Source organism: Pseudomonas trivialis, assembly GCF_001439805.1.
GTDB classification, from domain to species: domain Bacteria; phylum Pseudomonadota; class Gammaproteobacteria; order Pseudomonadales; family Pseudomonadaceae; genus Aquipseudomonas; species Aquipseudomonas trivialis.
On sequence record NZ_JYLK01000016.1, the window covers coordinates 1 to 115343 of the forward strand.

General features: G+C 63.1%; 95 protein-coding genes and 1 pseudogene (1 of these 96 running past the window's edge). 59 read left to right on the forward strand and 37 right to left on the reverse strand.

What is annotated here, in order from left to right; translation table 11 throughout:
* Positions 1 to 384: 384 nt before the first annotated feature.
* Together TU79_RS20185 and aptA are read right to left on the reverse strand one after the other, a co-directional pair.
* A complete protein-coding gene (locus TU79_RS20185; RefSeq protein ID WP_057009651.1) occupies positions 385 to 1878 on the reverse strand; it encodes a CoA-acylating methylmalonate-semialdehyde dehydrogenase in 1494 nt (497 codons plus the stop codon).
* A 40-nt stretch (positions 1879 to 1918) separates the two neighbouring features.
* Entirely contained in the window at positions 1919 to 3268 is a 1350-nt protein-coding gene (gene aptA, locus TU79_RS20190) for an omega-aminotransferase AptA (RefSeq protein ID WP_057009652.1), read from the reverse strand.
* Positions 3269 to 3394: 126 nt separating this feature from the next.
* On the opposite strand from aptA, the gene TU79_RS20195 reads away from it, so the two are divergent.
* The 6 genes from TU79_RS20195 (at position 3395) to TU79_RS20220 (ending at position 9360) form a co-directional block, all read left to right on the forward strand.
* Positions 3395 to 4315, forward strand: a complete 921-nt coding sequence (locus tag TU79_RS20195) for a LysR family transcriptional regulator (protein WP_057009653.1) — start codon at positions 3395 to 3397, stop codon at positions 4313 to 4315.
* A gap of 88 nt (positions 4316 to 4403) precedes the next feature.
* Entirely contained in the window at positions 4404 to 5798 is a 1395-nt protein-coding gene (locus TU79_RS20200) for a uracil-xanthine permease family protein (protein WP_057009654.1), read from the forward strand.
* A gap of 87 nt (positions 5799 to 5885) precedes the next feature.
* On the forward strand, positions 5886 to 6545 hold the full coding sequence (locus TU79_RS20205; protein ID WP_057009655.1) for a TetR/AcrR family transcriptional regulator: 660 nt from the start codon (positions 5886 to 5888) through the stop codon (positions 6543 to 6545).
* 12 nt (positions 6546 to 6557) lie between these two features.
* Positions 6558 to 7139, forward strand: coding sequence for an IMPACT family protein (locus TU79_RS20210; RefSeq protein ID WP_057009656.1), 582 nt, complete (start codon positions 6558 to 6560; stop codon positions 7137 to 7139).
* Between the two features lie 54 nt (positions 7140 to 7193).
* Positions 7194 to 7880, forward strand: a complete 687-nt coding sequence (locus tag TU79_RS20215) for an SDR family oxidoreductase (protein ID WP_057009657.1) — start codon at positions 7194 to 7196, stop codon at positions 7878 to 7880.
* A gap of 121 nt (positions 7881 to 8001) precedes the next feature.
* Entirely contained in the window at positions 8002 to 9360 is a 1359-nt protein-coding gene (locus TU79_RS20220; RefSeq protein WP_057009658.1) for an 8-oxoguanine deaminase, read from the forward strand.
* A gap of 61 nt (positions 9361 to 9421) precedes the next feature.
* Here TU79_RS20220 and TU79_RS20225 read toward each other — a convergent pair whose 3' ends face one another.
* Positions 9422 to 10513 carry a calcium:cation antiporter gene (locus TU79_RS20225; RefSeq protein WP_057009659.1) on the reverse strand — a complete coding sequence of 364 codons (1092 nt, stop codon included), beginning with the start codon at positions 10511 to 10513 and terminating at the stop codon, positions 9422 to 9424.
* A gap of 193 nt (positions 10514 to 10706) precedes the next feature.
* Here TU79_RS20225 and TU79_RS20230 point away from each other — a divergent pair, with 193 nt between their 5' ends.
* Positions 10707 to 11660 (forward strand): adenosine deaminase, encoded by a 954-nt coding sequence (locus tag TU79_RS20230; protein ID WP_057009660.1) that lies wholly within the window; start codon positions 10707 to 10709, stop codon positions 11658 to 11660.
* Positions 11661 to 11726: 66 nt separating this feature from the next.
* On the opposite strand, the gene TU79_RS20235 is transcribed toward TU79_RS20230, so the two are convergent.
* The 3 genes from TU79_RS20235 to TU79_RS20245 all read right to left on the reverse strand — a co-directional run bounded on the left by TU79_RS20235 (position 11727) and on the right by TU79_RS20245 (position 14960).
* Positions 11727 to 13097 carry an MFS transporter gene (locus tag TU79_RS20235; protein ID WP_057009661.1) on the reverse strand — a complete coding sequence of 457 codons (1371 nt, stop codon included), beginning with the start codon at positions 13095 to 13097 and terminating at the stop codon, positions 11727 to 11729.
* Between the two features lie 103 nt (positions 13098 to 13200).
* A complete protein-coding gene (locus TU79_RS20240) occupies positions 13201 to 13896 on the reverse strand; it encodes an ArsR/SmtB family transcription factor (protein ID WP_057009662.1) in 696 nt (231 codons plus the stop codon).
* Between the two features lie 152 nt (positions 13897 to 14048).
* Positions 14049 to 14960, reverse strand: a complete 912-nt coding sequence (locus TU79_RS20245) for a LysR family transcriptional regulator (RefSeq protein WP_057009663.1) — start codon at positions 14958 to 14960, stop codon at positions 14049 to 14051.
* A 117-nt stretch (positions 14961 to 15077) separates the two neighbouring features.
* On the opposite strand from TU79_RS20245, the gene TU79_RS20250 reads away from it, so the two are divergent.
* Together TU79_RS20250 and TU79_RS20255 are read left to right on the forward strand one after the other, a co-directional pair.
* Positions 15078 to 15371, forward strand: a complete 294-nt coding sequence (locus TU79_RS20250) for a putative quinol monooxygenase (protein WP_057009664.1) — start codon at positions 15078 to 15080, stop codon at positions 15369 to 15371.
* A gap of 37 nt (positions 15372 to 15408) precedes the next feature.
* Positions 15409 to 16422, forward strand: a complete 1014-nt coding sequence (locus TU79_RS20255; RefSeq protein WP_057009665.1) for a zinc-binding alcohol dehydrogenase family protein — start codon at positions 15409 to 15411, stop codon at positions 16420 to 16422.
* A gap of 4 nt (positions 16423 to 16426) precedes the next feature.
* Here TU79_RS20255 and TU79_RS20260 read toward each other — a convergent pair whose 3' ends face one another.
* A complete protein-coding gene (locus tag TU79_RS20260) occupies positions 16427 to 17620 on the reverse strand; it encodes a multidrug effflux MFS transporter (RefSeq protein ID WP_057009666.1) in 1194 nt (397 codons plus the stop codon).
* A 204-nt stretch (positions 17621 to 17824) separates the two neighbouring features.
* Between TU79_RS20260 and TU79_RS20265 the strand changes: the two genes are divergently transcribed.
* The 3 genes from TU79_RS20265 (at position 17825) to cueR (ending at position 20865) form a co-directional block, all read left to right on the forward strand.
* Positions 17825 to 18205, forward strand: coding sequence for a hypothetical protein (locus tag TU79_RS20265; protein ID WP_057009667.1), 381 nt, complete (start codon positions 17825 to 17827; stop codon positions 18203 to 18205).
* A 69-nt stretch (positions 18206 to 18274) separates the two neighbouring features.
* On the forward strand, positions 18275 to 20467 hold the full coding sequence (locus TU79_RS20270) for a heavy metal translocating P-type ATPase (protein WP_057009668.1): 2193 nt from the start codon (positions 18275 to 18277) through the stop codon (positions 20465 to 20467).
* On the forward strand, positions 20464 to 20865 hold the full coding sequence (cueR, locus tag TU79_RS20275) for a Cu(I)-responsive transcriptional regulator (RefSeq protein ID WP_057009669.1): 402 nt from the start codon (positions 20464 to 20466) through the stop codon (positions 20863 to 20865). The genes TU79_RS20270 and cueR overlap by 4 nt, the downstream gene beginning before the upstream one ends.
* A gap of 80 nt (positions 20866 to 20945) precedes the next feature.
* Here the strand turns inward: cueR and TU79_RS20280 are convergent, their stop codons facing one another.
* The gene (locus TU79_RS20280) at positions 20946 to 21845 is read right to left on the reverse strand and encodes a PA4780 family RIO1-like protein kinase (RefSeq protein WP_057009670.1); all 900 of its coding nucleotides are present in this window, start codon (positions 21843 to 21845) and stop codon (positions 20946 to 20948) included.
* Positions 21846 to 21979: 134 nt separating this feature from the next.
* Entirely contained in the window at positions 21980 to 23257 is a 1278-nt protein-coding gene (locus TU79_RS20285) for an acetyl-CoA C-acetyltransferase (RefSeq protein ID WP_057009671.1), read from the reverse strand.
* A 105-nt stretch (positions 23258 to 23362) separates the two neighbouring features.
* Here TU79_RS20285 and TU79_RS20290 point away from each other — a divergent pair, with 105 nt between their 5' ends.
* Positions 23363 to 24706 (forward strand): 3-oxoacyl-ACP reductase, encoded by a 1344-nt coding sequence (locus TU79_RS20290; RefSeq protein WP_057009672.1) that lies wholly within the window; start codon positions 23363 to 23365, stop codon positions 24704 to 24706.
* Positions 24707 to 24708: 2 nt separating this feature from the next.
* On the forward strand, positions 24709 to 25557 hold the full coding sequence (locus TU79_RS20295; protein WP_057009673.1) for a MaoC family dehydratase: 849 nt from the start codon (positions 24709 to 24711) through the stop codon (positions 25555 to 25557).
* A 310-nt stretch (positions 25558 to 25867) separates the two neighbouring features.
* Here TU79_RS20295 and TU79_RS20300 read toward each other — a convergent pair whose 3' ends face one another.
* The 5 genes from TU79_RS20300 to pbpC form a co-directional block, all read right to left on the reverse strand.
* Entirely contained in the window at positions 25868 to 26425 is a 558-nt protein-coding gene (locus TU79_RS20300) for a DUF4136 domain-containing protein (protein ID WP_057009674.1), read from the reverse strand.
* A gap of 24 nt (positions 26426 to 26449) precedes the next feature.
* Complete coding sequence (locus TU79_RS20305) at positions 26450 to 27070, reverse strand: DUF4136 domain-containing protein (protein ID WP_057009675.1); 621 nt, start codon at positions 27068 to 27070, stop codon at positions 26450 to 26452.
* Between the two features lie 24 nt (positions 27071 to 27094).
* Positions 27095 to 27844: a methyltransferase domain-containing protein gene (locus tag TU79_RS20310; protein WP_057009676.1), complete on the reverse strand. Its 750-nt coding sequence runs from the start codon at positions 27842 to 27844 to the stop codon at positions 27095 to 27097.
* Positions 27837 to 28145: a MazG-like family protein gene (locus tag TU79_RS20315; RefSeq protein ID WP_003233158.1), complete on the reverse strand. Its 309-nt coding sequence runs from the start codon at positions 28143 to 28145 to the stop codon at positions 27837 to 27839. Before TU79_RS20315 ends, TU79_RS20310 begins: the two co-directional genes overlap by 8 nt.
* Before the next feature lie 159 nt (positions 28146 to 28304).
* Complete coding sequence (gene pbpC / locus TU79_RS20320) at positions 28305 to 30620, reverse strand: peptidoglycan glycosyltransferase PbpC (protein WP_082638613.1); 2316 nt, start codon at positions 30618 to 30620, stop codon at positions 28305 to 28307.
* A gap of 209 nt (positions 30621 to 30829) precedes the next feature.
* Here pbpC and TU79_RS20325 point away from each other — a divergent pair, with 209 nt between their 5' ends.
* A complete protein-coding gene (locus TU79_RS20325) occupies positions 30830 to 31123 on the forward strand; it encodes a hypothetical protein (protein ID WP_057009677.1) in 294 nt (97 codons plus the stop codon).
* Positions 31124 to 31168: 45 nt separating this feature from the next.
* Here the strand turns inward: TU79_RS20325 and TU79_RS20330 are convergent, their stop codons facing one another.
* Positions 31169 to 36064, reverse strand: a complete 4896-nt coding sequence (locus tag TU79_RS20330) for an alpha-2-macroglobulin family protein (RefSeq protein WP_057009678.1) — start codon at positions 36062 to 36064, stop codon at positions 31169 to 31171.
* 238 nt (positions 36065 to 36302) lie between these two features.
* Between TU79_RS20330 and TU79_RS20335 the strand changes: the two genes are divergently transcribed.
* The gene (locus TU79_RS20335) at positions 36303 to 37640 is read left to right on the forward strand and encodes an MATE family efflux transporter (protein ID WP_057009679.1); all 1338 of its coding nucleotides are present in this window, start codon (positions 36303 to 36305) and stop codon (positions 37638 to 37640) included.
* Here the strand turns inward: TU79_RS20335 and TU79_RS20340 are convergent.
* From TU79_RS20340 to TU79_RS20360, 5 genes are all read right to left on the reverse strand, one after another.
* Positions 37612 to 38466: an alpha/beta hydrolase gene (locus TU79_RS20340; RefSeq protein ID WP_057009680.1), complete on the reverse strand. Its 855-nt coding sequence runs from the start codon at positions 38464 to 38466 to the stop codon at positions 37612 to 37614. The two genes, TU79_RS20335 and TU79_RS20340, sit on opposite strands and share 29 nt — an antisense overlap.
* 136 nt (positions 38467 to 38602) lie before the next feature.
* Complete coding sequence (gene speA, locus TU79_RS20345) at positions 38603 to 40516, reverse strand: arginine decarboxylase (protein WP_003233168.1); 1914 nt, start codon at positions 40514 to 40516, stop codon at positions 38603 to 38605.
* 142 nt (positions 40517 to 40658) lie between these two features.
* Positions 40659 to 41030: a translation initiation factor Sui1 gene (locus tag TU79_RS20350; protein ID WP_057009681.1), complete on the reverse strand. Its 372-nt coding sequence runs from the start codon at positions 41028 to 41030 to the stop codon at positions 40659 to 40661.
* Positions 41031 to 41213: 183 nt separating this feature from the next.
* Positions 41214 to 41750, reverse strand: coding sequence for an NUDIX hydrolase (locus TU79_RS20355; RefSeq protein ID WP_057009682.1), 537 nt, complete (start codon positions 41748 to 41750; stop codon positions 41214 to 41216).
* A 2-nt stretch (positions 41751 to 41752) separates the two neighbouring features.
* Positions 41753 to 42730: a DUF2333 family protein gene (locus TU79_RS20360; RefSeq protein ID WP_414896187.1), complete on the reverse strand. Its 978-nt coding sequence runs from the start codon at positions 42728 to 42730 to the stop codon at positions 41753 to 41755.
* 390 nt (positions 42731 to 43120) lie between these two features.
* On the opposite strand from TU79_RS20360, the gene TU79_RS20365 reads away from it, so the two are divergent.
* The 12 genes and pseudogenes from TU79_RS20365 to TU79_RS20420 all read left to right on the forward strand — a co-directional run bounded on the left by TU79_RS20365 (position 43121) and on the right by TU79_RS20420 (position 59245).
* Entirely contained in the window at positions 43121 to 44791 is a 1671-nt protein-coding gene (locus tag TU79_RS20365) for a response regulator (protein WP_057009684.1), read from the forward strand.
* Between the two features lie 1498 nt (positions 44792 to 46289).
* A pseudogene (locus tag TU79_RS27025) lies at positions 46290 to 46805 on the forward strand (methyl-accepting chemotaxis protein); the annotation flags it as partial.
* A gap of 189 nt (positions 46806 to 46994) precedes the next feature.
* Complete coding sequence (gene aroQ / locus TU79_RS20375; RefSeq protein ID WP_015373673.1) at positions 46995 to 47450, forward strand: type II 3-dehydroquinate dehydratase; 456 nt, start codon at positions 46995 to 46997, stop codon at positions 47448 to 47450.
* Positions 47451 to 47474: 24 nt separating this feature from the next.
* Positions 47475 to 47939, forward strand: a complete 465-nt coding sequence (gene accB, locus TU79_RS20380; protein ID WP_057009686.1) for an acetyl-CoA carboxylase biotin carboxyl carrier protein — start codon at positions 47475 to 47477, stop codon at positions 47937 to 47939.
* A 17-nt stretch (positions 47940 to 47956) separates the two neighbouring features.
* Entirely contained in the window at positions 47957 to 49318 is a 1362-nt protein-coding gene (accC, locus tag TU79_RS20385; RefSeq protein ID WP_057009687.1) for an acetyl-CoA carboxylase biotin carboxylase subunit, read from the forward strand.
* Positions 49319 to 49611: 293 nt separating this feature from the next.
* Complete coding sequence (gene prmA, locus TU79_RS20390; protein ID WP_057009688.1) at positions 49612 to 50490, forward strand: 50S ribosomal protein L11 methyltransferase; 879 nt, start codon at positions 49612 to 49614, stop codon at positions 50488 to 50490.
* A gap of 30 nt (positions 50491 to 50520) precedes the next feature.
* Entirely contained in the window at positions 50521 to 51717 is a 1197-nt protein-coding gene (locus TU79_RS20395) for a DUF3426 domain-containing protein (RefSeq protein WP_057009689.1), read from the forward strand.
* A gap of 186 nt (positions 51718 to 51903) precedes the next feature.
* On the forward strand, positions 51904 to 52917 hold the full coding sequence (gene dusB, locus TU79_RS20400; RefSeq protein ID WP_057009690.1) for a tRNA dihydrouridine synthase DusB: 1014 nt from the start codon (positions 51904 to 51906) through the stop codon (positions 52915 to 52917).
* Positions 52914 to 53234 (forward strand): DNA-binding transcriptional regulator Fis, encoded by a 321-nt coding sequence (fis, locus tag TU79_RS20405; RefSeq protein ID WP_003221275.1) that lies wholly within the window; start codon positions 52914 to 52916, stop codon positions 53232 to 53234. Before dusB ends, fis begins: the two co-directional genes overlap by 4 nt.
* Positions 53235 to 53315: 81 nt before the next feature.
* Positions 53316 to 54923 (forward strand): bifunctional phosphoribosylaminoimidazolecarboxamide formyltransferase/IMP cyclohydrolase, encoded by a 1608-nt coding sequence (gene purH, locus TU79_RS20410; RefSeq protein WP_057009691.1) that lies wholly within the window; start codon positions 53316 to 53318, stop codon positions 54921 to 54923.
* Positions 54924 to 55080: 157 nt separating this feature from the next.
* Positions 55081 to 56373: a phosphoribosylamine--glycine ligase gene (gene purD / locus TU79_RS20415; protein ID WP_057009692.1), complete on the forward strand. Its 1293-nt coding sequence runs from the start codon at positions 55081 to 55083 to the stop codon at positions 56371 to 56373.
* Between the two features lie 100 nt (positions 56374 to 56473).
* Entirely contained in the window at positions 56474 to 59245 is a 2772-nt protein-coding gene (locus TU79_RS20420) for a hybrid sensor histidine kinase/response regulator (protein WP_057009693.1), read from the forward strand.
* Positions 59246 to 59473: 228 nt separating this feature from the next.
* On the opposite strand, the gene TU79_RS20425 is transcribed toward TU79_RS20420, so the two are convergent.
* The 5 genes from TU79_RS20425 to cobG form a co-directional block, all read right to left on the reverse strand.
* Positions 59474 to 60253, reverse strand: coding sequence for a hypothetical protein (locus tag TU79_RS20425; protein ID WP_057009694.1), 780 nt, complete (start codon positions 60251 to 60253; stop codon positions 59474 to 59476).
* A gap of 225 nt (positions 60254 to 60478) precedes the next feature.
* Positions 60479 to 62116 carry a precorrin-3B C(17)-methyltransferase gene (gene cobJ, locus TU79_RS20430; protein ID WP_057009757.1) on the reverse strand — a complete coding sequence of 546 codons (1638 nt, stop codon included), beginning with the start codon at positions 62114 to 62116 and terminating at the stop codon, positions 60479 to 60481.
* On the reverse strand, positions 62116 to 62847 hold the full coding sequence (locus tag TU79_RS20435; protein ID WP_057009695.1) for a precorrin-2 C(20)-methyltransferase: 732 nt from the start codon (positions 62845 to 62847) through the stop codon (positions 62116 to 62118). The genes cobJ and TU79_RS20435 overlap by 1 nt, the downstream gene beginning before the upstream one ends.
* A complete protein-coding gene (locus TU79_RS20440) occupies positions 62847 to 63473 on the reverse strand; it encodes a precorrin-8X methylmutase (RefSeq protein WP_057009696.1) in 627 nt (208 codons plus the stop codon). Before TU79_RS20440 ends, TU79_RS20435 begins: the two co-directional genes overlap by 1 nt.
* Complete coding sequence (gene cobG / locus TU79_RS20445; RefSeq protein ID WP_057009697.1) at positions 63466 to 64803, reverse strand: precorrin-3B synthase; 1338 nt, start codon at positions 64801 to 64803, stop codon at positions 63466 to 63468. The genes TU79_RS20440 and cobG overlap by 8 nt, the downstream gene beginning before the upstream one ends.
* A gap of 38 nt (positions 64804 to 64841) precedes the next feature.
* Here cobG and TU79_RS20450 point away from each other — a divergent pair, with 38 nt between their 5' ends.
* The 10 genes from TU79_RS20450 (at position 64842) to TU79_RS20495 (ending at position 74855) form a co-directional block, all read left to right on the forward strand.
* Positions 64842 to 66047: a bifunctional cobalt-precorrin-7 (C(5))-methyltransferase/cobalt-precorrin-6B (C(15))-methyltransferase gene (locus TU79_RS20450; protein WP_057009698.1), complete on the forward strand. Its 1206-nt coding sequence runs from the start codon at positions 64842 to 64844 to the stop codon at positions 66045 to 66047.
* Positions 66044 to 66769, forward strand: a complete 726-nt coding sequence (locus TU79_RS20455) for a cobalt-precorrin-6A reductase (protein WP_057009699.1) — start codon at positions 66044 to 66046, stop codon at positions 66767 to 66769. Before TU79_RS20450 ends, TU79_RS20455 begins: the two co-directional genes overlap by 4 nt.
* Positions 66770 to 66967: 198 nt before the next feature.
* On the forward strand, positions 66968 to 67363 hold the full coding sequence (locus tag TU79_RS20460; protein WP_057009700.1) for a DUF2946 domain-containing protein: 396 nt from the start codon (positions 66968 to 66970) through the stop codon (positions 67361 to 67363).
* Positions 67364 to 67410: 47 nt separating this feature from the next.
* On the forward strand, positions 67411 to 67884 hold the full coding sequence (locus TU79_RS20465) for a copper chaperone PCu(A)C (RefSeq protein WP_057009701.1): 474 nt from the start codon (positions 67411 to 67413) through the stop codon (positions 67882 to 67884).
* Between the two features lie 11 nt (positions 67885 to 67895).
* Complete coding sequence (locus TU79_RS20470; RefSeq protein ID WP_057009702.1) at positions 67896 to 68285, forward strand: DUF2946 domain-containing protein; 390 nt, start codon at positions 67896 to 67898, stop codon at positions 68283 to 68285.
* A 131-nt stretch (positions 68286 to 68416) separates the two neighbouring features.
* Positions 68417 to 69799, forward strand: a complete 1383-nt coding sequence (locus tag TU79_RS20475) for a PepSY-associated TM helix domain-containing protein (RefSeq protein ID WP_057009703.1) — start codon at positions 68417 to 68419, stop codon at positions 69797 to 69799.
* 148 nt (positions 69800 to 69947) lie between these two features.
* Positions 69948 to 72056 (forward strand): TonB-dependent receptor, encoded by a 2109-nt coding sequence (locus TU79_RS20480; protein ID WP_057009704.1) that lies wholly within the window; start codon positions 69948 to 69950, stop codon positions 72054 to 72056.
* A gap of 59 nt (positions 72057 to 72115) precedes the next feature.
* A complete protein-coding gene (locus TU79_RS20485) occupies positions 72116 to 72904 on the forward strand; it encodes an ABC transporter ATP-binding protein (RefSeq protein WP_057009705.1) in 789 nt (262 codons plus the stop codon).
* Positions 72901 to 73848: an ABC transporter substrate-binding protein gene (locus tag TU79_RS20490; RefSeq protein WP_057009706.1), complete on the forward strand. Its 948-nt coding sequence runs from the start codon at positions 72901 to 72903 to the stop codon at positions 73846 to 73848. The genes TU79_RS20485 and TU79_RS20490 overlap by 4 nt, the downstream gene beginning before the upstream one ends.
* Positions 73845 to 74855 (forward strand): FecCD family ABC transporter permease, encoded by a 1011-nt coding sequence (locus TU79_RS20495; protein WP_057009707.1) that lies wholly within the window; start codon positions 73845 to 73847, stop codon positions 74853 to 74855. The genes TU79_RS20490 and TU79_RS20495 overlap by 4 nt, the downstream gene beginning before the upstream one ends.
* 4 nt (positions 74856 to 74859) lie before the next feature.
* On the opposite strand, the gene TU79_RS20500 is transcribed toward TU79_RS20495, so the two are convergent.
* Positions 74860 to 79422, reverse strand: a complete 4563-nt coding sequence (locus TU79_RS20500; RefSeq protein ID WP_057009708.1) for a hypothetical protein — start codon at positions 79420 to 79422, stop codon at positions 74860 to 74862.
* 258 nt (positions 79423 to 79680) lie between these two features.
* Here TU79_RS20500 and urtA point away from each other — a divergent pair, with 258 nt between their 5' ends.
* The 11 genes from urtA to ureC all read left to right on the forward strand — a co-directional run bounded on the left by urtA (position 79681) and on the right by ureC (position 89624).
* Positions 79681 to 80946 carry an urea ABC transporter substrate-binding protein gene (gene urtA, locus TU79_RS20505; RefSeq protein ID WP_057009709.1) on the forward strand — a complete coding sequence of 422 codons (1266 nt, stop codon included), beginning with the start codon at positions 79681 to 79683 and terminating at the stop codon, positions 80944 to 80946.
* 78 nt (positions 80947 to 81024) lie between these two features.
* The gene (gene urtB / locus TU79_RS20510) at positions 81025 to 82527 is read left to right on the forward strand and encodes an urea ABC transporter permease subunit UrtB (RefSeq protein ID WP_057009710.1); all 1503 of its coding nucleotides are present in this window, start codon (positions 81025 to 81027) and stop codon (positions 82525 to 82527) included.
* Complete coding sequence (gene urtC, locus TU79_RS20515) at positions 82527 to 83594, forward strand: urea ABC transporter permease subunit UrtC (protein ID WP_057009711.1); 1068 nt, start codon at positions 82527 to 82529, stop codon at positions 83592 to 83594. The genes urtB and urtC overlap by 1 nt, the downstream gene beginning before the upstream one ends.
* The gene (urtD, locus tag TU79_RS20520) at positions 83591 to 84424 is read left to right on the forward strand and encodes an urea ABC transporter ATP-binding protein UrtD (protein ID WP_162276076.1); all 834 of its coding nucleotides are present in this window, start codon (positions 83591 to 83593) and stop codon (positions 84422 to 84424) included. The genes urtC and urtD overlap by 4 nt, the downstream gene beginning before the upstream one ends.
* A gap of 70 nt (positions 84425 to 84494) precedes the next feature.
* On the forward strand, positions 84495 to 85193 hold the full coding sequence (gene urtE / locus TU79_RS20525) for an urea ABC transporter ATP-binding subunit UrtE (protein ID WP_057009713.1): 699 nt from the start codon (positions 84495 to 84497) through the stop codon (positions 85191 to 85193).
* 31 nt (positions 85194 to 85224) lie between these two features.
* On the forward strand, positions 85225 to 86064 hold the full coding sequence (locus TU79_RS20530; protein ID WP_057009714.1) for an urease accessory protein UreD: 840 nt from the start codon (positions 85225 to 85227) through the stop codon (positions 86062 to 86064).
* Between the two features lie 80 nt (positions 86065 to 86144).
* A complete protein-coding gene (gene ureA, locus TU79_RS20535; RefSeq protein ID WP_003171437.1) occupies positions 86145 to 86447 on the forward strand; it encodes an urease subunit gamma in 303 nt (100 codons plus the stop codon).
* 10 nt (positions 86448 to 86457) lie between these two features.
* Entirely contained in the window at positions 86458 to 86970 is a 513-nt protein-coding gene (locus TU79_RS20540) for a GNAT family N-acetyltransferase (protein ID WP_057009715.1), read from the forward strand.
* 5 nt (positions 86971 to 86975) lie between these two features.
* Complete coding sequence (locus TU79_RS20545; RefSeq protein WP_057009716.1) at positions 86976 to 87509, forward strand: GNAT family N-acetyltransferase; 534 nt, start codon at positions 86976 to 86978, stop codon at positions 87507 to 87509.
* Positions 87506 to 87811, forward strand: coding sequence for an urease subunit beta (locus tag TU79_RS20550; RefSeq protein WP_057009717.1), 306 nt, complete (start codon positions 87506 to 87508; stop codon positions 87809 to 87811). The genes TU79_RS20545 and TU79_RS20550 overlap by 4 nt, the downstream gene beginning before the upstream one ends.
* A 112-nt stretch (positions 87812 to 87923) precedes the next feature.
* A complete protein-coding gene (gene ureC, locus TU79_RS20555) occupies positions 87924 to 89624 on the forward strand; it encodes an urease subunit alpha (RefSeq protein WP_057009718.1) in 1701 nt (566 codons plus the stop codon).
* Between the two features lie 10 nt (positions 89625 to 89634).
* Here ureC and TU79_RS20560 read toward each other — a convergent pair whose 3' ends face one another.
* Positions 89635 to 96624, reverse strand: coding sequence for an NEL-type E3 ubiquitin ligase domain-containing protein (locus TU79_RS20560; protein ID WP_057009719.1), 6990 nt, complete (start codon positions 96622 to 96624; stop codon positions 89635 to 89637).
* An 80-nt stretch (positions 96625 to 96704) separates the two neighbouring features.
* Positions 96705 to 97643 carry a DnaJ C-terminal domain-containing protein gene (locus tag TU79_RS20565; RefSeq protein ID WP_057009720.1) on the reverse strand — a complete coding sequence of 313 codons (939 nt, stop codon included), beginning with the start codon at positions 97641 to 97643 and terminating at the stop codon, positions 96705 to 96707.
* Positions 97644 to 97881: 238 nt separating this feature from the next.
* Here TU79_RS20565 and TU79_RS20570 point away from each other — a divergent pair, with 238 nt between their 5' ends.
* Positions 97882 to 99150 carry an Hsp70 family protein gene (locus TU79_RS20570; protein ID WP_057009721.1) on the forward strand — a complete coding sequence of 423 codons (1269 nt, stop codon included), beginning with the start codon at positions 97882 to 97884 and terminating at the stop codon, positions 99148 to 99150.
* Between the two features lie 82 nt (positions 99151 to 99232).
* Here TU79_RS20570 and TU79_RS20575 read toward each other — a convergent pair whose 3' ends face one another.
* The 6 genes from TU79_RS20575 to TU79_RS20600 form a co-directional block, all read right to left on the reverse strand.
* Positions 99233 to 99856, reverse strand: a complete 624-nt coding sequence (locus TU79_RS20575; RefSeq protein WP_057009758.1) for a GAD-like domain-containing protein — start codon at positions 99854 to 99856, stop codon at positions 99233 to 99235.
* Positions 99857 to 99870: 14 nt separating this feature from the next.
* A complete protein-coding gene (locus TU79_RS20580) occupies positions 99871 to 101235 on the reverse strand; it encodes a DUF6861 domain-containing protein (protein ID WP_057009722.1) in 1365 nt (454 codons plus the stop codon).
* 428 nt (positions 101236 to 101663) lie between these two features.
* On the reverse strand, positions 101664 to 102227 hold the full coding sequence (locus TU79_RS26430; protein ID WP_057009723.1) for an ATP-binding cassette domain-containing protein: 564 nt from the start codon (positions 102225 to 102227) through the stop codon (positions 101664 to 101666).
* 43 nt (positions 102228 to 102270) lie between these two features.
* Positions 102271 to 102744 carry a hypothetical protein gene (locus tag TU79_RS26435; protein WP_197675634.1) on the reverse strand — a complete coding sequence of 158 codons (474 nt, stop codon included), beginning with the start codon at positions 102742 to 102744 and terminating at the stop codon, positions 102271 to 102273.
* A gap of 87 nt (positions 102745 to 102831) precedes the next feature.
* Positions 102832 to 103845: an AI-2E family transporter gene (locus TU79_RS20595; protein ID WP_003236152.1), complete on the reverse strand. Its 1014-nt coding sequence runs from the start codon at positions 103843 to 103845 to the stop codon at positions 102832 to 102834.
* Between the two features lie 193 nt (positions 103846 to 104038).
* Positions 104039 to 104341: a PsiF family protein gene (locus TU79_RS20600; RefSeq protein ID WP_057009725.1), complete on the reverse strand. Its 303-nt coding sequence runs from the start codon at positions 104339 to 104341 to the stop codon at positions 104039 to 104041.
* Positions 104342 to 104462: 121 nt separating this feature from the next.
* Here TU79_RS20600 and TU79_RS20605 point away from each other — a divergent pair, with 121 nt between their 5' ends.
* The gene (locus TU79_RS20605; protein ID WP_057009759.1) at positions 104463 to 105377 is read left to right on the forward strand and encodes a DMT family transporter; all 915 of its coding nucleotides are present in this window, start codon (positions 104463 to 104465) and stop codon (positions 105375 to 105377) included.
* Between the two features lie 88 nt (positions 105378 to 105465).
* Entirely contained in the window at positions 105466 to 105996 is a 531-nt protein-coding gene (locus TU79_RS20610) for a ferritin-like domain-containing protein (RefSeq protein ID WP_003236159.1), read from the forward strand.
* Positions 105997 to 106092: 96 nt separating this feature from the next.
* On the opposite strand, the gene TU79_RS20615 is transcribed toward TU79_RS20610, so the two are convergent.
* The gene (locus tag TU79_RS20615; protein WP_057009726.1) at positions 106093 to 108159 is read right to left on the reverse strand and encodes an AsmA family protein; all 2067 of its coding nucleotides are present in this window, start codon (positions 108157 to 108159) and stop codon (positions 106093 to 106095) included.
* Positions 108160 to 108504: 345 nt separating this feature from the next.
* Here TU79_RS20615 and TU79_RS20620 point away from each other — a divergent pair, with 345 nt between their 5' ends.
* The 7 genes from TU79_RS20620 (at position 108505) to TU79_RS20650 (ending at position 113563) form a co-directional block, all read left to right on the forward strand.
* Positions 108505 to 108873, forward strand: a complete 369-nt coding sequence (locus TU79_RS20620; protein WP_057009727.1) for a hypothetical protein — start codon at positions 108505 to 108507, stop codon at positions 108871 to 108873.
* A 182-nt stretch (positions 108874 to 109055) separates the two neighbouring features.
* A complete protein-coding gene (locus tag TU79_RS20625) occupies positions 109056 to 109688 on the forward strand; it encodes a TetR family transcriptional regulator (protein ID WP_057009760.1) in 633 nt (210 codons plus the stop codon).
* A 192-nt stretch (positions 109689 to 109880) separates the two neighbouring features.
* Positions 109881 to 110381 carry an urease accessory protein UreE gene (ureE, locus tag TU79_RS20630; RefSeq protein ID WP_057009728.1) on the forward strand — a complete coding sequence of 167 codons (501 nt, stop codon included), beginning with the start codon at positions 109881 to 109883 and terminating at the stop codon, positions 110379 to 110381.
* Entirely contained in the window at positions 110378 to 111052 is a 675-nt protein-coding gene (locus tag TU79_RS20635) for an urease accessory protein UreF (RefSeq protein ID WP_057009729.1), read from the forward strand. Before ureE ends, TU79_RS20635 begins: the two co-directional genes overlap by 4 nt.
* A gap of 23 nt (positions 111053 to 111075) precedes the next feature.
* Positions 111076 to 111690, forward strand: coding sequence for an urease accessory protein UreG (gene ureG / locus TU79_RS20640; RefSeq protein WP_057009730.1), 615 nt, complete (start codon positions 111076 to 111078; stop codon positions 111688 to 111690).
* A gap of 23 nt (positions 111691 to 111713) precedes the next feature.
* A complete protein-coding gene (locus TU79_RS20645; RefSeq protein WP_057009731.1) occupies positions 111714 to 112286 on the forward strand; it encodes a HupE/UreJ family protein in 573 nt (190 codons plus the stop codon).
* 170 nt (positions 112287 to 112456) lie between these two features.
* On the forward strand, positions 112457 to 113563 hold the full coding sequence (locus TU79_RS20650) for an AGE family epimerase/isomerase (RefSeq protein ID WP_057009732.1): 1107 nt from the start codon (positions 112457 to 112459) through the stop codon (positions 113561 to 113563).
* 111 nt (positions 113564 to 113674) lie between these two features.
* Here TU79_RS20650 and TU79_RS20655 read toward each other — a convergent pair whose 3' ends face one another.
* A complete protein-coding gene (locus tag TU79_RS20655; protein WP_057009733.1) occupies positions 113675 to 114439 on the reverse strand; it encodes an SDR family oxidoreductase in 765 nt (254 codons plus the stop codon).
* A gap of 676 nt (positions 114440 to 115115) precedes the next feature.
* A protein-coding gene (locus tag TU79_RS20660; protein WP_003236180.1) for an ABC transporter ATP-binding protein crosses the window boundary here: on the reverse strand, positions 115116 to 115343 show its end. It continues 489 nt past the right edge of the window; 228 of the gene's 717 nt are visible here — the last part of the coding sequence; its start codon lies beyond the right edge, outside the window; it ends in the stop codon at positions 115116 to 115118.

A 115343-nucleotide genomic window follows, 5' to 3' on the forward strand; every position in this document is an offset into this window, starting at 1 on the left:
TTATTTTCAGAAGCTTTCGAAGAATTCTTCAACAACTTCAACCACTTGCGCTTCCGATCTCTCGTTAGCGGGAGGCGAATTCTACAGCGTTACACGCTGCTGTCAACACCTCTTTTTATCCGCTTTCAACCGAGAAGATCGAAACGTTAATAGCGCCAAACAACACCGCACTATCAACTCCTTCTGGGCTTCGATGAACTGAAGCAACTCGCTGTCGAATCTTGCATAACTACTTGTTTACCAAGGAGTTTTCCGTTTCGACTGCGCCGGAAGTGGGGCGAATTATAGACGCCCAGGATTTGCCGTCAACCTCTTTTTTCATCTTTCTGTCATAAGCCCCCAAATGCAAAAGCCGGCCCCAAAGGGGCCGGCCTTCATCGCATGCTACAAACTAGGGAAAGCAAACTGCGACGCTTCATGACTGGCCCGCTGCGGCCAGCGCTGGGTGATCGCCTTGCGACGTGTGTAAAACCGTACCCCATCAGGCCCGTAGGCATGCAAGTCCCCAAACAATGAACGCTTCCAGCCACCAAAGCTGTGATAAGCCACCGGCACCGGCAGTGGAACGTTCACACCCACCATGCCCACTTCAATCTCGTCACAGAACAAGCGCGCCGCCTCACCGTCACGGGTAAAGATGCACGTACCGTTGCCATACTCATGATCGTTGATCAGTTGCATCGCCGCTTCCAGGCTGCTCACTCGCACTACGCACAGCACCGGCCCAAAGATCTCTTCTTTATAGATACGCATCTCAGCGGTCACGCGGTCAAACAGACTGCCGCCCAAAAAGAAGCCCTGCTCGTTCCCGGCAATGCTCAAGCCACGGCCATCGACCACCAACTCAGCACCCGACGCCACCCCGTCTTCTATATAGCCGCTGACCTTGTCCCGCGCCTGCCCCGTCACCAACGGGCCCATATCCAGGCCGCACGTAGTGCCCGCACCAATCTTCAACGCCTTGATCTGCGGCACCAGCTTGGCGATCAACGCATCCGCCACCTGGTCACCCACGCACACCGCCACCGAGATCGCCATGCACCGCTCACCGCACGAACCATAGGCAGCGCCCATCAGCGCATTGACGGCATTGTCCAGGTCCGCATCAGGCATCAGCACCGCATGGTTCTTCGCACCGCCCAGCGCCTGCACGCGTTTACCGCGCCGGGTCGCCTCGGCATAAATGTACTCGGCAATCGGCGTCGATCCCACAAAGCTCAGCGCCTTGACCTCCGGCGCTTCAATCAAGGCATCCACTGCCACTTTGTCGCCATGCACCACACTCAGCACACCCTTGGGCAAGCCGGCCTCCTGCAGCAATTGCGCGATCAACAGCGTAGAGCTCGGATCACGCTCCGACGGTTTGAGGATGAAGCAGTTGCCGCACACGATCGCCAGTGGATACATCCACAACGGCACCATCGCCGGGAAGTTGAACGGCGTAATACCGGCCACCACGCCCAGCGGCTGGAAATCCGACCAGGCATCAATATTCGGCCCCACGTTGCGGCTGTACTCGCCCTTGAGAATCTCCGGCGCCGAACACGCGTACTCCACGTTCTCGATCCCGCGCTTCAACTCACCGGCGGCGTCTTCCAGCGTCTTGCCATGCTCCTCGCTGATCAACTGCGCGATACGCGCCTCGTTCTGCTCCAGCAATTGCTTGAACCGAAACATCACCTGCGCCCGCTTGGCGGCCGGCGTATTGCGCCACGCCGGGAACGCAGCCTTGGCAGTGTCAATTGCACGCTGAATGGTTTCGCGGCTGGCCAACGGCACCTGGTGGATCACCTGGCCGGTGGAAGGGTTGTACACATCAGCCGTACGGCCGCTGTCGCTGACCCATTCACCGTTGATCAAATGCTGGATAACGCTCATGCAGGGCTCCTGAAAAGTAGTTCTATAAAGAAGGAGAAAATTAATCGATCGTGCGCAGCACTTCGCCAACCGCATCGAACAATCGATCCAGGTCCTGCGCCTTGCTGTTGAACATCGGCCCGAACTGCAGCGTATCGCCGCCAAAGCGCACATAGAAACCGGCCTTCCACAACGCAATGCCCGCCTCAAAGGGACGCACAATCGCATCACCATCACGCGGCGCAATCTGGATGGCACCGGCCAGGCCGTAGTTGCGGATGTCGACCACGTTCTTGCTGCCCTTCAAACCATGCAGCGCATTCTCGAAGTGCGGCGCGATGTCGGCCACGCTCTGCACCAGGTTTTCCGTCTGCAACAGGTCGAGTGCCGCCAGACCCGCCGCGCAGGCCACCGGGTGGGCCGAATAGGTGTAGCCATGGGGGAATTCCACCGCGTACTCCGGCGTCGCCTGGTTCATGAAGGTCTGATAGATCTCACTGCTGGCCACCACCGCGCCCATCGGGATCGCGCCGTTGGTGACTTGCTTGGCGATACACATCAGGTCCGGCGTCACGCCGAAACTGTCGGCGCCAAACATCGAGCCGGTACGGCCGAAGCCGGTGATCACTTCATCGAACACCAGCAGGATATTGTGCTGGTCGCAGATCTCGCGCAGACGCTTGAGGTACCCCTGTGGCGGCACCAGCACACCGGCTGAACCAGCCATTGGCTCGACAAACACGGCGGCGATATTCGAGGCGTCGTGCAGCTCGATCAACTTGAGCAACTCATCGGCCAACGCAATGCCGCCCTGCTCCGGCATCCCCCGGGAGAACGCATTGCTCGCCAGCAACGTATGAGGCAGATGGTCAACATCCATCATGGCCTGACCAAACATCTTACGGTTGCCATTAACCCCGCCCAGGCTGGTACCGGCAATATTCACACCGTGATAACCACGGGCGCGGCCGATCATCTTGGTCTTGGTCGCCTGGCCTTTCAGGCGCCAGTAGGCACGTACCATCTTCACCGCGGTATCGGCGCACTCGGAGCCCGAATCGGTGAAGAACACATGGTTCAGGTTGCCCGGGGTCAGCTCGGTAATCTTTTCCGCCAACTGGAAGGACAACGGATGACCGTATTGAAAGCCCGGCGAGTAGTCCAACGTGCCCAATTGTTTGGCCACCGCTTCCTGGATTTCCTTGCGCGTATGCCCGGCGCCGCAGGTCCACAGGCCCGACAACGAGTCATACACCTGGCGCCCCTTGTCATCCGTCAGCCAGTTACCGTGCGCAGCCACGATCAGGCGCGGGTCACGCTGGAAACTGCGATTGGCGGTATACGGCATCCAATGCGCATCCAGCTTCAACTGGCTGGCAAGGGACGTTGGGGCGTTTTCGGGCATGTTCATCAGCAAAACCTCGCAGGGCAAACGGCAGCGTCGGGATCGATAAAGCGTAGTTGCGAGTAAATTGCCACGACGATAAAGTCGATGAAACCCAACTTTTCTAACCTTCAGTCAGGCCATCACTAAACCATGAGCAGTCGCAGGCCAGATCCCCTCGCTCAAGTCAGCGACTTCGATATCCGCCTGCTGCGCATCTTTCGCAGCGTGGTCGAATGCGGCGGCTTTTCGGCAGCAGAGACCGTACTCGGCATTGGCCGCTCGGCCATCAGTCAGCAAATGGGCGACCTGGAGCAACGCCTCGGGCTCAGACTCTGCCAACGTGGGCGCGCCGGGTTCTCGCTGACCGAAGAAGGCCGCGAGGTCTACCAATCCGCCCTGCAACTGTTGAGCGCACTGGAAAGTTTCCGCACCGAGGTCAATGGACTGCACCAGCACCTGCGCGGCGAGTTGATCATCGGCCTCACCGACAACCTGGTCACCCTGCCCCACATGCGCATCACCCACGCCCTGGCGCAATTGAAGGAACGCGGCCCGGACGTGCAAATCCAGATCCGCATGATCGCTCCCAACGAGGTGGAACAAGGCGTACTCGACGGCCGCCTGCATGTCGGCGTCGTGCCCCAGGCCAGCGCGCTGTCCGGCCTTGAATACCAGCCGCTGTACAGCGAACGTTCACTGCTCTATTGCGCAGTCGGCCACCCACTGTTCTATGCCGACGACAAACAGCTGGACGATGCCCGCATCGACAGCCAGGACGCCATCGCGCCCACTTTCCGCCTGCCCGCCGAGATCCAGGCGCACTACCAGGCACTGCGCTGCACGGCCAGCGCCTCCGACCGTGAAGGCATGGCGTTCCTGATCCTCACCGGGCGCTATATCGGTTATTTGCCCGACCACTACGCCAGCCTGTGGGTGCAACAAGGCCGACTGCGCGCGCTGAAATCGGCTACGCGTTTTTACGATTTGAGCCTGGCATCGGTCACGCGCAAGGGCCGTCGCCCTCATTTGGTGCTGGAAAGCTTTCTCGAAAACCTCGCCGCAACCCGCTGACTCGGGCCTCAAGCAAAAAGCTGAGCAACTGGACAGTTTTTTGCAAGGACGCAACGACCTTGAACCGTCCGCCCTGAGTTGACCTGCCATGCCCCCAGAATCCTTGAGCCCCAGCGACCTGATCTACGGCCTCGACGACCGCCCGAAACCCGCACCGGCGATGCTCGCCGCCCTGCAACATGTACTGGCCGCCTTCGTCGGCATCATCACCCCGCCGCTGATCATCGGCTCCACCCTGGGCCTGACTGCCTACTTGCCCTACCTGATCAGCATGGCGCTGATGGTTTCCGGCGCAGGCACCTTTATCCAGGCGCGCAGGCCGTTTGGTATCGGAGCCGGCATGATCTGCCTGCAAGGCACCAGCTTCGCGTTTCTTGGCGCGGTACTGTCGGCCGGTTTTCTGGTGAAGCAACGCGGTGGCAGCCCGGAGGACATCATGGCGATGATCTTCGGCGTGTGTTTCTTCGGTGCCGCGGTGCAGATCGTGCTCAGCCGCTTCATCGGCCAACTGCGTCGGGTGATCACCCCGCTGGTGACCGGCATCGTGATCACGCTGATCGGCATCAGCCTGATCAAGGTCGGTATCACCGACCTCGGCGGCGGCTTCAATGCCCCCGACTTCGGCGCGCCCACCAACCTGGCGCTCGGCCTGTTCGTGGTGCTCACCATCATCCTGCTCAACCGCTCCGCTACGCCGTGGGTGCGCCTCTCGGCCATCATCATCGGCCTGGCCCTGGGCAGCCTGGCCGCCTGGTTCAGCGGCAAACTCGTGCCACAGGCGCTGCCGGACTTGCCCTGGGTCAGCGTGCCGACCCCGTTTCGCTTCGGGTTCACTTTCGACTGGAGCGCCTTCCTGCCAATCGCGCTGATTTATCTGATCAGCAGCATCGAAACCGTGGGCGACCTCACCGCCAACTGCATGATCGCCCGCCAACCCATCAGCGGCCCTTCCTATATAAGCCGACTCAAAGGCGGCGTACTGGGAGACGGCGTGAGCTGCATGATCGCCGCCACCTTCAGCGCATTTCCCAACACCACCTTTGCGCAAAACAACGGCGTGATCCAACTCACCGGTGTGGCCAGCCGTTACGTCGGCTTATACATAGGCGTGCTGCTGTTTTGCCTCGGATTGTTTCCGCTGATTGGCGCCGTGCTGCAGCAAATCCCCAAACCGGTGCTGGGTGGCGCGACCCTGGTGATGTTCGGCAGCGTGGCCGCCGCCGGCGTGCGCATCCTCGCCCAGGCCCCACTGGACCGGCGCAGCATGCTGATTATCGCCACCTCGTTCGGCGTTGGCCTGGGCATCGCCGCCCAGCCCAATCTGCTGCACTTGATGCCCACCCTGGTGCAGAACCTGTTCGACTCGGCCATCACCAGCGGCGGCTTGACCGCTATCGTGCTGTGTCTGCTGCTGCCCGAAGCCAAGGCGAGCCCGGTTGGCGCAAACCCGGCAACCGAAAGCGACACCCTGAAACCGCTTTGACGGTTTTATTGCATCAGGACTTGTCTGAGGCTTAAGGGTGGGTTATCTGTGCACACGTCGTCTTTATCGATCAGCACGGAAACCTCCATGAGCCTCGAAGTTCCTGCCCACAGCAACCACGCCGGTAAACCTGCCAGCCGCATTCGGCAAAAGAACGAACAAGCGATTCTGCGGGCTGCTGAAGATGAGTTCGCGCGCCATGGCTACAAGGGCACGAGCATGAACACCATCGCGGCCAGTGCCGGATTGCCCAAGGCCAACCTGCATTACTACTTCACCAACAAGCTGGGCCTGTATATCGCAGTGCTCAGCAATATCCTCGAACTGTGGGACAGCACCTTCAACGCGCTGACCGCCGAGGACGACCCCGCCGTGGCGCTCGCCCGCTACATCCGCACCAAGATGGAGTTCTCGCGACGCCAGCCACAGGCCTCGCGAATCTTCGCGATGGAGATCATCAGCGGCGGCGAATGCCTCACCGAATATTTCAGCCAGGACTACCGCGCCTGGTTCAGCGGCCGTGCGGCGGTGTTCCAGGCCTGGATCGACGCCGGCAAAATGGACCCGATCGACCCTGTGCACCTGATCTTCCTGCTGTGGGGCAGCACCCAGCACTACGCCGACTTCGCGACCCAGATCTGCCGCGTCACCGGTCGCACCCGGCTGACCAGGCAGGACATGGAAGAAGCCGGCACCAACCTGATCCACATCATTCTCAAAGGCTGTGGCATCAAGCCAGCCCAATAAACGAAGCGACTTATGCCTTACACGCTGACCGGCCTTTGCGAATTTCGCGAAGAAATACGCAAAAGCCGCTTTATTACCCTGGCCGCGCCGATCACCACTGCGCTGGACGCTCAGGCGTTTATCGAGCACCACAGTGACCTCAACGCCACCCACAACTGCTGGGCCTGGAAACTGGCCGATCAATACCGCAGCAACGACGATGGCGAACCCGGTGGCACCGCCGGGCGGCCCATTCTCGCAGCCATCGAGGCGCAAGGGTTCGATCAGGTGGTGGTGCTGGTGATCCGCTGGTACGGCGGTATTCAGCTGGGCACCGGCGGGCTGGCCCGCGCCTATGGCGGCGGCGCCAACAAGTGCCTGCAAACAGCCGAACGCATCGAGCTGATCAGCCGCGTAGCGTTGAGTTGCGCCTGCAGCTTCTCCGAACTGAACCTGCTCAAGCTGCGCGTGGCCGAACTGGATGGGCTGATCGTGGAAGAAAATTTCACCGCCAACGGTGTCGAGCTGCAACTGGCCCTGGGCGAAGTGCACATCGGCGCCCTGCAGACCCAACTGGCCGACCTGAGCCGTGGCCGTATCCTGCTGCAACGCTGAACCTGCTACTGTTGCCCACTGCACCCTGAACCGCTACTGCAAAGGAAGCTTTTCATGTCTACGCAAAAAACCGCACTGATCATCGGCGCCTCGCGCGGCCTGGGCCTTGGCCTGGTCAAGCAATTGCTGCAGGACGGCTGGGACGTCACCGCCACCGTGCGCGACCCGGGCAAGGCCGATGCCCTCAAGGCTGTCGGCCCGGTACAGATCGAAAAACTGGACATGGACGATCAGCAAGCCGTGATCGCCCTGAGCCAGCGTCTCAAGGACCGCACCTTCGACCTGCTGTTCGTCAACGCCGGCGTCAAGGGCCCGGACAACCAGGAACCAGGCCACGCCACCCTGGCGCAGGTCGGCCAGCTGTTTTTTACCAACGCCGTGGCGCCGATCAACCTGGCCCAGCGCTTTGTCGGGCAAATCCGCAAGGACAGTGGCGTGCTGGCGTTCATGAGTTCGGTGCTGGGCAGCGTGACCATCCCCGACGGTTCGGATATGGCGCTGTACAAAGCCAGCAAGGCCGCGCTCAACTCCATGACGAACAGTTTCGTCACTCAACTGGGCAGAAAAAAACTCACCGTGCTGTCGCTGCATCCGGGCTGGGTGAAGACCGACATGGGCGGCGAAAACGCCCATATCGATGTCGACACCAGCGTGCGCGGCCTGGTGGACCAGGTAAATGCCTACACCGGCAAAGGCGGTCATCACTTCGTGGACTACAAGGGCGACACCATCGCCTGGTAATCGTCCCGCCTGGAGCGAGCTTGCTCGCTCCAGCACCTCGCCCTCCCCGGCGACCCTGGATCAGCAGACAGGGCAACACTGAGCTGGCAAACCTGAACCCATCATTCAGAGGAGCCGGCCAATGCCTGCGACCCGTATCTGGTTAAAAAACCCCCTCGCGATATTTACCGCCAATGGCCTCGATGCCCGTGGCGGCCTGGTGCTGCAAGACGGTGTGATCAGCGAAGTACTGGCCCACGGCCAGGCGCCCGCACATCCCTGCACACAGGTGTTCGACGCCCGCGAGCACGTGATCCTGCCGGGCCTGATCAATACCCATCACCACTTCTACCAGACCCTCACCCGCGCCTGGGCACCGGTGGTCAACCAGCCGTTGTTCCCCTGGCTGAAAACCCTCTACCCGGTGTGGGCGCGGCTGACGCCGGAAAAACTCGCGCTGGCCTCCAGGGTCGCCCTCGCCGAACTGCTGCTCTGCGGCTGCACCACCGCCGCCGACCACCATTACCTGTTCCCCGACGGCCTGGAACACGCCATTGATGTGCAAGTGCAAAGCGTGCGCGAACTGGGCATGCGCGCCATGCTCACTCGCGGTTCCATGAGCCTGGGCGAAGCCGACGGCGGCCTGCCGCCGCAGCAGACCGTGCAACACGGCCAGGTGATTCTCGACGACAGCCAGCGCCTGATCCGCGACTACCACGAACGCGGCGACGGCGCGCAGATCCAGATTGCCCTGGCGCCCTGCTCACCGTTCTCCGTCACCCGCGAAATCATGCAAGCCAGCGCCGAGCTGGCCAATCAACTCGATGTACGCCTGCACACGCACCTGGCGGAAACCCTTGATGAAGAAGACTTCTGCCTGCAACGCTTCGGCCTGCGCACCGTGGATTATCTCGACAGCGTCGGCTGGCTTGGCCCGCGCACCTGGCTGGCCCATGGCATTCACTTCAACCCGGATGAAATCGCACGCCTGGGCGCGGCCGGCACCGGTATCTGCCATTGCCCCAGTTCGAACATGCGCCTGGCGTCCGGCATCTGCCCCACCCTCGACCTGCTCGCCGCCGGCGCGCCCATTGGCCTTGGCGTGGACGGCTCGGCGTCCAACGATGCGTCGAACATGATCCTCGAGACGCGCCAGGCGTTGTATCTCCAGCGCCTGCGCTACGGCGCCGAAAAAATCACCCCCGAAGGTGTGCTTGGCTGGGCGACCAAAGGCTCGGCGCAGTTATTGGGACGCACGGATATCGGCGAATTGGCCGTAGGCAAACAGGCAGACCTGGCGCTGTTCAAGCTCGATGAACTGCGCTTTTCCGGCAGCCATGACCCGATTTCGGCGTTGCTGCTGTGCGGCGCCGATCGGGCTGATCGGGTGATGGTGGGCGGCAAGTGGCGCGTCATCGACGGCCAGATTGAAGGCCTCGACCTCAAGGGCCTGATCGCCGATCACACCCAGGCCGCGCGGCAATTGATCGCCGGGACCTGAGCCAGACACTGTTCAAAATGTGGGAGGGAGCAAGCCCCCTCCCACATCCGTTATGTGGTGCTTAAAGTCCCAGCAGCGACAACATGATGAACGTCGCAAACAGCACAAAGTGCGTCATCCCTTCGATCGCATTGGTTTCGCCATCGTTGAGGTTGATCGCACTCACGATCAGCGTGATAAACACCATCACTGTCTGCACCGGGGTCATCGCCATCTGGAACGGCTGGCCGCTGTAGAGCGCCATGGCTTCCATCACCGGTACGGTCAGAATCACCGTCGACAACGAAGCACCCAGGGCAATGTTCACCACCGACTGCATGCGATTGGCCAGCGCCGCACGCAACGCGGTCAGGATCTCCGGCGCCGCCGAAATGGCCGCCACCACAATCGCCGTGATCACCGGCGGTGCGCCCGTGCCTTCCAGGCCCAGGTCGAGGGTCTTGGACATCACTTCGGCCAGCGCGCCAATCACGATCACGCCGAACACCAGGGTGCCGATGGAAAACGCCAGGCTCACCGGCGCCTCATGTTCGGCTTCCGGCAGTTTCTTGCGGCGTTTTTCCGGGTAGCTGTAGCTGAAGAAATAACTGTGCGGCCCGACCTGCATGCGCAGGAACAAGGTGTAGAGCACCACCATCGCGCCGATGGTGAACGCCGAGTAAATCTTCCAGTCGGCCTGGGGGATAAATTCCGGCACCACCATCGACACGCCCATGGCGGTCAGGATCATCACGCTGTAAGTGCGCGCAGAGTCATCGTTGTAGGACTGCTCACCGTGCTTGATGCCGCCCATCAGCGCGGCCAGGCCGAGGATGCCGTTGATATCCAGCATCACCGCCGAATAAATGGTGTCGCGCACCAAGGTGGGCGAAGGTTCGTTGCTCATCATGATGGCCAGGATCACCACTTCCACCAGCACGGCGGCCAGCGTCAGGATCATGGTGCCGTAGGGGTCGCCGACCTTCTCCGCCAATTGCTCGGCATGGTGGGCGACGCGCATCGAGGCCATCACGATAAAGCCGATCAACACCACGCCCGCCACCAGCGCCACGACCTGCCCGCTGTGCAGCATCCAGTGCTCCAGCGGGTAGGCGGCGATGGCGGCAATCAGCGCCAGCAGCATGAATTTTTCTTGCTTGAGTGAGGTAAGCATTGCGGGCCTTCTGGTAGGGCAAATCAGTCATTGATGGGGTACAGACTGCATCGCGCCGCTAACGTTTCGTTACACCTTAATTCAAGTCGCCCTTGCGCGAATAATAGGAATACTCTCCTGCCGGTCAGGTTTTGCCGATTATTTCTGCCATGGCCTGTAGAATGCCGCCATTGCACCTGATGAGAATTTGACTATGTACGATTGGCTCAACGCCCTGCCCAAGGCCGAATTGCACCTGCACCTGGAGGGCTCGCTGGAGCCTGAGCTGCTGTTCGCCCTGGCCGAACGCAACAAGATTGCGTTGCCGTGGAACGACGTCGAAGCCCTGCGCAAGGCCTACGCGTTCAACAACCTGCAGGAGTTTCTCGACCTGTATTACAAGGGCGCCGATGTGTTGCGCACCTCCCAGGATTTCTACGACCTGACCTGGGCCTACCTGCTGCGCTGCAAGGCCCAGAACGTGATTCACACCGAACCGTTCTTCGACCCGCAAACCCACACCGACCGTGGCATCCCCTTTGAAGTGGTGCTCAACGGCATCGCCGCCGCACTCAAGGATGGTGAGCAGCAACTGGGCATCAGCAGCGGCCTGATCCTCAGCTTCCTGCGCCACCTGAGCGAAGCCGAAGCCGAAAAAACCCTCGACCAGGCGTTGCCGTTCCGTGATGCATTCGTGGCCGTGGGCCTGGACAGTTCGGAAATGGGTCACCCGCCGAGCAAGTTCCAGCGTGTGTTCGACCGCGCCCGTGGCGAAGGCTTCCTCACCGTGGCCCACGCCGGCGAAGAAGGCCCGCCCGAGTACATCTGGGAAGCCATCGACCTGTTGAAAATCCAGCGCATCGACCATGGCGTGCGCGCCATCGAAGACGAGCGCCTGATGCAGCGCATCATCGACGAACAGATCCCGCTGACCGTGTGCCCGTTGTCCAACACCAAGCTCTGCGTGTTCGACGACATGGCCCAGCACAACATCCTCGACATGCTCGAGCGCGGCGTGAAAGTGACGGTGAACTCCGATGACCCGGCGTACTTCGGCGGTTATGTCACCGAGAACTTCCATGCGCTGTACACCAGCCTGGGCATGACCCAGGACCAGGCCAAACGCCTGGCGCAGAACAGCCTGGATGCGCGGTTGATCAAGCCATAACTTAATCACTAAAACCAAATGTGGAAGGGGGCTTGCCCCCTCCCACATTGCGGTTTGCAGTGTTCTTCAGGCTTCGGTGAGTTCTTCCAGGGTCTTGCCCTTCGTCTCCATTCCGAACACCCACACCACCAATGCCGCCACGGCAAAACACAGCGCGCCCAGGGCAAACACCCCGCCCTGCCCGGTAATCGGGAATACCAGCCCGGTCACCAACGGCCCGAGCAGGGAGCCGACCCGGCCGATGGCCGAGGCAAACCCGGAGCCTGTCGCACGCGCCGACGTGGGGTAAAGCTCCGGCGTATAGGTGTACAGCACCGCCCACATGCCAAACAGGAAGAACTGCATCAGCAGCCCCGAGGTGATCAGCAGGCCGACGTTGCCGCCAAACACCGCGCTTTGTCCGTAGAGAAACGCCATCACCCCACCGCCCAGCAGCGTCACCACGCACACCGGTTTGCGTCCCCAGCGCTCCACCAGCCAGGCCGCCATCAGAAAGCCGGGGATCCCGCCCAGGGAAATGATCACCGTGTAATACACCGACTGTGTCACCGCAAACCCCGACTGCTGCAGCAGCGCGCTCAGCCACGAGGTCAACCCGTAGAACCCGAGCAGCGCAAAGAACCACACGCTCCAGATCATCATCGTGCGCTGGCGGTACTGCGCCGACCACAGCTGGTGGAAGGCAGAGAAGAACGTGCCCGGCGCACTCTCTACCCGTGGCAATGCAATCGGTTCGGGCAAGTCCGCGCGGCCCAGCGAATCGCGCACCTTCTGCTCGATCCCCAGCAACACCTTGTCCGCCGCCGCATGCCGCCCGGCCTGCTCCAGCCAGCGCGGCGATTCCGGGATGAAGAAGCGGATCGCCAGAACGAACACCGCCGGCACCGCCAGCACCAGAAAGATGTCGCGCCAGCCAATCACCGGCAACAAAAAGTAAGACAACACCCCGGCGGCCACAAAGCCCAGCGGCCAGAAGCCGTCCATCAAAGCGATGTAACGCCCGCGCCGCTTGGCGGGAATCAGCTCCGACAGCATCGACTGGGCAATCGGAAACTCCATGCCCATGCCGATGCCCAACAGCACACGGAACAAGGTCAGCGCCTCCACCGTCTGCGCCGTGGAACACAGGTAGCTGGCCAGGCCCCACAGCACGATGCTCCACTGGAACACCGGCTTGCGGCCGAAGCGGTCCGCCAGCATGCCGGACAGGGACGCGCCCACCACCATGCCAAAAAAACTCGAGCTGGCGAGCAACCCGGCCTGGGCCGTGCTCAGGCCAAACTCGGTTTTGATCGAGCCCAACAGAAAGGTCATCATCGCGAGGTCCATGGAGTCGAAGAAAAACGCCAGGGCGATGATGATAAAGATGACGCGGTGATAACCGCTCAAAGGTAACCGTTCCAGCCGTTCCGCCGCGCTATAGCCTTGCCTGCCCATGCTGCACCCCCGTGTGAAATTCCCCTCGGCGAGTGTGCGGCATCGTTTTGGCGGGCTATTGCTGGATGCGACCTGACTGAAACCCTGAACGACGCCGACCGCCTCAGGCCTGGGCGGGTTCAGCCAGACGGGCGATTTCCAGCAGCCCCGTGGGGCTCACCAACAAGCCGCGAGACGCGTGCGTGGCGCGGATCCAGTTCGACTGCAAAAACAGTTGCATCAGCCCCGCCCCCAACGCGCCGCCCAGGTGCGGTTGCTGCTGACTCCAGTCGAAACAATCGCACACCAGCGGCGTGCTCAGCGCCTGGGTGAAAATCCCCAGGCCGGCCAGTTGCTGCGCGCCCTTGAACGTGACTTCGATGCGCTGCTCACAACGCTCAATCCACCCCGCCGCCATCATCCGTTGATACAACTGCGCCGCCAGTTCACCGCCCAGGTGGCCTTGGCACAAACGCGCGTGGCGCAACGACGCTGGCGCTGCCAACGCCACGGGTGCCACCTGGGGTGAACAACGCGCGGCACTGGCCATGGTGGTGCTGGCCAGGGCGTCGATGGCCAGGCTGACATCGGCGGCGGCAACGCGGAAGAGCCGTCGGCCACGCCGCACCTCGACCCGCAGCAAGCCGCTGCCGGTCAGTCGCGCCAGGTGCGCATTGGCCGAGGTCGACGACACGCCGGCCAGCGTGGCCAACTCCTCCGACGACCTGGCCGAACCGTCCATCAAAGCCCAGAGCATGGCGGTGCGTTTGGGCTCGGCCAGCAAGCTGGCGATACGGCTGATGCATGGTGCCTGTTCCATCTATCCACTCCCTGTTGACGCATTTTTCTGATGCGGTAACCGCCAGAGTACAGGCACACAAAGCGCCGGTTCCATGGGGTCTTACAGCGTGGATAGGGACATGAGCTGAGTGAAATTTCCGGCCTTGATGGAAGGTTTTACGTCGGACGCACTCATCCGGGCATTTGCGCCGTCAATGTCGCACAACGGGACACGAGCATTTCCCGCAGCAGGTTGATGGGCTTGCTCAATTGTGCACGGTGCGCGCACAGCAGATTGAGGGGCGTGCCCTCGCCGCGCAGCGCCGGCAGGATCAGGCGCAGGCGCCCGGCCAGCACGTCGGCGCTCACATCCAGCCAGGACTTGTAGGCAATGCCCATGCCCGCCACCGCCCAGCGCCGCACCACATCGGCGTCGTCACTGAAGCGATCGCCCGTAACCGTCAGGCCGACCTTACGCTTGCCGTCGTGAAAGCCCCATTGATCGTGCACGCGGGTGCCGAGCATATACAGCAGGCAATTGTGCTGGGCCAGTTGCTCCAGCTGCTGCGGCTCGCCATGCCGCGCGAGATAGCTGGGCGCGGCGCACAGCACGCGGATATTGTCCGGCGCAACAGGCAGCGCGACCAGGCTGGAGTCCTCGGGCTCGCCATAACGCAGGGCAATGTCCACCGGCTGGCGAAACAGGTCGGCAATGCGGTCGCCCAGCAGCAGACGGATATTCAGTTGCGGGTGCTCGCGCTGGAACTCATCCAGCCACGGCAACAGCAGGTTGCGCCCGAAATCCGAAGGCGCCGACAGTTGCAGCACACCGCTGACGTGGTCCTGACCGCTGGCCAGATGACGCCGTCCGTCCTCCAGCGCACCCAACGCGGTACGCGCGTAGTCCAGAAAACCCTCCCCCTCGGCCGTCAGGCGCAGGCTGCGGGTGGAACGCGCCAGCAAGCGCGCGCCCAGTTGCTGCTCAATGCGCTTGAGGGCGGCACTCGCCACTGCCGGCGACAGGTCCATCACCCGCGCCGCCGCCGACAGACTGCCCAGGTCCGCGGCACGCACAAACAGCTGTAAATCATCAAAGCGCAGCATAAAACCCGCCCATTATCAAAATATTATTGAAACAGACCTCTGTTTTAGCGGCTTTTATCCGCGCAGCAAATAGCCAATCATCTGGGCATCCCGTTCATCACGTATCTGGAGTCGACCATGTCCACCGCCTTTAACGTCATTGCCACGCTGATCGCCAAGCCCGGCCAACAGGACACCCTGGAAAAACGCCTGCGTGAGCTGTTGGAGCCCACCCGCCTTGAAGCCGGTTGCGAGCAATACGACCTGTACCAGGACCTGCAACACCCGCAGACCTTCTACATGCTCGAACGCTGGAGCGACGACGCCGCCCTGGCCGACCACGACCAGAGCGCACATATCCAGAGCTTTCGCGCCAAGGCCGCCGATGTGATCGAACATTTCGAACTCAAGCGCCTGACATTGCTCGCCTGATCACCGCACCTTCCCATCACCCTTTTGCGGAGCCCCCATGAAAGCCATCGCGTATTACGCTTCACTGCCGATCAACGATCCAAAATCCCTGCAGGACATCGAACTGCCCGAACCCGTCGCCGGCCCGCGTGACCTGCTGGTGGAAGTCAAAGCCATCTCGGTCAACCCGGTCGATACCAAGGTCCGCCAGAACGTCGCCCCGGAAAACGGCGCCGCCAAGGTGCTGGGCTGGGACGTGGCGGGCGTGGTCAAGGCGGTCGGCAGCGACGTGACGCTGTTCAAGCACGGTGACAAGGTGTTCTACGCCGGCTCCCTGGTGCGCCCGGGCGGCAACAGCGAGCTGCACACCGTCGACGAACGTATCGTCGGGCGCATGCCCAAAAGCCTGAGTTTCGCCGAGGCGGCCGCCCTGCCCCTGACCGCTATCACCGCTTGGGAACTGCTGTTCGAGCGCCTGCAGGTGCGTGAAGGTCAAACCGATGAAGGCCAGAGCCTGCTGATCGTCGGCGCCGCCGGGGGCGTGGGCTCGATCCTCACCCAACTGGCCAGCCGACTTACCGCACTGAAAGTGATCGGCACCGCCTCGCGCCCGGAAACCCAAGCCTGGGCCAAAGACCTCGGCGCGCACCTGGTGATCGACCATAGCCAACCGCTGAGCCAGGCCCTGCAACAGGCCGGCCACCCGCAGGTGACCCACGTCGCCAGCCTGACCCACACCGAGCATCACCTGGATCAACTGGTGGAAGCGCTGCAACCCCAGGGCAAACTGGCGCTGATCGACGACCCCAAGGCGCTGGACGTGAGCACGCTCAAGCGCAAGAGCCTGTCGCTGCACTGGGAGTTCATGTACACCCGCTCGATGTTCGAAACACCGGACATGATCGAGCAACACAACCTGCTCAACCGCGTCGCCGAACTGATCGACGACGGCACCCTGAAAACCACACTGGGCGAGCACTTCGGCGTGATCAACGCCGACAACCTGCGCCGTGCCCATGCCTTGCTCGAAAGCGGCAAAGCCAAGGGCAAGATCGTGCTCGAAGGGTTCTGATCGGTCAGACCTGCGCCTGCTCGGCCCGCGCCCGTTGCAGGCGCTGGGTCGACACGGCAATGGTCACCGCGAGTACACCGCACAGGCTGATGACCATCGCCATCGGCAGCGCGGTGCCATCGTGCAACATCCCCACCAACGACGCGGCCCCCGCCGCCACGCCGAACTGAATGCACCCCAGCAACGCCGAAGCACTGCCGGCCCGGGCGCCCTGCCCGGTCATGGCACAGGCCGAGGTGTTCGGCAAAATACAGCCCAGGCTGGCGATGCAGATAAACAGCGGCACCAGCAGCGGCCACAGCGCCTCGGTGCGCAACGCGGCGATGCCCAACAGCGTCAGCGCCGCCAACGCATACAACCATACGGTACGCGACAGCAGGAACGCCGGCCCACGTTTGGCCAGCAGCCGCGCATTCACCTGCGCCATCAGGATAAAGCCCGCCGCATTGGAGCCGAACAGCCAGCCGTAATGCTCGGGCGCCACGCCATAGAGCTTGATGAAGACGAACGGTGAACCGGCGATGTAGGCAAACATCCCGGCAATCGAAATGCCGCCGGTCAGGGCGTAACCGAGGTAGACGCGGTCCGAGAGCAACGCGGCGTAACGACGCAACGATCCGGACAACGGTTGGCGCGCCTGATGGGCCGGGAAGGTTTCCGGCAACCCCACCGCCACCGCGATGGCGGCCAGTGCGCTGAACAGCGACAACGCCAGAAAGATCGACTGCCAGCCCCACAAGCCGACCATGACCCCGCCCGCCAACGGCGCCAGGATCGGCGCCAGGCCGGTCACCAGCATCAGTTGCGAATACACCTTGGCCGAGCCTATGGCATCGCACTTGTCACTGACCACCGCGCGGGAAATCACCATGCCCGCGCACCCGCCCAGGGCCTGCACGAAGCGCGCGCCGATCAGCCACTCCAGGGATGGCGCATAGGCGCAGGCACAAGACGCGAGGGTAAACAGGATCACGCCGCTGAGCAGCGGCACGCGGCGCCCGAAGCGGTCGGCCAGCGGGCCGTAGATCAATTGACCAATGGCCAAGCCTGCGAAATACACCGCCAGGGTCAGCTGGATATGTTTTTCATCGGTGGCAAACGCCGTGGCCATGGCCGGAAAGCCTGGCAGGTAAAAATCGATCGACAACGGCGCGAAGGCGCTCAAGGCGCCCAGGATCAGGATTATGCGAAGGTTCATCAGACACCCAAGTGAGTCGGCAGCCCGATAGTCTAGCTGCGGGTGAGCCTCTTGGATAGAACGATAGCTCGCTAACTATTGAAGTTCAGACGCCTCTGTAGCCTTCTTCCCATCAAGTTCCAGCCACATCGGCCGGGCTGGTATTTGCACGCGCGGTCGGCCAAGCTGCACCTACCTTTGCATCTGAACCATGGAGCATTCGCCATGCGCTGGTCGTCTTTCGCCGTTGCCGGCCTGCTGAGCCTGTCTACCGCTGCGCCCCTGGCCAGTGCCGCACAGGATTACGCAGTGCTGATCATTTCCCGTGAACGCCTGGAAGTGCCGACCACTTGCGAAATCGGCCTCTACATCCAGGACCAACTGGCCGGCCGCCTGTTCCAGGAAGAGTCCACCTCATTCAACCTGCCGCCGGGCGACGTGTCGCTGCGCCTCAAGCTGCTGCCGGGCCAGACCCCGGGTTGCCTGCCGGGCCTGCTTGCGCCGCCCGCGCAGAACATCACGCTCAAGGCCGGCGACATACGCAAGTTGCGTATTGCCCAAGGGCCGGACGGCATGTACCTCAAGGCCGCAGAACTCGATTACTGACACATCCACCTTGACCTTCCCCACAGGTCAAGGTTGATGCTGGGGCAACTTCCCCTGGAGGACTGCCCCATGAACCGATCCACCCCCTTTGACCTGCCCATCAGCGGCATGAGTTGCGCCAGCTGTGCCGGCCGGGTCGAACGCGCGCTGGGCCAGGTGCCGGGTGTGCACAGCGTCAGCGTCAACCTGGCCAGCGAGCGCGCCCATGTCAGAGTGCTCGGCCCCATGGACCCTGGCGTATTGATCGCCGCCGTCGAAAAGGCCGGCTACACCGCCGTCCTGCCCCAAACTCACCTCGACACCCAGGCCGACCAGGCCCGGCACCTGCACCGCGAGCGCTGGGCGTTGCTGCTGGCGATTGCGCTGGCGCTGCCCCTGGTGCTGCCGATGCTGGTGCAACCCTTCGGTCTGCACTGGATGCTCCCGGCCTGGGCGCAGTTCGCCCTGGCCACGCCGGTACAGTTCATCCTCGGTGCGCGCTTTTACAGCGCCGCGTGGAAGGCCGTGCGGGCCGGCAGCGGCAACATGGACCTGCTGGTGGCCATTGGCACCAGCGCCGCGTACGGCCTGAGCGTCCATCAATGGCTGAGCGCCGCCGCGCCGCACTTGTATTTCGAAGCCTCTGCGGTGGTGATCGCCCTGGTGCTGCTCGGCAAACACCTGGAAAGCCGCGCCAGGCGCCAGACTGCCAGCGCCATCCGTGCCCTGGAGGCCCTGCGCCCGGAGCGGGCGGTGCGCGTGCGGGACGGACGTGAAGAAAGCGTCGCCATCCACCAGCTCAAGCGCCACGACCTGGTCATGGTCAAGCCCGGCGAGCGCTTCCCGGTGGACGGTGAAGTGGTGGACGGCCACAGCCACGCCGACGAAGCGCTGATCAGCGGCGAAAGCCTGCCGGTGCCCAAACAGCCGGGCGACCCGGTTACCGGCGGCGCCATCAATGGCGAAGGCCGCCTGCTGGTGCGCACCCTGGCCCTTGGCGCAGAAAGCGTGCTGGCGCGGATCATTCGCCTGGTGGAAGACGCCCAGGCGGCGAAGGCGCCCATCCAGAAACAGGTGGATAAAGTCAGCCAGGTGTTCGTCCCGGCGGTGCTGGCGCTGGCGTTGATCACCCTGGTGGGCTGGTGGCTGTACGGCGCGCCGCTGGAAACCGCGATCATCAATGCGGTCGCCGTGCTGGTGATCGCCTGCCCCTGCGCCCTGGGGTTGGCCACGCCCACCGCGATCATGGCCGGCACCGGCGTCGCCGCGCGTCACGGCATTCTGATCAAGGATGCCCAAGCGCTGGAGCGCGCCCATGCCGTAAGCACCGTGGTGTTCGACAAGACCGGTACCCTCACCAGCGGCGCGCCAACCATTGCGCACCTGGTGGCGGTGGAGGGCAACGCGTCACAGCTGCTGCAACAGGCCGGCGCGTTGCAACGTGGCAGCCAGCACCCGTTGGCCAGGGCGGTACTGGATGCCTGCAACGAACAGGGTCTGCCCGTCGCCGACGCGAGTGCCAGCCAATCCCTCACCGGGCGCGGCATGACCGGCACCGTCGACGGTCGGCAACTGGCGCTGGGCAACACGCGCATGCTGCAAGAACACGGCTTGAGCACAGGCGAACTGGCAACCCGCGCCAGCGCCTGGGAAGCCGAAGGTCGTACCCTGTCCTGGCTGATCGAACAAGGCGCGCAACCGCGCGTGCTCGGGCTGTTCGCCTTCGGCGATACGCTCAAGCCCGGCGCGCTGGCGGCGGTGCAAGCGCTCAAGGCGCAACACATCAGCAGCCACTTGCTCACCGGCGACAATCGCGGCAGCGCGCAGGCCGTGGCCCAGGCGCTGGGTATTGAGGAGGTGTACGCGCAGGTGCTGCCCGCCGAGAAAGCCGCGATTATCGCGCAGCTGAAAAAAACCGGGGTGGTGGCGATGATCGGCGACGGCATCAACGACGCCCCGGCCCTGGCCGCTGCCGATATCGGCATTGCCATGGGCGGCGGCACCGATGTGGCCATGCACGCTGCCGGTATCACCCTGATGCGCGGCGACCCGCGCCTGGTGCCGGCGGCGCTGCAGATCTGCCGCAAAACCTGTGCAAAAATCCGCCAGAACCTGTTCTGGGCCTTTGTGTTTAACGTGATTGGTATTCCGCTGGCGGCATTCGGCCTGCTCAACCCGGTGATTGCCGGCGCGGCGATGGCCTTGTCCAGCGTCAGCGTAGTGAGCAATGCGCTACTGTTGAACACCTGGAAACCGCAGCACCTGGAGGACAAACACCCATGAACATCGGCCAAGCTGCTCGCCACAGTGGCCTGAGCGCAAAGATGATTCGCTACTACGAATCCATCGGCCTGCTCGAAGCCGCCCAGCGCACCGACAGTGGCTACCGCGTATACGGCGCGCAGGACCTGCACACCCTGGCGTTCATCAAACGCTCGCGGGACCTTGGGTTTTCATTGGAAGAGGTCGGCAAGTTGCTGACCCTGTGGCAGGACCGGCAACGCGCCAGCGCCGATGTAAAGGCACTGGCGCGTCAGCATATCGAGGCGTTGAACCAGAAGATTCTGGAGCTTGGGCAACTGCGCGACACCCTGCAGGACCTGATGGATCACTGCCAAGGCGACCACCGGCCGGACTGCCCGATCCTCAAGGAGTTGGCGTCCGGAAGCTGTTGCGCCTGAAGATCTTAATGACACACCACGAACCAATGTGGGAGGGGGCTTGCTCCCTCCCACATTTTTAATCTTCATTTATCTGAAGATCACTGCATCCACGGCGGCGGCGGTGGCTCGTCGGATCCCTTGCTCGGTGGCGCATCATCCGCCGCCCGAATCGCCTGCTTGCGCGCTTCATCCAGCCGCGCCGCTTCGATTTCGCGGATCACACCGCCCACGTCCGCCAGCTCTTCCGGCTCGTCGAACTCACCGGTCAACACGCTGGCCGGGTGCAGGGTGCCGGCTTCGTACAACGCCCACATTTCCTTGGCGTATTTGGTCGCCTTCAACTCCGGGGCAAAACGCCCGAAGTAGGACGCCATGTTGCCCACATCGCGCTCGAGCATGCTGAACGCGTGGTTGTTGCCCGCCGCATCCACCGCCTGAGGCAGGTCGATGATCACCGGGCCCGTAGGCGTGAGCAGTACGTTGAACTCGGACAGGTCACCGTGCACCAGGCCGGTACACAGCATCAGCACGATCTGGGAGATCAGGAAGGCGTGGTATTCGCGCGCCTGATCCGGGTCCAGGGTCACGTCGTTCAGACGCGGCGCTGCATCACCGTATTCATCGGCCACCAGTTCCATCAACAGCACGCCTTCGAGAAAGTCGTACGGCTTGGGCACGCGAACGCCCGCACCGGCCAGGCGGAACAATGCCGCCACTTCCGCGTTCTGCCAGGCGTCTTCGGTTTCTTTCTTGCCGAACTTGGAGCCCTTGGCCATGGCCCGGGCCTGGCGGCTGTTGCGGACCTTGCGGCCCTCCTGGTATTCGGACGCCTGACGAAAACTTCGTTTATTCGCCTCCTTGTAAACCTTGGCGCAACGCAATTCGTTGCCGCAGCGCACCACATAAACAGCTGCTTCTTTACCACTCATCAGAGGGCGCAGCACTTCGTCGACCAGACCGTCTTCGATCAGGGGTTCAATGCGTTTAGGAGTCTTCATCAGCTTTTATTGTGGGTCCTTTATTACCAAATACGCGTATGGCACTCGTTATACGGCAATCGGCGCGCCGGTGGGAGAGGCGACCGACCTTTGACCACCCAAGAATGCATCCTGTGTGCCAATTTCACTGCCCATCAACGTTCAATGATGGCAGTCACCCCCTGACCGCCGGCGGCACAAATCGAAATCAGTCCGCGCCCCTTGCCCGCTGCGTCGAGCAACTTGGCCAGGCTGGCGACGATCCGCCCACCGGTCGCCGCAAACGGGTGCCCGGCGGCCAGGGAGCTGCCCTTGACGTTCAGCCGGCTGCGGTCGATAGCCCCCAGCGGCGCGTCCAGCCCCAGGTGCGTCCGGCAATAGTCGGCGTCTTCCCAGGCCTTGAGCGTGCACAGCACCTGGGCGGCGAACGCTTCGTGGATTTCGTAGTAATCAAAGTCCTGCAGCGTCAGACCATTCCTCGCCAACAGGCGCGGCACCGCGTACACCGGCGCCATCAACAGGCCCTCGGCGCCGTTGACGAAATCCACTGCCGCCGCTTCGCCGTCGCGCAGGTACGCCAGAATCGGCAAGCCGCGCTCACGGGCCCAGGCTTCGCTGCCCAGCAACACCAGGGATGCACCATCGGTGAGCGGTGTGGAGTTGCCGGCGGTGAGCGTGCCTTTTTCACTGCGCTCGAAGGCAGGCTTGAGCGCGGCGAGTTTTTCCAGGGTCAGGTCGGGGCGCAGGTTGTTGTCACGGGTGAGCCCCATAAACGGTGTGAGCAAATCGTTGTGCCAGCCTTCGGCATAAGCAGCGGCCATTTTCCGGTGACTCTCAAGGGCCAGCTGGTCCTGCTCGGCGCGGGGGATCTGCCAAGTCTGCGCCATCAATTCACAGTGCTGGCCCATCGACATCTTGGTGCGCGGTTCACCATTGCGCGGCAGCTCGGGCTTGAGGTGCTGCGGGCGAAGTTGTAACAGGACTTTTAATTTATCCGCCAGAGACCTGGCGCGATTGGCCTGCAGCAGGATCTTGCGCAGCCCTTCATTCACGCCAATCGGCGCGTCCGAGGTGGTGTCGACGCCGCCGGCAATACCGCACTCGATCTGGCCCAGAGCGATCTTGTTGGCCACCAGCAACGCCGCCTCCAGCCCCGTGCCGCAGGCCTGCTGGATATCATAGGCCGGCGTCTGCGGCGACAGCCGCGAGCCCAGGACGCACTCGCGGGTGAGGTTGAAGTCGCGCGAATGCTTGAGCACAGCGCCGGCAACCACTTCGCCAATGCGCTGGCCGTGCAGGTCGTAGCGTTCAATCAAGCCTTCCAGCGCAGCGGTCAGCATCGCCTGGTTGCTCGCCGTGGCGTAAGGGCCATTGGAGCGGGCAAACGGAATGCGGTTACCGCCAATGATCGCCACACGGCGCAATTGAGTCATAAGAAGCTCCCTCTGTCGGTTGCGGGCTGGATCACTGAGCCTAGTCGAACGACTGCTACCCTGGAAGGGTCAACCGTTTGAACCCCAGCCCTCGGAGAGCGTTCCATGTCTGACCGTTATATCGACTTCGCCAACTCAAGCCTCGGCCATCGCCTGGTCGCCGCCATTGGCCTGCCGTCACCGGTGCGGCTGGAACGCTGGCAAGCCGGGCGCCTGCGTCCGGTGGAGGGAGCGCTGTTGCTGAGCGGCGGCGCGCTGGCCGACAAGGTGCAGGCCTTTGCCCACAAATTTACCGACGCCACTTACCGCTATGGCACCGAGGCCTCGACCTGGATTCCCGGCCACGGTCCCACACTCAAGGCGGTGGTGTTCGACGCCAGCGGCTTGCAGCACACCGATCAGCTCAAGCAACTGCGCGAGTTCTTCCAGCCGCTGCTCAAGAACCTCGACTACAGCGCCCACCTGGTGATCCTCGGTCGCGCGCCGGAATGCCTCGGCGATCCGTTTGCCGCCAGCGCCCAGCGCGCCCTCGAAGGGTTCAGCCGTTCCCTGGCCAAGGAGCTGCGCAGCGGCGGTGTGCTGCAGTTGCTGTATGTCGGCGAGGGGGCTGAAGACCAGTTGGAAGGTGCGCTGAGGTTTTTCCTCTCGCCCAAAAGCGCCTACATTTCGGGCCAGGTGCTGCGCCTGCAAGCCTGCGCAACGCCAGTGGAGGACTGGACGCGGCCACTGGCCGGGCGCAAGGCGCTGGTCACCGGCGCCGCACGCGGGATTGGCGCCTCCATCGCCGAAACCCTGGCCCGCGATGGCGCCGAGGTGATCCTGCTGGACGTGCCCCAGGCCAAGGCCGACCTCGACGCCCTGGCCGCGCGCCTCAGCGCGCGCACCATCACCCTGGATATCTGCGCCGAAGACGCCGCCGCCCAGTTGATCGAACACCTGCCCGACGGCCTCGACATCCTGCTGCACAACGCCGGCATCACACGCGACAAGACCCTGGCCAACATGACCCCGGAATACTGGGACGCCGTGCTGGCAGTCAATCTCAATGCGCCGCAGGTGCTGACCAAGGCCCTGCTCGACAGCGGCACCCTGCACGACAACGCGCGCGTGGTGCTGCTGGCCTCCATCAGCGGCATCGCCGGCAACCGCGGGCAGACCAACTACGCCGCAAGCAAGGCTGGCCTGATCGGCCTGGCCCAAGCCTGGGCACCGCTGTTGCAGCAACGAGGCATCAGCATCAATGCCGTGGCGCCGGGGTTTATCGAAACCCAGATGACCGCACATATTCCGTTCGGCCTGCGTGAGGCCGGGCGACGCATGAGTTCACTGGGCCAAGGCGGCCTGCCCCAGGATGTCGCCGAAGCCGTGGCATGGCTCGGCCAGCCGGGGTCCGGCGCGGTCACCGGCCAGGCCCTGCGGGTCTGTGGGCAAAGTCTTCTGGGAGCGTAAGCATGGATTGGCAAACACTGGACAGCCCGCCGCTTCTACCGCCGCTGTATTGGCGCGCGGCGCTCAAGCGCAAGATCAGCGGCAGCACGCTGCCCGACAAGGGCCTGCGCTGCCGGGTCAGCCTTGACCCTCGGCACGTGGCAGCGTATCGCAAGGTCTGCGGTTTTGCCGACGGGCCGATATTGCCGGCGACTTACCCGCATATCCTCGCGTTCGGCCTGCAAATGCAACTGCTCACCGACCGACAGTTCCCGTTTCCCTTGCTGGGGCTGATCCACCTGAGTAATCGCATTCGCCTGCATCGGCCCTTGGGCGGTGTCAGCGAGCTGACCCTGGCGGTGCATGCCGAAAACCTCCAGCCCCACGCCAAGGGTGCGACTTTCGATCTGGTGACCACCGCCCACGATGCCCTCGGCCTGCTGTGGCAAGCCGAGAGCCGCATGCTGTGCCGAGGCGTCAAGCTCGACGGTGACGCGCCGGATAACACGCGGCCTGCGCCCGTGGACGTCAGCGAACTGACCCACTGGAAAGCTCCGGCCGACATCGGCCGACGCTATGCGCGGGTGTCCGGTGACTACAACCCGATCCACCTGAGCGCGCTCACCGCCAAACTGTTCGGCTTCCCCCTGGCTATCGCCCATGGCTTGTGGAACAAGGCGCGCCTGCTTGCTGCGCTGGGTGAGCACTTGCCTGCGGCGAATGTGGAGATTGACGTGGAGTTCAGGAAGCCGGTGCGCCTGCCCGGCGAAGTGACGCTATCTGCCAGCGCAGCGGGGGCCAGCGGTGAATTGCAGCTCAAAGGTGCGGGAGATATCGAACACATGGTCGGCACCTGGCGACCTATTGCTTGAATGTGGAAGGCTCCGCCAAGTCTTCGACTTAGCGCTGTCGCGCAGCAAACTGGGGCTCTGTGGCGAGCGGGCTTGCCCCGCGTTGGGGCGCGAAGCGCCCCCAATCAAAGAACACGCGGTGTACCTCACACTACGCAGAACAGGGTTTGGGGTCTGCTGCGCAGCCCAACGCGGGGCAAGCCCGCTCGCCACAGGAATGTGGCTGCCTGAAACTTCAGGTTTTAAAATCAATACGTTATTTTGTGTTTGATAAGAGGGGGCTTGCTCCCTCCCACATGAACCCCATTCACATGCTGGAGCTGGGGTGTGTTTAACGGGGCGGGTAGCTTGAGAGGATTCGCGCCACCGTGGTGCGTATGGCTTTGTCGCGGTCCTGCGGATTGGGCGAGCTGGCCATCAGTTGCTCGTCGCTGCCGCGCCACACCAGCTTGCCGTCCTTGCCGTCGAGCAGGTCAATCTGCAGGGTCGCCACCTTGTAGGTGAGGTTGCGCGTTTCGTTGTACATCGGCGCGCCCCAGTAGCCGTTCCACGGGTTGCCCCACGGGCCGCCGTAGTTGGTGGTGACTTGTTGCTGGCGATCTTCGACGATCAGGTAGGCCTGCACACGCAGGTCGGCCCGCGCGCCTGGCGCGGCAGCACGCAGGCCGCGCTGGTCCAGTTGCTCGCCCACGGCCTGGCGAATGCGCTGTTCGGTGAGGTCGCTCTTGATGCGCGGATCATCCGGGCTGTATTGCAGGGCCGGGTCTTTCCAGGCCCAACTGCGGTAGGCGCCGAAGTCTCGGCTGGCATCAAAGTCGTGGTTGACCTGGCCAGTCTGGCAACCGCCCAGCAGCAGGACAACGGCAAGCGCAGCGATACGTCGAAACATGGTGATTCTCCCGAATCAATAGCGTTAATGCGGAGGATACGCCGTCAGCGCCTTTTGCACCGCCTGGCGCAATGCATCGGCGCGTTCGCCCAGGCTGCCCGAGCTGCCGGTTTCCGCGCTGGCACTCCACACGGGCTGGCCGCTGCGCGCGTCGAACAGGTCGACCCGCACCACAACCACCTGCACTTCATAGGTGCGCACCAACGGCGCCGAGTTGTACATCCCGTAGCCGTTGCCATAGCGGTTGTAGCCGCTGTAACCGCTACCGTAGCCGCCGCCGTAACCATAGTCATCGCGCACCTGCCGCAGGCGCTTTTCCGTGTGCACGTCGGCGCTGACCAACAGGTCCGGCGCGCGGTTGTCGTGCAGCGGGCGCAGGCCACGCTGATCCAGCGCACCGCTGACCGCCTCGGCAATCTGCGCCGAATCCGCCCAGGCACTGCCCGCCGGGAGCTGGCCGTTGCGCCAGGCCCAATTGCGGTAGGCGCCGTAATCGCGCACCGGCGCCGGATACGCGCTGGCATCGAACACATTGGCCGCCTGTGCAGGTGCCGGCGGCATCGGCGCCGAACTGGCCACGTAAGGGTTGGGGCTGGAACAGGCGCCCAACCCCAGGGATAACAGGATCAAACCGAGACGACGCATGTTGACCTCCGCACACTGGCGTGCTTAAACCGGACGGCACATCCAGTGCAAATAGCGCCCAAGTCCGGCAAAGGCTGGGTGACGACGATGAGCGAGCTCCATCTCGACTAGGTCCTGCAACTGCGCGCGGGCCTGGAATTCCACCGGCATGTAGTCGTGAAACACTCTGACACCGCTTTGGCTTTCGACCTGCCACGCGCCGGCGAGTTGCGCCGCCAGTTCCCGTGGATCGAGGGGTTGCTGGGGCGTGAGGCTCTGCTTCTCGCCGGCCATGTCATTGTTACGCATCTTGCGAAAGTGGCCCTTGAGCAGGTTGCGGTAGATCAGCGCATCGCGATTGTAGAACGCCAGCGACAGCCAGCCACCCGGCACGGTCAGTTGGTGCAGCACTGGCAGGATTGCGTGAGGCTCGGCCAGCCACTCCAGCACGGCGTGGCACAGCACCAGGTCGTAGGGCTCGGTGAGCTGGCCGGGCAGATCCTGCCAGGGCGCATGGATGAAGGTTGCGCTCTGCCCGGCCTCGGCGAAACGCTGGCGCGCGCCGTCGAGCATTGGCGCGGCGGGCTCGGCCAGCGTCACCGTGTGGCCGCGTTCGGCCAGCCACAGCGACATGTGGCCCAGCCCCGCGCCGATGTCCAGCACCCGCAATGGGCGCTGCGGCAGGGCCTCGGCGAGGTCGGCCTGGAGTACCGCCAGGCGGATGGCGCCCTTGGCACCGCCGTAGATCTTCTCGGCGAAACGCGTGGCCAACTGGTCGAAGTGGCGGTCACTCATGGGCAAACCGCCGTTCGCTGTCGGCCAGCTTGGCGCGCACCACCGCGTCCATGTCCAGGCCCAGTTCGCTGCACAGCAGCAGCAGGTACAACACGATATCGCCGACTTCCTGCCCGGCGTGGGCGAGTTTTTCCGGCGGTAGCTGGCGCGACTGGTCTTCGCTGAGCCATTGGAAGATTTCCACCAGCTCGGCCATCTCCACACTGGCGGCCATGGCCAGGTTTTTCGGGCTGTGGAACTGCTTCCAGTCGTTGGTATCGCGGATGCGGTGCAGGCGTTCGGTGAGGTGTTCGAGGTTCATGCTGGGCTCCTGAAGGGGTATAGCTTCGGGGGGATGAGCTTTGAAGGCAAGTGAATAGCCTGCGCTGGCCTTCAGGACGCCATCGGGAGCAAGCCCCCTCCCACATTTGAAGGCATTCACACCTAACAATGTGGGAGGGGGCTTGCTCCCGATGAGGCCTTAATCAACAACGCTGAACTCAAGCCTGGCCGTCTGCCCGGCCTCATCCAGCACACTCAGTTGATAACGCCCGAGCCGATCAAAGCCGGCATTGATGCTGTCCTGATTGGCACTGTCCCCCAGCGGCGCACCGTTGAGGAACCACCAGCGCCGACCACTGCCCCCCAGCGCCGATAGCTTCAGGCGCAGCGTCTGCTGACTGGCGGCCGGCAGGCGCAACTGGTCACCTTCGCGCACGCCGACAATCGACAACGGCGACGCCGCCGCCAGTGCCGGCGGCGGGCAATCCGGGTCCGCCGCCGGAATGCGTGCTTCACGGCGCTCCACCTTCGGCAGCCACGGTTCCAGCGGCGCGGGCCACAGGGCAATATCTCGCGCAACCGCGCCGGGGCAATGGGCGTCGACGCGCAAGCCCTTGGCGTTGACCCACACGGTTTCCTTGAGGCCCACGCTCAGCGGCTGGTCCAACGCCTGCAGGGTCGGCGGTGTGGTGTTGTCCAGCGTCCAGGCAAAGCGCTGGCGCCGACAATTGGGGTCGCTGCGGCTCATGGGCTGGCCCAGCGGCCAGCAGATCGCCGCGACCCCGACATTGGCCGGCACCGGTTTGACCGGCGCGCTGATGCCGCGCTGGCTGTCGCGGTTGGCCAGCACATCGTGCACCTGCAGCATCAACGGCGCCGCCGACGCCAGGCCGAACTGCCCCGGCACCGGCGTGCCGTCCGGCCGGCCGATCCACACGCCGATCAGATAGCGCGGCCCCACGCCAATCGCCCAGGCATCGCGAAAGCCATAGCTGGTGCCGGTTTTCCAGGCCAGCGCCGGGCGTTGCACCAGTTCGGCACGGGGGTCACGGTCGGGCCGTGCCTGGCCGCTGAGGATGCGCCGCACAATCCAGGCGGACCCCGGCGACAGCAACGGACGCTCGCGCAGGATGTCGTCCGGCTGCAAACGGAGGGTCGCGCTTTTGCCGTCGCGGGCAAACGCACTGTAGCCACTCACTAAATCCTCAAGGCGACTGCCCGCGCCGCCGAGGATCAGCGCCAGGTTTGGCTCGGCCAGCGCCGGCAATGCCAGGGGCACGCCGCCGATGCGCATCTGCGCGGCAAACCGCTTGGGCCCGTAGGCTTCCAGCAACTGCACCGCCGGCAGATTCAACGAACTGGACAGCGCGGTACTGGCCGGCACCGCGCCGGTAAAGCCCATGGAAAAATTGCCCGGTCGATAATCGCCATAGCGCCGGGGCACGTCCTGCAACAGCGATTCGGAATGAATCAGCCCCTCGTCCAAGACCATGCCGTACAAAAACGGTTTCAAGGTCGAGCCGGGCGAGCGCAGGGCGCTGATCATGTCCACATGGCCGAAGCGCCTGGCGTCGTTGATGTCCACCGAGCCCAGGTAAGCGCGCACGGCCATGGTTTCTTCCTCCACCACCAGAATCGCGGCCGAGGTGTGCTCGGGCAGGCGCGCGCGCCAGCCCAGCAACAGGTCTTCGAGACGGCGCTGCAGGGTAGCGTCCAGCGTGGTGCGGATCAGCGGCGGGCTGTCCGGGCGGTTAAGGCGACGCGCGAGCAACGGCGCCAGGCTCGGTTCCAGGCGCGGCGCCAGCAGCAGCGGTTCTTCCAGGGCCTCATCGACCGCTGCCTGCGGCCACACCTGAAACTCGGCGAGGCGGCGCAGCACTTTGTCTCTGGCCTGCTGGGCGCGCTGCGGGTGGCGGTCCGGGCGCAGGCGGCTGGGCGCCTGGGGCAGTACCGCGAGCAAGGCCGCTTCGGCACGGGTGAGCTGCGCCGGAGACTTGCCCAGGTACGCCCAACTGGCCGCCGCCACGCCCTGCAAGGTGCCGCCGAACGGCGCGCGGTTGAGGTAGAGGTTGAGAATCTGCTCCTTGGACAGGTGCCACTCCAACTGCGCGGTGCGCCACAGCTGACGCAACTTGCCGTGCCAGGTGCGCGAATGCGGGTCGAGCAGGCGCGCCACCTGCATCGACAGGGTGCTGCCGCCCGACACCACCCGTGCGCCGGTAAGGTTCTGCCAGGTGGCGCGCACCAGCGCCAGCGGGTTTACGCCGGGGTGTTCGTAGAACCAGCGGTCTTCGTAGGTGAGCAGTGCATCGAGGTAATACGGCGAGACTTCACCGGTTTGCACCGGGTAACGCCATACACCCTTGGCATCGGCGAAGCGCCACAAGGGCGTGCCATCCTCGGCCAACACCACACGGGCGAGATCGTCCTGGGGCAGCGGCAAGGGCCAGAGGCGGTCGGCCAGCCACAACAGCGCTACCACCAACAACACAATTGCAAAGGCCCAGCGCAGCACCTGTGGGAGGGGGCTTGCTCCCGATGGCGACCTTCCAGCCAACGTATTCACAGCTGACACACCGCTATCGGGAGCAAGCCCCCTCCCACCTTGAGTTGCATGATTAATCGAAACCTCAAACCGCCAAACCTCTATGCTTGCAGGGAACTAGCCCGCGTTATCGGCAACCAAAGGCACACACACGCCCACCTTCTCATCAGGACACACACATGCAGGTAGAAAGCTTCTTCGAATGGTTGGGCCAGGCACTGGGTTCGGTGATCCGGTTTATCGTCGACGGCCTCAGCGGCCTGTTCGGGGCCTTGACCCATGCCGGCGGCAACTTTGTCGAAGGCCTGTCGCGCACCCTGGGCATGGACACCTCGATCATCAGCGTCATCACCCTGATCCTCGGCCTGATGCTGCTGTACTCGGCGGTGCGTGCGTTCATGCGCGCGTCGATCATCATGGGGATCATCTGGCTGATGCTGGGGTTATGGTTGTTGAGCTGGGTCGTGCACTGACCCAGCCTGCCCCCTCCCACATTTGCCTGTCTTCAATTCGGGCCCTCAGCGGCCCTTGATCACCATGTCTGCCGGGGTCTCGCCCACCGCCTGCCAGTTCGGCCGGTACATCGACTCCACCTGCGGCGGCGGCACACGGTAGGTGCCCGGAGTGACCGCACGCGCCAGGTACAGCAGGTGCGTGGCGCCGTAGCCGTCCAGGTTCAGCGCCGCCACATAGCGGTCATCGCGGAACTCCTGATGTTTGAGCGATGCGTTCTGCATCGACTCGCGCCATTCCTTCACCTGGCTGCTGGCGTTCTCAAGGCTGGCGGCGCTTTGCGCCAGGTTCTGGTTTTCCAGCTCCAGGCCGGCCGGCAGCAGGTCCACCACCAGCGCATCCGGCACGCGCTGTTTGGCGCCGACCGTCAAGTGCACCAGCACCAGGTCGCCGCTGTTGAGGTTACGCAGGTTCAACGGCTGGCCGTTCATGCCCAGGTATTCGCGGTGGATACTCAGGTTGTCGCCGCCCGGCGCCGGGGGCACCTGTGGATAACCCGAAATCGTCAGTTGCTGATACACCGGCGTTTCGCCCCCATTGCTCAGGCTGAGGTCGCCCGCCAGCGACGTGTCATCCAGTTGCACGGTCGAGTGCTGGTTGTTCAGTGCCTGCGCACCGCCGCTGCCGGTCAAGGCGACCTGCCAGTTCGCCTCGGGTTGGGCAAACCCGAGCCGCCCGGCCAGAAACAGTGAATTGCGCTCCTGGGTCGACAGGTACGGACTGGCCGCCAACTGGTCCGACAAGCTGAACAGGCGCTCTTCACGCGTGCCCTTGGCCAGGTCATTTTCCTCCAGCAACGCCAGGATCATCGCCTGATCGCGCAGTGGGCTGCCGTAATCGGCCAGCCATTCCCTGGCGCTGCGCTGGGCGGCGAGCCCTGCCTGCAATGCCTGATCGGCACGCGGCTGGTCGCCCATCTTCTGCAAGGCGATGGACAATTGCACCAGCGGCAACCCGGAACGCGCGTCGCTGCGCCGCTCGAAAATGCTGCGCAATGCGCCCAACGGCGCCTGCTGACTGCGCGCCAGCACCATGCCGGCGTAGGCCTGCACGGCAAAGCGGGTGTGTTCGGCGTTGTCGCTGTAATCCACCTCGATCAGGTTGCGCTCCTGCACATAGCGCAGCAGGCGCTCACTGGCTTTTTTCAAGGCTTCAGGCGGTACGGCAAACCCCTGGTCGCGGGCGCGCAGCAGGAAGTCGGTGACGTAGGCGGTCAGCCAGTATTCCTCCTCGCCATCGGCGCCCCACAGGCCAAAGCTGCCGTTATAGCGCTGCATGCCCAGCAGACGCTCGATGCCCAGCTCAATCTTGCGCTTGCGCTCGGCGTCCGGTTCGCCCTTGATGCTCAGGCGTTTGAGCAACGCCTCATCGGCATACAGCGACGGGTACAGGCCGCTGGCGGTTTGCTCCAGGCAGCCGTAGGGATACGCCTTGAGCGCCGCGATTTGCGCGCCCAGGTTCAACGGCGGTCGGCTCGACAGGCTCAACAGCGCCTCACGCCCGGAGGCATCGAACTGATCCAGCGCGCCCGCCGGCAGGCTCCACGGCTGGTCCTTGAGCACGGCGCGGTAATGTTTGAGCAACGCCGGGTAGGCCGGGCGCACGCCCAAGGTCCACTCGCGGCTGAACGGCGGCAGGTTTTCCCCTGGCAGGTCCAGGCCATTGACGCTCACCTTGACCTTGCCCTGCCCCAGGCCGCCCCAGGCTTTCACCGGAATGCGCAGCGTGGTGCGCTGCCCCTGTTTCAACTCGACGGTTTGCGCACCGCCATTGACCAGTTCCAGTTGCCCTTCGGCGCTCAACTGCACCTCCAGTTTCTGCGCCTTGCCGGACAGGTTGGACAGGTCCAGCGCCAGGGTGGTCTGGTCGCCACCGGCCAGAAAGCGCGGCGCCGACAGTTCAGCGATCAGCGGTGCGGCGATCACCGTCTTGCCCTCGGCCATGCCGTAGCGGTCATCGCTCCAGGCCTGGGCCATCAGGCGCAGTTCGCCGTTGAAGTCGGGAATATTGACGCTGACTTCGCCCTCACCCTGCTCGTTCAAGGTAACCGGCGCACTTTGCAGGGCGACGATGGTCACGCTGGTGTCCGGGCGCTTGCCGCCCTTGGCCAGCGCGGCGTCGCCACCGAACGCCAGGCTGGCCAGACGGCCCTGCCCGGCTTCGATCAACTGGCCGTAGATGTCGAACTGATCGACACCGTAGGCCTTGCGACCGAACAAGCTGGAGTACGGGTCGGGCGTCGGGTATTCGGTGATATTGAGGATGCCCACGTCCACCGCCGCCAGCAGCACATGCACCTGCCTGGGCACGCTGCCGTCGGCATTTTTGGCGGCGATCTTCACCGTCAGCGGTTGTTTGGGGCGCATTTTTTCCGGCGCGGTGAGGGTCAGGCCGAGTTTGCGCTGGGCGCGATCCAGCGGCAGGTGCAGCAGGCCCACGGCGCGCTTGGGGGTGATATTGGCCTTGCGCTCGCCGGGACGAACCACCAGGGCGCTAACGTAGAGGTCATGCCGCGCCCATTTCGGGTCGAGTTTCACAGCGAAGCTTTTGCCTTCGGCCGGCACGTCGATTTCCTGCCACCATAACGGCCCTTCGGCGGATTCCACCAGCAGGTAGCCCTTACCGGCCGCCGGCGGCGTCACCGTGACGTTGGCGGTGTCGCCGTCGCCATAGGCGGGTTTATCCAGCGCCAGCTTGACCTGATCCGGCCGTACGGCGCCGCCTTCGGTATTGTCCTGGGCCTGGTAGCCGGCCCAGAACCGCAGGCTGCTGACCAGCCCGGTCTGCGGGTCTTCAACCTCGACGCGGTAAGGGCCCCACTCCACCTGGAAGCTGACCCTGGCGGTATCGCCGGCCTTGATATTGAGGGTCTGCTCGTCGAGGTTGAGGAATTTTTCGTTGAAGTGATAGCTCCAGCCGTCGTTGTCGGAGTAGTTCCAGTAGTAGTCACGACGCTCGCGCACCAGGCGCACCTTGAGGTTCTGCGCGGCGAGTTTCTGCCCCGCCTGGTTGGCCACCAGCACTTCGAATTCCGCCGGGCCGTCACCCTGGGTTTCCTTGCCGTCAAACAGCCCGCGCAGGCCCGGCAGTTGCTCGGCCGGCCAGACCGGCTGCACCAGGCGCCGGGTGATCGGGCGCCCGCCGGACTCCTGCAGGCTGGCCTGCACGATCAGTTGCAGCGGTGATTTGGCCTCGGCCCATTTGCTTTCCAGGGTCAACGCCTGCTGGCCCTTGGCGTCGAGCACGCTTTCGTCCAGCTCGAAATCCTGGCTCAGCTCTTCTTCAGTGACCGAGCCGAACTGATAACCCGGCAGCGACTTGACCGCTTCGCGCAGCGGGCGCACATACACCTGGCCGCTGACCCGATTGCCCGACGCCGGGGCGCCGTACAGGTAGCGCCCATTCACCTGGATGACCGGGTTGTCCGCCGGGCTCAGCGCGGTGTCGCTGCCCTTGAGTTCCAGCGCCAACCGCTCGGGCAGGAAATCCTCGACGAGAAATTCATACAACTGCGGCTTGCCGTCGCCCAGGTCGAACACCAGTTGCCAGCGCCCGGTGGGCGCTTCGCCGGCCAGTTGCAAGGGGTATTGATAGAGGCCGGAGGCATCGGCCTCCCACACGAATTTGCGGCTCACCTGTTCGTCCGGGCGGCGCACCTCGACGCTCACCGGCTGCGGCTTGACGGCGTTGCCGTCCTTGTCGCGCAGCAGGGCATTGAGCAGCACGGTTTCGCCGGGGCGGTACAGGTCGCGCGGGCCGAACACAAAAAACTGCAACGGGTGTGACGGTTGCCCGCCGATATCGAATTCGGCCAGGTCCAGCGCCGCACTGTCCAGACGCAACAGGCTGGTTTGCTCGCCCTGTTTGGCCAGCAGCACCTGGGCCTTTTTCGGCAGCGGCAACTCGGCGTGGCCGCCCTGTTCGGTCTTGCCCTGACCCAATACGCGGCCCTCGGCGTCCAGCACTTCAAGCTCGACGCCCTCCAGCGCCTTGCCACCTTCCAGCGCTTGGGTGAACACATCCAGACGATTGGCGTAGCGGTGCACCGACAGGCCGATATCACTCAAGGTGAACAGCGTGGCCGGTTGCGAATAGTTGTAGGTGCCCGACGCGCGCATCACCGCCAGGTACACGCCCGGCTGCTGCAATTGCTTCAGGCCGGCGATCGGCAACAACAGGGTTTCACGGGTGTTGCGCGCCGGGTTCAGGTCGAAACGGCCGCCGTAGACCAGGTCGGCCAGGGGCAGCAGTTCCTGGGATTCATAACTTTGCAGGCTGGTGTTGCGACCCCATTGCGCCAGGAACGTGGGCAGGGATTCAGGCTTGATGCGGAAGAATTCCACATCGATCTTGTCGACATTCAGCGCGATCACCGGCAAACCTTCGGCCAGACGCGTGGGCAACAGCGTGCCGCGGCTGGCAAAACCCACAGTGGCTTGCAGGTCTCGGGTTTCAAGGCGCGCGGTGTATTCGGCGGGCAGCAGGTTGTTGTTCACCGCCTTCACGCCGGGGTCGACGGTGAGGACCAGCTTGCGCTGCGGCTCCAGGTGACGCAGGCGCAGCTCCATCAGGTTGTCGGACAGCTCCCAGGCGCCATCGACCTTGCCCGACTTGCTGTCGACCAGATGCAGCTTGTCGGCGAATTTCTGGTCCGGATCCAACGGGATGGAAAAGCTCACCGACAAGGTACTGGCCCCGTCCAGCTGTACTTCGGACACGTCCACCACGCTCAACTCGCGCCCGGCATAGCGTTGCTTCAACGCGGCCACATCCGGCGCCGCCTTGGCCGATTTGGGCACCGCCGCCGCGCTGGGCGCAGACGGTGCAGCCGGTTTATCGGAGGAATCGCAGGCGCTCAGCAGGGCCAGCGCACAGGCCAGGAACAATCCTTTGTTAAGCATGGGGCACTCGTAATGAGAGGGAACCGGGTGTGAACTATATATCAGCCTAAGCGAGACTGCCGCTGGAGATCAAAAGGTGGGAGAGATCTGTGATCAAACACAAAATAACGGGTTGATTTTAAAACCTGAAACTTCAGGCAACCACAGAGGCTCTGTTTGCTGAGCGACAACGCCTCCCACAGTGGTTCCTTGGTGTGGCTGATACGAGGTTACAATGCCGCTCCCCGAAGGAGCCCCCATGCCGACCTTACTGAACGACTGGCGCGACCGCCCCACTCATCGCCGTGTCTGGGCGCTGGCGGCGCCGATGATTCTTTCGAATATTTCCGTGCCGCTGGTGGCGCTGGTGGACAGCATGGTCATCGGCCACCTGCCCCACGCCCATCAGTTGGGCGCCGTCGCGGTCGGGGCCACGCTGTATACCTTCCTCGCCTGGGCCATGGGCTTTCTGCGCATGGGCGCAACCGGCTTTGCCGCCCAGGCTGCCGGGCGCAATGACGGCACGGCGTTGCGGCAAATTCTGCTGCAAGGTCTGCTGCTGGCGCTGGGCCTGGCGATGCTGCTCGGCACCGTGGGCATACCCCTGAGCCATCTGGCGCTGGAATGGATGCAGCCCTCGGCCGAACTGGGCCAGCTCACCCGCGAGTTCTTCCACGCCCGCCTGTTCGGCCTGCCCGCCGCGCTGGCCAGCTACGCCCTGGTCGGCTGGTTCCTCGGCACGCAGAACGCCCGTGCACCGCTGGCGATTCTGCTGACCACCAACCTGGTGAACATCGCACTCAACCTGTGGTTCGTGCTCGGCCTGGATTGGGGCGTGGTCGGCTCCGCCCGCGCGTCGGTGATCGCCGAATGGACCGGCGCCCTGCTCGGCCTGGCGCTCACGCAAAAGGCCCTGCGCGCCTACCCCGGGCAGATCGCCTGGGCCGCGCTCAAGGTGTGGCAAAACTGGCAGCCGCTGCTGGCGGTCAACCGCGATATTTTTATCCGCAGCCTGGCCTTGCAGTCGGTGTTTTTCATGATCACCGTGCAGGGCGCACGCCTGGGCGATGCCACGGTGGCGGCCAATGCGCTGCTGCTCAACGGCCTGTTGCTGACCGCCCACGCGCTCGACGGCCTGGCCCACGCGGTGGAAGCCCTGTGCGGTCACGCCATCGGCGCCCACGACCGTCAGGCCTTGCGCCGCTCACTGATCGTTGCCTGCGGCTGGTCGCTGATCGCCAGCGTCGGGTTCGCCCTGCTGTTCACCTTCGCCGGCCATCTGTTTATCGCCATGCAGACCGACATCCCCAGCGTGCGCGACACCGCCGACCGCTACCTGCCCTATCTGGCCGTGCTGCCGCTGATTGCGGTGTGGAGTTACGTACTCGACGGGCTGTTTATCGGCGCCACCCGCGCGCGGGAGATGCGCAACGGCATGCTGCTGACGGTGCTGATCCTGCTGCCCATCGCCTGGCTGTTGCAGGGCTGCGGCAACCACGGCCTGTGGATCAGCTTCCTGCTGTTCATGGCCGTGCGCAGCCTTACCTTGTGGGCCATTGCCTGGCGCCTTAATCGACAGGGTCGCTGGCTTGGATGAATGCCGTGACGCGCTCCAGCACCGGCGCCAGCCAGCGCAGGGGTTTGGACATGGCCGCCACCAGCGTCTGATGGTTGGTGCGGCCGAAATAGAACGCCTGCACCGGCACCCCTGCCGCCCTCAAGCGTTCAGCCAGCCCACCGGTATTGCGCGTGGGATTGACCAGGTTGTCATCGTTGGAAGCAATCAACAGGCTGGGCGGCGCCGCAGCGCTGACATGGTTGATCGGTTGCGAATCCGGCGGTGAATCGGGGAAGAAAAACACCGGTTTCACGTCCGGGTTTTCAATCGGCAGAAAGTCATAAGGCCCGGCCAGGCCGATCCAGCCTTTGAATACCGACGGCGTCAGACCCACCTCTTTCAGCCAGCGTGCATCCAGCGCCAGCATCGACGCGTTGTAGGCGCCGGAGCTGTGGCCCATCACGTAAAGCCGCTTGGGGTCGGCGCCGTGCTGAACGGTCCAAGCGACTGCTGTGGCACCGTCCTGCAAAAATGCGGGGTAGCGGACTTGCGGGTAGAGCCGGTAATCGGCAATCACCACCACAATGCCGCGCGAGGCGAGGGCTTCGCCGACAAAACCGTAATCCTCTCTGGAGCCACTGTTCCAGCTGCCGCCGTAGAAAAACACCACCACGGGGGCATTCGAGACGGCCGGGAGTGGCCGGTAGACATCGAGTTTCTGCCGGGGGTCGCTGCCATAGGCGATTGCGGGTGTTTTGGTGAAGGTGCTGGAGGGCGTGAGTGCGTTGAGCACTTTGATGGGCGAGCAGGCGGCCATGAAGGCAGCCATCGCCAGGGTGAACATTTGCAGCCATTTGCTCGACATTGCTCAGCCCCCAGAGAATTTCAGGATCAGCAGTGCTTCAAATGTGGGAGGGGGCTTGCTCCCGATGGCCGTGTGTCAGTCGACATATGCACCAACTGACCAACCGCCATCGGGAGCAAGCCCCCTCTCGCATGGGTTACGAGGACAGGTACGAAGAGCGCGTGAGGCCCAAACGCAACGCGTCCAGAAACTGCGTACGCTCCGAGGCGGAGATCTTCGCGCTCGCGCACTTGTCGCGGTAGTGAGTCATCAACTCCTCCGGCGACAGGTGCACATAACGCAGCATGTCTTCGATGGTGTCGTGGGTCTCGATGCCGGCGCTGTACACCGAACCGTCTTCGCGCTGGTAGATGTTCACCGAGTCGGTATCACCGAACAGGTTGTGCATGTCACCAAGAATTTCCTGGTATGCGCCCACCAGGAAGATACCCAGCAGGTAGTCTTCGCCTTCGTTGAGGGCGTGCACCGGCAGGCTGGTTTCGATGCTTTGCTCGTCGACGTACTGCTTGATCTTGCCGTCGGAGTCGCAGGTCAGGTCCTGCAGCACCGCGCGGCGCAGCGGCTCTTCGTCGAGGCGGTGCAACGGCAAAATCGGCAGCACCTGGCCGATGGCCCAGGTGTCGGGCAGGCTCTGGAAGACCGAGAAGTTGCAGATGTACTTGTCGGCCAGCTTGTCGTTGAGTTCGTCCAGCACCTGGCGGTGGGAACGCTGACGCGCCTTGAGCGAGTTGTGCAGGCGGCGGCACACGGCGAAGTAGCATTGTTCGGCCAGGGCTTTTTCGGCCAGGGTCAGTTTGCCGTCGGCGTACTGGGTGGCCACGTCGCTCATGTAGTGGGTGGCGCGCCAGTAGGTTTCGGTGACCATCTCGATGTCGGTCGGGCCGAGCAGGTCCACCAGCCATTGCACGGTTTCCGGCAGGCTTTCCTTGTTTTCGATGGTCGGGATTTCGTCGTTGTGTTTCTCGACGTCGGTGACCTGCACCACCAGCATGGCGTGGTGAGCGGTCAGCGAGCGGCCGCTTTCGGAGAAGATGTTCGGGTGCGGCAGGCTCTGCGCGTCGCAGAATTCCTTGAGCATGCCCACCACCACGCCGGCGTAGTCGTCCATGTCGTAGTTGATGGAGCTGGCGTTGCGCGAGTGGGTACCGTCGTAGTCCACGCCCAGGCCACCGCCGACATCGATGTGGTCCACCGGCAGGCCGAGGTTGCGCAGTTCGCCGTAGTAACGAATGGCTTCCTTGAACCCGTGCTGGTAGTCGGCCAGGTTGGCGATCTGCGAACCCATGTGAAAGTGCAGCAGGCGGATGCCCTGATCCAGGCCGGCGGCGCGGAAACGCTCAACCACCGACAGCAATTGCGCCGCCGACAAACCGAACTTGGACTTCTCGCCACCGGTGTCCGCCCACTTGCTCGACGCCAGGGACGACAGGCGCACGCGCAGGCCCACCTGTGGCTTGACCTTGAGGCTGGCGGCCTCTTCGATCACCAGCTCAACTTCGGATTCTTTCTCGATCACGATAAATACGTTGTGACCGAGCTTCTGGCCCATCAGCGCCAGGCGGATGAACTCGCGGTCCTTGTAACCGTTGCAGACAATGGTGCCGCCCTTCGGCGCCAGGGCCAGCACCGCCAGCAGCTCCGGCTTGGAACCGGCTTCCAGGCCGATGGACACGTTCTGGGTGGCGATGATGTTTTCGATCACCGCTTCCTGCTGGTTCACCTTGATCGGGTACAGCGCGGTGTATTTGCTCTGGTATTCCAAACGCTCGATGTTCGCATCGAAGGCACCGGTGAGCTGGCGCACACGGTCTTGCAGAATATCGGGGAAGCGCACCAGCAACGGCAGCGACAGGCCGCTTTTACGCAGTTGGTCGACCTGCTCGTAGAGGTCGACAGGCGTGCTGTTCGGGCCGTTCGGACGGACTTCGACGCGACCGGCTTCATTGATCGCGAAATACCCGGCCCCCCAATGGCGAATCCCATAAACGCTGCGGCTGTCCGCAACGGTCCATTGGCTGCCATCGTCTTTGCGTGTGCGTCGTACGGACATCGAAGTCCCCTATAAATGAAGGCGAAAGCGCCACCTCAAGCGGAGGCTGGCGCAGTCTAAAGAATGAAAATGACGATTTGCCTGTAAGCAGGTGAGACCTCGCCTGCGGGGCAGAGTTTAGACACGGGTTGGCAAGCGGCCTTCAGCCGCCGGACTTCCTGGCCTTGTAACCGAGCTTGATCAGCTCGGCCAACAGCAGTTCGACGTGATCGCCCTGGATCTCGATGACCCCGTCCTTCAATGCGCCGCCGGTGCCACAGCGCTTCTTCAGCGTGGTGGCAAGCTCCTTGAGCGCGTCTTCGGCCAGGGGCACGCCGGTGATGGTGGTCACCGTCTTGCCGCCACGGCCCTTGCTTTCGCGGCGCACGCGGGCAATGCCGTCACCTTCGGGGATCAGGGTCTGTTTGCAGGTACAGGCGTCCACGGGCTGACGACAGTCCGGGCAGTGTCGACCTGCGTCGGTGGAAAATACCAGGCCGCCGAGGGCGGCGAAGGATGCGGCTTTTTTGGCCACCGGCAATCCTCTTGGGAGGATGGAGACTGATCGACGTTCGCACCGGGCGAATATCGACCGCGAAGCCCCACTCAGGCAGGGGCAGCGCTACCGAATCGCCAAGGCGGTTCGGGTGAAAAGGCGCGCAGTGTAACGGCAAAAACGCAGCTTGCTAAGGGCCAAATGGCGCCAATTCATGCCGCTTTAGCGACGTGAAGCCAGATAGCGTCGCAAGCCCTCCTGGGCGTCCGGGCAGTAAGGCTTTTGCTCAGCCTCTGCGAGCACGGCGTCCAGGGGCAGAAAGCGCGCTTCCATGACCTCTTCGGGCTGCAGCAACAGCGGTCCGTCCCACACGGCGGAATAGGATGTGCACCACAGGCGGCTGTCGCCGTCCTCGAAGTAGAAGTGGTCATGTTCGACCAGCTCCACCCCGCTCACCCCAAGTTCTTCTGCAAGCTCGCGTGCGGCCGACACGGCGTAGCTTTCCCCGGCCGCCACCATGCCACCGGCTGCGGTGTCCCAGAACCCGGGATACAGCGCCTTGCTCAGGGTGCGCCGATGCACACACAGCTCGCCTTTGGTGTTGAACAGAAAGATGAACGTACAACGGCCGATAAGACCGCGCTGGCGAAGGTCGGAACGTACAAGATGGCCGAGCAGGTTGTCCTGCCCGTCCACCCAGCAGATCAATTCAGCATCCGAGGCCGCTCGGTGCGCGGCCTCTTTTTGAAGAGCGTCCATCATCAACCCTGATTGAGGAGCTGACGCAAATCGATCACTGCAGCGTTTGCTCGGGAAATGTAGTTGGCCATCACCAGCGAATGATTCGCCAGTACCCCGAAGCCACTGCCGTTAAGAATCATAGGACTCCACACCGGTTCCTGCGAGGCCTCCAGCTCACGAATGATCTGGCGCACGCTGACGGTGGCGTTTTTCTTGGCCAGCACGTCGGCAAAATCGACCTCAATGGCACGCAGCAGGTGGGACAGGGCCCAGGCCTGGCCGCGCGCTTCGTAGAACACGTTGTCGATCTGCATCCACGGGGTTTCCACCACTTCTTCATCGACCTGCGGCACTTCGCCCGGCGCCAGCGCCTCGGTTTTCAGCGCGGTGTTGAGTTTCACCCGGCCCACGCTGGCTGACAGGCGTTGCGACAGCGAGCCCAGGCGCGTGGCGACATCGCCCAGCCAGTTGTTGAGGTTGTCGGCCCGCGCATAAAACAGCGCGCCGCGCTGGTTAGGGTCGGACAGACGCGCTTCATAGCGGTTCAGGGAGTTGATGCCTTCCTGGTATTCCGACTCGCTGGAAGGCAGCACCCAGCTCTTGTTGTCGAAGTTGAAGCGCGGCTCGGCCTTGGCCAGGTCAGCGTCTTCGGCGGATTGGGACTGGGAGCGGGCAAAGTCCTTACGCAGGGCACGGGTCAGGTCACGCACCTGCACCAGCACGCCGTATTCCCAGCTCGGCATGTTGTCCATCCACAGGCCAGGCGGGAAACGGTCGTTGGAAATGTAACCGCCCGGCTTGTTCAGCAAGGTGCCGACCACGGTCTTGAGGGTTTCGACGGTGGTGTAGCCGATCACCATCTGCTTGCCTTCCTGCTCGGCGGCAAGCTGGGCATTCTGCTGCACCGGAAACAGCGCGGGCTCTTCGCTCCAGTACCAGCCCAGAGCGCCGGTGACCAACAGGTACAAGCCGAGCACACCCAGCACGGCGCGGCTCATCAGTACGCTACGAAAATAGCTGCGGTGGGTCGACTTGGGCTCAGGGGCGGGGCCTTTGGCACTGCCTGCGCGGTTTTTCCAGTCCAGCATGGCGATATCCTTTCAATCACTTGAGTTCATGCACTACAAAAGGCGGCGTGCGTTCAAATATTCCGACCACAACCCTAACCCATCGTGCCCGTCAGTGCGCAGGCTTTGCGCAAACTGGCGGTTGCCGGACGCTCGACTATAAAGGATGCACGCTTTTTTTTGCGCGACCCGACGGGCAGAACGGTGACCGAATATCAACCGTGCGCAGTTTATTGACATACGACACTCATCCGACCGAAAGAGGTGCTAGCATAGCGCCATCAGTCGACCTCAGCATGCAGCCTAACTAGTAGTCAGGATATGACCGAGTCAGAAGACCCCAGCCGTGAGCGTCTCAAGCACCATTTTGCCCAGCGGGTAATTCATCAGGCGCGTCAAATTCTCGAGATCTGGCAGCGCCTGCAACGCAGCGAATGGTCCGAGGCCGACTTTCGCGAACTCAGTGAGGCCAACCTGCGCCTGCTGCGCTTTGCCGAGCGTTTCGAACAGCCCGAACACAGCCAGCTGGCGCGGCATATTGGCGAATCGCTCAACGCGGTGGACGCCAATCGCGGTCGTCTGAGCAGCCACCTGATCACCGACCTCAACCGTCTGATGCAGCGCCTGTCGCGCACCGGTCTGCGTCAGGGCGACCAGTTGGAGCAAACCTTCCTGCCGCCGATGCGTAAACCGATCTACGTGATGCTGGCCGATCACGACCGCGCCGAACGCCTGGCCAAGCAGCTGGAATTCTTTGGCCTGAGCGCACAGTCCCTGGACAGCGTGGCGGCGTTTCGTTCGTCCATGGCCGAGCGCCTGCCATCGGCCTTGGTGATGGACGTGGACTTCTGCGGCGCAGGCCTGGGCCTCAAGCTCGCCGCCGAAGCGCAGGAGGGGCTGGAGCAGAAACTGCCACTGCTGTTTTTCAGCCTGCATGAAACCGACACCCCGACGCGCCTGGCGGCGGTGCGTGCCGGCGGCCAGGAGTTCCTCACCGGCACTCTCGAAGCGTCGAGCCTGTTGGAAAAGATCGAGGTGCTCACCTGCGTCGCCCAGTACGAGCCCTATAAAGTGCTGATCATCGACGACTCGCGGGCCCAGGCGCTGCACACCGAGCGGCTGCTCAACAGCGCCGGCATCGTCACCCGCACACTGATCGAGCCGATCCAGGCCATGGCCGAGCTGGCCGACTTCCAGCCCGACCTGATCATCCTCGACATGTACATGCCCGCCTGCACAGGCACCGAACTGGCCAAGGTCATCCGCCACAACGACCGCTACGTGAGCGTGCCGATCATCTACCTGTCAGCCGAAGACGACCTCGACAAGCAGCTGGACGCCATGAGCGAAGGCGGCGACGACTTTCTCACCAAGCCGATCAAGCCGCGCCACCTGATCACCACCGTGCGCAACCGCGCCGCCCGCGCCCGCAACCTCAAGGCGAGGATGGTGCGCGACAGCCTGACCGGGCTGTACAACCACACCCATATCCTGCAATTGCTCGAAGACTGCAGCTTCCGCGCGCGCCGCGAAAACAAGCCGCTGAGCTTTGCCATGCTCGACATCGACCACTTCAAGCGGGTCAATGACAGCCACGGCCACCCCATGGGCGACCGCGTAATCAAGAGCCTGGCGCTGTTTCTCAAGCAGCGCCTGCGCAAGACCGACTACATCGGACGCTACGGCGGCGAAGAGTTTGCCATCGTGATGCCCGACACCGACCTGGAATCGGCCAGCAAGGTGCTGGATGAAATTCGCGAGCGCTTTGCCGAAATCCACTACCCGGCCAAGCCGCAGGATTTGTGGTGCACCTTCAGCGCGGGACTGGTGGAGCTGTGCGACGATTCCGACAGCCTGATGATGGCCGCCCAGGCCGACGAAGCGCTGTACCGCGCCAAGCACGCCGGGCGCAATCGCGTACATGCCGCACACGCGCCGAATCAAAGTGCCATCTTTTCACCGGAATCGACTGATTCCGTCATAAGGATGTAATGGAAACGCAATAACTTCAGGCGCTTACCTTTGCTGTCGGTAGAAACCCCGCATGCGCCTGAAGCTGCTGACCAATCTCAATACCCTGCTGCTGGTGGCCGTGTGCCTGGCGCTGGGGGCGACGCTGTGGTGGTCGCAACGCGCACTGGAGCGCCCCTATTTGCTCATGGAGCGCTACCTGGGCCTGGCGCAAACGTTCCAGAACCAGGCCGCGCGCAATATCGACGACTACCTGGCCAGCGGCGATGCCCTGCGCCTGAGCAGCGCCAGCCAGAGCCTGGAAACCCTGTTGCAGCAGCTCGACGAATTGCCCGCCGAACTTGCGCAAAACCTGCGCCCCAGCCTGACCAACCTGGAAGCCTTCAGCAGAACCGACCTGCTGGCCGCTGGCAAACTGGCCGGCGACCCGCAGGCGCTGTTGCTGCAAGCCGAGCGCGAATTGGGCGCCAACCTTGACCAGCTCAGCCAGTACGCCAGCGGCATAAACTCGGCAGACGCCACCCGCTACCTGCCACCGCTGCTGGCGGCATCGCAACACCTGGGCCGGTTATCCCTGGCCCGCGACAAGCTGGTGAGCAGCGGGCGCGCGGAACTGGCCGACGATGTAGAACGCGAAGTCAGCAATATGCGCACCCAGGCCGAGGTGCTGGAACACTTGCCGCTGCTGGGCGTCAAGGCCAGCGCCGACTCCAATACCGACGATTTTTCAGCGCTGATGGGTTTGGAAAACACCACGAAGACCGAAGCCCAAGACACCGGCGTCGACCTCAAGCGTGAACTCAACAGCCTGCTCACCCGCTACCCCGCCGAACTCAAACGCACCCGCGAACAGATCCAGCAACGCACCGACCTCAGCGCCGCCACCCACCTGAAAATCGCCGCCGTGCAGCAGGCCATTGCCGGACTGGAACCGGTGGTGCGCGCCCAGCACGGCAAGATCCAGGGCGAAGTGCGCCTGATGCAAGGGCTGATGATCGGCCTGATCCTGCTGATTGCGCTGCTGATCGACACCCTGCAACGGCATCTGGCGCGCAAGCTGACCAGCCTGGCCCCGGCCCTGTCGACTTGGGCCGAAGGCGACTTCAGCCAGCCGATTGCCCTGGGCAGGACCAACCGCGAATTGCATGACATCGAAGCGTCTCTCAACCGTCTGCGCACGTATCTGGTGGAACTGGTGGGCACCATTCGCGGCAATGCCGAAGCGGTGGCCGGCACCAGCCGCACCCTGGCCGAACTGAGCAGCGGCCTGCACGACGGCGCCGAACGCCAGGCCGGGGACACCGCGCAGATTCGCGATTCGCTGGGCGAACTGGAGGCGACCATCCAGCAGGTTGCCGGCGATGCCAGCCAGGCCGCCGGCGCCAGTCGCAGCGCCGGCCAGGCGGTGGAACAGGGCCAGCGCGTGATCGGCCTGAGCCTGACCGGGCTGCGTGCGCTGGTGGGCGAGGTGCAGCAGAACGCGCAGATGATCGAAAAGCTCGCGGAAGAATCGGCCACCATTGGCGGCGTGCTCACGGTAATCCGCTCGATTGCCGAACAGACCAACCTGCTGGCGCTCAATGCAGCGATCGAAGCCGCCCGTGCCGGTGAGGCCGGTCGCGGGTTCGCCGTGGTCGCCGACGAAGTGCGCTCCCTCGCCCAGCGCACGGCCGGCGCCACCGCGCAGATCCAGAGCCTGATCGCCAGCCTGCAGACCGCGGCCCATCAGTCGGTGCAAGGCATGCGCGCCCAGGTCGAACACGCCGAGGCCACCGCCCAGCAAGCCCAGGCGGCGGATGGTGCGCTGGATGAGATCGTCGAGGCGATCCAGACCATTTCCGAGACGGCGGTGCGCATTGCCGAGGTGACCGCGCAACAAAGTGGCGCGGTGAGTGAGATACGCGACAACAGCGAGCGGATTCACCAACTGGGTGAGAACAATCTGCTGCGTATCGGCCAGGGCCGCAGCCAGGGCGAGCACTTGCTGGTGCTCGGCGGGCAACTGAACACGGCGGTCAAAGCCTTCCGCGTCTAACCTGCCCAGTACAGATCCAGAACTCAATGGAGACAGTGTCACCAATGACTGGATTCAAACTCCCAGTCACAAATTTTTCGCTATCCTCGCTAATCGTGCTGCCTACTGCATAGAACTGGACAGTCACAAAGGCTTTGCGGCATAGTCGCCGGGTTCTGCCGTACCCACATCAATAACAAGGAACAGCCGATGGCGACCTTTCTGGTTCTTCACGGACCCAACCTGAACCTGCTTGGCACCCGCGAACCGGGCGTCTACGGGGCAGTCACCCTGGACCAGATCAACCTCGACCTGGAACGCAGGGCCCGTGAAGCCGGCCACCATTTGCTCTACCTGCAAAGCAATGCCGAGTACGAACTGATTGATCGCATCCATGCCGCGCGTGGCGAAGGCGTGGACTTTATCCTGATCAATCCCGCCGCGTTTACGCACACAAGTGTTGCATTACGTGACGCGCTGCTGGCGGTGAGCATCCCATTCATCGAAGTGCATTTGTCGAACGTGCACAAACGCGAAGCTTTCCGCCATCACTCCTACTTCTCCGATGTAGCGGTAGGTGTGATCTGCGGCCTTGGCGCCAGCGGTTACCGGCTGGCCCTGGAGGCCGCCCTGGAACAACTTGAACAACCGGCCAAGCGCCCCTGACCGACCCTTGGGAGTTGATGATTCATGGATATCCGTAAAGTCAAGAAACTGATCGAACTGCTGGAAGAATCCGGTATCGACGAGCTGGAAATCAAGGAAGGCGAAGAGTCCGTACGGATCAGCCGTCACAGCAAGACCCCGGCCCAACAGTTCTACGCGCCGCAAATGCAAGCGCCGGCGCCGGCCGCTGCTGCTCCGGCCGCCGCACCTGCTGCCGCCGCTGCGCCTGCCGCACCGGCAGAGCCTGTGCTGAACGGCTTCGTGGTTAAGTCGCCAATGGTCGGTACCTTCTACCGCACCCCGGCACCGACCTCGCCAGCCTTCGTTGAAGTCGGCAAGACCGTGAAAGTGGGCGACACCATCTGCATCGTTGAAGCGATGAAGATGATGAACCACATCACCGCTGAAAAAGCCGGCGTCATTGAATCCATCCTGGTAGAAAACGGTCAGCCGGTTGAGTACGACCAGCCGCTGTTCACCATCGTTTGAACCGCGGAGCGCCTTCGATGTTGAAACCTGCGAAGAAACTGCAAAAAGTCCTGATCGCCAACCGCGGCGAGATCGCGCTGCGTATCCTGCGCGCCTGTAAGGAAGAGGGCATCAAGACCGTCGCTGTTTACTCGACGGCCGATACCGAATTGATGCACGTGAAACTGGCGGACGAAAGCATCTGCATCGGCCCGCCACTGGCCACGAACTCGTACCTGAAAGTCTCGAACATCATCGCGGCCGCTGAAGTGACCGGCGCTGATGGCATCCACCCGGGCTACGGCTTCCTCGCGGAAAACGCCGACTTCGCCGAGCAGGTGGAGAAGTCCGGGTTTGCCTTCATCGGTCCGAAAGCCGACACCATTCGCCTGATGGGTGACAAGGTATCGGCCAAGGACGCCATGATCGCGGCCGGCGTGCCAACCGTTCCAGGCTCCGACGGCCCGCTGCCGGAAGACGAGGCAACCGCCCTGCGCATTGGTCGCGAAGTCGGTTACCCGGTGATCATCAAAGCCGCCGGCGGCGGTGGTGGTCGCGGCATGCGCGTGGTGCACAAGGAAGAAGACCTGATCGAAGCCGCCAAGCAGACCCGCTCTGAAGCGGGCGCCTGGTTCGGCAACCCGATGGTCTATCTGGAGAAATACCTGACCAACCCACGTCACGTGGAAGTGCAGGTATTGTCCGACGGCCAGGGCCATGCCATCCACCTGGGCGACCGCGATTGCTCGCTGCAACGTCGTCACCAGAAGGTCCTGGAAGAGGCCCCGGCACCGGGCCTGGACGAAAAAGCCCGCCAGGAAGTACTGGCTCGCTGCGTCAAGGCGTGCATCGACATCAACTACCGTGGCGCCGGTACGTTCGAGTTCCTCTACGAGAACGGCCGCTTCTACTTCATCGAGATGAACACGCGCGTGCAGGTAGAGCACCCGGTATCGGAGATGGTCACCGGTATCGACATCGTCAAGGAGATGCTGAGCATCGCCGCCGGCAACGTGTTGTCCTTCACCCAGGACGACGTGAAGATGCATGGTCACTCCCTGGAGTGCCGCATCAACGCCGAAGACCCGAAAACCTTTATCCCAAGCCCTGGCCTGGTCAAGCATTTCCACGCGCCCGGCGGCAACGGCGTCCGTGTGGATTCGCACCTGTACAGCGGCTACAAGGTTCCGTCCAACTACGACTCGCTGATCGGCAAGCTGATCACCTGGGGCGCCACCCGCGACGAGGCCATGGCCCGCATGCGTAACGCCCTGGACGAAATCGTGGTCGACGGCATCAAGACCAACATCCCGCTGCACCGGGACCTGGTGCGTGATGAAGGCTTCTGCGAAGGGGGTGTGAACATTCACTACCTGGAACACAAGCTGGCCAACCAGTAAGCGCTCCACCCAACAAAGCCGCCTTCGGGCGGTTTTGTTGTTTTTGAGGGTTGGCAAAATACCTGTGCCGAGCGGGCTTGTTGTGGCGAGCGGGCTTGCCCCGCGTTGGAGTGCGAAGCACTCCCAATAGGACATTCCCGGTTTGCCTGCCTAACCGAGAGTGCCGATTTCAGGGCCACTTCGCGCCCCAACGCGGGGCAAGCCCGCTCGCCACAAGCCCTGCTCTCGCGTAAACTTGCGCGCTTTCGCAGCCCCCTCCCCGCTGCACACTCATTTTTCCAAAGGTGCCCGCCATGCCTTGGCTGCAAGTCCGTCTCGCCATCAGCCCAGAACAAGCCGAAACCTACGAAGACGCGTTCCTTGAAGTGGGTGCCGTGTCGGTGACCTTCATGGACGCCGAAGACCAGCCGATCTTCGAACCCGAACTCAACACCACCCCGCTGTGGTCACACACCCATTTGCTGGCGCTGTTCGAAGACGGCACCGATGCCGCCGCCGTGCTGGCCCATATGGAACTGCTCACCGGCGGCCCGCTGCCCGAGCATCACAGCGAGGTGATCGAGGACCAGGACTGGGAGCGCAGCTGGATGGACAACTTCCAGCCGATGCGTTTTGGCCAGCGCCTGTGGATCGTGCCGAGCTGGCATGCCGCGCCTGAACCCGATGCGGTCAACCTGCTGCTGGACCCGGGCCTGGCGTTCGGCACCGGCACCCACCCCACCACCGCGCTGTGTCTGGAATGGCTGGACGGCCAGGATTTGACCGACTGCAACGTGCTGGACTTCGGCTGTGGCTCGGGAATCCTGGCCATTGCCGCACTGTTGCTGGGCGCCAGGGAGGCCGTGGGCACCGATATCGACGTGCAGGCGCTGGAAGCTTCGCGCGACAACGCCGGACGCAACCACATTGCCGAAGGCAAATTCCCGCTGTACCTGCCCCAGGACCTGCCGCAGGTGCAGGCCGATGTGCTGGTGGCCAATATCCTCGCCGGGCCGCTGGTTGCCCTGGCGCCGCAGTTGTCGAGTCTGGTCAAACCTGGCGGGCGCCTGGCGCTGTCGGGCATCCTCGCCGAGCAGGGCGAAGACGTTGCCGCCGCTTACGCGAAGGATTTTGAGCTGGATCCGATCGCCAACCGCGATGGCTGGGTACGCATCAGCGGACGTCGGCGCTAGAATGAGCGCTTGCCTGAATCGGATGGCCGCATGACCGACAGTTTCGTCACCCAGTGCCCGCATTGCCAATCGCGCTTTCGCGTCAACCACGCTCAATTGAGCGCGGCGCGCGGCGTGGTGCGTTGCGGCTCGTGCCTTCAGGTCTTCAACGCCCTGCGCCAACTGCTCGAGCAGCGCGCCGAGGCCGGCGACGCCGACCTGCCGGTGGCCGTTGAACCGCCGCCCGAGTCACCGCGCGCCATCAGCCAGAAACAGTGGAACGCCGAAGAGCTGGACCTGGACAACCTGGACCTGGACGAAGAGCTGGCCAAGCTGGAACAGCGCGAAAAACCGCTGGGCGCGGAGCGCCGTCACGCCGGTTCCGACCGTCGGCAAAAAGAAGATGCCCTCAGCGCCAGCCGCGACAATGTGAAGGCCGAGGAAGAAAAATGGGCCGCCAGCCTGTTCAGCGAACCGCCACAGGAACGCACCCCGGTGGTCGACGAGCCCGCTGAGCCGAGCGGCGCCCGGCAGCGCACCGAGCCGTCCATGTCGCGGCGCGCCGAGACAATCGACGACGAGCCCGCCCTGGAGGATGAAAATCCCGACCCGCCGTTCACGCTCCTGACCCACGCCGCCGAGCCGCAGGAACAACGCCCGCCGCTGCGCCGCAAGCGCCCGCGCGCCGAAACCCGTGTTCACGACGAACAACTGCTGGACCTGGAAGACGATCCGCTGCACCTGTACGCGCAGAAACGCGCATCGACACCGGGCCGTCGCCTGCTGTGGATTCTGCTGGTGCTGATCGCCGCTGCCGGCCTCGCCGGGCAGTTCATCGCCTACCAGTTCGACGATCTTGCGCGCCAGGACGCGTACCGCCCGTGGTTCCAGCAAGTGTGCCCCGTGCTTGGCTGCAAAGTGCCATCGCGGGTCGATATTGCACACATCAAGAGCAGCAACCTGGTGGTGCGCAGCCACCCTGAATTTGCCGGCGCGCTGGTGGTGGATGCGATCATCTACAACCGTGCGACGTTCTCCCAACCCTTCCCCTTGCTGGAACTGCGCTTCGCCGACATGAACGGCGGCCTGATCGCCAGTCGTCGCTTCAAGCCCGCCGAATACCTGAGCGGCGAGCTGGCCGGAGTGAGCGAAATGCCATCACAAACGCCGATCCACATCTCGCTGGATATCCTCGACCCCGGCAACAAAGCCGTAAATTACAGCCTGAGCTTTCATTCGCCCGAGTGAAACGGCCCGCTCTGCGGGGCTTTGGTGGCAGATTCCTGCCAGAATCGCCGGTTACCGAACCGACGGCGATAAAGAAATAACTGTTCAGATTTTATCCAATTCAGCCTTTATCCAGTCATCGAGAGCGGGTATCATGCCAACCCTTTTTCGAACTCTAATGATCCGGCCCCACAACAGGGAAGTCCTATGTCGGCGGTACGCATCGGCCCATACACATTGCAGAACGGCTTGATCCTCGCCCCGATGGCGGGCGTCACCGACCAGCCCTTTCGTCAGCTGTGCAAACGTTTGGGTGCGGGTCTTGTAGTCTCGGAAATGGTCACCAGCGACATGAGCTTGTGGAACACCCGCAAATCGCGGATGCGCATGATCCACGAAGGCGATCCCGAGCCCCGCTCGGTACAGATCGCCGGGGGTGATGCGCAGATGCTGGCGGACGCGGCCCGGGCCAATGTGGAGCTGGGTGCACAGATCATTGATATCAACATGGGCTGCCCGGCCAAGAAGGTCTGCAACAAGGCCGCCGGTTCCGCGCTGTTGAAGGATGAGCAGTTGGTTGCCGAGATCCTGCAGGCCGTTGTGGCCGCAGTCGATGTGCCGGTAACCCTGAAGATCCGTACCGGCTGGGACCGGGACAACAAGAACGGCCTGACGGTGGCGAAGATTGCCGAACAGGCAGGCATTACAGCGCTGGCGGTGCATGGTCGCACCCGCGCCGATCTGTACACAGGTGCTGCCGAGTACGACACCATTGCCGCGATCAAGCAGGCGGTGTCGATGCCGGTGTTTGCCAATGGCGATATCGACTCGGCCGAGAAAGCCCGGCGCGTGCTGCACGCCACCGGCGCAGATGGCCTGTTGATTGGCCGGGCCGCCCAGGGGCGGCCATGGATCTTTCGTGAGATCGAGCATTTCCTGCGCACTGGCGAGGTATTGCCGGCGCCGGAGTTGCCCGAGGTGGAACGTATTCTGCTAGAGCATCTGGCGGCCCTTCACACGTTTTACGGCGATGTGATGGGCGTGCGTATTGCTCGCAAGCATGTGGGTTGGTATCTCGCAACCCTGCCAGGCGCCAGGGAGTTTCGCGCCGGGTTCAATCGTTTGGATGAAACGCAAGCACAGGTCACCGCCGTTCGTGAGTTCTTTATCGAGCGAGACAAGAGCCTGAGAGCAGGGGACGGAGAATGGGTGGCCGCATGACGATGATGACCGAGACTTTAGTGAGTGGAACAGCACCCGTGAGCGACAACGTCAATTTGAAACAGCACCTGAACACGCCGAGCGAAGAAGGCCAGACCCTTCGCGGGAGTGTGGAGAAGGCGCTGCACAATTATTTCGCCCACCTTGAGGGCGCTTCCGTCACGGACGTGTACAACCTGGTGCTTTCCGAAGTCGAGGCGCCCTTGCTCGAAAGCGTGATGAACTACGTCAAGGGCAACCAGACCAAAGCCAGTGAGCTGCTCGGTCTCAACCGTGGCACCTTGCGCAAAAAGCTCAAGCAGTACGATTTGCTGTAAGCATTCAATCAAACCAGAAAGGCGCCCGCGTAGAACCGGTCGCCTTTTTTGCTGACTCCTTTGCTTTTGATGGAAATTGAAATGACCGACCAGACTACCCGCCTGCCGATCCGCCGCGCCTTGATCAGTGTTTCCGACAAGACCGGGATCCTCGAATTTGCCCGGGAGCTGGAAGCCCTGGGCGTGGAAATCCTCTCCACGGGCGGGACCTTCAAACTGCTGCAGGACAACGGCGTGGCCGCAGTGGAAGTGGCGGACTACACCGGTTTCGCGGAAATGATGGACGGTCGGGTCAAGACTCTGCACCCGAAAATTCACGGCGGCATCCTCGGCCGTCGCGGTATCGACGACGCCATCATGAGCGAACACGGCATCAAGCCGATCGACCTGGTGGCTGTCAACCTCTACCCGTTCGAAGCCACCATCAACAAGCCAGGCTGCGACCTGCCGACCGCCATCGAAAACATCGACATCGGCGGCCCGACCATGGTCCGCTCGGCGGCCAAGAACCATAAAGACGTGGCCATCGTGGTCAATGCCGGCGACTACGCCCAGGTGCTCGAAGGCCTCAAGGCCGGTGGTCTGACCTACGCCCAGCGCTTCGACCTGATGCTCAAGGCGTTCGAACACACCGCGGCCTACGACGGCATGATCGCCAACTACATGGGCACCGTGAATCAGGCCGCCGACACCCTGAGCACCGAAAACCGCAGCCAGTTTCCGCGCACCTTCAACAGCCAGTTCATCAAGGCCCAGGAAATGCGCTACGGCGAGAACCCGCACCAGAGCGCGGCGTTCTACGTGGAAGCCAAGCCTGCCGAAGTCGGCATCGCCACCGCGACCCAGCTGCAAGGTAAAGAGCTGTCCTACAACAACGTGGCCGACACCGACGCCGCGCTGGAATGCGTGAAGAGCTTCGTCAAGCCGGCCTGCGTGATCGTCAAGCATGCCAACCCGTGCGGCGTGGCGGTGAGCCCTGACGCGGAAGGCGGGATTCGCCAGGCCTACGAACTGGCCTATGCCACCGACACCGAGTCCGCCTTCGGCGGCATCATCGCCTTCAACCGTGAGCTGGACGCCGAAACCGCCAGGGCCATCGTCGAGCGTCAGTTCGTCGAAGTGATCATCGCCCCAAGCGTCAGCGCAGAAGCGCGCGCCATCGTCGCAGGCAAAGCCAACGTGCGCCTGCTGGCGTGCGGCGAATGGTCGGCCGAGCGTGCCGCTGCCTGGGACTACAAGCGCGTCAATGGCGGCCTGCTGGTGCAGAGCCGCGACATCGGCATGATCGGCAGTGACGACCTGAAGGTAGTGACCCAACGCGCGCCGACCGAGCAGGAAATCAACGACCTGATCTTTGCCTGGAAAGTGGCCAAGTACGTTAAATCCAACGCCATCGTCTATGCGAAGAACCGCCAGACCATCGGTGTCGGCGCCGGCCAGATGAGCCGCGTGAACTCGGCACGCATTGCCGCGATCAAGGCTGAGCATGCCGGTTTGCAGGTAGTGGGTTCGGTGATGGCCTCCGACGCGTTCTTCCCGTTCCGCGATGGCCTGGATAACGCCGCCAAGGCAGGCGTAACCGCCGTGATCCAACCGGGCGGCTCGATGCGTGATGCCGAAGTGATCGCCGCTGCGGATGAGGCCGGTATCGCCATGGTCTTCACCGGCATGCGCCATTTCCGTCACTGATCCAACTTGATCGAAATGTGAGAGGGGGCTTGCTCCCGATGGCGGTATTTCAGCAGGCGATTATTTGACTGATAGACCGCTATCGGGAGCAAGCCCCCTCCCACATAAAGCGCTCTTGCGGCGCCCAACAGAATTTGCGTCATCCGAGGTTTTTGAAATGAATGTTTTGATCATTGGCAGCGGTGGCCGTGAACACGCCCTGGCCTGGAAAGTTGCCCAGGACCCACGCGTCCAGAAGGTTTTCGTAGCACCCGGCAACGCCGGTACCGCCATTGAAGCCAAGTGCGAGAACGTCGCCATCGACGTGCTGGCGCTTGAGCAGTTGGCCGACTTCGCTGAAAAGAATGTGTCCCTGACCATCGTCGGCCCGGAAGTGCCACTGGTGGCAGGCGTGGTGGATCTGTTCCGCAGCCGTGGCCTGGATTGCTTCGGCCCCACCGCTGGCGCCGCGCAGCTGGAAGGCTCGAAAGCCTTCACCAAGGATTTCCTGGCGCGTCACAAGATCCCGACCGCCGACTACCAGAACTTCACCGAGATCGAGCCGGCCCTGGCTTACCTGCGTGAAAAAGGCGCGCCCATCGTGATCAAGGCCGATGGCCTGGCCGCCGGTAAAGGCGTGATCGTCGCCATGACCCTGCAGGAAGCCGAAGACGCGGTACGCGACATGCTCGCCGGCAATGCCTTTGGTGATGCCGGTTCCAGAGTAGTCATCGAAGAGTTCCTCGACGGTGAAGAAGCCAGCTTTATCGTGATGGTCGACGGCAAGAACGTGCTGCCGATGGCCACCAGCCAGGACCACAAGCGCGTCGGCAACGGCGACAGCGGTCCCAACACCGGCGGCATGGGCGCCTACTCCCCTGCCCCGGTGGTCACCAGCGACGTGCATCAGCGCGTCATGGACCTGGTGATCTGGCCGACCGTGCGCGGCATGGCCGACGAAGGCAACGTCTACACCGGCTTCCTGTACGCGGGCCTGATGATCGACAAGGCCGGCAATCCGAAAGTCATCGAGTTCAACTGCCGCTTTGGCGACCCGGAAACCCAGCCGGTGATGCTGCGCCTGCAGTCGAGCCTGGTGCTGCTGGTGGAAGCCGCCCTGGCCCAGGCCCTGGACAAGGTGGAAGCGCAGTGGGACCCGCGCCCGAGCGTCGGAATTGTGCTGGCTGCCGGGGGTTACCCCGCCGACTATGCCAAGGGCGATGCAATTGAAGGTCTCGAAGACGCTGCTACGCTGGAAGGCAAGGTGTTCCATGCGGGCACCTCGCTCAAGGATGGCAAGGTCGTTACCGCCGGTGGCCGCGTGTTGTGCGCCACCGCGATGGGCATCAGTGTCGACGCCGCGCAGCAACAGGCGTACCGGCTGGCCGCGAAGATCGATTGGAACGGCTGTTTTTACCGCACGGACATCGGCTACCGCGCCATTGCCCGTGAACGTGGCGAGAACGCGTAGCAGCTATCCGTTCGGTCAGGTGAGGGCCTGCGGCCCTTGCCGTACTCATGCCTCCCCGCGCATAGTTCACCCGTGCATCAACCTACGAAGGGATTTCGCCTTGCGCTGGCTCAGGATCGCCATAGGTTTCACTGTCAGTCTGCTGACATTGCTCTGCTTGTTCCCGGCCCAGGCGGCCGCACAAGGCAGTGGTTGGGCGATATTGCTCGACGAACAGGCTGACCTGCAACTGAGCGACATACGGTCCCCGCGCTACACCAATCAATTCAGCCCCACCGAACTGGACCGCATCACCGCTGCCCCGCCGGACGGTGCATTGTGGGTACGCTTCAAGCTGCAACCCGGCAAGCACGAGCAACTGCTGCGGGTATTCGCCCCCGACCTGTCGCACCTGAGCCTGTATGTGCTGGACGGTGACACCCTGGTCGAACAGCAGAACACCGGCACCCGCCAGCCGCAGGCGGACCGTCCACTGCCCAGCAGTGATTTCATGCTGCCGATGCCCCAGAGCCAGAAGCCTCTTGAGGTCTACCTGCGCCTGGTGTCGGAACACGAGCTGCGCCCCTACATCACCCTGGAGCCGGCGGTACTGGCCGCCGCCAACCAGAACCAGACGCTGGTCTACGGCCTGCTCTTCGGCGTGCTGGCGATGCTGATCCTGCATAACCTCACACGTTTCGCCTATCACCGCTCGCGCAGCAGCCTGTGGCTGGCGGCCTGCGAAGTGCTGCTGATGCTCAGCCTGGCGCTGCTGCTCAATCTGGTGGGGCCGTGGCTGCCCAACTGGCACGCGGTCCAGACCCCCGGCGCCTACCTGGCCCTGTTGCTCACCGCGCCCTGCGGGCTGATGTACGCCTACCGTTTCTTCATGCCGCTGGGGCCGCATCCGCTGAACAAGCTGTTGATGGCCGATATCCTCGTGATCGTGCTGTGCGGCCTGTTGCTGCTGTTCGTCAACACCCTGCCGCTGAACATCATCACCTACGCCCTGGTGGCCCTGGCCGGCCTGAGCATGCTGTTCGTCTCGGCCTGTCACTGGCAAAAAGGCTACCGCCCGGCGCGTCTGTTCGTGGCGGCGATGGTGGTGTTCAACATCGGCACGCTGATCATCCTGCCCGCCCTGCTCGGCCTGACGCTGGTGGCACCGCAGGGGCTGATCGTGACGCTGCTCGGTTTTATCTGCCTGAGCGGCCTGCTGATGAGCCTGGCCCTGGGTGAACGCCAGCGCGCCATAGTCGAAACCCGCTTCAGCCTCAGCCGCGACCTGGCCGCAAGCAACGCCGAAATCGCCGCCAAGGCCGAGTTCCTGGCGAAGATCAGCCACGAAATCCGCACCCCCATGAACGGCGTGCTGGGCATGACCGAGTTGCTGCTGGGCACGCCGCTGTCGGTCAAGCAGCGCGACTATGTGCAGACCATCCACAGCGCGGGTAACGAACTCCTCACGCTGATCAACGAAATTCTCGACATTTCCAATCTCGAGTCCGGACAGATCGAGCTCGATGACGTGCAGTTCGACCTCAACGCACTGATCGACGACTGCCTGAGCATCTTCCGCGCCAAGGCCGAACAGCAGAACGTCGAGCTGATCAGCTTTATTCAGCCCCAGGTCCCCCGCGTCATCAGCGGCGACCCCACGCGCCTGCGCCAGGCGATGCTGAGCCTGTTGGAAAACGCCCTGCAGAAAACCGACGAAGGTGAAGTGCTGATCGTGATCGCGCTGGAAGACCGCAACACCCAGCCACGCTTGCGCATTGCCGTGCAGGACAGCGGCCTGCCGATGGACGCCGCCGAACGCGACGCCCTGCTGCACAGCGAACTGCACAGCAAGAATTTCGTGTCGGCCACGCGCCTGAGCGGCCACTTGGGTCTGGTGATCGCGCGCCAGTTGATCCTGTTGATGAACGGCGAGTTCGGCATCAAGAGCGGCACGCATCAGGGCAGCACCTTGTGGCTGACTCTGCCGCTGGACCCGCAGCGCCTGGAACACCCGACCTGCGACCTCGACGGCCCCCTGCAGGATGCACGCGTGCTGGTGGTGGACGACAACGACACCTGCCGCAAGGTGCTGGTGCAGCAATGCAGCGCCTGGGGCCTGAATGTCAGCGCCGTGTCGTCCGGCAAGGAAGCGCTGGCGCTGCTGCGCACCAAGGCGCACCTGCGCGATTACTTCGACATTGTGCTGCTGGACCAGAACATGCCCGGCATGACCGGCATGCAGCTCGCGGCGAAGATCAAGGAAGACCCGAGCCTGAACCACGACATCCTGTTGATCATGCTCACCGGCATCAGCAACGCGCCGAGCAAGGTCATCGCGCGCAACAGCGGGATCAAGCGCATCCTCGCCAAACCGGTAGCCGGCTACACGCTCAAGACCACCCTGGCCGACGAACTGACCCAGCGCAACAAAGGCAACGTGCAGCCACGCGCGCACCTCAGCGCACCGGCTGCGATCACCGTGCCGGCAGACTTCCGCATCCTCGTGGCCGAAGACAACAGCATCTCCACCAAGGTGATTCGCGGCATGCTCGGCAAGCTCAACCTTGACCCGGACACTGCCAGCAACGGCGAAGAAGCCCTGCAAGCGATGAAGGCCCAGCGCTACGACCTGGTGCTGATGGACTGCGAGATGCCGGTGCTTGATGGCTTCTCCGCCACCCAGCAGTTACGCGCATGGGAAGTCAGCCACCAGCGGATCCGCACCCCGGTGGTGGCGCTGACCGCGCATATTCTTTCGGAACACAAGGAACGCGCACGCCAGGCCGGAATGGACGGGCACATGGCCAAGCCGGTGGAGTTGTCGCAGTTGCGTGAGCTGGTGGAGTTCTGGGTGGCGCAGCGCCAACAGCGCCCGGAACACGAGCCCTCCTGACGTCAACTGCGCCGTCTTGCAGCAACCTCCAGCTTCCGTGGCGAGCGGGCTTGCCCCGCGTTGGGCTGCGCAGCAGCCCCAAAACCATGTTCTGCGTAGTTTCAGGTACACCGCGTGTTCTTTGATTGGGGGCGCTTCGCGTCCCAACGCGGGGCAAGCCCGCTCGCCACAGGGGCCCCGGTTTGCTGCGCGACAGCGCTAGTTGATCTCCCACGCGTGATAAATGCCTCAGATGCGGTATCTGGCGATAGCCGACTGCACCTTGTCCCCCGCGCTCTCGCGCATCAGCTGGATGGTTTTCTCGTTGACCAGCGAGGTATTGAGCACCAGGCACGTCTGCCCGCTGAAGGCCTCGAACGACGAACTGTCCCACTCCAGAAACGGCAGCACCACCTGTTTGCTCACGCCCTGGCTGCTGTAGGTCACCAGCACCATCATCACTTCGCCGTTGGTTTCGGTGCAGGAGGCCACACCAAAGTCACCGCCCTGCTGCAGCGTGCTGTTGCGCTTGAACAGCTCGAACGAGGCGGGTTGCTGCTTCATGGCCTCCAGCGCATCCGCCGCCAGCTTGGGCAAGGCCGCCAGCACTGGCCCGGCCAGCGCGGTCGAAGCGAACATCGCGGCAATCATGTTCAGCACCGCCAGTTGCACCGTCAGGCCCTTGCCGCTGCTGGACACCCGCTCGAAGCTGCTGCGCATCGGCAGCCAGCCCAGGCTGATCATCACCTTGATGAATTCGTCGTACCACGCCTCGGTGCCGCGATGAACCTTCAACACATCGCTGACATAACTGCTGGCCAGCAGGTAACTTTTGCGAATGTATTCGCGGCTCAGGCCGGACAGGCCCTCGGCAAACGAGATCACGCTGTTATTGACCACCGCCGCATTCGAATCGTCGTCGGGATCGGGGGCCGACAAAGCCTGCGCACCGGACGCCGCCGGCAGTTTGTAGGCCGCAATCAACTTGCGCCTTTTTGTACTGTTGATCCTTCTATGATGTCGCTCCATGTTCAGCTCTCCACAAGCACCCCACATTGGGGCTGCCTTCACCCTAGTCCAGTGGCGGGCGCGCTTGCCAGACGACACTTATCCCTTGCTGGCGCGCACGGGGGAGACGCCGCCCAGCCATTGCTGGGCGCGGCACCAGGGGGTACGGATTTCTTCGATTGAAAAAGAAAAAGCCCCGACTAACCGCAGGTAAACCCCAGGATTAATCGGCGCTTTCCCACGGTGTCAGGTGTTGGGTTTGTCGCCGTACCAGCGCGGCGTGTACACCCATTCACCGCCACCGGCACGCGGGAATGTGCAGGTGGTGGACGAGCCGATCAGCACCATGGTGCGCATGTCCACCTGCTCGGGCGTGAGTTGCCCCAGCGTGGTGACGCGCAGGGTCTGGCCCGGTCGCCCGATATCGCGGCCAAGCACCACCGGTGTTTCGGGCCTGCGGTGCTGCGCGACGATTTCCAGCGCTCGCCCCAGTTGCCACGGCCGAGCACGGGAGATCGGGTTGTAGAACGCCAGCGCCAGGTCGGCCTGGGACGCGAGGTCCAGGCGTTTTTCGATGATCGACCAGGGTTTGAGGTTGTCCGACAGCGACATCATGCAGAAGTCGTGACCCAGCGGCGCGCCGGCCTGGGCGGCGGTCGCCAGCGACGCAGACACCCCCGGCAGGATCTGCAGGTCGACCTGATGCCACATCGGGTCGCTGGATTCGTGCAGCGCCTCGATCACCGCCGCCGCCATCGCAAATACGCCCGGATCGCCGGACGACACCACCACCACCGAACGGCCTTGCACGGCCAGTTCGAAAGCGTGACGCGCACGCTGCATTTCTTCGCGGTTGTCGGTGCAATGCTGCACCTGATCATCGCGGAACGGCCCGGCCATGCGCACATAGGTTTCATAGCCCAGCACATCGGTGCAACGCGCCAGTTCGGCCTTCACCGCCGGCACCATCAACTCGGCGGCGCCGGGGCCCAGGCCGATGACTGCGAGGCGACCACGCACGCGGCCAACCTGGGACAGGTCCAGCGGCTGCTCGGCTACATCGATCACGATATCGGCGTCCGGGCTGACGCTGGCGAACCGCAGCGGCACCGCCAACAGCGTTGCGGCTTCGTGCAGCGACGCGTCCGCCATCTGCGTGTCACTGGCCAACAGGCAGGCCAGCGATTGCAGCGCGATGCCAGACTGGTCCAACGCTGCGCGCACCCGCTCGGCCAACTGCGCGCCCGGTTTGCAGGTGACGCTCACATTTTTCGGGTAAATCAGCAGTTCATTGGCCGCAGGCGCGCGCGCGGCGCTGCCCACGTGAATCGCCAACCGCGCCTGCTGATCCTGGGGCAGATTCGCCTCGTTCAACCACGGCGCCGCCCCTTCGATGCGCACATGTTCGCCGGCCAGCAGATCGCTGACAAAGCGCTTGCCCAGCTCCAGGTCCCCCAGCTCATAACCCTGGGGCGGGTTGAGCAGGCAGGTGCCGAAACGCAGCTCGCCACTGGTGGTGATCGCCGCCGCCACGTTCAAAGCCGCCGCGATCTCGCGCGCCATGACATTCACGCCGCCCAGGCCACCGAGCAGCGGCACCACCGCACTGCCGTCCTCGGCCACCGCCAGCACGGCGGGCTCTTCGCCCTTTTCCAACAACAGCGGCGCCAGGGTGCGAATCACAATGCCGGCGGCGCACAGGGCAATCAGCGGCGTGCCCTGCTGGTACAGCTGGCGCAGCGTGGCGCCGAATTCGCTGTAATTTACGTCCGCGCCTTCGACCCGTCCGGCCAGGCCGTGGATCAACGCGCCGGGATAAACCTGCTGAATACGGCGCGCGGTGGCGAGGCTGCCCTGGCCGAGGATGACGATCGCGGGATTGATCACCCTTGCCACCGTTCACCAGGCACGATGATCAGCGAGAAATACGGCGACGACATCGGCACCACCTGATCCAGCGGCACGATTTTCTGATTGGCCATGGTTGCGCGCTCCACATACAGCGCACGGTCGGCAAGCCCCAGCTCTTCCAGCACCTGGCGCACCTTGGGGAAATTGCGGCCCAGCTTCATGATCACTGCCGCGTCGGCATCGGCCAGACGGCGCTTGAGGTCGTCATGGGGCAATACGCCCGACAGCACCGACAGGCTCTGGTTGCGGTACACCAATGGCGCGCCGAGCACCGAAGCGCCACCGAGCATTGAGCACACGCCGGGGATGACCTGCGCGTCGTAGCGCTCGGCCAGGCGGTCGTGCAGGTACATATAGGAGCCGTAGAAGAACGGGTCGCCCTCGCAGATCACCGCCACATCGCGGCCGGCGTCCAGATGCGCCGCCACGTGCAGGCTGGCGGTGTCGTAGAAATCGCTGATCACCTGTTCGTAGGACAGCGGTGCCGGCAGTGCTTCGGTGGTCACCGGGTACACCAGCGGCATCAGCGTCTGCTGAGGCACCAGGTGATCCTCGATGATGCTGAACGCGTTGCCCTTCTTGCCCTTGGCCACGAAGTACGCCACCACCGGGGATTCGCGCAGCAGGCGCAGCGCCTTCACGGTGATCAGCTCAGGGTCGCCGGGGCCGACGCCCAGGCCGATCAAGCGTCCGCGTGCCGGCATCACTCCACCTCCGTGGCAAGCGCATTGACGGCGGCGGCGGCCATGGCGCTGCCGCCGAGGCGACCCTGCATGATCACGAAGGGCACGCCACGGCTGTCGGCGGCAAGCATCGCCTTGGATTCGGCGGCGCCGACGAAGCCGACAGGGAAGCCGAGGATCAGCGCCGGTTTCGGCGCGCCGGCATCGAGCATCTCCAGCAGGTAAAACAGTGCGGTCGGTGCGTTGCCGATCACCACCACACTGCCTTCCAGGTGCGGGCGCCACAGCTCCAGCGCGGCGGCAGAGCGGGTGTTGCCCAAGTCGCGCGCCAACTGCGGCACGCTGTCGTCACGCAGGGTGCAGATCACCTGATTGTTGGCCGGCAGGCGCGTGCGGGTCACGCCTTCGCTGACCATCCGCGCGTCACACAGGATCGGCGCGCCGGCCGCCAGCGCATCGCGCCCGGCCTTGCCCGCACCTTCGGAGAACTGCAGGCCGTCGATGGCGCCGACCATGCCGCACGCATGAATCACCCGCACCGCGAGTTTTTCCAGGTCGGCCGGGATGCGCTCCAGGTTGGCTTCCGCGCGAATGATGGCGAAGGAGTTGCGATAGATCTCCTGACCGTCGCGGATGTAATCAATCATCGGTGTTGCTCCGTGGACGAGCGCGCAGCACGGCGCCCGCCGCTTCAATGGAAAGGTTGCGCGCGTGCAGCCGGCCGAAACCCGGCTGGGCTGCATCGCGAAAATAGAGGTCGTAGTGGCCGGGGCTCACCGCCAGCAAGGTGACTGGCGCGGTGTGCGCAGCGGCGCAGGAGCGCGAGCAGCCGGACAGGTGCACGTCATGGCCGGGCGGCAGGCCGAGGGCGTCGGCCTTGGTGTCGGCCAGGCCCTTGGCGCAGCCGTTGGAACCGGTGCAGGCGATCACGCGGGCCAGGGGGGCGTCGGCCGAGCAGAGGAAGCCCAGTTGCGCCAAACCGGCTGTCACCACTTCAGGCTGGGTGAGGTTGGGCAGCAGCACGCCTTGCCAGGGGGTGACCCGCAAGGTGCCGTCGCCGTGTTCGCGGGCCAGTTGCGCGGCGCCGTGGAGCATCGTCGAATCCAGGCGACCCAGGGGGGCAACGACGGCAACGTAGCAGCGGTTTTTTTGAAGCTGTGGATAACTGCCCAAATGCAGCACAGCGCCAACGGCCGGGCGCTTGAATCTCTCCGCCGACAGCAGAGGCAGGCTCAGGCGGCCCAATAGGTTATCCACAGCCAGATGACGCATGCGCGTTTGCTGCGGCGTCGCGAGGTCGAGAAACGCTTCGAGCACCGCGACAACCAGCGCGTGACCTTGCTCAAGAGGCACCGCTCCCACCGGCGCATCCAGCCCTGGGCACCCGGCCAAGCCGAACGCCAGCAAGGTATCACCGCCGTGTTCAAACGCCGACAGCCACACGTCGTGAGGGTGTTCGAGCATCGCCAGGGCCTCGCCGCCGTCCAGTTGCACGGCGAACTTGGCCGACAGCTCATGAAAGCGCGGATGGTTTTCCAGCGTGGCGAGGATCTGCGCGGCCAGCGGGCGGGTGTCGAACAGCATCTGCGGGTCGATGCCGGCACTGGGGCTGAGCATCAGGTTGCGCACGTCGTCACCCGCTGCATTATTCGGCCCAAGGCCTGCAGCCAGCAGGGCCGCGATCAAGGCGTCCTGCTCGGGGCCGATCCCGCGAATCTGCAGGTTGGCGCGGTTGGTCGCCTCGATCACGCCGCCCGCGTAAGCCTGGGCCGCGTCCGCCACGGCGTGGGCCTGGGTGGCGGTGATCGAGCCGCCGGCCAGTTTGATCCGGCAGATGCCGCCATCCAGCGCCTGGACGATACGCAGCAACCCCGGACAAGCCGAGGGGCGCATGGTGTTCAGGGCGGGCGATGGGTTCACGGGGCTACCGGTTGACGGGTAAAGGCGCGGTATTATGCCTGCTTTGTCCGACGGCATGAAAAGCCTGCCCGTCGGATGTCGCGCAAGGAATGGATATGTCGCCCTGGCTGACGGTTGTAGGCATCGGTGAAGACGGCTTCAAGGGGCTGGGCAAAAACGCCCGGCACGCCCTGTTGCGCGCCACGCGGATTATAGGTGCTCAGCGCCAGTTGGACCTGCTGCCGGTGTGTATTCGCGGCGAACGGCAGCTGTGGCCGAGCCCGTTTACGTTGGCGCCGGTGCTGGCAAGCCGCGGGGAACCGGTGTGCGTGCTGGCCAGCGGCGATCCGATGTTCTACGGCGTGGGGGCCAGTCTGGCGCGACAGGTGGCGGCTGAGGAGCTGTCGGTTTTGCCGGCACCGTCGTCGGTGTCGCTGGCGGCGGCGCGGCTGGGCTGGCCGTTGCAGGACGTGGTGACGTTATCCGTGGTGGCACGGCCACTGGCGGCGCTCAACGCGCATCTGGCCAGCGGCATACGTTTGCTGGTGTTGAGCAACGACGGCAGCAGCCCTGGGTTGATCGCCGCGTTGTTGGCGCAGGCCGGGTTTGGGCAGAGCCGGCTGAGCGTCTTTGAACACCTGGGTGGCGCGGATGAGCGACGCATTGATGGGCTGGCGCAATCGTGGGCGTTCGCCAAGGTCGCCGATTTGAACCTGGTCGCCATCGACTGCCAGGCGAACAGCAACACACCTCGCCTGTCACGCCTTGCCGGCCTGCCGGACTCGGCGTTCCAGCACGACGGTCAACTGACCAAGCGTGACGTGCGCGCCATGACCCTCGCGCGCCTCGCGCCGATGCCCGGCGAACTGTTGTGGGACGTGGGCGCGGGCAGCGGCTCCATCGGCATCGAATGGATGCGCACGCACCCGAGCTGCCGCGCGTTGGCGATTGAAGCCGATAGCGCTCGCCAGGGCCTGATCGAACACAACCGTGATGCCCTTGGCGTGCCCGGTTTGCAGCTGATTCGCGGCAAGGCGCCCGAGATTTTGCAGGGGTTGGAGACACCGGACGCGATCTTCATCGGCGGCGGCGTCACCCGCGAGGGCGTGCTGGAAACCTGCTGGCAGCAATTGCGCCCAGGCGGGCGGCTGGTCGCCAACGCAGTAACTCTGCAAAGCGAAATGACCCTGATGAACTGGCGCGCCCGGCATGGCGGCGAACTCACGCGCATCCACGTGGCCCAGGCGCAGCCGTTGGGGGAGTTTGATACGTGGCGCCAGGCGTTGCCGATCACCCTGCTGGACCTGGTCAAACCGTTATGAAGCGGATTTTGCTGCTGGGCGGAGTGACCGAGGCGCTGGCCATCGCGCGGACGCTGGGGCCGCAGCATATCTACAGCCTGGCGGGGGTTGGGCGCGTGCCCACCGACCTGACCTGCCAGGTGCGCGTGGGCGGTTATGGCGGTGCGGACGGCCTGGCGCAGTTTGTTCGCGCTGAAGGCGTCAGCCTGATTCTTGATGCGACCCACCCGTATGCGGCGCAGATCAGCCACAATGCGGCCCAGGCGGCGCGCGCCTGCAGGGTGCCGTGCTGGGCACTGCGGCGTCCGGCCTGGCAGCCGCAGCCCGGGGACGACTGGCGCGAAGTCAGTGACTGGACGCAGTTGGTTGAAGCGTTGAAACCGTTCAAACGACCGTTGTTCACCCTGGGCCGCGAGCCGTTGCAGCACCTCGACGAAATCCCCGACCACCAGTTCTGGACCCTGCGCGCGCTGGAGATGTACCCGGGCAATGAGCGCTGCGAAGTGATCGGCGCGCGCGGGCCGTTTCTGCTGGAGGATGAGCGTCAGTTGTTTGCGCGCCAGCGAATTGATGTGCTGATCAGCAAAAACAGTGGCAGCACGGCCACCGAGCCCAAGCTGGAGGTGGCGCGGGAAAGGGGGGTGCCGGTGTTGGTGCTGAGGCGGCCGGTGCTGGCAACCGTAGACCTGGAACTATTGTCGCCTGAAGAAACACTCATCGCGTTGGCAAATTTCATTCGATAAGTCAGAAGCGGTCGCCTGCTTGATTGGTAACCTATTTGTTACCTTCAGGCCGGCTAATGATTGAGATTGAAGAATACCGACGCGACAGCCATTCCCCGCCTATCCTCAAACCCTGCGACACCACACCAGCCTTTTTACTTATCCACCCCGTTCAGGCTAAATACCCGCCTGATCGCTTACCCCCACGGATTGTCCGCCATGGCCCGTCAACGCTTTGCACTTGCCTGGATCGCCTGCCTTGCAGTGCTGTTCAATGCGTTTGCAATGCCGCTGGCCAATGCGATTCAGCCAGCGCACGACCCGGTCAGGCAGCTGTTCTGGGGCGGGTTCTGTTCGTCCACTGGTGCAAGCGTCAACACCGTCGCCCTGGGCCAGCTGGAGATCCCGGCGCCGCAGCAGGACGATCACTCCACGATGCAGCATTGCTGGTGCTGCTCGGGCTCGGCGCCATGGGTGGCGCTCCCGGGGCATGTGCCGCAGGTGTACGTCGCTCGTTTTGAAACCTCCCAGGGCCTTTCACCGCCGTCGCCACACGCCCCAAACACGCGCCGTCAATGGCCGAGCCTCAACCCCCGCGCCTCTCCCACGGTCTGATTTGCTGCGCTCGTGAACTGCGTTCAAAACCGTTCTGGAGAACTGTCATGCTCAAATCTTCCCTGCTGCTGGCCGCATTGCTGATGCCAGTGTTCAGCGCCGCCAATGCCGATGACTACAAGGCCGGCGAGCTGCTGGTCAGCGACCCCTGGTCCCGGGAGCTGCCACCGAATGCGCCCACCGTCGCGGCGTATTTCGTGATCCATAACGACGGTAAAACCCCGGACCGCCTGCTCGGCGTCGAAACCCCCGTGGCCGACAAGGCCGAGTTGCATGAGCATGTGATGCAGGGCGACCTGATGAAGATGCAGCAAGTGACCAGCGTCGCGGTGCCGGCCAACGGCGAGCTGACCTTCGCGCCCATGGCATATCACGTGATGCTGCTGGGCCTCAAGGACCGCAGTTTGTTGGCCGATGGCAAGCACTTCCCGCTGACCCTGACCTTCGAAAAGGCCGGCAGGGTCGAGGTGCAGGTGTCGGTACAAAAGGCACCGCCCCACGCGCATAACCACGCCCAATAGGTCGCTGATCGATGGGCGCCCCTCGCGCCGGGTTGTCTGCACGCCACCGCCTGACACGCGGCGGCTGGGTCAGCCTGTTCGCCATGCTGATGATCTTTATCGGTCCGCTGATTTCCCAGGCGATGCCGATGAATCATCACGCCGGCATGTCCATGGACATGCCGGCACACCACGGCAAATCCCATCACCCTCAAGCCCCCGACGATCATCACGCACTCTGGGCAAAATGCGGCTACTGCGACCTGCTGTTCAGTTGCCCTGCCCTGCCCGGCGGCGTGTCCTGGGTCGCCCTCGACAGTCCGCCGCCGATAGCCGCCCTTACCCCCGCCCCGCGCCTGGGCCACGCCCGGCAAAGTACCTTCCCCGGCGCCCGTAGCCGCGCTCCGCCCGCTGCCGCGTAGGCCCTTCACACCCTGTGCTTCTAAAAAGCATCGGGAGCTGGCCCCCTTCGCACCTGTAAATGTGTGGGAGGGGGCTTGCTCCCGATGACGGCCCAAACGGCATCCAACATTCAAGGCTTGCGGAGCCCCTGATGACCCCCCAAAAAGTATCCTTCTACAACCTCGCCTGGCGCTGGCACTTCTACGCCGGCCTCTTCGTGGCCCCGTTCATGGTGCTGCTGGCCCTCACCGGCATCATCTACCTGTTCAAACCCCAGCTCGACCCGCTGATGTACGCCGACCTGCTCACCGTGCCCGCCGCCGAACACGCCCTGAGCGCCGACGAACAATTGCAACGGGCCAGGGCCGCCTACCCCCAGGCGACGATCAGCAAGTACCTGCCACCGACCGACGCCACCCGCAGCGCGCAATTCGTCATGCACAACAGCGGCCGCGAAATAACCCTGTTCGTCGACCCCTATCGCGGCAACGTGCTCGGCGAACAGGATGCCAAATACAACCTGCAAGCCATCGCTCGCGCACTGCATGGCGAACTGATGATCGGCACCACCGGCGACCGCCTGGTGGAACTGGCCGCCGGTTGGGGGGTGATGCTGGTGGTGTCCGGTCTGTACCTGTGGTGGCCGCGTGGCAAGTCATCGGCCGGGGTGCTGTGGCCTCGCCTCAACGCCAGGGGCCGCCTGCTGTGGCGCGACCTGCACGCCGTCGCCGGTTTCTGGGGGGCGGCGTTTTTACTGGTGATGCTGCTCAGCGGCATGACCTGGACAGGCTTCTGGGGCAAGCAATACGCTGACCTGTGGAACAGGTTCCCGGCAGCGATGTGGAACAATGTGCCGCAGTCCGACCAGCAGGCGCGCATCCTCAACACTGCCAGTCAGCAGACGGTGCCGTGGGCCATGGAAAACACGCCGATGCCGATGTCCGGCGACCATGCCGAACACATGAACCACGGCGCCATGCAGGCAGGCCCCGCCGCGCCCAGCGTGCGCCTGCAACAGGTGGTCGACCTGGCCACTGCGCGCAAGGTCGAACCCGGCTACAGCATCACCTTCCCCACCACCGCCACGGGCGTGTTCACGGTCTCGGTGTTCGCCGACGACCCGCGCAATGACGCCACCCTGCACGTGGACCAGTACACCGGCAAAGTCCTTGCCGATGTGCGCTGGCAACACTACAACCTGGCGGCGCGCGCCACCGAGACCGGCGTGATGCTGCACGAAGGCAAGATGTTCGGCTGGGTCAACCAACTGATCGTATTGCTGATCTGCCTGATGATTCTGCTCAGCGCGGTGAGTGGCGTGGTGATCTGGTGGAAGCGCAGGCCCGTGGGCGGCCTGGGCGTTCCGCCACTGCGCCATGACCTGCCGAAATGGAAAACCGCGATGCTGATCATGCTCGGCCTGGCGATTATTTTCCCGTTGGTGGGCGCTTCATTGATCGCCGTGTGGGCAGTCGATCGCCTGGTGCTGTCGCGTCTTTTTGCTCAAGGTGAATCCGCCTCAGGTTCTGCATGAAACCGGCGAGATGCCCAAGCCACAAGGCTTGTGTAGGCTGCGCGGACGTTAGTCACGCAGCCGATAAGTGTTAACTTATAACACTTTGTGCGTTATCGTTGCTCGCCGCGCCCTGCGGCGAGCACACCCCAGGAAGACTGATCGACCGATGAACACGTACCTAGCGTCCGGCCTGTGCCTGCTCGCCCTGCACAACAGCGCCCAGGCCCTGACCCTGCCCGCCAGCCCCGTCACCGCGCCCGCCGTGGATGACGAACGGGTCGACCTGAACACCCCGACCACCGCCGGCTCGCGCCTGAACCTCAGCGCCCTGCAAACCCCGGGCAGCGTCGAAAGCCAGACCGGCACGCAGATTCGCCAGCGTGGCGATGCCAGTGTGCAGGACGCCATCTCCCGTGCCACCGGCATCAGCCGCACCGGCTCGCCGGGCGACGGCGGCACCTCGTTGTCGGCCCGTGGTTTTACCGGCCAGGGTTCGGTGATGCAGCTGTACGACGGCAACCGCATGTACATGGGCATGGGCACCTCGACCTTCCCGGTGGACACCTGGTCGGTGGAGCGCGTGGACGTGCTGCGCGGCCCGGCCTCGGTGCTGTACGGCGAAGGCGCCACCGGTGCGGTGATCAATACCGTGCCGAAAAAACCGTTCGAAGGCGAAATCGAAAACCATATCCGCCTCGGCTACGGTTCCCACGACCGCCAGCAGCAAGCCCTCGACAGCGGCGGCTCGCTGAGCGACACCTTGAGCTATCGCTTGAACGTCAACCGCCTGCGCAGCAACGGTTTCATCGACCGTGGCGATTCGGCCAGCGACTTCATCAGCGGCGCGCTGCGCTGGCAGGCGGCAGACACCCTGAGCTTCACCCTCGCCAGCGACTACGGCGACCAGCAACCGCAAAACTATTTCGGCACCCCATTGATCAATGGCCAGTTGCACAAGGGCCTGCGCGACAAAAATTACAACGTCAGCAACGACACCCAGCACTACAACGACCAGTGGACGCGCCTGACCAGCGAGTGGCAGATCAACGACAGCGTCAGCGCCACCAACGCGTTGTTCTACCTGAAAAACCAGCGCCGCTGGCAGAACGCCGAGAACTACAACTTCACCAACGGCCAACTCACCCGCAGCGGCAACTTCGGCATCAAGCACAATCAGGAACAGGTGGGTGATCGCCAGACCGTCACCTTCAAGCACACGCTGTTCGGTCTCGACAGCCAGACCGTGACCGGCATTGAGTACAACCGCATCCGCTTTCGCCTGGCCAGCAACTCGCCGTTTGACGACACCTTTGCCAACGGCCAGCCCATCGACGTGAACCACCCGCAACCGGGGCCGTTTGCCAGCGCCGATCCGTTCGAACCGCTGTTCGCCACCACCACCAAAACCGTTGCAGGTTTTGCCGAAAACCGCCTGCAGCTCACCGACCAGCTTGCACTGGTCACCGGCATTCGCCGCGACTACGCCCACGTCGATCGCGATGATGTGCGCGATGGCAGCCAAACGGACAGAACCCTGACCGGTAATAACTGGAAGGCCGGGCTGGTGTATGCAATCACGCCGGACACCTCGGTCTATGGCCAGTACGCCACCAGTACCGACGGCGTCGGCGGCCTGATCTCGCTGAGTCCGGGCCAGCAGCAGTTCGACCTGTCTACCGCCAGACAAAGCGAAATCGGCATCAAGCAGGCATTCTGGGACGGACGTGGCGACTGGACGCTGGCGGCCTACCACATCGTGAAAAAGAAGCTGCTCACCGACGTACCCGGCAACCCGAACCTCAAGCAGCAAGTCGGCCAGCAATCCTCCAGCGGCCTGGAAGCCAGCCTCGACCTGCAACTGCCCAACGCCTGGCAACTGCAAGCCAACGCCGCCCTCGTGCGTGCGCAGTACGACGATTTCCAGCAGGACGTCGGCGGCGTGCAGGTATCGCGCGACGGCAACCGCCCGGTGGACGTGCCGCGCCGCACCGCCAACCTGTGGCTGAGCAAGGCCGTGAGCGATAACATCCGCGCCGGGGCCGGCGTGCGGTATGTCGATGCACGTTATGCCGACATGGCCAACCAGAACGAACTGCCGAGCTACACCGTGGTGGACGCCAGCGTGTCATGGAAGGCCCTGCGCAACACCACCCTGGGCCTGCAGCTGAACAACCTGTTTGACCGCACCTACGCCGTCAGCCAGTACAACGACGGCCAACAGTGGATCCTCGGCGAGCCGCGCTCGCTGTTCGTCACGGCGGACTACACCTTCTGACCGGCATTACACACAGCCCCCTCCCACCTTTAGACCCTGCACTGCACCTGAGAAAATTGATGACCGCACTGAGCCTCACCCACCTCACCTGGACCCCACGGGACCACGGCAGCTGTCATCACCAGTTCCACCTGTGTGACGCCAGCCTGCACGTCGCCGCCGGTGAGTTCGTGGGGCTCATAGGCCCCAATGGCAGCGGCAAGACCAGCCTGCTGCGCTGCGCCTATCGCTTCAGCAAACCGGACCAGGGCGACGTGCTGCTGCAGCACCAGAACGTGTGGAAGCAAAGCGCCAAGTGGTGCGCGCAACGCATCGCCGTGGTGCTGCAGGAGTTCCCCGATGCCTTCGGCCTGCGCGTGGATGAAGTGGTCGCCATGGGCCGTACGCCCCACAAGGGCCTGTTCGATGGCGACACCGTGCACGACCGGCAGTTGGTGTGCAGCATGCTCGAATCAGTCGGCATGCAAGGCTTCGAAGACCACGCTTTCGCCACCCTCTCCGGCGGCGAAAAACAGCGCGTGATCCTCGCCCGCGCCCTGGCTCAGGAGCCGCACCTGCTGATCCTCGACGAGCCGACCAACCACCTCGACCCGCGCTACCAGCTGGAACTGCTGCGCCTGGTCAAGCGCCTGCACATCGGCACCCTGGCCAGCATCCACGACCTGAACCTGGCCGCCGCGTTCTGTGATCGCCTGTACGTGATCGACCACGGCCGCATCATCGCCAGCGGCACGCCCCACGAAGTCCTCACCGCCGAACTGCTGCACGACGTATTTGGCGTGCAGGCACTGATCGACACTCACCCCTTGTCCGGCTACCCCCGGATCACCTGGATAACCCAACCATGATCCTGCGCTCCCTGCTGTCTCTCGTCCTGCTGCTCGGCACTGCCCAGGCGTTCGCCGAGGCCACCCATTACCCGGTGACCATCAAGAGCTGCAACCGCAACGTGACCTTTCAGGAAGCGCCGCAACACGCGGTCAGCCATGACATCAACATGACCCAGATGATGCTCGCCCTGGGCCTCAAGTCGCGCATGGCCGGCTACAGCGGCGTCACCGGCTGGAAGTCGGTCACCCCCGACATGGCCGCGATCCTCGATGGTCTGCCGGAGCTGGCGAGCAAATACCCGTCGGTGGAAACCCTGCTCAACGCCAACGTGGATTTCTTCTTCGCCGGCTGGGACTACGGCATGCGCGTGGGCGGCGACCTCACGCCCGCCACCCTGCAACCCTTGGGCATCAACGTGTATGAGCTGACCGAGTCCTGCGCGTTCGTGATGAAACGCAAGGCGGCGACCCTGGACGACACGTATAACGACCTGCGCAACCTGGGCAGGATCTTCGACGTGCAGGACCGCGCCAACGCGCTGATCGCGCAGATGCAGGCACAGGTCGCCGAGGTGCAAAAAGACCTGCCGGCCGACAAGCCTCGCGTATTCCTCTACGACAGTGGCGAAGACCGCGCCATGACCTCCGGGCGCCTGGGCATGCCACAGGCGCTGATCGCCGCCGCCGGCGGGCGCAATATCCTCGACGACATCGACGCCAGCTGGACCCGCGTCAACTGGGAAACCGTGGTGGAGCGCAACCCGCAGGTGATCGTGATCGTCGACTACAGCGAAATCACCGCCGACCAGAAGGAGCAATTCCTGCTCAATAACCCCGCGCTGCAAGGGGTGGACGCGATCAAGAACCAGCGCTTTATCGTGATTCCGTATGTGCAGGCCACGCCGGGCATCGACAACGTGCAGGCGGTGGAAACCCTGGCCAAGGGGTTCCACGGCGAATGATCAGCCGTCGCTACGCCCTGTTGCTCGCCGCCCTCGGTGCGCTGTTGCTGGTGTCCTGCGTGATCTCCCTGGGCTTTGGCCCGGCGCGGGTGCCGGTGGACGTGGTGTGGCGCATCCTGCTGCACAAGGCCTTTGGATTCGGCGAGGTGAACTGGCCGGCCGGGCAGGCGCATATTGTCTGGCTGATCCGCGTGCCACGCATGCTGCTCGGGGCGTTGGTGGGTGCGGGGCTGGCGCTGATCGGCGCGGTGCTGCAGGCGGTCACGCGCAACCCCTTGGCCGACCCGCACCTGCTCGGCGTCACGTCCGGCGCCACCCTCGGCGCGGTGATCGTGGTGCTGCATGTGGGCGAAATCATCGGTTTGCTGACCCTGCCCATCGCCGCATTCATCGGTGCGCTGGCGAGCATGCTGGTGGTGCTGGCGGTGGCCAGCCGCAATGGTCGGCTGGAGAGTGATCGCCTGTTGCTGTGCGGCGTGGCGGTATCGTTCGTGATGATGGCCGCCGCCAATCTGCTGCTGTTCATGGGCGACCACCGCGCGGCGTCGGCGGTGATGTTCTGGATGCTCGGTGGCCTGGGCCTGGCGCGCTGGGAGTTGCTCGCGATTCCCGCCGCCACCGTGCTGCTGGGCCTGCTGATACTGCTGGGCATGGCGCGGCCGTTGAACGCGCTGATGGCCGGCGAGCAGACCGCCGTAACCCTCGGGCTCAACGCGCGCACGGTGCGCCTGAAGGTATTTCTGGTGGCCTCGCTGATGACCGGCGTGCTGGTGGCCATCAGCGGCTCCATCGGCTTCGTCGGGCTGATGGTGCCGCACATTGCACGGCGCCTGGTTGGCGCCGAACACCGGCGTTTACTGCCGGTGTGCGCACTGCTGGGCAGCGTGTTCCTGGTGTGGGTGGATGTGGCCGCGCGCACCCTGATCGCCCCCGAGGACCTGCCGATTGGCGTGGCCACGGCGGCGATTGGCGGGCTGTTCTTTATCGGCTTGATGCGCAAGCGTTAGGGCCTTACAGCTCGTCCTTGTCGGGCACAAAACGACCATTCACTGCCGAAAAGTCATCCTCCACTTTACCCGTCTGCATCCAGAAGCTTCCCGAGAGAATCACCCGCAGTTCGCCGATGCTTGCAAGCTGCGTAACCACCGACGAAGGCGGCGGCGCACTGGAGGTATACCCCAAGGTTTTGGTCCATTTACCGACACTGTCGAACAGGGTGTACTCATCGTTACTGAACCGGGCCGTGTAACCGAGCAACGCCCCATCACGCGTCGACAGGTACACCCGTTTGACAGGCAACCCCTTGAGCTTGAGCACATGAAGGTAGAAGCCCAGTTCACGCCAGGAGACGAAGTACTGCCTGTAGTCAGCCTGGCCCGCCGCGTCCGGCTGGTCGAGTCCGGCATGAAACAGCAGGTGCGCGGCGCTGATCCGGTAGCCGCTGGGTAATGTCGGTAACGGCAGGGCGGGGCCGTTGGTCACGTGGGCCTGGGGAAACAACCGCTCGGCCACCGCCGAGGGATAGCCGTCGTCTTCCACCGGCAGCACCGGCAGGTAGCACTGGCCTGCCTGGCTCTCCAACTGGGCGCTCAAATACTGTTTGCCGGCAAATCCTCCCACTGACCAGTGGCTATAGCGTGCCGCGTCCTCGCCATGGGCATGAATCGGCCCCAGCGACAAACGGTTCTCACCGGGCGCAGGCACAGCCCGCGAACGCTCCGGCTGCCAGTCACCGTCGACCACGCCGACTCCCGGCCAGTTTTCGCTGGAACACAGCACCCGCAGGTCGCCTGCCGACGCCATACGACGAATGAAGTCGCGCGGGCTCAGCAGCCGAATACGCAGTATGGTCAGGTCGCGGTACTCGATAAAGCGCGCATTGCGCACCACAAACTTGAGCAACGCACCGTCGGCGCAAGAGATGTACAGCGGCAGGCTCGGGCGGCCCGGCACCGCATGCAGCATCGCCATTGCGTCCTTCAAATCAGCCGGCGAGAACAGTCCCAGGTAAATACGGTCGCTCCCGGCCAGCGGGCTTGAGGGATGAAAGTCAGCGTGCTGCGGCACACAAAAATACAGCCCGGCCAGCTCATGCCGGTAGGGGTAGCCGGCGTCGCTGAAGACCCGGCGATGGGCAAATCGGGCGCCGCCATCCGCCACCGCAAGGGTGGCGGTGAAGTGGCCGTTTTGCGCGGACTTGAGTAAATAGCCAAAGCTTAACTCGGAGCGCGTCGTGACCTGCCGGTGCGCGCACACGGCGGCATCGTCAAGCTGGGTGCAGACCGGTGTAAGTGCCGGATCATGTCGGGCCAGTGCATAGCTGCGACTTGGCAGGGCCGCCGAGGCAAACGGACTCCAGTCCGAAACCTGGCCCTGCTCGCCCCACATCGGGCTGCCATTGACCACTTGCAGGGTGTAGGTATAGGCCACTCGGTTGACGTACTCAATGGGGCTCAAATCACCAGAACGAAATTTGAGTTCAAGCGCCCCGAACAACCAATCGTGGCGGCCTTGCGGCTGGGTAGCCAGGTCCTGCGCGGTGATCAATCCCGGCGCCAGGCGAGGCACGGTCGACAGGCTGAGCAGCGATCCATCCGGCCCCAGCAAATACAGTTGCTGCCAGGAGGCTTGCGCGCTGATCGCCTGGGCCAGCGCCCGAGTGGAAAACATGTTGTTGTAGACCACCGCCTGCTCCGGCGTCAGCAGAAATGGCAAGTGCGTCGCAGGCTTGGAGTGGTAACACGCCACCACCGTGGTTCGCATGGGATGCAGCCCCAGCTCGGCCAATGTATCGGGCAGAATCCGCTTGAGATCAACGAGGTCATCGGGCACCACGGCAGGCTCGGTGGCCAGGAACCAGCCGTCGTCGCGCCGCAGTATCACGCCCGCGTAATAAACGCTTGCCGTCAGCGGCACCCGTCTTCGCACATAACGCGCGGCATCGTCCATCGACAGGAAGGCCGGGCTCAGGCGCCGCCGGGTGATGTGGGCGTAGGGCTTCCAGAGCGTGGTGACGTTGCCCAAACGGTCCCAGCAAGGGCTGTTACGGATCACCTGCAAGTCACCCGCCCGGGCCACATGTTGAACAAACCCGGTGGACGTAAGGGTGCCCAGCTCCAACTTGGCCTGGATGGTCTTCAACGTGTCACCCGAGCGCTGCTCATCGAACAGGGTCGTGGTTGACGATGAGCGGTAGCGCAGCAACGCGCCCTCCGCTGGCGCGATATACAACGCCGCCTGCGTGGCAGGCAGCGTAACGGCGCTGCTTAACTCGACGATCGCAGTGCGCATATCCTGCGGCAGAATAAAAAAGCGTTCCAGCGCCACGACCGCCGAGTCGCCCGCCCTGTTCGACATGTAATACATGCCGCAGCAGGCAAAGCCCTCCGGCACCGAATCAGCGGACGCCGTCTTGAGTGAAAGCAGCGGCGTCTTCTGCGTGGCGGGCAGCAGTTCGCTGGCCACGTACTCCTCGCGCCGGACATGTTTGAAGATAAAGGCGAAGTACTGCGTGACATAGCGTGGCCGCTCGCGCTGAGGCTGGCGATGGTAGAGGTCCAGGGCAGCCTCATCCGCGCTGTCGAAGAGCGCGCCATGGTTCAACGCGACCGGGCGCTGGAACTCCAGCACACGTACATTGGGGCCCCAGTCCACCTCGACCTTTTCCGCCGGCCCCCACAACGGTGTACCGCTCATCACATGCAGCGTGCCCGCCTCGGCGAGGCTGCGCACCACATCGGAAGGCTTGATCGAGCCGGCCTCGAGCTGTTTGGCGACAAGGCTTTTGGCGCCCGTGGCTTGCGGCTGCCATTGCTCGCGCCAGGCGCTGCCGGTCTCGCCAGGCCGAAAGCTGATCAAGCTGTCCTGGGTGCCCGACAAATACCCAGGCAATCCCGACTGCAAAATCGCCGCGACGTCCTGGTCGGTGAACATCTGCCCATATAACTCGGTCTCCTGATGATGCCACTTGAGCCGCTTGAAGGCCGTCAGATCCTGCGTCGACAATCCGGCGCAGGAGCCATAGCGGCCTGCCAGGTGGTGCCCCGCGTGCAACGCAATCGGCTTTCCCAAACGGTCCTTCGGGTACCAGCCTTCATACAGCAAGGGCCGCACAGGCGCAGGCGCGGGTTCGGTGACGACAAACCGGCCGTCCTGGCGCTGCAGCACGAAACCGCCGAGCATCTGATCCCTGCGTGCACCGATACTGGCGTGGGCGTAGCGCACCGCATCGTCAGCGCACAGGAACGGGCGACTCAAACCCGGCAAGGCAAACCCGGCATAGGGTCGCCAACCGCTATCGACCACACCGGCGCGGTCCCACAGTGCGCTGGTCTTTTCCACCGTCAGCTCACCGGCCTCGGCCACTTGCTGTACAAACGCGCGGGTCAGCAACGCGCCGCTGTGCAGTTGAGCCTGCTGACCATTGTCGGTGACCGTGCCGTCACCCGCCACGACCAGCAGCCTGGACTCGGCGGCCGAGCCGGAGAAGCGATAGCGCAACAGCGCCTCATCGCGCAGCCGGATATACAGCGTAGCGCCCAGGGTTGATTGCTCGGTGGGGGCAAAGCGACGGAACTGTGCGATGTGATAAGCCAGCTGCGCAGGGCTGATGAAGTTCTTGTACAGCCAGTCCTCCAGTGCCGGGTACTGACCCGGCAAGGGACGCGCATGAATATAGAAGCTGTCCACGTGGTAATCGGGAGGCAACCCAGGAAGTTGGCCGAACAGCGTTTGGGCGGACACCGCTTCACTGGCGATATAACTCTGTTCAAGGGTCTGCTGCAGGATCAACACCTGCTGCCTGGCGCCCGGCTGGCGCTGGATGCGGCTCCAGGCATGCTGCAGCGCCAGCTCACGCGAAGCAAATACCGGTCCGCAAGCCAGGGGCAGCGGTTTGCTCACGAACGGCTGAAGCGGTCGCCAATTGCCGGGCACCCCACCCACCGAGCCGCCCCACGACGGGCTCGATTGCAGGAAGGTCAGCGTACCCACCTCGGCGAGTTTCTTGAACGCGCCCTCCAGCGTCCCGTCATGGGCATGGGGCGAGTCCCAGGCCCCCTGGGTTTCCAGCCAGTGCACATAGCCTTCGGCTGCCGGTGTGTCGTGGGGTTGAAACTTGAGCAGCGTGCCGTCCGGCCCGGACAGATAGGCCAGGCCGAATCGCGCGCGCTCTCTGAAGTTGAAACTGATGTCCGGCTCGGAATAAAAACTGATGAACGCCTTGACCTGGGGCTGCGACCACGCGGGGTTCAGTCTGGACGTAGCGGCCACGTTGTCCGGGTGGGAATGCAGGCTGGCGACGATACGATAATTGGCCGGGTTTACAAAATCTTCGGCAGGCCCTGCGCGGTCCAGCAGTTGAGTCCAGTCAAAGGTGGTAGCTCGGCCGGGGACCGGTGTGCTGGCAACGAACAACTCATCGTCCAGCCGCTGCAAAATCACACTGCCGTATTCCAGCGTGGCGTTGCGCGGGATGTGTTCGTGCACATGGCGCGCCGCGTCATCGGCACTGATAAATGCCGGAGTGAGCGCGCCAAGGGTGGCGCGCTTCTCCCGCGATAGGGATTGATCCATGATGGAGGCCTCGGAATGTCAAACGGTTAAGTCATTCATCCTGCCCCCTCAGCGCCCGCGCAGGCGCTACATAGTACTCGCGCGCCATTGTGGCGCGCCGCCGCGCACCACCTGCGCCACCCGCCCGCTTGTGGTGCGCGACGGTGCCCTGCACGGGGTCCGGACCAGTGCTGCACGCGGTCACGCGACTAGGCACACCCCTTGCAATGTCTCCTGCATCTGCCCTTACAACACCAACAGGTTCTCGGAGATTGCACCATGAAGCGTCGCAGCTTGATCAAGGCTTTCACCCTTTCCGCCTCCATCGTCGCCATGGGCCTGACCTGGACCGTGCAAGCCGCCGAGACCATCAAGGTCGGCATCCTGCACTCGTTGTCCGGGACCATGGCCATCTCCGAGACCTCGCTCAAGGACATGGCGCTGATGACCATCGACGAGATCAATGCCAAGGGCGGCGTGAACGGCAAGATGCTGGAACCGGTGGTGGTCGACCCCGCGTCCAACTGGCCGCTGTTCGCGGAAAAAGGCCGTCAACTGCTGACCCAGGACAAGGTCGCCGTGGTGTTCGGTTGCTGGACCTCGGTGTCGCGCAAATCGGTATTGCCGGTGTTCGAAGAACTCAACGGCCTGCTGTTCTACCCCGTGCAATACGAAGGCGAAGAAATGTCGCCGAACGTGTTCTACACGGGTGCAGCGCCGAACCAGCAGGCAATCCCTGCCGTGGAGTACCTGATGAGCGAAGAAGGTGGCAGCGCCAAGCGCTTCTTCCTGCTCGGGACCGACTACGTGTACCCGCGCACCACCAACAAGATTTTGCGTGCGTTCCTGCATTCCAAAGGCGTGGCCGACAAGGACATTGAAGAGGTCTACACCCCGTTCGGCCACGCCGATTACCAGACCATCGTCGCCAACATCAAGAAATTCTCCGCCGGCGGCAAAACCGCCGTGATCTCCACCGTCAACGGCGACTCCAACGTGCCGTTCTACAAGGAACTGGCCAACCAGGGCCTGAAAGCCACCGATGTGCCGGTGGTGGCGTTCTCGGTGGGCGAAGAGGAACTGCGCGGCATCGACACCAAGCCGCTGGTGGGCAACCTCGCCGCCTGGAACTACTTCCAGTCGGTGGAGAACCCGGTGAACAAGAAATTCGTCGCCGATTGGAAGGCCTACGCCAAGAAGCACAACCTGCCGGGCGCCGACAAAGCCGTGACCAACGACCCGATGGAAGCCACCTACGTGGGCATCCACATGTGGGCGCAGGCGGCGGAAAAAGCCAAGTCCACCGACGTCGACAAAGTGCGTGAAGCCCTGGCCGGCCAGACCTTCGCCGCGCCGTCCGGCTTCACCCTGACCATGGACAAGACCAACCACCACCTGCACAAGCCAGTGATGATCGGCGAGATCCAGGCCGACGGGCAGTTCCAGGTGGTGTGGCAGACCGAAGAGCCGATCCGCGCGCAACCATGGAGCCCTTACATTCCGGGCAATGACAAGAAGCCGGACTATGCGGTGAAGAGCAACTAAAACCCCACCACAGGTTAAAAATGTGGGAGGGGGCAAGCCCCCTCCCACACTGTCCACGCATGATCAGGACATTTGTTTATGCCCACTGCCCTTTACCGCTTCGTCCTCGCCGCTCTGCTGTTGCTGCCTTTCGCCGCACACGCCGGGGACGCCGAAGACTTCCTCGCCGCCAACCCGATGCAACAAGCCAAACTGCTCCAGGACTGGGCCGCCCAGCCTGACCCGGCGCGCATCGAGCTGGTCGCGGCCCTGCAACAAGGCCAGCTCACCCTCAACGGCGAAACCAGAACCGTACGCCTGAACAATCGCCTGCGCAGCCTGATCGATAACGTACAGGCCAGCCAGCAACTGCTTGCCGCCGATCCCAAAGTGCGCCTGGCGGCCGCCCGTACCCTGCAAAAAAGCGCCGTGCCTGCGCAACTCAAATTCCTCGACCAGCAGGTCGCCGCCGAAACCGATGAAGGCGTGCACACCGCCCTCAGCCTGGCGCTGGCCAACCTGCAACTGGTCGACCCCGACCCGGTGGTGCGCCTGGCCGCCGTGCGCCTGCTCGGCGGCACCGGCGACCCGCTGGCCCGCACCCGCCTGGAGGCGCTGCTGGCGCCCGGCGTGGAAACCGATGCCGCCGTGCACACCGCCGCCGAGACCAGCCTGGCCCAGGTCAAACGCAAGCTGATGGTTGGCGAGATCCTCGGCCAGGCGTTCAGCGGCATGTCCCTGGGCTCGATCCTGCTGCTGGCCGCGCTGGGGCTGGCGATCACCTTCGGCCTGCTGGGCGTGATCAACATGGCCCACGGCGAGATGCTGATGCTCGGCGCGTATTCCACCTACGTGGTGCAGCTGTTGATGCAGCGCTACGTGCCCGCCGCCATCGAGTTCTACCCGTTGATCGCGCTGCCGGTGGCGTTCTTCGTCACGGCCTGCATCGGCATGGCGCTGGAGCGCACGGTGATTCGTCACCTGTATGGCCGCCCGCTGGAAACCCTGCTCGCCACCTGGGGCATCAGCCTGATGCTGATCCAACTGGTGCGCCTGGTGTTCGGCGCGCAGAACGTCGAAGTGTCCAACCCCGAGTGGTTGTCGGGCGGCATCCAGGTGTTGCCAAACCTGGTGCTGCCCTACAACCGCATCGTGATCATCGCCTTCGCGCTGTTCGTGGTGGTGCTGACCTGGCTGCTGCTGAACAAAACCCGCCTGGGCCTCAACGTGCGCGCCGTCACCCAGAACCGCAACATGGCCGCCTGCTGCGGCGTACCCACCGGGCGCGTGGACATGCTCGCCTTTGGCCTGGGATCGGGCATTGCCGGCCTGGGCGGCGTGGCGCTGAGCCAGATCGGCAACGTCGGCCCCGACCTGGGCCAGAGCTACATCATCGACTCGTTCCTGGTGGTGGTATTGGGCGGCGTCGGTCAGTTGGCCGGTAGCGTCATGGCCGCGTTCGGCCTGGGCATCGCCAACAAGATTCTGGAGCCGCAGATCGGCGCGGTGCTCGGCAAGATCCTGATCCTCGCGCTGATCATTCTGTTTATCCAGAAACGTCCGCAGGGACTCTTCGCACTGAAAGGACGGGTGATCGACTGATGAACCAGCCATTGATGCTCACGGCCGCGCAAAAGGCCGGCCCCAGGATAACGATTGCGGTGGGCGCGGTGATCCTCGCCGTGCTGCTGGCGCTGCCGCTGCTGTCGCTTTTGCCGGCGGATAACGCGTTGCATGTGTCGGCCTACACCCTGACGCTGGTGGGCAAGATTCTCTGCTATGCCATCGTCGCCCTGGCGCTTGATCTGGTGTGGGGCTACGCCGGGATGTTGTCCCTGGGCCACGGTCTGTTCTTTGCGCTGGGCGGCTATGCCATGGGCATGTACCTGATGCGCCAGGCCGCAGGCGATGAGCTGCCGGCGTTCATGGCCTTTTTGTCGTGGACACAATTGCCCTGGTACTGGGCCGGCACCGATCACTTCCTCTGGGCCCTGTGCCTGGTGGTATTGGCGCCCGGATTGCTCGCGCTGGTGTTCGGCTTTTTCGCGTTTCGCTCGCGAATCAAGGGCGTGTATTTCTCGATCATGACCCAGGCGCTGACCTTCGCCGGGATGCTGTTGTTCTTTCGCAACGAGACCGGTTTTGGCGGCAATAACGGCTTCACCAATTTTCGCAGCATCCTCGGGTTTGGCATTACGGAACCTGGCACGCGCGCCGTGCTGTTCATCGCCACCGTGCTGCTGCTGATCGCCAGCCTGTACATCGGCTGGCGCCTGGCGCAAAGCAAGTTCGGCCGGGTGCTCACCGCCCTGCGCGATGCCGAGAACCGCCTGATGTTCTGCGGCTATGACCCACGTGGTTTCAAGCTGTTCGTGTGGGTGTTGAGCGCAGTGCTGTGTGGCCTGGCCGGAGCGTTGTATGTGCCACAAGTGGGCATCATCAACCCCAGCGAGATGTCGCCGACCAACTCGATTGAAGCCGCCGTGTGGGTGGCGCTGGGCGGGCGCGGCACGCTGATCGGGCCGTTGCTCGGCGCCGGCGTGGTCAATGGCATGAAGAGCTGGTTCACCGTGGCCTTCCCGGAATACTGGCTGTTCTTCCTCGGGGCGCTGTTCATCATCGTCACCCTGTACCTGCCCAAGGGCGTGATCGGGCTGCTGAAAAAATGAGGAACGTCATGCTGGAACCTATCTTCGATGCGGGCAGCGGCCGCGATGCCATCGGTATCGGCCAGGCCGCAGGCAAGGGCCTCAATACGCGCCACGGCACGATCCTGACCCTGGAAGACATCAGCGTCAGTTTTGATGGTTTCAAGGCGCTCAACGATCTGAACCTGTATATCGGCGTGGGCGAACTGCGCTGCATCATCGGCCCCAACGGCGCGGGCAAGACCACGCTGATGGACGTGATCACCGGCAAGACCCGCCCCAGCCATGGCAAGGCCTGGTTCGGCGAAACCCTGGACCTGACCAGCATGAGCGAAGTGCGGATCGCTCAGGCCGGCATCGGCCGCAAATTCCAGAAGCCCACGGTGTTCGAAGCGCTCAGCGTGTTCGAAAACCTGGAGCTGGCGCAGAAGACCGACAAGTCGGTATGGGCCAGCCTGCGTGCGCGCCTGAGTGGCGAGCAAAAGGACCGCATCGAGGAAGTGCTCGAGACCATTCGCCTGACCGCCTCGGCGCAGCGCCCGGCCGGGTTGCTGTCCCACGGGCAAAAACAGTTTCTGGAAATCGGCATGCTGCTGATGCAGGACCCGCAACTGTTGCTGCTGGATGAACCGGTGGCGGGCATGACCGACGCCGAAACCGAGTTCACCGCCGAGCTGTTCAAGCGCCTGGCAGGCAAGCATTCGCTGATGGTGGTGGAGCACGACATGGGCTTTGTCGGTTCGATTGCCGATCACGTGACCGTGTTGCACCAGGGCAGCGTGCTGGCCGAAGGGTCGCTGGAACAGGTGCAGGAAAACGAGCGGGTGATCGAGGTTTACCTCGGTCGCTGAAAGGTGAGAGGTATGCACACCTGCTCGCCACAGAAGCCAGGCACCCGAACGATTTGAGGAGAATCTGAACATGCTGCAAGTCGACAAGCTGCACCAGTACTACGGCGGTAGCCACATCCTGCGCGGGCTTTCGTTTGACGTGAAGATCGGCGAAGTCACCTGCCTGCTCGGACGCAACGGCGTGGGCAAGACCACCCTGCTCAAATGCCTGATGGGTTTGCTGCCGGCCAAGGAAGGCGCAGTGAACTGGGAAGGCAAAGCGATCACCGGCTACAAGCCGCACCAGCGCGTGCACGCCGGCATTGCCTACGTGCCCCAGGGCCGGGAAATTTTCGCTCGATTGACGGTGGAGGAGAACCTGTTGATGGGGTTGTCGCGTTTTCCCGGCGCCGAGGCCAAGGAAGTGCCGGCGTTCATCTACGAGCTGTTCCCGGTGCTGCTGCAAATGAAACATCGACGCGGTGGCGACCTGTCCGGTGGGCAGCAACAGCAATTGGCAATCGGCCGCGCCCTGGCCAGCCGCCCGCGCCTGCTGATTCTCGATGAACCCACCGAAGGCATCCAGCCGTCGGTGATCAAGGAAATCGGCGCGGTGATCAGGAAGCTCGCGGCGCGCGGCGACATGGCGATCCTGCTGGTGGAGCAGTTCTACGACTTTGCCGCCGAATTGGCGGACCAGTACCTGGTGATGTCGCGGGGTGAAATCGTGCAGCAGGGCCGTGGCGAAAATATGCAAAGCGAAGGTGTACGCGGCCTCGTAACCATCTAACCTGTGGCGTCCCGACACTAAGCCAAAAACCATGAACCTGCCCGTTTCCCCTGCCCTGTTCACCCCCAGCTGGCACGCCGCGCTGGACCTCGGCTACGCGCGTTTCGGCGATACCACGCGCCCGGTGATGCGCCGGCACATCGGCCCGTTGCGTGTGCAAAAACACCTGTACGCCGAAGGCCCCGAGGTGTGCCAGCACATCATCGTGCACCCGCCCGGCGGCATTGCCGGCGGTGATCGCCTGGATATCCGCGCGCACGTCGGCGAAGGGGCCTGGGCGCAACTGACCAGTCCCGGCGCGGCCAAGTGGTACCGCGCCGGCGGCCCGGCGTTTCAGCAACTTGAACTGACGGTGCAGGACGGCGCCACGCTGGAGTGGCTGCCCCAGGAAACCATCGTGTTCAGCGCCGCCCAGGCCGAACTCACCACGCGCATCGAGCTGCACGGCGACGCCCGGCTGTTCTACTGGGACGTGGTCGCCCTGGGCCGTCCGGCCAGTGGCGAGCGCTTCGACCTTGGGCACTTTCAATCGCACCTGGATATCCGCCGCGACGGCCAGTTGCTCTGGCATGAGCGCCAGCGCATTGTGGGCGCCGATGGCCTGCTCGACTCGCCCATCGGGCTGGACGGCCAACCGGTATTTGCCACCCTGCTGCTCACCGGCGACATCGACCCTGACTTACTTGAAGCCTGCCGCGCCCTGCCCCATGCGGTGCGCGGCGACCTGACCCAACTGCCCGGCCTGCTGGTGGCCCGTTGCCTGGCCAGTGAAGCGCTGCTGGCGCGGGCCTGGTTGATTGATTTATGGCGTTTGCTGCGCCCGGCGGTGCTGGGACGGGAAGCGGTAGCACCGAGAATCTGGAGCACATGAAGATCAACACTGTGGGAGCAAGCCCCCTCCCACAGGGATCTACAGTGTTTTTATGAATGTAGTCTGAAGGACCTTGAACCATGGATCTGACCCCACGGGAAAAAGACAAACTGCTGATCTTCACCGCCGGCCTGGTTGCCGAGCGCCGCCTGGCGCGGGGGGTGAAGCTCAACTACCCGGAAACCATCGCCTACATTTCCGCTGCGCTGATGGAAGGCGCGCGCGATGGCCGCACCGTCGCCGACCTGATGCACTACGGCACCACCCTGCTCAGCCGCGAGCAGGTGATGGAAGGCATCCCGGAGATGATCCCGGATATCCAGGTGGAAGCCACCTTCCCGGACGGCACCAAGCTGGTCACCGTCCACCAGCCCATCGCGTGAGAGGCCGGCCATGATTCGTGACGCCATTGAAAGCGACCTGCCGGCGATCTGCGCCATCTACAACGATGCGGTGCTCAACACCACGGCGATCTGGAACGAGCAACCGGTGGACCTGGCCAACCGCCAGGCCTGGTTCCAGGTGCGACAGGCCCAGGGCTACCCGATTCTGGTGTCCATCGAAAACGACGAAGTCACCGGCTACGCCTCGTTCGGCGACTGGCGGCCCTTCGAAGGCTTTCGCTACAGCGTCGAACACTCGGTGTACGTGCGCAACGACCAGCGCGGCAAAGGCCTCGGCCCACGGTTGATGGAAGCCCTGATCGAACGCGCCCGCACCTGCGGCAAACACGTGATGGTGGCCGCCATCGAAAGCGGCAACCGGGCTTCGGTCCGCCTGCATGAACGCCTGGGGTTCATCACCACCGGGCAGATGCCGCAAGTGGGCATCAAGTTCGGCCGCTGGCTGGACCTGACCTTCATGCAAATGGCCTTGAACCCAGGCGCCGAACCGCCCAAGGAGTGACATCGATGAGCACTGCGCAACTGCGTCGAGTCAATGCTGAAAGCTTTGCCCATTACCGCCTGGGGCTGATCGAGCTATTGCTGGACGCGGTGCGGCATGGCGCTTCGGTTGGTTTCATGGCCGACGTCGACGAGGCCCAGGCACGCGCCTATTTGACCGGCGTACAGGCCAGCATCGAAGACCAGAGCCTGCTGCTGTGGGTGGTAGTGCGCGACGAGCAGGTGATCGCCAGCGTGCAGTTGGCGCTGTGCCAGAAAGCCAACGGCCGCAACCGCGCCGAAGTGCAAAAGCTGCTGGTACACAGCAGCGCGCGCCGCCATGGCCTGGGCCAGCAATTGATGAACGCTCTTGAGCTTGCCGCGCACCAGCACAAGCGCGGCCTCTTGTACCTGGACACCGAGGCCGGCTCCGGCGCCGAAGCCTTCTATCAGTCGCTGCACTACATCAAAGTCGGCGAACTGCCCGACTACTGCCAAAGCCCGGACGGGCGCTACAGCCCGACCGCCATTTACTTCAAGACCCTGGGGCACCCTGCATGATTCCTGGTGAATATCAGATCCAGCCTGGCGAGATCAAACTGAATGTCGGCCGCCGCACCGTCACCCTGAGCGTGGCCAACAGCGGCGACCGGCCGATTCAGGTGGGCTCGCACTATCACTTTTTCGAAACCAACGACGCGCTGACCTTCGACCGCGCGGCGAGCCGGGGCATGCGCCTGAACATCCCGGCGGGCACGGCGGTGCGCTTTGAGCCGGGGCAGAGTCGCGACATCGAGTTGGTGGATTTGAGCGGTGGGCGGCGGGTGTTCGGGTTTGCCGGCCGAATCATGGGTGATCTTTAGGGCCTCATCGGGCGCAAGCCCCCTCCCACAGGGGAACGTATTGCAACTGTGGGAGGGGGCTTGCGCCCGATAGCGGTTTCACATTCAACACATTTTTTCAGGGTTCACACACATGAAAATCAGCCGCCAAGCCTACGCCGACATGTACGGCCCCACCGTCGGTGACAAGGTCCGCCTGGCCGACACCGAGCTGTTCGTCGAAGTGGAACAAGACTTCACCGTCTACGGCGAAGAGGTCAAGTTCGGCGGCGGCAAGGTGATCCGTGACGGGCAGGGCCAGAGCCAGCTGCTTGCCCATGAAGTGGTCGACACACTGATCACCAACGCGCTGATCATCGACCACTGGGGCATCGTCAAGGCCGATGTGGGCCTCAAGAATGGCCGTATCCATGCAATCGGCAAGGCCGGCAACCCGGACATTCAACCCGGCGTGACCATGGCCATCGGCGCCAGCACCGAAGTGATCGCCGGCGAAGGCATGATCCTCACCGCCGGCGGCATCGACAGCCACGTGCATTTCATTTGCCCGCAGCAGATCGAAGAGGCGCTGACCAGCGGCGTCACCACCATGATCGGCGGCGGCACCGGGCCGGCTACTGGCACCAATGCCACCACTTGCACCTCGGGTCCCTGGCACCTGGCGCGCATGCTCCAGGCCAGCGATTCATTCCCGATGAACATCGGCTTCACCGGCAAGGGCAACGCGAGCCTGCCCGAGCCGTTGATCGAACAGGTCAAGGCCGGCGCCATCGGGTTAAAGCTGCATGAGGACTGGGGCACCACACCGGCCAGCATCGACAACTGCCTGAGCGTCGCCGACCAATACGACGTGCAGGTGGCGATCCACAGCGACACCCTCAACGAATCGGGTTTCGTCGAAACCACCCTGGCCGCGCTCAAGGGCCGCACCATTCACACCTACCACACCGAAGGTGCCGGTGGCGGCCATGCGCCGGACATCATCAAGGCCTGCGGTTTCCCCAACGTGCTGCCCAGCTCCACCAACCCGACGCGACCGTTCACGCGCAACACCATCGACGAACACCTGGACATGCTGATGGTCTGCCATCACCTGGACCCGAGCATTGCCGAAGACGTGGCCTTCGCCGAAAGCCGCATCCGCCGCGAGACCATCGCCGCCGAAGACATCCTGCACGACCTCGGCGCATTCTCGATGATCAGCTCCGACAGCCAGGCCATGGGCCGCGTCGGCGAAGTGATCACACGCACCTGGCAGACCGCCGACAAGATGAAAAGACAGCGCGGTCCACTGCCCGGCGACGGCCCTGGCAACGATAACTTTCGCGCCAAGCGCTACATCGCCAAATACACCATCAACCCGGCCATTACCCACGGCGTGAGCCATATCGTCGGTTCGATTGAAGTGGGCAAGTGGGCCGATCTGGTGCTGTGGCGTCCGGCATTTTTCGGTATCAAGCCGACCCTGATTCTCAAGGGCGGCGCGATTGCCTCAAGCCTGATGGGCGATGCCAACGCGTCGATTCCCACCCCGCAACCGGTGCACTACCGCCCCATGTTCGCCAGCTTCGGCAGCTCGCTGCACGCCACCAGCCTGACCTTTATCAGCCAGGCCGCCCAGGACGCCGGATTGCCCGAAGCCCTGGGTCTGAAGAAGCAGATTGCGGTGGTCAAGGGCTGCCGCAACGTGCAGAAATCCGACCTGATCCACAACGATTACCTGCCGGACATCGAAGTGGACCCGCAGACCTATCAGGTCAAGGCCGACGGCGTGTTGCTATGGTGTGAACCGGCCGAGGTGCTGCCGATGGCGCAGCGGTATTTCCTGTTCTGATCAAGGCCGGTCACGCGAACCTGGTTTTTATCATGCTCTCGGTGTACCCGTAATCCATACGCAGTTCGACGCCTGCCGGGATGTCCTGGGTCGCAAACAGGGTAGTCAACTGATACGTCGTCCTCTTGCCTGAGACACTGCTGGCGTGCTCGGCCTCGACCTGGAAAGGCACGCATTCGACGTTGTAGCCCCCGCTCGCCTGTCGCACGGGCTTGCCCTGGGGGTCATAGTCGAAATGTGTGTTGATCCTGGAGGTGATGGTATCGCCGATGATAAAGATCGGGGCGGAACGATAGCTGCCTGCATCGGGCAGCAGTTTGTAGCCCACGACCATGCCGAATGTACTCTCCGAGCGCACCGACATCTCGTAGGGAATCACTACCCCACCGTACAGACCGATGATTTCGCCCTTGGCGATCCGCCGGTTGGCCACCACCATGGACTGGCCGATCAAGGCTTTTTCTCCGGGCACTTGCACGTCGTCGGCGGTGAAGGTGCGCCATTGCAGCTTCTCTTCATACAGGGCCGCCACGCGTTCATAGCCTTCAAACTGGATGTAGGGCTTGATCGGAGTCGAGGCATAAAGGGCTCCGGAGTCCATCCGCGCCTGGCGCTCCAGGCTGCGGATACGAATCGGCCGGCCCTGCAGGTCCCTGAGGGGATACTTGCCGTTGTTGGCGCGGTTATAGCGCCCCAATTCGTTCTTCTGGGCCGAGAAGTGCACGGCCTGGCGCATGAAGGCGAGCTCGTCAGCGGTGTAGGGCGTGATCGGCATGGACTCCGATGCCGACTCATACTCGTCGTCTGAAAGGCCCCCGCCCTTGAGCCCCCTGCGCTTCCACATCCCGGCCGCATCCGGCTTGGCGATGATGCCGCTGCTGACCAGTTCGTAAGGGTTGTCCGAGCTTTGCACGCGCAACAGATAATGCTGCCCATCCCCGGCGTCCGGCAGGCTTGCGATGAAATACGGTTTGCCCTCGAACTCGATGGCCTGGGCGTGCGAAAACGGCAAGGTGAACTGACCGAACACCGGCTCAATCAAGGTTTGGAGCGGCGCCTGAGGGAGCAGGTGGGCGGCGATCTCCTGGCGGGTCAGGGTGTCGATCAGCGCGGCATCATCAATCGCCAGTTGGGCTTGCAACGCCTTGGCCTGCGAGTCATAGACCGACTCGGTCAGGGTGCCGTCAGAGAACCTGTCGTGCAAAGCGGCCATCCGGTCCTGATACGGTTTGCTTTGGGCCTCGAACCTTGGTCGATATTTCTGCGTCACGTAGTCCTGCCAGAACTCCCGGGCCAGCAGCGCCTGGAACATCTGCGCCGAGTTGTCCAGCGCCACAACGCTGGTGTAGGCGGCGTCCAGCATTGGCGGGGTCACCTTGCCCAACTGCATGAACTTGACGTCCCGTGGCTGCCCAGGCAGTTGCAAGCGGTCCTTGAGGCCGTAGCGATAGGCCAGACGGATTTCGACCTCTTCCAGGCGCGCCAACTGCACGGCTTTCTCGGCGGGCGTCAACACCGCGTTGGCGTTGATGGTGGTCCGTCGCTGATCAATATCGCGCAGGGAAATCCGCTCAACCTCGTCCAGACGGAACAACCCTTTGGACAGGTTCGACAGTTCCACGCCCTGGGTCGCATCCAATGCCTGGAGCCGGGCCTTGTCGACCAGCGTCATGATTTCCAGGTTACTGAACGACAGCGCCGCCCGGTCGCAGCAGGCCGCCCGGCCTGCCCACTCGAACATTTGCTCGCGCAGGCTTTCCGATTGCGTGGAGTTGGCAGTGATGGAGTCGATCACCTCCCACACACGTTGCTGCAGGTCTTCATGCCCGCCGCTGGTGGTTTGCAGGTCTCTGAGCACGTCGAAAAAGCCTTGCGAGCCGGTCTGCCCACGCAAGCTTTGCCACTGGATATTCCGGGTGGCCGCCTCGGTTTCCGACAACCCGACGACCCAGCGCCGAAACGCTGCACCGTTGCCACCGCCCGACACCGCTTGGTTAGCCCTGCGCGGCGCCGTCACTACCAGGCGATTGGGGCGCTCGGGCGACGCCAGGCCTGCACGCTCAAGTCGCTCGCCATAGGCACGCACCTCCTGCAGGGTGGTGTCGGTCCAGGGGTTATCACTCGCATCTGTCACGTTGTTAACACGGGCGGTGGTTGCCAGTTGCTCGTCGGAGGGCGCGATCAGCGAGCCGGGAATGGTCGTCATTCGGTTGCCTGAGAGGCCTACCCCATCAAGCAGCGGCTGCTCGAGCAAACCTGCAGGCCAGGTATCCAGGCCGGTGTGCGCCAGGTTGAGAGAACGCATGTCGGTGATTCGAGTGAAGTCGGGCGCTATTCCCAGGTTGTTGTAGCTCAGATCCAGCGCGCGCAGGGTGACGCGTTCAGACAGAATGCTGGCCGCCTCAGGGGTCAGGCGGATGTTGTTAAATTGCAGGAACAAGCGCGTCAATCCGTGCATTTGGCCCACAGCCGGCGGCAGTTCATGCAACTGGTTGCCCGACAGGTCCAGCCAGCGCACGCCTTGGTAGCGTGCCAGGAAACCTTCGGGGGAGACGGTCAGGTTCATGTTGTTGAGCTTGAGCGACCCCACATGGCTGAAGTCCGCTTCCAGGTCGGGCAGGCTGGGCAGGCGAAGGCCGCCAAGGTCCAGTTCCAGGCCAATCGGCGTGCCGTCGGAGGCCAGCCTTTGCGGGCTGTCTCGCCGCCAGCAGCGCAAAATGCGTTGCCGGGCTTCGTAGCGCCCACTGTGCACCGCCACATCCATTTGCCATTGCTGCGGCCGCACATAGCGCTGCCGAGCGCCGATACCCGAGAACGTCCAGGCGTCCAGTTGGGATTCAAGACGACTGAATTCACGCTCCAGCGCAAGCAAGCGAGTCCCTGCATCAGCCCCCAGCGTCCAGATGAATGCCCTGATCTGCTGAGCGCTGTAGTCCGGGTAGAGCCTGCGCATGATCGACTTGCCCGTGCCCATACCGCTGTCGAAAGCGTCGTGCAGCGCACCGGCGGCGAGGTCGGGATGGGACTCGCCGAGGCGTTTCCAGTAAGCATCGAATACCCGCCAGTAGTCCTTGGGAAATGGATTGCCGCCCAGCAACGTGACCCGGTTGATCCTTGCGATGGTTTCGAGCTGTTCCGGTGCAGGGTTCAGGTGTGCCTCGGGAACCCGGCGCAGGTTATTGTTGCGCAGGTCCAGAAGCTCCAGCGAGGGCTGCAAGCCGGCTGGCCATTGGTCCATTTGCGTAGCGTCGAGATTCACGCGTTTGAGTCTGGGCATCGCACCGAAGTCAAGGGGCCTGCCCAGTGGGTTGTTTCGCAGGTTGAGTTCTTCAAGAGCGGTGAGCCCGCTCAGCGTTGCCGCGCTTTGCGCAGTGAGGCGAATGCCATTCCACGCCAGGTCCAGAGAGGTCAGGGCCTGCATGCCGGACAAAGCCATAGGCAGTTCAGTAAGATCGCAGCTCAACTTCAAGCGCTGGAGATGTGTGAAGTGCCTGAGAAACGCGTCGACGTTTCCCCCGGTCTTGGACCCGACCACCTCCAGCACCTGAACATGGCTGAAGTCCGCATTCACGACAGGCAGCGTTGCGCCGTGCGTATTCAGTGTCAGATGCTCCGAACCCTCTGTACGGCGCCAGCAACGCGCTATGTCCCTGGCCGCACCGGCGGCCCAACCGCCGTTACGCTCGAACGCGCTTTCCGCAGATGGCGACGTGTTGTCTTTGACCCAGCGCTTCAATGTGCGCTCCAGCATATCGATTTCAAGCTCTCGCCGGGCCAGTCCTCCTGAGACATCGCCGCCCAGGGACCGAAGGAACTCGCTGACTTGCGCATCACTGTAGGACGGAAACAATTTGCGCACCCGCGCCTCGGGCGAGCGCAACGCCTGGGCGGTTCTGCTCAGCAGCTGGCGAAAACCGGGGCCGCCGCCAAACAGCCGCAGCGAAGGATGATAGGGCGGTTTGCGCACCGGATGTTCCAGCAACACCCTGCGCAATGCCGGGCGCGGCAGAGGGGATCGTTCAATGGCTTGCTTGAGCTGCACCGCGTCGCTGATGCCCAGGCCTTGACGCTCTGCGGGCGCCAGCGCTTCCCACGCGGCGGCGTAAATATCGCCGGGATGCAGGCCCGCAAACAGCCCGTTCTCCTGCAATACCAGGGTTTTGGTCAGCGGCGCGCCGGCCGCGCCGATAGCATCCAGCAGCGGCCCCTCGGCCGAATAATGCCGCAATTCCACGCGTGTGCCGCCAGGCCAACCCGGCAGCGTTTGCAGGGTATGCAACGCCAGGCGCTGGCTGTCGATCACGTGCAGTGTGTCCAGGTGCAGCCCTTCGTAGGCGCGGGACACACGGGTTTCCTGCGCGCACCAGCGCATCCGCTCGGCGAGGGTGTTGGGCAGCCGGCCGCTGGCGTGAAAATGTTCCAGTGCCGCGGCGTCCAGGCCTTCGAGCATATGCGCGGCCATTGGGGCGGAAAGCCCGGGGTAATCGGCCTGCACGCGTTGTACATCGGGGTCCGTGGAGCGTGTTGACGCGGCATATCGCTCGTCCAGCAGTGTGCCTTTGAGCGTGTCCACCGTACTGGCGATGAACCTGCGCAACAGGCGGGCGCGGACCGACAACGGATCTTGAGGGCTGCCGGGTATTTCCAGCAGGGCTGGGTCAACACCTTGCAAGGTGTAGAGCACACCGTCGAGCAGTTGGCCGCTGTCGATCTCGGCCTGGCTGATCGGCGCAATGCGACGCTCGGCGGAAGCCGGGCCGACGCCTTCCCACAGCACCTTGCCACTGGAGTCGAGCACGCGCAGGGGCGAGCTGTGCGACAGCATGCCGCGCCGCTGCATGATGTCCAGCTGCAGCGCCAGGTCTGCCTGTGCGTAGACCTTGGGGTCGCTGCTGCTCATCTGCTCGACAAAGGTGCTGAGTTGCTGATGGATCTGGAAACGCTGGATCGTCTCGTCCAGCACCATAGGCAACGGCTCATGGTCCACAAAGGTTTCGCGAAGGGTGGGCGCTTCGACGCCGCTGATGCGCACCTGGTCCGCGTAATGCTCCAGCCCCAGGCGCCGATACAGCGTGTGCTCGTCCCACGTCAGCGGTTCTTCAAGCTCATGGCTCCAGGTGCCCTGAGGGTGACGTGCGACTTTTGGCGCGTAGGCCTTGGGCCGCGTCGGGTGCTGGATGCGGTATTCACCGGTCTGCGCATCCGGGCTGACCTGATAGGACTTGCCCTCGATAGAGAGCAGTGTCTTGCCGTCGTGTGCACGCAGGCCTGGCGCATCAGGGTTGGACGCGGATGTCGGCGTGACCGGTGACTCATAAGGCTCAAGGTCGGCCTTCCACAACATCTGCTTGCCCTTGGGCATGATCACCGGTTTGTAGCGGTCCAGCACGTTCATGTACTTCACGCTGGGCAGCACCTTGGCGCCGGCAGCAAAGAACGCCGCATTCAGGGCCACCGAGGAAAAATGCGCCCACATCTCCCGGACCTCGCCCTGCTCGGCCGCTTCGATGCCTTCGAAGACCTCACCGCACATTTGCGCCGCACCCACGGCCAGCATCACAGGCCCCAACCCCGGCACTACGAAAGCGGCCAGGTTCAGAAAGCTGACGACTGCATCCTGGTAGCTCTCCAGCCGTCGGTTACGCGCCTTGAGATCTTCATCGCCGGTCGGCACGGCAACTGCCCTGGCATCGTTGAGCGTCTTGTCGATGAACGCCTTGGCCTGATGCACCCACAATGTGTCGGTAACGGCCGACTCGCCAAGACTCAAGCGTTCCGGATTGGGCTGGAGTGGGTAGTCGAGCGAGGCGTCGCTCTGGTCGGCGGGTTGGTACCGCTGATTGAACTGGCCGAAGAACGCCCCTTGCTCACGCGCAGGTACAAAGCTGCTGAAAAAACGCCGATAGGATGCACTGTGCAGGCGCATGCGCAGGTCGGCCATGAAGTCGGCGCTGGATGCGTATTCCTTGAGGGGTTGCTGCGGGTCGTTGGGGATAAACACCAGCACCCGTTCGACGCGCTCGCTGCGCAGACGATCCGGGCCGATCAGGAGGGGGCCGACCAACTGGATGTCGAAGATTTTCAAGGCGGCGAATGTCAGCGGGCGCCCATCCAGGTTTGCGCCAGGCGTCTGGGCCAGCACGCGTTTGAGCATTCGGTAGGCTTCGTCGCTCACGCCTGAATCGATCTCGCCATTGCCTGGCACGCTGGCGATCTGCAAATGCGCCACCTCAACGCTCAGCGCCAGTTGTTGGCGGTAATAATCCTGCAGAAGCTGCTGCACCTTGTCGCGCTCAACGGTGGCCGCCGGGCGCAGCACGCTCTTGAGGTGTACCTGATAACGTTCGCCCAGGTTGAGCGTACGGCAAAGTTTGGCGAAGGCATGCGGGGCAATCGGCACGGCGTGTTCCCGGAGCGCCTCAAACGAGGGAATCGCTTCGCCGTCGAACCCGCTGTAGCGGGTAATGATGTGGCAATCGTCGCAGGATGAAGGGAGTTCTTCATCAGGCTCGAAGTTGGCCAGTGCGGCCTCCAGCAGTGACACATGCAGGTAGCGTTCGTTAAGTGACGGATCGGCCTGGCGCTCCAGGGTGAACGCGCCGAACAGGTCAGTGCGACCATTGGTGTAAGCGTACTTCCTGGCGAAGTAGACGTTCTTCACATCCAGGTCGAGGTTGAAGGTGCGCTTGATCGCTGCTGTCAGGGCTTCTTCGGCAAAATCCAGTACATCGGTGATGTCGCCCAGGGTCTGCTCAAGCGCGTTGAGTGCGGCCCGGTAGCCAGTGTGGGTGGCCTCCAGCACTCGTCGGGCCTGGGGCAGCGCCGCCTGGTACCACGTGGGCAGTTGGTGCAGTTCGTGGCTGGCGAGTTCTTCCTGGCGCTGGGTGCTGGCTTGATTGAACCAGTCGGGCACGCGTGCCTTGAGGAAGTCGTAATGCGCGCCACGCAGGTCGACGTTGAAGACGCCGTGGGTGGGGAGTGTGACAAGCTGCGGTGACATAAGGGCCATCCTGGAAAGACTGTTGAAAAACCAGCCTATCGAATGGCCCTGGTGGGCAATGCCTACCTATTTATGGAGGCTCAGAAATGCTCGCGAGGGTTGAACGCGGCTTTTTGGGCCAGCGCCCGCCACAAGGCCTTGACCTCTTCGTCGCTGCTTTTTGGCATCACGGCCTTGAGCTGCACGAACAGATTACCGCGCTCGCCGGCCCTGTTCGACAAGCCATGGCCCTTGGCGCGCATGCGCTGGCCGTTCTGGCTGCCGGCCGGCACCTTGAGGTTGATTTTGCCGGTCAGCGTCGGCACGGCAACCTCGGCGCCGAGCTCCAATTCCCAGGGTGCCAGCGGCAGGTTGATGATCAGGTCGTTGCCGTCCACTTCAAATTTGGGATGCGGCGCAAACCGGATGATCAGGTACAGGTCGCCATTGGCCCCGCCGCCGATGCCGGGCGCGCCCTGGGCCTTGAGGCGGATGCGCTCGCCGTCGGCCACGCCGGCGGGGATCTTCACGTTCAGGCTCTTGGTGGTGTTGCTCACATGCCGGCCCGAAGCGTCATATTGCGGCACCTGGAAGCTGATCTGCTTGGACTCGGCCGAGAGCGTCTCCTCCAGCGAGACCGTCAGTTGCATCTCCACATCCTGGCCCTTGCGCCCGGCCGGACGACGTTGACCGCCGCCAAAGCCGTCGCCGCGATTGCCGAAGATCGAGCTGAAGAAATCGGAAAAATCCTCAGTACCCGCGCCGCCGCCAAAGCCGCCACGGCTCTGCCAGCCCGGCGGGCCCTGGAACGGCTGGCCGTGCTGGCCGTATTTGCGCAATTCATCGTATTCGGCGCGTTTGTCGGCGCTCTTGAGCGCTTCGTAGGCTTCGGACGCGTCCTTGAACTTGGCTTCGGCGTCTTTTTCCTTGCTCACGTCGGGGTGATATTTGCGCGCGAGCTTGCGATAGGCGGCCTTGATTTCCTTGTCATCGGCGCTCGGCTCGACACCCAGAATCTTGTAGTAGTCTTTGAAATCCATCGGCGGTTCACCTTCCTTAAATCGAGATCGCACCGCCCGTTCCACACCGTGCGATGGTTTGCACGTGTTGAGTGGTGTGCCCGGGGGTGCGTCAAAGTGTTATCGGCGCGTGCCGTATGCAGCAGATGTGGGGGCGAATCGCGCCGTTTCAAGCACTATTTAACGGATGGTCGGCCTACGCATCCGCCTTCGACTGGCATACACTGCGCGGCCGTTTTTCAACCGGAACCCGATAGACATGAAAAACTCTTCCCCAGCCCGTGCCTGCGGTATCGACTTCGGCACGTCCAACTCCACCGTCGGCTGGATCCGCCCCGGCGAGGAGACGCTTATTGCGCTGGAGGACGACAAGATCACCTTGCCGTCGGTGGTGTTCTTCAACTTCGAGGAGCGCCGCCCGGTGTACGGCCGCCTGGCGCTGCACGAGTACCTGGAAAACTACGAAGGCCGGCTGATGCGCTCGCTCAAGAGCCTGCTGGGTTCCAAGCTGATCAAGCACGACACCAGCGTGCTCGGCACCGCGATGCCGTTCACTGACCTGTTGGCGCTGTTTATCGGCCAGCTCAAGAGCCGCGCCGAAGCCACCGCCGGTCGTGAGTTCGAAGAGGTTGTGCTGGGCCGCCCGGTGTTCTTCGTCGACGACGACCCCATGGCCGACCAGGAAGCGGAAAACACCCTGGTGGACGTGGCCCGCGCCATCGGCTTCAAGGACATCTCGTTCCAGTACGAGCCGATTGCGGCGGCGTTCGACTACGAGTCGACCATCCAGAAGGAAGAGCTGGTGCTGATCGTCGACATCGGCGGCGGTACGTCCGACTTCTCGCTGGTGCGCCTGTCACCGGACCGCCGCCACAACGACAACCGCCAGAGCGACATCCTCGCCACCGGCGGCGTGCACATCGGCGGTACCGACTTCGACAAACAGCTCAGCCTGCAAGGCATGATGCCGCTGTTCGGCTACGGCAGCCGCATGAAAAGCGGCGCCTACATGCCCACCAGCCACCACATGAACCTGGCCACCTGGCACACCATCAACTCGGTGTACTCGCAAAAATCCCAGCTGGCCCTGGGCAGCATGCGCTACGACATTGAAGACACCGGCGGCATCGACCGCCTGTTCAAGTTGATCGAGCAGCGCGCCGGGCACTGGTTGGCGATGGAGGTTGAGGAAACCAAGATCCAGCTGACCCATGAAGACCGCCGCCACGTGGCGCTGGACCGGATTGAAAAGGGCTTGAGCGTGGACTTGAGCCGGGCGCTGTTCGAGTCGTCCATCGACAATTTGCTGGAGCGCATCCGCGCCAGTGTCACGCAGTTGCTCAATGACGCCTCGGTGAGCGTCGAGCAGGTGGACACCGTGTTCTTTACCGGCGGCTCCAGCGGCATCCCGGCGCTGCGCCACAGCATCTCGGCGATGCTGCCGAATGCGCGGCATGTGGAAGGCAATATCTTTGGCAGCATCGGCAGTGGTCTGGCGATTGAGGCAAGCAAGCGCTACGGCAGTTGAGTTCCCGGGAGCATTCCCACGCAGAGCGTGGGAATGCTCTTTGTGCTCTGCAACTGCATTGTCCACGGGCCCGTTCCTTTGATCAGAACTGAATATCTGAAAAGCTGTAGGGCTCAAGTGGCGCGAGCTGAGAGAGAAAGATCAGGTGCTCAACGGCCTTTACCTTTTCAAGATGATCAAGCGTGTCTGGGCCACCGAGCATCAGTGCTGGAACGTAGCCATACATCTCGTCGTGGCGCAGGGTGCCGAGCTTTTTCCTGGCGGGTTTGAAGAGATCGCCAAAGTCGTTGGATTTCACGCTTATGGACAGTAAAAAGTCCTGAAGCCTGCGGTCCATTATTTCCGGTGTGGGTTCGAAGTCGTGGATAACGCACCGAGAAACAATGCTGCTTATCTTCAGGGAATATCCGGTCCTTTCGCCCCACAGGTACAGGCCGCCAAATGCACCGCGCGCAATCAAATGGTAAGTATCGTGCTGTTCAAGCTTCGTCCCCTCAATCCATGAAGCCACTACCCCCTCATATTCCTGCGGATTTACCAGCCAGAAAATCCCGTTACCGTATCCGCTCCAACCGTGTTCAGCCCAGTACTCCAGCAGCTTGTCAGGCAGTTTGCCTCTGTAGCGCTCGATGCTTGATACCGGCACTTCCTGTCGGTCGATAGGGCCACCAAGCTCTTCTATAAAAAGTGTAAATACCTCGTCCACGTATGCCTCCTTGATCAGCATTTATGCAATTTTACGTTAATAAAAGTTGATTTCCGCTGATATTCCGGGACTTTCTCAGCAGCCTCTTTCAGGTTTTGAATTTTTGGCCTCCACTGCGGCCCGATGCTGGAATTGACTTGCCGATCACCGAAATCGGCGATGACATCCTTGCCGCCAGCCTTCAGATCAGGATTATGGAGTGCGGCAAGGCTTGCCATCGTTTCCCTTGCTTTCTTAATTGCAGCTTGCTTTGCAGCACCGGGACCCAATTCTACGAATTCAATTTGAAATCTTGCGCGCAACCTTTCCTCCAAGTCTTGTCGGGCCTGCCTGGAAGCTTTAGCACTGCGCTTCACCGGACTCGCAATATTCTCCAAATACTCCTCAACCGTCAGCCGATTCAACCCACCCTCCTGCCCCTTCAACTGCCGCTCGAATTCTCCCACCTTGTAAACCGGCAGCTTGTCCGCCTTGAAGCACTCAACCTCGTGCAGCAGCATCGTGTTCGGCTTGCCTTTACCAGGCTCCTTGTCTTTGCCGGACGGTCGATTCGACGGCGTTGTCTCCCCAGGGCTCAGTGCGCCGCGCCGGGGTTCCGGCGGTTTCAGGGCGGGATGCTGCTTCAGCGCGTCTTCATGCTTGAGCACCCACTGGCCAAGCCTGGCGCCGCGTTTGCTGGCGAGCATTTCGCTGGCGAGCACGCTGGCGTTCCCGCGGCCTCGCGTCAGGTAGGCGACGATGGCGCTCAGCAGCAGAATCACCACGGCCTCATGGGAGCGCGCGATTTCCGACGCACCTTGCCGCGCCGGAATGTGGTCGCTGGAGAACGACCCCATGGGATTGCCAACTCGCTCCTGCGGGCCTTCCCAGGCGGTGGAAATCCCTCTGATGTAGCCCGCCGCGATGGGCTTGAGGCCTTCGGTAAAGAACTCGGCGATGGAGGCCAGCCCCAGCGCGCCAAGAATCCACGAACTCGCCTGCACGCCTACCGCCGCGCCGGCCATGGCCCCCGGGAATGCGCCCACGCCGCCCGCCATCAGGCCCGCTCCGCCACCGATCATGGCGCCGCCCAAGGCACTGCCGATAATGATCATGGCCATCTCGGCCACCACCTTGACCAGCTCGCCAAGCACGCTGCGAATATCAAGATCAGCGAAGCGCTTGAGCAGGTTGTACACGGCTTCTTTTTCGGCAAGATCGCACGCCAGGCGCACGCAATTGATGCGGCGACGGATCAAATCCATGCTCGGCGCATTAAAGGAACTGGGTGCGCCGAGCGGGTTAAAACCCCGGTGGCGCTCCCCAATACCGTGCCATCTGAAGTGGCGTTCGATCTCTCTTTCAATCTGAAACCAGCTCGGAATACCCCATAAAGACATGCATCGCTCCTGCGGGCGGGAAGAGTGGAGAAAACTTCACCGCACACATTTACTGTTTTCGCAGATTTCGCGTCCGCGCTGGGCTGACAGATCCAGGCAGGGAATAAAACAGCAACTACTGATGATGAGCAGTTGGCGAGTTGCGGCGGGCGTAAGGTGTTTTAAAGTCCGAAGTAACTTACTGAACTTTAAAATTACCAGCCACCGAAAGCAGTGCAGATAAAACCAATAGGAAGATTCACATAACGTCCCAGGACGCGAGTGCAAGAAGAGTCTTACATATGAAGTGCTTTATCCGGCTTTATTACTTGGAAGGGATATAACCAACGTATGCCGCGGGTCAGTGGATGCGCTGCGGCGAATTCATATGTTCCTCCCAAATTTTGGCACTGTGTACAGCCCGGATTCCTTGCCACGACGGTCGCCTTTTATCGGGCAGGCGCAAGGTCAAGGTGATGATCGTGAAAGTCTGCCAGAGACTGGCGATGGGCGACGCTGATGATCGCGCTTGTCGACAGTTGAGCAATCAATGCCTGGTACAGATGCCGTTCGGTCGCTGCATCGAGAGCGCTGGTTGCTTCATCAAGGAAGATGAAATCGGGGCGGTGCAACAATACCCGCGCGATTGCCAGGCGCTGCTGCTCACCACCTGAAAGCACGTGCTGCCAGCGCTCGGTTTGGGTGAGTGAGGACGCGCGGTGTTCAGGGCAGCAGTCGATCAGCACCTGGTGACACCGAGCATCGGTGAAATGATCGGCTTCGGCGGGGTAGCACAGTGCAGCTTTCAGGGAGCCGGTCGGGATGTAGCTCTTTTGCGGCAGGAACATCAGCTGTGCTCCAGACGGCAGCTCGATGTCTCCGACACCGTGCGACCACAGGCCCGCACAGGCGCGCAGCAGCGTACTTTTACCGCAGCCGGAAGGGCCGCGAATGAGCCAGCGTTCTGCGGGATTGACGCGCAAGTCTTGCACGGTCGCCAGCGGCTGGTGCATCGGGGACTGCAAGGTGAGCTGGTGACAGATCAGTGCCGAGGTTTCACCTTGCCTGATGTTGATGGGGTGCGGCTGGGCCTGAGCCTTGTTGAAGGCCCAGTGCAGGTCTCTGAGCCGATTGGTCCAGGCCATCCATTGAGTGAAATTTCGGTAGGCCTGCTGGAAGAACGAGAGTCCACCGCTCGATCAGCCCTCGGGTAACCCAGGTGCGCCAGCGCAACTTCAGATAATCCTGGAAGATCGTCGACGTGATGGGCAGCAACACCGTGATCAGGCCATAGCCAAAGGTCAGCAGCAGCAAAGGCTTGATCGTCGACCAGTCCAGCTCGATCAACGCATCGGTGGTTTTGCCCTGAACATCGTTGAGCGCGATGTGTGCATACAGCGTGGTGAAGCTGATGGTCAGAATGACCACCAGCAAGGCCATTGCCTTCCAGCGCTCAGCGCTACGCCAATAGGGAAGCACCAACCCGAGGATGCCTGGACGTTCGGCGGCGTGGAGGGCGTTGTTGCTCACTGACGGTCATCCGGTGCAATGGCATTAACTTATACAGGCAAAGAAATCGAGAACGTAACGGAGGGATGAGAATTCAACTGAAAGGGCTTAAACCATCCCACCCAGCTTCAGCTCGCTCTTGAGGTACGCATAGTAAATCGGCCCCGCCACCACGCCCGGCAAGCCGAACGCGGCTTCGAACACCAGCATCGCCAGCAGCAGTTCCCACGATTTGGCGCTGATCTGCCCGCCGACGATGCGGGCGTTGAGGAAGTATTCGACCTTGTGGATCACGATCAGGTAACCCAGCGCCGCCACCGCGACCCAGATGGACAGCGACAGCGCGACGATGGTGATCAGGGTGTTGGACATGAGGTTGCCGATCACCGGCAACAGGCCGAGCAGGAAGGTCAGCACGATCAGGGTTTTGGTCAGGGGCAGGTGGATACCGCACAGCGGCAGCACCACGGCGAGGAAGATCGCGGTGAAGGCGGTGTTGAGCGCAGCGATTTTGATCTGCGCGAAAACGATGTTGCGAAAGGCCTGGACCAGCAGGTGCAGGCGGTCGAACAGCGCGGCGGCCAGGGGTTTGCGCTTGGTCAGGTCGGGCACGCGCTGCAGGGCGATGATGGCGCCAAGCACCATGCCGATCAGCAGGGTGACGAACATGTGCGCAGCGTCTTTGCCCACCAGTTGCAGTTCGCTCAGGTGCTTGCTCAGCCAGTCGCCGATGGCTACGCGAAATTCGGCGGCGCTGGCGGGCAGGTAGGCGTCGAGGAACGGCGGCAACTGGCCGCGTGCGCGGTCGACCACGCCCATGAATTTGTCGAGGGAGGCGCCGGGGTTTTCCGCTTCGTGCAGCAGAAAGCTGATGGCCCCGGCGAAAATCAGCGCCAGCACGCTGACGATCAGCGTGCCGAGCAAGGCCACCGCCAGCCAGCGCGCGCGGCGACCTTCGATCAGCCGTTGCAGTTGGGGGGTGAGCATGTTGACCAGCTCATAGACCAGCAGGCCTGCCAGCAGGCTGGGCAGCAACTTCAGCGGCAGCACCAGCAGCAACCCGCCGAAAATGATGATGTAGCTGGCCAGCAATATCACGTGACGCTGAGAAAACGTTGGCATACAGCCTCAGAACGAACGGCGATAAAAGGATGGGCAGTCTGCCAGCGTTCCAGGAATCAAGCGAGAGGTGACGCTCTGAATGCGATCAAGTGTGGGAGGGGGCTTGCTCCCGATGGCAGTGTGTCAGTCAATGTATCGCCTACTGAACCACCGCTATCGCGAGCAAGCCCGCTCCCACGGGGGATGTGCGCTGTCAGTTGCCCTTGAGGCACGTGCTCATGTAGGCCTTGCGCGCATCGCCGGCCAGCGCCTTGGTTTTTGCCGAGGCGTTGCAGTCCTTCATCTTTTGCTGCTGCGGCGTGACAGTCTTGGCGTCATTGGCGGCCGGGGCCGAGAGGCAGGTCTTCATGAAGGCCTTGCGCTCGTCGCCCTTGAGGGTTTTGGTAGTGGCTTCGGCGTTGCAGGTGGTCATCTTGTTTTGCTGGGCGGTGGCGGCAAAGCCTTGGGAACACAGCAACAGTCCAATCATCAGCAAAGGAATACGCAGCATCTTCATGGAGTTTCTCCCGGTTACCGCGCCGACGGGCACGGCTTGGGCAGAGTGTAGTCAAACCCTGTTACACCTTCCTGCGCGGACGGTGGATAATCCTCGCCCATCCACCTATACGGCGATGTTCATGCAATACGCGTATCCCCTGCTGGCCATTTTTATCTGGGCCGGCAACACCGTGATCAACAAATTGGCGGTGGGCTCGATCTTCCCGGCCGAAATCGGCTTCTACCGCTGGTTGCTGGCGGCGCTGCTGTTCACCCCGTTCATGCTCAAGCCGGTGATTGCCCACTGGTCAGTCATCCGCCCGAACCTGCGCAAGGTCTTCGTGCTGGGTGTGCTGGGCATGGCGGTGTATCAGAGCCTGGCCTATTACGCGGCGACGCTGACCTCGGCGACCAACATGGGCATCATCCTGTCGCTGATGCCGTTGATGGCCCTGACTGCCGCGATTATCAGCCTGGGCCAGCGCCTCACCCACGGCGCGCTTGCCGGTGCGGTGCTGTCGTTCTCCGGCGTGGTCGTGGTGGTGTCGTCCGGCAGCCTGGGCGCGCTGCTGCAACACGGGGTCAACCTCGGCGACGGCATGATGCTGGTGGCCACCCTGGCCTACGCGGTCTACAGCACCCTGCTGAAAAAATGGCAACTGCGCCTGCCGCCGTTGGTGTTGTTGTACTTGCAGGTGCTGGTGGCGGTGGTGGTGCTGTTTCCGCTGTTCCTGTTCTCACCCAAGGCGGGCCTGGGCTGGGCGAACGTGCCGCTGGTGCTGTACGCGTGCTTGCTGGCATCAATGCTGGCGCCGCTGGCGTGGATGCATTCGGTGAAGACCCTGGGACCGAGCCGCACGACGCTGTTTTTCAATTTACTGCCGTTGATCACCGCGCTGATTGCAGCCGTGGTGTTGAAAGAAGAACTGGCGCTTTATCACCTGGTGGGTGGATTGCTGACTCTGGGCGGGGTGATCCTGTCGGAGCGCTGGACGACACCGGTAAGCCAGAACCGTCAGCAAGGCCCTCGTGACACATCCGGTAAAATCCAATAAAACTTTTTGCCCTGGCCGCGACTCACAACCTGTAGCGATCACGCCGACAGAGCGTGGCGTACAACCGGATTAGCACCAGGAGATTGAGATGACCGAAGCACACTTGACTGACGTTGCGACCCTGCGCAGCCGCGCCCGCCAGAACGTCGAAAACGGCGCCGTGACCGAAGGCTACAACGCCGACCGCGAAGAAATCATTCGCCTGCTCAACGCATCGCTGGCCACTGAGCTGGTGTGCGTGTTGCGCTACAAGCGTCACTACTTCATGGCTAGCGGCATCAAGGCCTCCGTCGCCGCCGATGAATTCCTCGAGCACGCGACCCAGGAAGCCGAACACGCCGACAAACTTGCCGAGCGCATCGTGCAACTGGGCGGCGAGCCTGAGTTCAACCCTGACCTGCTGTCGAAAAACTCCCACGCGCAGTATGTGGCGGGTAATTCGCTGAAGGAAATGGTCTACGAAGACCTGGTGGCCGAGCGTATCGCCGTGGACAGCTACCGCGAAATCATCCAGTACATCGGCGACAAGGACCCAACCACCCGCCGTCTGTTTGAAGAGATTCTGGCTCAGGAAGAAGAGCATGCCGACGACATGGCGGACATTCTCGAAAGCCTGTAAGTCGTCACGCAAAAACGAGGGGGAGCCGGTCAAACGGCTCCCCCTCTTTTTTTGCCACACCGAAAATAAACGGTGGGAGGGGGCTTGCGCCGTCCGTTATTTAACGGTCTTGGGCGCCTTGCCTTCCTTCATCTGTTGCAGCAACGGTGCGCACTCGTTGGGCTCGCCGCCGCTCGGCGCCACCAGTGCGAGCAGGCCGGCGGCCGGACCTGCGATCACGCCCAGCGCCACCATGCCGGCGCCACGCAGGGCCAGCGGGATCGCTTTCACGCCGGCATTGGGCTTGATGAACGGCCCGTTCACGTACAGCGGCGAACGCAGCGAGAACAGACGGAAGCCCTTGGATTCCGGGCTGATCGTGAGGTCAAGCTGCTCGGTGGCCATGTTCGCGGTGCCATCGATGTAGATGATGGCATTCTCGGTATCGAACACGAACAGCCGGGTGGTCGCCAGGCCCGTCTTGATGCCGAAGTCGGCCGCCGCACAGTTGATCTTCACTTCCTTGTCGCCGAACAGGCGGCCAACCACGTAGTTACCTACATTGAGCCCGGCGATCTCCATCAGCCCACGGCTGATGGCACCGTCATTGATCAGCATCTTCAGGTCACCGTTGGAACTGCCGAGCAAGGCTGCGACGGAGTTGCCGCGTCCGGTGATGTCGGCATCCCCGTTAAGTTCGCCAAAGCTGGTTTTCATCGGTTCAAAGGTCGGGAACAGCTGCTTGAGCTTGAAGTTGCGCGCGCTGAGTTTCGCGCGACCTTCCATCGGCGTGATACGGCCGTTGAGGCGAATCTGCGCATCGAGCTTGCCGCCAGCCACGCCGAAACGCAGCGGCTCCAGGCTCAGTTCACCGTCGTTGAGCACCACGTGGGTGTAGAGATCGGTGAAGGGCAGGTCGGCGCTGTGCACGATGCGTTTGCCGGTGAATTCCACATCGGCATCCATGTCGCGCCAGCGTTCGGTGCGGAACGCTTCCACCGGCAATACCTTGGTGGCTGGTTGCTTGCTGGCACCGCCTCGGGCTTTTTGCTTGGCGTTGGAGTCGGCGCCGATCAGCGGCGCCAGGTCGGTCATCAGCAACTGGTTGGACACCAGTGTGCCGCTGAGCTTGGGCCGTGGCTGGCTGGCGACGAAGGCCAGGTCGCCGTGGATATCGCTGTTGCCGATCTTGCCGTTGAAATTTTCATAGCGGAACGACGCACCGCTGGCTTCATGCAGCTTGGCGATCAGATGGCCGTCGGTGGAATAGGCCGGCGAATCCGGCAGGGTCACGCCGGTGAGCGGGTAGAGGTTGCCCAGGCTCGCGCCGGCCAGTTTGAGGCGCAGGTCAAGCGCGCCGAGGTTGAGCGGGTCGGTCAGGGTGCCGGCCACGGCAATGCGGGTGTCGCCGACCTGGAGCTGGGCTTGCAGGGGAAACGGTTTGGCCGCGTCCTGCAGGGCCAGCAGACCGCCGATCTTGCCGCTGCCGTCGAGTTTCTGCCCGTGGTACTGGCCTTTGACCTTGAGCCCGAACGCGTAATCCTGCGGCGCGGAGCCTTTTTCCAGGGCCTTTTTAGCGTCGGCATCGCCGACGATTTCGGCAAAGGGAATCGGCTGGCCCAGCGGGTCGATGATCACATCGAGCTGGGTTTTGAGGGTCTGGTCGTCGAGGGTCACATGGCCCTTGTCGAATTTGATGGCGCCGATGTCGACCACCCAGCTGGACGGCTCGGCGTCCGGGTCCTTGGGGTCGAACGTGAAGGTCCAGTTGGCGCGGCCATCGGCCAGGCGCTGCAGTTGGGCACTCGGTTCGGTGAGGTCGATACGCGGGATCGCCACGCGTTGCGCCAGCAGGGCCAGGGGCGAAATGCGCAGCTCGACCTTTTTCAAGGTGACCATCTGCGGCTGCTTCGACCACTCCGGGTTGCCCAGGGTCAGGTCCTCGGCGATCACATGGGGCCACGGCACCCAGGCGCGCCAGCCGCCTTCCTCGGGCTCGCGCTGCCACACCACGGCGAGGTTGCCATTAATGGCGAAAGGGCGGTGCAGTTCTTCGGAGACTTTGGCATTGAGCGGCGGCTTGATGCGGTTCCAGTCGAAAAACACCAGGAACACCACAAACGCAGCGACTAACACAGCGAAGCTGGCGCAGCACCAGGCGATGATTTTACGAGTGCGCGTCATTGCACAAAACTCCTGAACACGAATAGCTGGAATACAGCTCATAAGGGTACGACTGGCAAACCGCAGCGGGGTTTAACCCGCTGGTTGATTTAACCGAAAAATGCTTTTTTCCTGATCGGATCGACAGATTTTGTTTACCCGCCTGCACCATTGCTACCCGCCATTGTGTCGAAAATACCCACTTGGGTGCAAAACCGCGTGCTTGAGAGCCCCGCTCTAGAGCCTTCCGCGCGAACCATCAATTGTGTTGATTATTACCATTGCGTTTATGAACTTTTATATCGATATATCGAGAGTAGCATGCGTCCTGTACCCACTTTATCGCCCTCCCAAGGAGCAACCATCATGAAACGCCAAGTACTCGCTACCGTCCTGCTGTCTGTCCTGGCTTCCAGTGCCTTTGCCCTGCCAGCCGCCGAGCAGACTATCCCACAAAACCAGGCTCAGGCCGTTCAGTCCAGCCAGACCCTGGCCCGTAGCGGCTCGCAAGAAGATGAAAACCGCGACTACGCCAAAGGCGTTGCTGAAAACGGTTCGGAGCAAGCCAACAAACGCGCTTACACCGAAGGCCTGAGCGAAAACGGCCGCCACCGCCTGGAAGAAAAAGGCCTGGTTGAAGGCGGCGCCGAGCAAGCCAACGAGCGCGCCTACACTGAAGGCGTTGCCGAAGGTGGTGCTGATCGTCTGCAAGACCTGCATCAAGCACAGAGCTGAGCCTGTGATGGCCCAGACAGCTCGCTCCGCCATTCGCAGGAGCGAGCTTGCTCGCCAAGGTCACTAACACCGCCGCCCTTGATTTAACGCATTACCCCTCGCTCCACGCCGCCAAGTTCGACGCCGACAAAGCGCTTTTGCTAGAGTGCGTCGCTGTACTTGCCGACAAAGCTCACCCGCCCATGCTGCCCCGTGCCGAACAGAAGCAACAGACACGCCTCGCCCTGATGGACGCAGCCCGCCATCTGATGGAGTGCGGCCGTGGGTTCGGCAGCCTGAGCCTGCGCGAAGTGGCCAGGACGGCCGGGATCGTGCCCACAGGTTTCTACCGGCATTTTGCCGATATGGATCAGCTCGGGCTCGTGCTGGTCAGCGAGGTCGGCCAGACTTTTCGCGCCACTATCCGCTTGGTACGCCACAACGAATTCGTGATGGGCGGCATCATCGATGCCTCGGTGCGGATCTTTCTCGATGTGGTCTCGGCCAACCGTTCGCAATTCCTGTTCCTGGCCCGTGAGCAATACGGCGGCTGCCTCGCCGTGCGTCAGGCCATCGCGGCCCTGCGCGAAGACATCACCCGCGACCTCGCCGCCGACCTCACACGCATGCCCAAGCTGGCGCACCTGCAGGCCGACGGCTTGCATGTGATGGCCGACCTGATCGTCAAGAGCGTGTTCGCCACCCTGCCCGATATCATCGACCCGCCCGCCCATGCCCTGCCTGAACACCTCACGCCCCAGGCCAAAATCACTCAGCAATTGCGCTTTATCTTCATTGGTCTCAAGCATTGGCAAGGTCTGGGCAGCACTGAATAAGCCGCCAGGCAAAAACGCCCCCATCCAGTGCCGCAGCGCACGCAACGCACCACATTGAGTCACACCCTGAATACGTTGCCGCCCTATTCGGAGGCACAGCGACGCGCCCTGACAGGCAATTCCTACAACCGGCCCTGGGTTGGCAAGCCCCTTGCTCTAGCTCCGTTATCGCTCATAGCTGGAAGCCCTCTGATGCTGGTGATCCACCGCCGAATCGCCCCCCAGGCCCAATGGGCCGCCGAGCTGCTGCTCAACTTCGAAGCCCGCAGTAAAAGCCGCCTGCGCTGTTTCAGTGCCGACGGCGAAGACGTCGGCCTGTTTCTGGAGCGTGGCCAGCCGCCGCTGCATGACGGCGAATGCCTGCAGGCTGAAGACGGCCGAGTGGTGCGCGTGTGCGCACGGCCTGAACAACTGCTGCACGTCACCTGCAGCAGCGCCTTTGAACTGACCCGCGCCGCCTATCACCTGGGCAACCGCCACGTGGCCCTGCAAGTCGGCGACGGCTGGTTGCGCCTGCTTGATGATTACGTGCTCAAGGCCATGCTCGAACAGTTGGGCGCGCAGGCCGAAACCATCGAGGCGCCGTTTCAGCCGGAACACGGTGCCTACGGGGGCGGCCATCATCACTCGCGCCATGGCGATGAGGACTTCAACTACCCGCCCAAACTGCATCAATTCGGCGTGCGTACATGAATCCAGCCTGGGCATTGCTGCGCCTGGCCAGTCCGCAATTGCCGATTGGCGGCTACAGCTATTCCCAAGGCCTGGAAATGGCCGTGGACAACGGCCGCGTGCCGGATGCCGCCAGCGCGCGGCGCTGGATCAGCGACCAGTTGCTGCTCAACCTGGCGCGCTTCGAAGCGCCGCTGCTGCTCGCCCACTGCCGCGCCGCCGCTGTTAATGACTGGTCGCAACTGGCGCACCTGTGCGAAGAGCACCGTGCCAGCCGTGAGACCCGCGAGCTGTATCAGGAGAGCCGGCAGATGGGCTACTCGCTGCAGCAACTGCTCAATGGCTTGCCCGAACTGGACGACGCCGCCAGGGATTTCCTCGCTCTGCGCGCCGAACCTCACCTGGCCCTGGGCTGGGCCCTGGCCGCCCGCGCCTGGCACATCAGCCCCGACGACGCTTTGGCCGCCTGGCTGTGGAGCTGGCTGGAAAACCAGCTGGCGGTGCTGATGAAAACCCTGCCCCTGGGCCAGCAAGCCGCGCAGCGCCTGACCAGTGAACTGCTGCCGCTGCTGCAGCAGGCCCAGCAGGACGCCGCGCGCATCGACCCCCACTCACTGGGCAGCGCCGCGTTTGGCCTGTCCCTGGCGTGCATGGCCCACGAGCGCCAATACAGCCGCCTGTTCCGTTCCTAGATTCCCTTGATGTGGAGAAGCACATGAACTCACAACCCCTGCGTGTCGGCATCGGCGGCCCGGTGGGCTCCGGCAAGACCGCCCTCACCCTGGCCCTGTGCCTGGCGCTGCGCGATCGCTACAACCTGGCCGTGGTCACCAACGACATTTATACCCGCGAAGACGCCGATTTTCTGGTGCGCAACCAGGCCCTGGCGCCGGAGCGCATCATCGGCGTGGAAACCGGCGGCTGCCCGCACACGGCGATCCGCGAAGATGCCTCGATCAACCTTGAAGCGGTCGACCAGCTCAACCGGCGCTTTCCTGGCCTGGACCTGATCCTGGTGGAGTCCGGCGGCGACAACCTGTCGGCCACCTTCAGCCCGGAACTGTCGGACCTGACTATCTACGTGATCGATGTGTCGGCCGGCGACAAGCTGCCGCGCAAGGGCGGGCCCGGTATTTGCAAATCCGACCTGCTGGTGATCAACAAGATCGACCTGGCACCGCTGGTGGGCGCCTCGCTGGAGCTGATGAACAGCGACACCCAGCGCATGCGCAACGGTAAACCTTTTGTGTTCAGCAACCAGAAAACCGGCGTCGGCCTGGAAGAGATTGTCGCTTTCATCGAACGCCAGGGCCTGCTGACCAACGCCTGATCAACCCATTACGGAGCCTGTTTATGAGCCTCAACAAACTGTTCGCCACCGCTGCGCTGCTACTGGCCCCTGCCCTGGCCTTCGCCCATCCGGGCCACGGCGATAACGGCCTGGTGGCCGGCATCAGCCATCCCCTGGGCGGCATCGACCACTTGCTGGCCATGCTCGCGGTAGGCCTGTGGGCCGCCCAGCAAAAAGGCGCGGCACGCTGGGCGCTGCCGTGCACCTTCGTCGGCACCATGCTGCTCGGCGGCGTGCTGGGGTTTGAAGGCCTGGCATTGCCGGCGCTGGAAAGCGGCATCGCCGCATCGGTGCTGGCACTGGGCCTGGCGGTGGCGCTGGCGGTGCGTCCGCCGCTGTTTGTGGCAGTGGGTGCGACGGCGCTGTTTGCGTTGTTCCATGGGGTGGCGCATGGCCTGGAACTGCCGGAGATGTCCAGCCCTTGGGCGTATGCGGCGGGGTTTGTCGGTGCGACGGCCATGCTGCATGCGGCCGGTTACGCCGTGGTGCGCGTGCTGCCGGCAGCGGCGGCGCCGTTGGTGCGGGTGGCTGGGGCGGCTTCGGCGGCGACTGGCGTGTGGTTGCTCGCGGGCTGATTTCGGCACCTGTGCCGGCCCCATCGCAAGTCTTCGACTTAGCGCTGTCGCGCAGCAAACTGGAGCCTATGTGGCGAGCGGGCTTGCCCGCGAGGGCGGTGGCGCAGACACCACCGCACCCAAGCCTGCTACCATGCGCGCCTACGCCCCTGCCGTGACGACGCCAGCCGATGCCCAGCGCTTCCCCGCTTTTGAATACCGTACTCACCCATTTCCATGACCTGATCGTGCCGCTCTGGCAAGGCCCGGGCTGGCATGCCGAGCTGGCGCTGCCCTACGAGGCACTCGACGCCGACCACCATCCCTTGCCGCCCCAGCGCTATCGCGCCATGGCCTGCGCCCGTCAGTTGTACCTGTTCGCCAGCCTGATCGGCGAGCCGAAAGCCGACTTTGCGCAAACACGCGCAGCCGCGCTGTTTCGCTCCCTGCAACAGCATTTCCATGACGCCGAGCACGGCGGCTGGTTCTACAGCATCGACCCCGCCGGCCAACCGCTGGATACGCGCAAAGACCTTTACACCCACGCCTTCATCATCTTCGCCTGCGCCCATTACTGGGCCAAGGTGCGCGAGCCGCTGGTGGCGTCGGTCCTCAACGCCGCGCTCGAAGTGGTTGCCCAGCGGTTCGCCAGCGGCGACGGCCTGTACGACGCGGTGCTGGAGCGCGACTGGTCGTCACTGTCGTCCGGCCCGCTGCAAAACCCGTTGATGCACCTGGCCGAGGCGTTCCTCGCCACCCTGGCGGTGCGTGAAGACGCAAACGTGCAAGCCGCCCTGCTGCACCTGGCGACGGCGATGCAGCAGCGCTTCATCGACCCTGGGCACGGCGTGATGCTGGAAAAACCCTTGGGTGCCGTGGATAACTGGTTCGAACCGGGCCACCAGTTCGAATGGTTCTTCCTGCTCGACTCATCAGATGTGCTGCGCGGCACGCCGCTGCATGCATCGCTCAGCCGAGCCTTTGCCTATGCCGAGCTAAAGGGTGTGGATAACGCCAGCGGCGCCGTGAGCGGCATGCTCGACCTGGACGGCAATGTGCGTGATGGCACCCAACGGATCTGGGCCCAGGCTGAATACCTGCGGGCACTGACCTTGCGGCCGGGCAGTGAAGCGGTGTTGCAGCGCCAATTGCTGGCGCTGCAGCAGCATTTCCTGCATGCAAAGGGCTGGCATGAATGCCTGGATGCCAAGGGCACGGTGAGCCGACGGGATATGCCCTCGACCACGCCTTATCATTTGGCGACTTGCTATCAGGGGCTGATCAAGTATCTCGGCTGATCTTTGCGGCCTCATCGGGGGCAAGCCCCCTCCCACATTTGAATGGGTTCGCAAATCGACAGGTGTGAACCGGGGGGTTTGCTCCCGATGGCCGCGACGCGGTTCAAAGCCCTACCTGGCACCACGCTCAATCGCAAACCCTGCCCAGGTTTGACTCACCGGCATCAGCTCCAACCGGTTGATGTTCACATGCGCCGGGGTGTTCATTACCCAGAAGATCGTATCGGCGATATCCTGCGGCTGGATCGGCTCGGCGCCGGCATAGGTGGCGTCATAGCGCGCCTGATCGCCGCCAAAACGCACCAGCGAAAACTCACTCTCGCACAAGCCCGGCTCGATGTTGGTCACGCGCACGCCGGTGCCCTGCAGGTCGCAACGCAGGTTCAGCGAGAACTGCTTCACGAACGCCTTGGAGGCGCCATACACGTGGCTGCCCGGATACGGATAGTTGCCGGCGATGGAGCCCAGGTTGATGATGCCCGCGCCCCGTCCGTGGGCGATCAGGCGCGGCAGCAGCAGGTTGGTGGTGGTCAGCAGGCCCTTGATGTTGGTGTCGACCATGGTCTCCCAATCGTCGAGGCTGCATTTGGGCGCGGGATCGGTGCCCACGGCCAGGCCGGCGTTGTTGATCAGCCCGCGCAGGGTGGCGAACGACGGCGGCAGGTTGGCGATGGCCTCTTCCATGCCCTTGCGGTCACGCACGTCCACCACCAGGCCGTGCACGTCGGTCTGTTTGGAAAGCTCTTCGACCAGCGCATTCAAGCGTTCGGCACGGCGACCGGTAAGCACCAGTTTCCAGCCGGCCTCGGCAAAACGACGGGCGCAGGCTTCGCCGAAACCTGAGGTGGCGCCGGTAATAAACAACGTGTCGGACATGGTGGTCTCCTTGCGAACATCGGGAAAAAGTTGCCAGCAGAATGCCCGTACGCGGCGCTTGCGGCAACCGCCAGGCACACCAGCTGATCATTTTTTGATCGCTTTATTCAACGCCTTGTGAACCGTGGCTTGCAGCCATATGCACGCAGGTTATCCACAGCTGCGCCCACAGTCTTTGGGGGCAAGTCGAACAGGCTTGAAGCCGCTGTACACAAGGCTCGCAGGCGGTTTTAGAAAGTTTTTTGCTTGACCTGGACCGGGCCGTATGTAGGCCTGGGTAAAGAGGGAAAATCCGAACGATGGCTCCAGGCCAGTTAATCCGGCCTCTACGGAGGTCTTTCCAGAGTTTAGTCACAGACTTATCCACAGGCTGATCCGACATGATTCGGTCATATACCTGTGTCTTTAAACAGGTTGACAAACCCTCCGACGAGCCACGCAAAAACCGCTGATCAATAAACAACCACCACGCTGAAAGCCACGTATTTAAAGGCCTTCAGCCAGCTACACCCACGTTACCCACAGCCGGTTCCACAGCGGATGGGGACAAGTCAAAACTGTGACAAAACAGGGATTTGCGGCGGCTATATGTCGCGGTTTGGAGGGGGGCTGGATTTGTTTTCCACAATTTCAAATGCCCCCCAAAACCCATGTAAAACTGCATCAACCCTTCAGATCAATGCCCGCCGAGGTAGGCATTGCGCACGTCCTCGTTCACCAGCAATTCCTTGCCGGTACCTGTGAGGCGAATTTCGCCGTTGACCATCACATACGCGCGGTCCGACAGGCGCAACGCGTGGTTGGCGTTCTGCTCCACCAGAAAGATGGTCATGCCGGTCGCCGCCAGCTCGCGCAGGGTCGAGAAGATCTGCTTCACCACAATCGGCGCCAGGCCCAGGCTCGG

What these genes read in the sequence shown, in the direction of transcription:
- TU79_RS20230 (WP_057009660.1), top strand. Translation starts at nt 10,707, where the DNA reads ATGTACGATTGGCTCAACGCCCTGCCCAAGGCCGAATTGCACCTGCAC.
- TU79_RS20635 (WP_057009729.1), top strand. Translation starts at nt 110,378, where the DNA reads ATGAATCCAGCCTGGGCATTGCTGCGCCTGGCCAGTCCGCAATTGCCG.
- TU79_RS20315 (WP_003233158.1), bottom strand. Translation starts at nt 28,145, where the DNA reads ATGAACCTCGAACACCTCACCGAACGCCTGCACCGCATCCGCGATACC.
- TU79_RS20655 (WP_057009733.1), bottom strand. Translation starts at nt 114,439, where the DNA reads ATGTCCGACACGTTGTTTATTACCGGCGCCACCTCAGGTTTCGGCGAA.
- urtA (WP_057009709.1), top strand. Translation starts at nt 79,681, where the DNA reads ATGAAGCGTCGCAGCTTGATCAAGGCTTTCACCCTTTCCGCCTCCATC.
- TU79_RS20550 (WP_057009717.1), top strand. Translation starts at nt 87,506, where the DNA reads ATGATTCCTGGTGAATATCAGATCCAGCCTGGCGAGATCAAACTGAAT.
- prmA (WP_057009688.1), top strand. Translation starts at nt 49,612, where the DNA reads ATGCCTTGGCTGCAAGTCCGTCTCGCCATCAGCCCAGAACAAGCCGAA.
- TU79_RS20540 (WP_057009715.1), top strand. Translation starts at nt 86,458, where the DNA reads ATGATTCGTGACGCCATTGAAAGCGACCTGCCGGCGATCTGCGCCATC.
- TU79_RS20600 (WP_057009725.1), bottom strand. Translation starts at nt 104,341, where the DNA reads ATGAAGATGCTGCGTATTCCTTTGCTGATGATTGGACTGTTGCTGTGT.
- aptA (WP_057009652.1), bottom strand. Translation starts at nt 3,268, where the DNA reads ATGAACATGCCCGAAAACGCCCCAACGTCCCTTGCCAGCCAGTTGAAG.
- TU79_RS20500 (WP_057009708.1), bottom strand. Translation starts at nt 79,422, where the DNA reads ATGGATCAATCCCTATCGCGGGAGAAGCGCGCCACCCTTGGCGCGCTC.
- TU79_RS20365 (WP_057009684.1), top strand. Translation starts at nt 43,121, where the DNA reads ATGACCGAGTCAGAAGACCCCAGCCGTGAGCGTCTCAAGCACCATTTT.
- urtC (WP_057009711.1), top strand. Translation starts at nt 82,527, where the DNA reads ATGAACCAGCCATTGATGCTCACGGCCGCGCAAAAGGCCGGCCCCAGG.
- TU79_RS20470 (WP_057009702.1), top strand. Translation starts at nt 67,896, where the DNA reads ATGGGCGCCCCTCGCGCCGGGTTGTCTGCACGCCACCGCCTGACACGC.
- aroQ (WP_015373673.1), top strand. Translation starts at nt 46,995, where the DNA reads ATGGCGACCTTTCTGGTTCTTCACGGACCCAACCTGAACCTGCTTGGC.
- speA (WP_003233168.1), bottom strand. Translation starts at nt 40,516, where the DNA reads ATGTCCGTACGACGCACACGCAAAGACGATGGCAGCCAATGGACCGTT.
- TU79_RS20650 (WP_057009732.1), top strand. Translation starts at nt 112,457, where the DNA reads ATGCCCAGCGCTTCCCCGCTTTTGAATACCGTACTCACCCATTTCCAT.
- TU79_RS20335 (WP_057009679.1), top strand. Translation starts at nt 36,303, where the DNA reads ATGCCGACCTTACTGAACGACTGGCGCGACCGCCCCACTCATCGCCGT.
- TU79_RS20265 (WP_057009667.1), top strand. Translation starts at nt 17,825, where the DNA reads ATGCGCTGGTCGTCTTTCGCCGTTGCCGGCCTGCTGAGCCTGTCTACC.
- TU79_RS20285 (WP_057009671.1), bottom strand. Translation starts at nt 23,257, where the DNA reads ATGACTCAATTGCGCCGTGTGGCGATCATTGGCGGTAACCGCATTCCG.
- TU79_RS20200 (WP_057009654.1), top strand. Translation starts at nt 4,404, where the DNA reads ATGCCCCCAGAATCCTTGAGCCCCAGCGACCTGATCTACGGCCTCGAC.
- dusB (WP_057009690.1), top strand. Translation starts at nt 51,904, where the DNA reads ATGTCGGCGGTACGCATCGGCCCATACACATTGCAGAACGGCTTGATC.
- TU79_RS20530 (WP_057009714.1), top strand. Translation starts at nt 85,225, where the DNA reads ATGAACCTGCCCGTTTCCCCTGCCCTGTTCACCCCCAGCTGGCACGCC.
- TU79_RS20300 (WP_057009674.1), bottom strand. Translation starts at nt 26,425, where the DNA reads ATGTTTCGACGTATCGCTGCGCTTGCCGTTGTCCTGCTGCTGGGCGGT.
- TU79_RS20610 (WP_003236159.1), top strand. Translation starts at nt 105,466, where the DNA reads ATGACCGAAGCACACTTGACTGACGTTGCGACCCTGCGCAGCCGCGCC.
- TU79_RS20185 (WP_057009651.1), bottom strand. Translation starts at nt 1,878, where the DNA reads ATGAGCGTTATCCAGCATTTGATCAACGGTGAATGGGTCAGCGACAGC.
- TU79_RS20565 (WP_057009720.1), bottom strand. Translation starts at nt 97,643, where the DNA reads ATGGATTTCAAAGACTACTACAAGATTCTGGGTGTCGAGCCGAGCGCC.
- TU79_RS20620 (WP_057009727.1), top strand. Translation starts at nt 108,505, where the DNA reads ATGAAACGCCAAGTACTCGCTACCGTCCTGCTGTCTGTCCTGGCTTCC.
- TU79_RS20490 (WP_057009706.1), top strand. Translation starts at nt 72,901, where the DNA reads ATGATCCTGCGCTCCCTGCTGTCTCTCGTCCTGCTGCTCGGCACTGCC.
- TU79_RS20645 (WP_057009731.1), top strand. Translation starts at nt 111,714, where the DNA reads ATGAGCCTCAACAAACTGTTCGCCACCGCTGCGCTGCTACTGGCCCCT.
- purD (WP_057009692.1), top strand. Translation starts at nt 55,081, where the DNA reads ATGAATGTTTTGATCATTGGCAGCGGTGGCCGTGAACACGCCCTGGCC.
- TU79_RS20340 (WP_057009680.1), bottom strand. Translation starts at nt 38,466, where the DNA reads ATGTCGAGCAAATGGCTGCAAATGTTCACCCTGGCGATGGCTGCCTTC.
- TU79_RS20250 (WP_057009664.1), top strand. Translation starts at nt 15,078, where the DNA reads ATGTCCACCGCCTTTAACGTCATTGCCACGCTGATCGCCAAGCCCGGC.
- TU79_RS26430 (WP_057009723.1), bottom strand. Translation starts at nt 102,227, where the DNA reads ATGCACCAGCCGCTGGCGACCGTGCAAGACTTGCGCGTCAATCCCGCA.
- TU79_RS20495 (WP_057009707.1), top strand. Translation starts at nt 73,845, where the DNA reads ATGATCAGCCGTCGCTACGCCCTGTTGCTCGCCGCCCTCGGTGCGCTG.
- TU79_RS20330 (WP_057009678.1), bottom strand. Translation starts at nt 36,064, where the DNA reads ATGCTTAACAAAGGATTGTTCCTGGCCTGTGCGCTGGCCCTGCTGAGC.
- TU79_RS20580 (WP_057009722.1), bottom strand. Translation starts at nt 101,235, where the DNA reads ATGTCTTTATGGGGTATTCCGAGCTGGTTTCAGATTGAAAGAGAGATC.
- TU79_RS20595 (WP_003236152.1), bottom strand. Translation starts at nt 103,845, where the DNA reads ATGCCAACGTTTTCTCAGCGTCACGTGATATTGCTGGCCAGCTACATC.
- TU79_RS20455 (WP_057009699.1), top strand. Translation starts at nt 66,044, where the DNA reads ATGAAGCGGATTTTGCTGCTGGGCGGAGTGACCGAGGCGCTGGCCATC.
- TU79_RS20485 (WP_057009705.1), top strand. Translation starts at nt 72,116, where the DNA reads ATGACCGCACTGAGCCTCACCCACCTCACCTGGACCCCACGGGACCAC.
- TU79_RS20325 (WP_057009677.1), top strand. Translation starts at nt 30,830, where the DNA reads ATGCAGGTAGAAAGCTTCTTCGAATGGTTGGGCCAGGCACTGGGTTCG.
- TU79_RS20465 (WP_057009701.1), top strand. Translation starts at nt 67,411, where the DNA reads ATGCTCAAATCTTCCCTGCTGCTGGCCGCATTGCTGATGCCAGTGTTC.
- TU79_RS20435 (WP_057009695.1), bottom strand. Translation starts at nt 62,847, where the DNA reads ATGCCGGCACGCGGACGCTTGATCGGCCTGGGCGTCGGCCCCGGCGAC.
- TU79_RS20425 (WP_057009694.1), bottom strand. Translation starts at nt 60,253, where the DNA reads ATGGAGCGACATCATAGAAGGATCAACAGTACAAAAAGGCGCAAGTTG.
- TU79_RS20260 (WP_057009666.1), bottom strand. Translation starts at nt 17,620, where the DNA reads ATGAACCTTCGCATAATCCTGATCCTGGGCGCCTTGAGCGCCTTCGCG.
- TU79_RS20280 (WP_057009670.1), bottom strand. Translation starts at nt 21,845, where the DNA reads ATGAAGACTCCTAAACGCATTGAACCCCTGATCGAAGACGGTCTGGTC.
- cobG (WP_057009697.1), bottom strand. Translation starts at nt 64,803, where the DNA reads ATGCCGTCGGACAAAGCAGGCATAATACCGCGCCTTTACCCGTCAACC.
- accB (WP_057009686.1), top strand. Translation starts at nt 47,475, where the DNA reads ATGGATATCCGTAAAGTCAAGAAACTGATCGAACTGCTGGAAGAATCC.
- TU79_RS20215 (WP_057009657.1), top strand. Translation starts at nt 7,194, where the DNA reads ATGTCTACGCAAAAAACCGCACTGATCATCGGCGCCTCGCGCGGCCTG.
- TU79_RS20210 (WP_057009656.1), top strand. Translation starts at nt 6,558, where the DNA reads ATGCCTTACACGCTGACCGGCCTTTGCGAATTTCGCGAAGAAATACGC.
- TU79_RS20270 (WP_057009668.1), top strand. Translation starts at nt 18,275, where the DNA reads ATGAACCGATCCACCCCCTTTGACCTGCCCATCAGCGGCATGAGTTGC.
- TU79_RS20235 (WP_057009661.1), bottom strand. Translation starts at nt 13,097, where the DNA reads ATGGGCAGGCAAGGCTATAGCGCGGCGGAACGGCTGGAACGGTTACCT.
- TU79_RS20570 (WP_057009721.1), top strand. Translation starts at nt 97,882, where the DNA reads ATGAAAAACTCTTCCCCAGCCCGTGCCTGCGGTATCGACTTCGGCACG.
- ureG (WP_057009730.1), top strand. Translation starts at nt 111,076, where the DNA reads ATGAACTCACAACCCCTGCGTGTCGGCATCGGCGGCCCGGTGGGCTCC.
- TU79_RS20560 (WP_057009719.1), bottom strand. Translation starts at nt 96,624, where the DNA reads ATGTCACCGCAGCTTGTCACACTCCCCACCCACGGCGTCTTCAACGTC.
- TU79_RS20245 (WP_057009663.1), bottom strand. Translation starts at nt 14,960, where the DNA reads ATGCTGCGCTTTGATGATTTACAGCTGTTTGTGCGTGCCGCGGACCTG.
- TU79_RS20440 (WP_057009696.1), bottom strand. Translation starts at nt 63,473, where the DNA reads ATGATTGATTACATCCGCGACGGTCAGGAGATCTATCGCAACTCCTTC.
- TU79_RS20310 (WP_057009676.1), bottom strand. Translation starts at nt 27,844, where the DNA reads ATGAGTGACCGCCACTTCGACCAGTTGGCCACGCGTTTCGCCGAGAAG.
- TU79_RS20360 (WP_414896187.1), bottom strand. Translation starts at nt 42,730, where the DNA reads ATGAGCCGCGCCGTGCTGGGTGTGCTCGGCTTGTACCTGTTGGTCACC.
- TU79_RS20225 (WP_057009659.1), bottom strand. Translation starts at nt 10,513, where the DNA reads ATGCTTACCTCACTCAAGCAAGAAAAATTCATGCTGCTGGCGCTGATT.
- ureC (WP_057009718.1), top strand. Translation starts at nt 87,924, where the DNA reads ATGAAAATCAGCCGCCAAGCCTACGCCGACATGTACGGCCCCACCGTC.
- TU79_RS20255 (WP_057009665.1), top strand. Translation starts at nt 15,409, where the DNA reads ATGAAAGCCATCGCGTATTACGCTTCACTGCCGATCAACGATCCAAAA.
- TU79_RS20195 (WP_057009653.1), top strand. Translation starts at nt 3,395, where the DNA reads ATGAGCAGTCGCAGGCCAGATCCCCTCGCTCAAGTCAGCGACTTCGAT.
- TU79_RS20460 (WP_057009700.1), top strand. Translation starts at nt 66,968, where the DNA reads ATGGCCCGTCAACGCTTTGCACTTGCCTGGATCGCCTGCCTTGCAGTG.
- TU79_RS20290 (WP_057009672.1), top strand. Translation starts at nt 23,363, where the DNA reads ATGTCTGACCGTTATATCGACTTCGCCAACTCAAGCCTCGGCCATCGC.
- TU79_RS20480 (WP_057009704.1), top strand. Translation starts at nt 69,948, where the DNA reads ATGAACACGTACCTAGCGTCCGGCCTGTGCCTGCTCGCCCTGCACAAC.
- urtD (WP_162276076.1), top strand. Translation starts at nt 83,591, where the DNA reads ATGAGGAACGTCATGCTGGAACCTATCTTCGATGCGGGCAGCGGCCGC.
- TU79_RS20545 (WP_057009716.1), top strand. Translation starts at nt 86,976, where the DNA reads ATGAGCACTGCGCAACTGCGTCGAGTCAATGCTGAAAGCTTTGCCCAT.
- purH (WP_057009691.1), top strand. Translation starts at nt 53,316, where the DNA reads ATGACCGACCAGACTACCCGCCTGCCGATCCGCCGCGCCTTGATCAGT.
- TU79_RS20395 (WP_057009689.1), top strand. Translation starts at nt 50,521, where the DNA reads ATGACCGACAGTTTCGTCACCCAGTGCCCGCATTGCCAATCGCGCTTT.
- TU79_RS20205 (WP_057009655.1), top strand. Translation starts at nt 5,886, where the DNA reads ATGAGCCTCGAAGTTCCTGCCCACAGCAACCACGCCGGTAAACCTGCC.
- ureE (WP_057009728.1), top strand. Translation starts at nt 109,881, where the DNA reads ATGCTGGTGATCCACCGCCGAATCGCCCCCCAGGCCCAATGGGCCGCC.
- TU79_RS20625 (WP_057009760.1), top strand. Translation starts at nt 109,056, where the DNA reads ATGCTGCCCCGTGCCGAACAGAAGCAACAGACACGCCTCGCCCTGATG.
- fis (WP_003221275.1), top strand. Translation starts at nt 52,914, where the DNA reads ATGACGATGATGACCGAGACTTTAGTGAGTGGAACAGCACCCGTGAGC.
- urtE (WP_057009713.1), top strand. Translation starts at nt 84,495, where the DNA reads ATGCTGCAAGTCGACAAGCTGCACCAGTACTACGGCGGTAGCCACATC.
- urtB (WP_057009710.1), top strand. Translation starts at nt 81,025, where the DNA reads ATGCCCACTGCCCTTTACCGCTTCGTCCTCGCCGCTCTGCTGTTGCTG.
- TU79_RS20450 (WP_057009698.1), top strand. Translation starts at nt 64,842, where the DNA reads ATGTCGCCCTGGCTGACGGTTGTAGGCATCGGTGAAGACGGCTTCAAG.
- TU79_RS20615 (WP_057009726.1), bottom strand. Translation starts at nt 108,159, where the DNA reads ATGACGCGCACTCGTAAAATCATCGCCTGGTGCTGCGCCAGCTTCGCT.
- TU79_RS20605 (WP_057009759.1), top strand. Translation starts at nt 104,463, where the DNA reads ATGCAATACGCGTATCCCCTGCTGGCCATTTTTATCTGGGCCGGCAAC.
- TU79_RS20220 (WP_057009658.1), top strand. Translation starts at nt 8,002, where the DNA reads ATGCCTGCGACCCGTATCTGGTTAAAAAACCCCCTCGCGATATTTACC.
- TU79_RS20240 (WP_057009662.1), bottom strand. Translation starts at nt 13,896, where the DNA reads ATGGAACAGGCACCATGCATCAGCCGTATCGCCAGCTTGCTGGCCGAG.
- TU79_RS20475 (WP_057009703.1), top strand. Translation starts at nt 68,417, where the DNA reads ATGACCCCCCAAAAAGTATCCTTCTACAACCTCGCCTGGCGCTGGCAC.
- accC (WP_057009687.1), top strand. Translation starts at nt 47,957, where the DNA reads ATGTTGAAACCTGCGAAGAAACTGCAAAAAGTCCTGATCGCCAACCGC.
- ureA (WP_003171437.1), top strand. Translation starts at nt 86,145, where the DNA reads ATGGATCTGACCCCACGGGAAAAAGACAAACTGCTGATCTTCACCGCC.
- TU79_RS20295 (WP_057009673.1), top strand. Translation starts at nt 24,709, where the DNA reads ATGGATTGGCAAACACTGGACAGCCCGCCGCTTCTACCGCCGCTGTAT.
- cueR (WP_057009669.1), top strand. Translation starts at nt 20,464, where the DNA reads ATGAACATCGGCCAAGCTGCTCGCCACAGTGGCCTGAGCGCAAAGATG.
- TU79_RS20305 (WP_057009675.1), bottom strand. Translation starts at nt 27,070, where the DNA reads ATGCGTCGTCTCGGTTTGATCCTGTTATCCCTGGGGTTGGGCGCCTGT.
- TU79_RS20355 (WP_057009682.1), bottom strand. Translation starts at nt 41,750, where the DNA reads ATGGACGCTCTTCAAAAAGAGGCCGCGCACCGAGCGGCCTCGGATGCT.